Below are 95,679 nucleotides of genomic sequence, written 5' to 3'. Positions count from 1 at the left end.
CTGCCGTGACTCCTACTCCAGCAGAACCTGTAACGGTTTCTGAACCTGTAGTGACTCCTACGCCAGCAGAACCTGTAGCGGTTTCTGAACCTGCCGTGACTCCTACTCCAGCAGAACCTGTAACGGTTTCTGAACCTGTAGTGACTCCTACGCCAGCAGAACCTGTAACGGTTTCTGAACCCGTAGTAACTCCTACTCCAGCAGAACCTGTAGCGATTTTGGAACCCCAGGGAACTGATATCCCTATGAATCTTCCAATTTCAGAGAATCCAGGGACTGTGGAATCCATCCCGAGAGTGAACCCGGTGATACTTCCTCCAGTGGGAGAAATTTTACCTTTGGAACCTGTCGAGTTGCCGATTATTCAGGAAGTTTTGACGGAACCGATCGCTGTCATACCAACGGAAATCACTCAGAACCCGGCACAGCTTAGTCAGATACCGGGACCGACTGTGGAACCCGTGGTGGTGAATCCGGAACTCCCTGCACCCATTCCCTCAGCGATCGCCCAACCGAAACCGCTGGAGCAATCTTCTCCAGTGACACCGCCACCCGCACTGCCTCAGAATAATGTATCCGAAAATGCTGGGGGGGTTGCTGATAGGCAGGTGGGGAATTTAGGCAGCCGTGAGGGGGCGATTCTGCAAGTGGAGAGTATCCCCAGTGCGACTGCACCCAGTGCAGTACCCCGTTTAGTTGAGGCAAGCGTTCCCACTGCGCCAGTGGAGTCAATCCTGGAGATAGAGCAAGAGGGGGGGAGCGTTGCCATCCCGGTTGTAGAGGCGATCGCCTCCCCGGGACAACAGGACTCATCTCAAATTTCAGTTCAGTCCGAATTAGAGGCAGTCGCTCAAGCCTCTATTCCTCAGATTGAACAAATGCGAATGCAAGAATTTTACCCGAATCAGCAAGGTCCTCTCTCGGAAGAAGAGGCGGATTCCAAAAATGTCAGGGATTTGCTTCAGAGAATTCGGCAAGAAATCAATGTCAATCCTGCGGTTGTCTATGCCATGTCCCTTCCTGAAGAATTGCAATTAGTGGTGATGACCCCAGAAGGGGTCCCCATCATCCGCAGGATTCCGACTGCTTCTCGGAATGCGCTACGCGCGAAAGTAACAGAATTACTCTCGGAATTGACGAATCCGCGCAAAACCAATACAGATAGTTACATGAGCGCCTCGGTGCAACTCTATGAGTGGTTAATTGCACCGATCGCCGCTGAATTGGACGCCCAGGGAATCGATATGTTAATGTTTTCTCTCGATGCAGGACTCCGGGGGATTCCTCTGGCGGCACTCCATGATGGAGAACAGTTTTTAATTGAAAAATACCGCTTGGGTTTAATTCCTAGTGTGAACCTCACGGACACGGGTTATAAAAATTTAAACGAGACTCGGGTTCTGGCAATGGGAGCCTCTGATTTTAAAGACCCTACCATTCCGTTATTAAGCGCAGTTCCAGTTGAGTTAGCGCTGATTTCTGAAGTCTTTTCCCTTGAAAAATACTTTCTGAATGAAGCGTTTACGGCTGATAGTTTACGCGCTGCTCGTCGCGCACAAAACTTTGACATTATCCATCTGGCAACTCATGTCAAATTTTATTCCGGAATGGAACAGACGGAAGCGGGTTCTTCGGATGCGCGAGGGAAATCTTATATTCAATTTTGGGATGAACAGGTCCCCTTGGAGCAAATGCGCCAGTTGGGTTTGGATGCGGGAACGGTGGAATTGTTGGTGTTAAGCGCTTGTGAAACTGCGGTGGGAAGTTCCGAGGCGGAGTTGGGGTTTGCTGGATTGGCGGTACAAATGGGGGTGAAGTCAGTTTTAGCCAGTTTGTGGGAGGTGGATGATGAGGGAACTTTAGGGTTGATGAGTGAGTTTTATCAACAACTGAGTTCTCAAGAGCAAACGATTAAGTCAGAAGCGCTTAGACAGGCACAGCTTGCGTTTTTACGTGGGGAAGTCCGGATGAGTGGGGACCAATTAGTGAGTTCCCGAGGGGCGATCGATTTACCCCCACAAATCGCCGAGCAAATGAGCGATCGCAGCTTTGCTCATCCTTATTATTGGGCGGCATTTACCTTAGTCGGCAGTCCTTGGTAACAGACTCAGGCTACGGTTCCCCTTTCTAACTGGACTTAAATTAGGGGTTGCTTCAGGGGAATTTGAATCACAAATTCTGTGCCTTCTCCCGGTTCGGAGTGACAAATTAACTCCCCACTATGCTTGTGGGTAATAATTTGATAGGCGATCGATAGTCCCAGTCCGGTTCCTTTCCCAACGGGTTTTGTAGTAAAAAAGGGATTAAAGATTTGCTCTTTGACCCCGGCTGTCATTCCGGGACCGTTGTCCTGAATATGAATGGTTACCCACTGGTTATCTAAGCATTCTGTGCGAATGCGAAGCGTGGGAGTTTTGTCACCGAAGCACTCTTCCCCTTTCAGGCTTTCCAAGGCATCGATCGCATTGGTCATAATATTGATAATCGCTTGATTCAGTTGCGCCGGATAGCATTCTATTCTGGGCAGTTTTCCATACTCTTTAACCACGGAAATTGCTGAGTGTCCGCTTTTTTCTCTCAACCGATTATGGAGAATCAGCAAGGTATTATCAATTCCTTCATGAATATCAACGGGCTTGCATTCAGCTTCATTTAGGCGCGAAAAATTCCTCAAAGACAACACGATTTGACGGATACGTTCTGCGCCAACTTTCATGGAAGTGAGTAATTTGGGGAGGTCACTTTGTAAAAAGTCGAGGTCTATATCTTCCTGAAATTCATGAATTTCCTCAACGGGTTTGGGATAATGAATTTGGTAAAGATTCAGAAGTTTGAGTAAGTCTGCAAGATAGTCGTTGACATGAGCCAGGTTCCCATAAATAAAATTAACGGGATTGTTAATTTCATGGGCAACCCCCGCGACTAATTGTCCCAAACTAGACATTTTTTCGCTTTGAATGAGCTGGGTTTGAGTGCGTTGCAGTTCTTGCAATGTATTTTGAAGCTGTTGGGCTTGGTTTTGCAACGATTGAATTAATTCGGTTTTTTCATGAGCGGATTCCTGAAGGGCGAGGGCTTTTTGTTTGCTTTCAGTGATATCATGGAAGGCAATAACAGCGCCAATTTTATGGCCTTGTTCATCAAAAATTGGCTCCCCACTCGCCACAACAATCCGGGGTTCCCCCATCTTGGGCGCAATAACCAGTTCCTCTTTATTCACCCGTTCCCCGTTGAGGGCACGGGTTAAAGGAATTTGCTCAGGGGCGATGGGAGTCATGCCATCTCCCTGATATAAATCATAGTAATTTAACCACTCCTCGGGAGGAATGGAGTCATCAGGTAAGCCATATAAATCACGAATGGAACGGTTGAATAGGATGAGGTTTCCTGTGGCATCCCCGGCAATAATTCCGGCATCAACGGTATTTAATAAAGCTTTTAAAAATTCCCGCTCTTTTTCTAAAGATTTTTCGGTTTCTCGGCGTTCGGCAATTTCATTTTGCAGTTTGTAGATGGCACTATTAAAAGCCAAACTGCGACTTTGCAGCTTGACTTGAAGTTGATTGAGGAAGGTGCGGGTTTCTTCATAAGCCCGTTCTCCTTCCAGTTCCGCATATTTGCGTTCAGTAATATCATGGGCGATCGCATAAATACATTGGCGATCCCGTCCCAGACAGGCACTCCATAACAACCAGCGATAGTCGCCATTTTTGCACCGATAACGGTTTTCAAAGGAGTAAGTGTGACATCCTTGGAGTAATTTTACAAATTCCGTTAAAGTGCTTTGATGATCTTGGGGATGGACAAATTCGATAAAGGATTGAGCACGCAGTTCCGCTGGGGTAAAACCTAGGGTTTTTTCCCAGGCGGGATTTAAACTACGGAAATACCCATCAAAACTGAGGGTACAAAATAAGTCCAAGGAGAGGTCAAAAAAAGCCTGATCATCCTCGCTGGAATGCCGGGATTCCCGACTCCCTTCTGGAACCGGCGACAGTTCCCGGGCGATCGCCCAAATGAGAGGTTCACTCCCGCGCCATTGGGCTTTCCAGGATAACCGCTTATAGTCACCATTTTTACATTGATAGCGGTTCTCAAAGGCGATCGGCCCGCGATCGGCACTGAGTTGGGCAAGCTGTTCTCGGGTGGAAAATCGATCTTCAGGATGCACCCCATCCAGAAAGGATTTCTGCTGTAGTTCATTGGGGGGAAATCCTAAGATTTTTTCTCCAGAACCATTGATGTGCTGAAAATTTCCATTGCTATTGATCACGCACAACAGATCGTCGGATAAATCAAAAAAAGGAAACTTCGAGATCTCCTCCCCCTCATCACACTCCAACTCTACAATTTTAATGGTCATTCCGTCCCCCTAATCATTTTTACGGTCTGCTTTAGAAAATTTTTATTATTGAATGTAGATTTAGATATTTCAATCTATTATAAGGGGTTTACCCTGAAATAAAATAAAGCAAAAGTAGAGAAAAATCAGAAATCAGTATTGATTCATGAAGTTTTGGCAAGGATAGACACAAGGACATGGACAACTAACCCGGAGGACATCTGGTGACCCTCGATCGGCCTCAATCCCCAGAATCGGGCATCAAGAGCAACGATGGCGGAGCACCCCCACAAATATCGCTATCCTAAAAGAGAGAATCACAAGCCAAATTAAAATGTCAGCGAAACCTAATGTAAATCGGTGGGCGATCGCAGCCGTGGCAGCTGTAGGTATGGCCGGTGGATACTTATACTGGCGCAGTACCTGGGTTGGAAGCTCGAATCCCCTGGAAAGTACGAAAGTGGTTCCACAAGATGCGCTAATGGCGGCTTATGTGGTCACGGATGAGCATCAATGGTCGAAATTAGATGAATTTGGAACTCCAGGCGCACAGGCAGCGATCGCCCGCACTGTGGCGAATCTGGAAGCCAATTTCCTCACCCAAACCCATCTGGATTACAAAAAAGACCTACAACCCTGGATCGGCAATGTCACCCTCGCTTGGGTCCCTTCCTCGGGTACACCCGTGGCAACAACCAGCTTAAACTCCGATCTGTTATTGATTGTAGGCATTAAAAATCCTTTCCGGGCCTGGTGGTTTGCTCGAAATTTGAGGGCTCAAAAGGAGCTTACCCTGACTGAAATTAACTATAAAGGGGTAACTATCTCTCAAATCGTCCCGCCCCAAGGAATTCCCACCTATCAGGCTACCCTCAAGAACAAACTGGTGATTTCCCAACAACGAAGTGCGGTGGAAAAAGCGATCGACACCACCACCTCAGAATCCTCTTTTCTCATGAAATCAGGGGCTAAGGAACTGGTCGGTCAGAGTACAAAACTCGATCATGCTCTCGTCCACGTTTACTTACCGGATTATACCCAGACTGTGGCACTCATGGGGGATCAAGTCAGCGATCGCCCCCAGTTACCCCAGGTGACAGGGGTTAAGTCGGTACTGCTGAGTGCAGGTTTGGATCAACAAGGAATGCGGGTCCGGTTCCTCACTGAAGTTGACCCCCAATCTATCCCTCCCAATCCTACCGTCTCCAATCAACTCTTAAATCGCTTTCCCGCAGAAACCATCGCCCTCGTCAATGGTCATGGAATCGGTCGGTCCTGGTCTACTCTAGTCAGTCAAAGTCAAGTTCAGCCGGAGTTACAAGGCGTTTTACTCGCCATCCGCCAGATGTTTGCGGCGGTGAATCTGGATGTGGACCGCGAGGTGTTCGGTTGGATGGATGGAGAGTTTGGTTTTGGACTGATTTCCTCTAAAGAGGGGCTATTGGGACAGTTGGGATTTGGAGGGGCGGTGGTTTTTGAAACCACCGATCGCCCTGCGGCAGAAGCGATGCTGCAAAAATTAGATGCGATCGGGCGCAATATCGTCCCCTTTCCTTTGTCCATCGCCCAACGCAATGTTTCTGGAATTAATATCCGGGAATGGAAAATTCCCCTCCAAGGTGCCCTATTAGGTCACGGTTGGTTAGATGATAATTCGTTATTTATCGCGTTTGGCGGTCCCATCGTCGAGGCGATCGCGACTCCCGCCTCTTCTTTACAGGATAGTCCCACATTCCAGGGGATCGTCGGGTCCTTGCCCAATCCCAATCAAGGCTATTTGTACCTAGATATGGAGCAAATTACTTCGGTGATCAATACCCTTCCTGTAATGATGGGGGTTCAACTCTCTCCAGAGGCCCTAGACCTGTTAAATTCTGTTCGCGGTATTGGCGGAACCGGAACTTGGACCAGTGGGACGCAATTTGAAAGCGAGATGTTATTTACCCTCAGAAAAACCCGGGAAATTGCAACGGAGTAATCCCCAGGGGGTTCTAGGAGGCGATCGCTTTGGTACAATAAACAATGATTTTCCTCCCGTCAATGGGATGGCTGTTTCTGTCCTCCTCCCCAGTCGCTTTAACCCCAAACTCAACCGAGCACTTCTGGTTCAGGATTAGCTCAAAAGGACGAGAAACCGGGTTTTTGGCCCTAATTTGTGGTTCTCTTGGCACGGATGTTGTCAAGAAACCCGGTTTCCAAAGCGATGGGGGAAAGCGTCAACCTCTCACCCAATAATCATAACCCTAATGACTGCTTCTGTATCAACTGGCCCCGGATTATTATCTCATTTAATTAATGGATTATTAGCCATTAAACCCCTGGCAAATTTCATGAAATCTAAAGCCCGAAAAATGATGATTGAGCGGGCTGAAAATATGGGTGTTCCCTGGACAGAAGAAGCGCGATCGCTGCAAAATCGTAATTGGGACCGCGAATTCCAACAGGTACAGAATCCCACCTTGGTTTATCCAAATTACTACTTGCGAGAGTTTCATGCTTATGACCAGGGAAATTTAAGTTGGCAAGCCGCAAGCGAGTTTGAAGTTGCCGCTAAAGCGGTACACGCTCATATTTGGCAAGAGGCCGGTCCGGAAGGTGATTCCCGTCTTCGCGACAGTTATAATCAAGTGCTTTCGGCTCAAATTGGAGAGCCTCCCCAGGCCATTCTCGATTTAGGTTGTAGCATCGGCATGAGCACCGTTGCTTTACAAAAACTCTATCCCCAAGCTACCGTAACTGGCCTCGATTTATCCCCTTATTTTCTCTCCGTTGCTCAGTATAAAACTCAGCAGAATTCGGCTATAAAATGGCTTCATGCCCCTGCTGAATCAACGGGTTTAGCCGATGCTTCCTTTGATTTAGTTTCATCTTTTCTGATGTTTCATGAACTCCCCGTCAAGGTTTCTCACCAAATTATCCAAGAAGCGCGGCGCTTACTTCGTCCCGGGGGATATTTCGCCATTATGGACATGAATCCCCAGTCTGAGATTTATGCAAAAATGCCGCCTTATATCTTAACCTTGCTCAAGAGTACGGAACCCTATTTAGATCAGTATTTTTCCCTGGATATTGAGCAAGCTTTTCTAAAAGCTGGTTTCGAGAAACCCACCATTACCAGCAACAGTCCCCGGCATCGGGCGATCGTCGCTCAAGTGAAAACCCCCAGTTAAAAGGTAGAAATTTATCCTTAGCAGGTGGGTAAAAAGATTAGAAACCGGGTTTCTTCGCCAACTTGAGGGCAACCGCCTACCAATTTAAGCTAGAAACCCAGTTTTTTGTACTCTTAAGCTAATCCTAAACGGCTCTGCTAATTTCATCCCTATTCCTAACTTTATCCGAAGACATTTTTAATCGCAGAATGGGCTTTTTTCCTTAACCCGCTGGCAATTCTAAACAATTCTTGTCCGGTATGGAGATAATGCTCATCATAGTTGAGGGTAAAGAATTCTAACTCATCAATGCCATCGCCAATGCGATCGAGGCAGTAATAAAGATTAGCAGCAACACTGGCAACCGTTGCGGGATTTTGCATAGATTGGAAATAGATCTGCGCTTGGGCGAGGAAATCCCGACATTTTTGTAAATACGCCTGAAAATCTGCCATCAATTCATCATCAAAAGGGTCCGCTGCAAGACAATCAATTTCATCCTGTAAGGTATGCAAAATTTCATACAGCATTCGGTTGATGGGTTGATAGACTTGTTTCACCCATTTTTCCAGGTGATCATCTGGATCAGGACTGTTTTGACGAGCGTGATGGTAGTTATGTTGAGCCTGAGCAGTTCGGGTCTGGCGATCGCGAGATTGAGAGGGCGATCTCCCTGAAGTTTGACGGCGATCGTAAGACTGACGGCGTTGCGGATCTCCCAGGATTTCATACGCTCCATTAATCTGAATCATCCGTTCCGAATCCGATGATTCTAAATTTTTATCCGGATGCACTAGCTTAACTAACCGGCGATACGCTTGCTTGATTTCCGATTGCGTCGCTTGGGGACTAACTCGTAAGGTTTCGTAAGGATTAATTACATCATTCATTTCTATAACAGTCAGGCATTGAACCCAGAATAAGCCTTAAATAAAGATAAACCTCCAAAAAAATCAAGCTCAAGAAGTCTTAAGTCTTTAATCCTCAAATTTATGGATTTTTTGGGCATTTTCTTTATTTAAAAATTTCAATTATCTATGATAATCTTTTCCAGATAACTTGTCAAGGGTTGAAAATTTTCCATTTAAGCAAAAATACTCACTAAGCTTTCTCAGCAAACTGGCGATATCAAGCGGGTCTTTAAGCTAGAGTTTGATGAACTCACCCTAGGGAGTTTTAATCAAATCCTGGAGGATTATTCTAAAATTTGCCCAGATAATCAATAAAATTTAGTCATTATTTATATAAAAAGTTGGGTCTACATTCCCGGGCATAGAGTAAAAGTTTCTAATATTTTTAGAGAATTTTTGTTACAACTAACTCCCCAAAAACTTTCTCCTGCTTTAGATAGAGCCAGGAAAAGGGCATAACCTCACTTTAGAAAGAGGAAGTCCGATTATTCATTTTTTACTATGATAAAACCGCGATATTCGCTCCCAATTTTTAGGAGTAAGCAATCCTGAATCAACTCGGTAAATTTGAGCTGAATCAGTCCAAATTTACCACTTGAAGGGAGTGCGATCGCCCTTTTTTATTCCCTTGCACTCAACGCCCACTCTCGGCAGTGCAACAGTTTTCATTGAGTCTATCCCTTGACTTAAACCCCAAAATTAGGGGGCTTAATAGCCTCTAATAACCCTAACCATTGAGGCGACAATTTACCGCCTAAACCTTATCAAAAAAACTGGAGACAAAAAGTATGACCGATCGGAATTTTACCTTAACTCTCGGAATTATCTTTGTAGTTCTGGGCGTGGCTGGATTTATTCCCGGCTTCGTGTGGATGCCAGAAAATCCCTCCCCCACCTTATTGTTTGAACCCCACTATTTTCCTGGTGACAAAGAGTTTGGGGCTTTGTTTGGACTATTTCCGGTGAATACCCTCCATAACATTGCCCATTTGCTGGTAGGAGGCTTAGGAATTTTTGCCTCGGCAGATAAAGGCAGCGCACGCCTCTAAAATCGGGGTTTTGCGATTTCCTATCTGGCCCTAGCAGGGCTAGGATTATTCCCCTACACCGGCACTCTATTCGGATTGATGCCTATCTACGGCCATAATATCTGGTTTAACGCCTTAACTGCCGTTGGTGCCGCTTACTTCGGATTCGTCAAACCCACCCAAGAAGCGGCTGCTCAGTCCGAAAATATGGCTTCTCAAAGCTAGTGGACTCTTCTCTCCCAGGTAACCTTGACGGGCGGCAGGAATGGAATTCGACCCCTTTCTGCCGCTCTTTCTTTGGGGTCCAAGGGTCGCCCACCCCTCAAGGCGATCGCGCTCCGGCAAATTCTAGCTATTATTAAGAAAAGTAAAGAACTCACTTATCATTTGGAGTCACACCAGAATGGGACTATTTGGATTAGGCAAAAAACTGACCCTCCCCACCCCAGACAAAGCCTTACCGGGACGCCAGGAAGCAATTCCGGTCCCTGCGAATCACTTCGTCAACGGTAATCCCCTAAAACCCCCCTTTCCCGATGGCATGGAACAAGTCATCGTCGGCATGGGCTGCTTCTGGGGTGCTGAACGTAAATTTTGGCAACAAGAAGGCGTTTTCGTTACTGCTGTCGGGTACGCTGCCGGAATCACCCCCAACCCCACCTACCAAGAAGTTTGTACCGGCATGACGGGTCATAACGAAGTCGTATTAGTCGTGTATGACCCCAAACTCATTAGTTTTGAAACCCTGCTAAAAGTATTCTGGGAAAGCCACAATCCCACCCAGGGAATGCGTCAAGGCAATGATACGGGCACTCAATACCGTTCAGGAATTTATGTGTTTTCTCCCGAACAAAAAGAGTTAGCTTTGGCTTCTAAAAAAGCCTATCAAAAAGCCCTCTCTGCCGCCGGATATAGCGAAATTACCACCGAAATTCTGGATGCCCCCGAGTTCTACTATGCTGAAGGCTATCATCAGCAATACCTGGCGAAAAATCCCAATGGCTATTGTGGTTTAGGCGGAACCAATGTCGCTTGTCCCGGCATGAGTCAAGCTTCAGCAGTTTAGTAACAAAAACTAACAGGGGAGGCGGGGTGTGCCTAGATGAACATAAACCACCGATCGGGGTTAGGGATTTCCATAAAAAAACTTCTGCATTAGAAGTTTTGCAGAATTAGAAAAGCCCCCCAGGAACTAACTATTTATTCCTCTGGCTTCCCCCTTCTTAAGGGGGACGGGAGGGGGATAATCAGGGGGGGTGGGGGGATCTCTGATAGAAGATTTTATTTTGTGGAGTGCCCTAAAGAAATGTGGCATCAGCCCCCTTCTCCTCCTTTCCAAGCAGAGCTGAGGAATGTGCTATAGGAAACTCTGCCTCCTAACTCTCACCTAGACCACTAAAACTCCTCGATAATAGCCCTTTTTTTACGAATTTGTCCGAAGTTTTAACACTTTAAGAACCGTTTTTTCCAGATGTTCATAAAGTTTTAAATCCCGTTCCAGATAACTCAGGCACTCCGATCGACTTTGGCCGATCGCCTTGCCTTGATAGCGATACCCCGACCTTTTGCGGGTAATTAACCGGAGTTTCTCCCCCAAATCAAATAGACAGCCTAAATTAGAAATCCCTTGCCCAAAAATAATATCAAATTCCCCCACTTGAAACGGTGGAGCTACTTTATTTTTCACCACCCTGGCTTGCACTCGAATTCCATAGTCTTCTAATTTATTGCTCATGACTTGAATCGGACGCAGATCGATGCGAACTGAGGCATAAAATTTGAGTGAATCTCCCCCCGCAGTGGTTTCGGGTCCGGCAATGGAATAGAAATTGTGGCGGAGTTGATTGAGGAAGATTACGGCACAGTCCGATCGCCGCATATTGTGGGTAATTTTTCGCAACCAGTAACTCATCAATTGCGCTTGTAAACTGGAGGCTGTTTCTCCCATTGCTCCAGCAATTTCCGCTTTGGGGACCAAGGCAGCTACGGAGTCGATCGCCACTAAATCCACCGCTGCTGATCTCACCAAGCGATCGCTAATCTCTAGGGCCATCTCTCCCGTATCCGGTTGCGACACTAGCAGGCGGTCAATATCCACCCCTATTTTTACCGCATAAGCCGGATCTAAAGCGTGTTCCGCATCGATAAACGCCGCAATTCCGCCCGTTTTTTGGATTTGGGCGATCGCATGGAGAGCAACAGTAGTTTTTCCCACACTCTCCGGCCCAAAAATCTCGATCGCCCGTCCCTTCGGTAATCCGCCCCCTAACGCTACATCTAACGTGAGCGCTCCCGTCCCAAACTTCTGGATATCGCGGGTTGCATTGGTCAAATCAAACCCAAACGATCAATCACTAATGCCGCAACGACAGCAAACCCCGTAATTCCTAACGCCACCAATGGATGTTGACCTTGGCTCACCGCAAATGAAGTGACGACACCGGCTCCCAAAGCTGCCGTAACCGCAGCCGTGGCGAGGTCTTGATTGGAATTTTTGTTATCCATCTTTGGCTATCTAGGGTAATATTTTCCAGTTGATAGGAACCCTAGCATCTTTATTTTTTTAGGTAAACCGAATCCCAAGAGATTGCAATTATTCTATATAGTTTGCAAAATTTCTTAATACTTTCATCGACAGGCTTCGGGACCCCCAGGGCCAAAAACCGGGTTTTTGCTTCAATTTGGTTAAATTGCATACAAGCGCTACAGCAGCCGATTCAATTTGCGTCAGTGGCTTTCAGTCCAGATAGTCAGCTATTTTCGATTAAGGTTTAAAGATGACCCCAAATTATCCCCAGACAATCGACAAGTTGAGGCGGAAACCGGGGAGGATATCTTCACCAAATAGGGTAGCAGGATTGTCTAAGACTTCTTTTTCCCTACCTTGGCGATAAATTTCTACCTGTCGATTTTGGCCGTTAATCAGCCAACCGAGGCGCGTGCCATTTTCGATGTATTCCTGCATTTTTTCTTGAAGGGGTTTTAAGGCATCACTGGCGGAACGTAACTCGACGACAAAATCAGGGCAAATGGGTGGAAATTTTTCTTGCTGTTCTGGGGTAAGGGCATTCCATTTTTGTAAGGAAATCCAAGCGGCATCGGGAGAGCGGTTGCTTCCATTGGGAAGTTGAAAGCAAGTGGAAGAATCAAAGCCTATCCCTGTACCATCGGTATCAGTCCAGTTGGCTAATTGTTGAGCCAGCTTAAAATTTCGGTTGCCCGTTGTTCCCCCAGTAGGTGGCATGATAATGATTTCTCCCTGGACATTGCGCTCAAATTTGATATCAGGATTTGCCTGACACAGTTGATAAAATTGGTCTGCGGTTAGTTTAATAATGGGATTAAAGTTGATAGTAATTGCCGTCATAGTTATAGGAATTATGCCGTTGCAGAAAAGGGGAAACAGGAGCGGGATAATTTAATTTATTATGGGGTCTTGTCGATTGATTCTTTTGTTGTATTCCATTTGTTCCCCTCTGCGTCAGTCCCTTTGGAATCATTTTCCTTGGGTAACGCTAAGCCAACAGGGTGAGGGTTTTTACAGACTGTAGCCGTTCTTACCCGTCATGAAAACAGGAAAAATTAAGCCCTCCCCTGGGGGCCGAATTCAATATTTAGGTCCAGATCCGTCAACTCGGGGGAGGGGGCTTAGTTCAGCCGTTCGGTATTGCCGCCTTTAATCCATCCATCTTGACCACTGCCTTCGATGCGAATCTTTTCCCATTCGTTATCCGAGGTTTTTTCGAGAACCACTACTTGGGCGTTAAAATCGAGTCCGCCAATGGAGTTGGCTTCATAACCGGGGCGATCGCGCAAAATTAAGCCATCGGGCCAAATCACCTTGGCACGGTAGGCATTCGCAGGAAGCGCCGCCGGTGCATTTCCAGATCCCTCACTGGGAGTTCCCCCTTTGGAATTTCCCGCCTGGGTTGCTGTAACCGCAGGTTGATCATTTGTAAAACTCGGTCTAGCAGGCAGTGCCGTTAATTTCGTGACGAAATACAGCGCTGCGGCGACACTCCCACCCGCAAGGATGATCAGCGCTAAAGTAAAACCGAGAATAAACTGGACTAAACTGGCAAGACTCCGCATAAATTCTTAGGATTCAGGCTGTTGCAGTTGACGTTGCATCCGACTATTCAATGTACTGTATCTGGAGGCAAGACGAGCTTTTCCTGCCGCCGCCCAATCTTTTAAAACTTGGATTTGCTCTGAGGCGGTACGGGCTAGGGGAACGATTTGACTGGCGGCTTCCAAAATATCATCCGTGGTAAAGTCGCGGTTTTGACTAAATCCAATATGCATCGCTTCGATCAACGCTTGTTCGATTTCTGCCCCGGAAAAATCAGGAGTTTCGTAAGCCAGCCGTTCAATATCATAGCTTTTCAGGTTATGAGGTCGCAATCGGGACAAGTGTACCGTAAAAATGGCGTTCCGTTCTTCTTGGGCGGGCAATCCGACGAAGAAAATTTCGTCAAATCGACCTTTGCGGAGCATCTCTGGGGGCAGGGACTGGATATTATTGGCGGTGGCAACGACAAAGACGGGAGATGATTTTTCCGCTAACCAGGTAATAAAGGTGCCAAAGACGCGACTGGTAGTCCCGGCATCTCCTTTACTGTCTAATCCGCCAAAGGCTTTGTCAATTTCATCAATCCAGAGGACGCAGGGGGCAAGGGCTTCGGCGAGTTGAATCATTTGCCTGGTGCGAGATTCGGATTCCCCGACTAATCCGCCAAATAGTCGTCCGACATCGAGGCGGAGGAGGGGGAGATGCCAATGATGGGAAATGGCTTTGGCTGTGAGGGATTTGCCGGTGCCTTGAATACCGACGAGGAGCAATCCTCGGGGATGGGGTAAGCCATATTGGCGCGCCCGTTCGGAGAAGGCCCCGCCTCGACGGATAAGCCAGTCTTTGAGGTTATCTAGGCCGCCGATATCGGAGATTTGTTCGGTGGCGGGGTAGAATTCGAGGATTTGGGTTTGGCGGATGATGGTGCGTTTTTCTTCGAGAATTAGTTCAACATCATCGGGTTCGAGTTGGCCGTGGGTGGCGATCGCCTTGGCTAAGACGCGGCGAATGCGATCAATAGAAAGACCCTGGCACGATCGCACGATTTCATCTAAAAATTTTCCGTCTAAAGGATGTCCCGTTGCCGAGAGTAACCGTTCGACTTCCCCTTTAATTTCGGGGGCATTGGGGAGGGGAAATTCTAAGACCGTGAGGGCTTCGCTGAGGTCTTCAGGTATGGCGACGGATGGGGAAATAATCGCAATATTTTTAGGTTGAGATTTGAGGGTTCGCGAAAGATTTCTAAGCTTTCGAGAAACGGAAATATCGTCTAAAAAGCGGTGAAAATCGCGCAAAATAAAAATTGCCGGTGCAGAGGCGGGCAATTTTTCGACAAATTCTAAGGCTTGCAGTGGGTTGCGGCGACCAAACCCACTATCATTAGGATTGCCCTGATAACCATCGACAAAATCCCAGATATAGACCGCACGATTCCCGAGTTCCTTGGCACAATGAACGATCGCCGCTTCAACTCGTTCTTCTTCTCGGGTGGGAATGTAAATTAATGGATATCGTGCTCGGAGAAATAGTTTAAACTCTTCACTGAATGTCATAGCCGGTTAAATTTTGGAGTAGGATGTTCTCATGATTTTGGACCGCTTGACATCCGGCCATCCAAAAACAGTTAACTAGCTTGGCAGTTGTTTTTTGAGTTGTTCTAAGGCAGCAGCCCAGCGGCGATCGCCCACAGAAAGAGGACTACCCTCACCCGGGGAAAACTCAATCCCGGCACAATCCTCATCGCACAGCTTGCGAGAGGGAATTTCCAAACAAATCTGTTCATACAACCAGGCTTCTGGGTCAAAATTGCCTTGGGCCGAGAGGGTTTCTACCAACTCTTCTAGGGCAATTTCGCGTTCAAGGGGTCCCTCGTCCGGACCATTTCCCGTTTCATCCAGACAAATAATTTCCGTTGGCTCGATTTTAAGGCGATGATTGTATTGTTGCAAGCATCGATAACAAGTTAGGGTAACAATCGTTTCCGCTTGAGCCCTCACCTCTAAATAATTGCCCCCATGTCTGACCTGAATTCGTCCCCGAACCGGGGTTAAGGTTTCTAAGTCCTGGATGAACTGTTGGAACTCGAAGGTTTCCGTCTGTTCATGGGCTTTTGTTAACCGAGGAATATAAATTGCTTCCAGCATTCTGGTAACCCTCACCAGGGAACGTAATTTCATCGTAGTGATTTAGGGGGTTAACCCGTGGGTTGGGAAACCCCCCTTCACCAGGGGCATTTCCCTCACTCCTCAACCCCACTGATTGGGGGTTTAATGAGCGTACTTTGGGCGATCGCCATTCAGTTCTTTATACCGTTTCGCGCCGATGCACCACTAATCGTCGGTCCGGTTCTTGTCCCCGACTAAAGGATTCCAAATCCTCATAGTCCTTGAGTAAGTTATGAACCTGCCGTCGTTCCGCAGAAGAAAGCCCCTTCATTTCATAGGCTTCCCCAGTCTCCTGAACCGTTTGGACCGCTTTAGCCACCATCTCCCGGAGGACCTCCTCTCGGCGGACCCGGTACTGATTCAGCTCAATGGTATAGGAGGCTTGGACATCGGTAGGCTGGGCGATATTGAGAGTCGTGTTCAACAAATACTGAATCGCATCCAGCACCTGTCCATTAGGACCCGTCAGAATTTCTATTTGTTCTGGGGTCAGATTTTTCTCATCAATGGTCAACCAAAAGCTATCTTCTTGCTCCTGCGTTGTGACTGAACTCTCAATTCGCAATAGGGTCAGCAGTTGTTCAATCCACTGCTGACCTCGTTGCATGGGACTTTGGGTTGAGGATACCATTAGGCTTTTTTCTTGGGACGTCCGGGTTCAAATGGGAGTGTTTCGCGGCCCTTGCCACTTGAGGTTTTTTCCTGAGCTTCTACCAGTTTCTGGAGATTTTCAGGCAGGGGTTCGCGGGAGAGAATGAAGGTTTGCGCCGTCTGGAAGATGTTCGCAATGACCATGTACATCAACACCCCAGCAGGCAGAGGGAAGAACAAAAACATTCCCGAGAAAATCACCGGGGTCAGTTTGTTGACGGTGGACTGCTGTGGGTTATCCGTGGCACCTGGGCCACTTTGTCCCGAAAGCAATTGGTTGACGTACAAACTAATCCCAAAGAACAGCACCATGCCTACAATATCCCAGTGAATATTGCCTTCAGGATCCACAGCACCGACGCGCCCAAGGGCTTCGATAAACAGGAATCCTTTATTGGCTGCTAGTCCGGGCAGGGTTGCTTGAATGGTGGCTTCTCCAGGTTGGAGGGCTTCGATGGTGCCATCTTCATTAATCCGCAGCCGATCTTCTCCTTTGGTGACTTGCCACCGAGGAGATAATTGGGTATCTGGATTCTGGGCGAGTAATTCCTTTAAGGGTTTGCCCTCAACGGATTGGAATTCGAGTTGAGTTTTTTCCCCGACGGTTAATTTATTGCCTGCGGGAAGTAGCGCCACAATGGGGGCGTGTTGTCCATCAGAGAAATAAATATTCTGCTGCGGGGTAGCGAAGGCTTGGGGAATGATTCGTTCTACCTGTTCGCTGGGAAAAATTTCAACGTTGACGTTGTAATTGATATCTGAGAACGGTGAACCCCGTAAGGTGGCGAACAGGGCAAATAGAACGGGCATTTGCAGGACGACTGGCAAGCAGCCGGACAAGGGATTGCCAAATTCTTTGTAAACCTTGCTCATTTCTTCCTGCTGTTTTGCAGGTTCTTCTTTGTAGCGTTCTTGAATTTCTTTGACCCGCTTTTGCATGACGGGTTGGGCGACTCGCATTCGCCGCATACTGCGAATTGAGCCAGCACTCAACGGATAGAGGGCAAAGCGGATCACGAGGGTCAGGGCTACAATTGCTAGACCATAGCTGGGTACGATCCCGTAGAAGAAGTCCAGGATCGGTAGCATTACGTTATTGGAAAGAAATCCGACTCCAAAGTCCATTCTTTTATGTCAACCTATGCAGTGGGGAGATTTTTTGTCTATAACCTTGCTTAAATATTAGCCATGTTTAAGAGGTTTGATGGCTGGCCCTTTGGCTTAGGGCGTGATGGAACACTGGGGCAGTAGGGGCGATCGCCGCCAATTTTGATGGTTTGAGGGTTCGCTGTTTGCTACTACTGCCTAGGTTCGCCTTGTTAACGAGTACCAATGGCTCCACTGGCCTGTTTTGCTTTGGCGGACAATTTGTCCGAAATGTAGTCATAAGCTTCCCGAAAATTAGGAACGCCGCGCATTTCTAAGCGAGAACCGTCTTTGAGGGTGAATACCATATCGCCCCAGAGTCCGAAACCCCGAGCTACGGTCTTCACTTGGACAATTTCCGAGTAGATAATATCACTGCGATCGCGTCCCATCCAGCCGCTGTTTATGGAAATTCGGCGGTTTGTGATGCGGTAGCGCAGCCACAATGCCCGCACGATTGCTCCAACGGTTAAGGGTAAAGCAATCACCGTAAATCCTAACAGGATATTCACGATTAGTTCCCCAATATGAGGACCCCCTTCATAATAAACTTCCTCGCGAATCGCCATTGAGTACCTCTGCTTGTGCCAACAACTGCTCTAATTCTTGCAGAAGTTGGCGATAATTGCACTCTACTGCTGAGGGACGCACGATAAAAACGAGGTCCCATCCCTGGGAAATTCGAGGGAGAAATTCTCGCAATCCGGCTCGGATTTGCCGTTTAATTCGATTCCGAATCACGGCTTTTTTACTCACTTTCAGGCTAATTGAAATTCCAACTCGGGTCGGCTGATTTGCCGTGAGCGCTTCGGGTAGGTTTTCCGCCCCGAGATCGAGCTGTTTGCCCACAGGGAGAACTCCCTTGCGCCGTTTAGCTCTCAAGGTCAGGTGACTGGTCTTTCGACTGATTCCCGTGCGATAGACAGCACTAAACTCTTTAGGGCGCTTTAGCCGATTCGATGCAGGTAACACGGTGTTTTTTTGGGATGCAGAAGGATTGGGGTGAGTCTCATTCCCCAAGGAGGCGATCGCCCCGGAGTCCGGTTCTACCTCGATCTGGCTCCATTGGAACGCAGAGGTCTAACGGTGGCAATTGGGTTGCTCCTGCCACCGATCGCACCGGGAACGGTTTCGTCCTGCTGAGGGTTTGACTCCATTTTTGTGGAGGACCCGACTACACGGCTAACCGATAACGTCCCTTGTTCCGACGGGATTTAATCACTCGGCGACCATTGGCGGTTCTCATCCGAACTCTAAACCCTGAAACTCTCTTTCTTTTGCGGCTCGTGCCATGTAGGGTGCGCTGTGTCATAACGATTAACTCCTAGGTTGCGACTCTAAACTTTCAAAAAAAATCACAAATTTTTATAGTATCATGACTTTGCACTTAAAACCAATAGACCCCTGAATTTTTGAGCCGTTAGGTGAAGCACCGGAAACCGGAGTTGGCTTCAAAATCAAAGGGAACGCCAAACCCTTTGACGTTCCCTCGTTGCTAGGAGTCCCCTCCCTGGAGATGCAGGGGCCTTAGTTAATGGCTAAAACCCAAGTCCCAATATATTCCGGAAGCGGAGGACCTCCGCGAGTCACGGCGAGTGCATTAAAATTGAACATTCCCCCAAAGTTGGGGTTACGGACATTGGATAACACTACTTCAACATCTGAATTTGCTGGAATCGCTTCGGTGGGATAAATTTGAATGAAGCGATTATCCCGATCCCAGAATGCATCGTCTAATTCAATCTCATTGCCATTTACTGTCACTTCAATGCGGTCTTCATTGAATTCGCCGTCGTAGCTTTCGGGATAGTTAATCCGCAACTCAGAAATAGCCAAGCTCACTTTTTCTTTGGGAATTTTTAGCCAATAGCGGTCCCAGTTATTTTCCCGGCCATTTTGCACACAGTATTTGAGTTCGTACTCTCGCTTAACTCCACCAAAAACCGTTAAACCCGAACACCGGAACGCCCAACTTGGCGGCATCGGCATCGCCGTAATCAGCAATCCAGTCACAGCTATTCCAAAAAAGACTCGTCGCATAGCAGAATTAGGAGACAACATAAGCTTAAATCCGTCACTCACCAAAGTATTTTAGCTGCTTTGTAAACTTTTATAACGTACAAACCCCGTTTTGTGTGGCCTGCTCAATGGATGGGGTTTGACCAGGGTCTTGATGAAGGCGATCGCCATATACTCGATCTGTTCCTCATCTGGCTCACTAATCTGGAAGACTTATAGAGATTTTAGCGAGTTCCCCCTCAACCCTAGGCTTGGATCCGTTTTTCCTCCGGTCCAAATAATTCAGCAGTTTCTGGGTTCAAACGATTTCTACCTCTATTCAACGCAAAAACCTGAATCAGAACCCGCTAGTCCCGGCCAATTGTCCATCGCCTCGGTGGATTGGACCAAATGCATTCCGGCTTCGGAAAATCGGGCAAATGCAGCATCAGCAGCATCGGTGAAGTCTACCACATTTGGAACGACGACGGGGGAGGTACAATCCTCCAACAGATAAACTTTTTGGGCTAATTTGGGGTCTCGTTGTTGGATATCCTGGAGCAGGTCATCGATAGTCCAAGCAACACAGTGACTTTTGGCTTGTCCGGCGATCATCACTACCTCAAATTCTAGTAATTTTTCCATTAATAGACTGTTCTGATGGGCGATCGCCTTTCCGGTTTGGTCTAATAATACTTCCGGACGTAAGACGGAATAATTCTCCGTAAGGGGATGGTTTCCTTTTAGTTCAAATCCAGTCGGTGCATGGCGAGCTAAATTATGAAAAAAGATCGCTTCTTCTACGGCAGAAACTAAGGCGTGACCAATTCCGCCTAACAAACTATGATAGGGCCAAATAATCAGGGGATATTTGCCCTCTATTTCCAGTTGTTTAACGTAATGGTGAGCGTACTGTTGGATTTGCTCTGGGTTGCGATCGCCTAGACTCTGAGCAATCGCTGGGTTTACCTTCCAAACCCCATTTTCTACGTCTCTTAGGGAAATTTGGGTTAAAGGTGGCGGATTCTCTCCTTTGCTATTCACCCAGAATACCGGATGAAAAATTTGCCCGGTGGTATGGGTATCCATTGTGGGAATAACTGCCGTAATCCGATGCAAATTCCGATAGATAAATTCACATAAGCGCTGGTTATCTTCAACAGCACCATTGCCGCTGCGTCCCCCCACAAACAGTTCAAAGTCGGGTATGCAGAATGTATTTTGAATGTCGATCGCTAAGAGGCAAATTTTAGGGGAGTCGGCGATCGCTGGTTGAATGTGGTGAGTTTTGGCCCAGGTTTGAGCGTCTTGAGCAAGCTGCTGATAAGGGACTCGCCAAACTTGGCCCACTTTTGCTGGATCAAAGTGAGGGGGAATGGGTAAGGTGCGGTTGGGGTTCATGTGCTCTCCATTCTGCTGAGGGGCCGATCGCCGGTTTCCCAGAGTCAGACCCTTGAACCAACCCGGCGATCGCTGATTTTACTGTAACTGGATTGAATAGATTCGGGGAGAGGTTCGGCTACAACAGGGGGCGATCGCTACCCTAGGGCCTTTGCCTCTTTTAAATCTTACGGGGCTTTTTTATTAAGTTTTATAAATTTTATACTGATGGGTCTTACCCCCTTTGACAAATATTAATATTTATGTATCTAGGTTTCCAGCGGGGAACCGGGATGATTGGTTGCACTAATAAGGAACTAAAGAACGTGAAAGCAATAAACCTGACAATTGCAGTAGTGGTGCTAACCTTATGCTCTGGCTGTATGAGCGATCGCGCAGATCTGAAACACTTGCAGCAGAACAACCAATGTCAGGGGTGCAATCTAGTCGGTGCAAATCTCAAGGATCGGATGTTGGGTGGGGCTAACCTCCGAGGGTCGAACCTGGATCGCGTGGATCTCAGCAGTTCTAATCTGTTTTTTGCGGACCTCGAAAATGCCTCCCTACAAGGTGCTCGCATCCATAGTGCCGTGCTATCTACAGCGAACTTAAAGGGTGCGAATCTCAGGAATGCCGATTTGAGTAGTGCAGATTTAAGCAGTGCAGATTTCAGCTATGCCGATCTCAGGGGGGCCAGCTTTGAAAATGCTGATGTATCGAATGCCAATTTCTTTAATGCCCAATTAAGTGGCGCTAATTTTGAGGGGGCTAATCTCGAAAGCAGTAACATGAAAGGGGCGATCGGATTTGTATCGGATCCGGACATCATTACTGAGACGCATTAGAGATTGGAATGGATAATTAGCTAAGGAGATCGAGTTAAGGGAGATGACTCCCGTATCGCGATCTCCTTGCTGCATTTGGGTCATACCCCTCCCGGGGACCTCGACGACTGCCCGGATCTGAAATATCCCCAATCCAAAAGACGAGAAGCTGTGATGTTGCAAAAACAGCTTCTCGTCTGCTTTATTCCCCAGAATCTGAGGGTGGATGCGATCGCGATCGCCTGGGATATGATTTACATCTAACTCGCATAAAATTAAAACGACTTGGTTCTCTATTCCTCTCATGCCCGCTAAAAATTTTCTCACACCTACCCAAAAAAAGAGCTTGCAAAATGCCATCCGCCAGAGCGATTGCTCCCGCTTTCGGGAACACGCCCTGATTTTGTTATTGCAAAATGATGGTAAAACTTACGAAGAAATTGCCGAGTTTTTAGGCTGTTCTTACCGAACGGTTGCCTATTGGTGCGTGCATGGGGACCCGGACAATCTCGATAGTCTGCGCGATCGCCGGGAACAGGGAAACTATCGCAAAGCGGATGAAGCTTACATTCAGTTACTCTTAGAAGTAGTCAAAAAAACCCCTAGTCATTTTGGGTATCCGGTGGAAGTCTGGACCAGTCAACGATTAGCCGAACATTTAGCCCAGGTAACGGGAATTCAACTCAGCGGGACTCAACTCATCCGCATTCTGCGCAAGCATAAGATCCGTTTACCCATGAGTCGGGTCTAATTTTTTTTTACGGTAGCAATATCTTGTCAATCTCGGGAACCGCCTCTGATATTTTCAGTCCCCTATAGGAGGCAGTCGTTATCTCCAGATCTTGTAACAGCAGCAACAAGCGGGACTCTTCTCCACAACACCCAGCCTCTGCAAAATATCGGTTCCAAAGTGGCGATCGCCCTCCCTGTCATCTCCCTCTCAATCCGTCAGTAATTTGGCTTACATTAGGTTAAGCCATTTGGCGGATGTTTTTTCAGGTCTCCTCAACCCATAATAAAAACACGATCACCCTGAATTTGTTCGACACCCTGAGTGTTGCATCACCCCCCAAGCCCTAGGGGGGTTTTTTGTTTTGGGGTTCCATAAAAGATGCCCGGTTTGACCTCAAGTTTCATTGGGGTTAAGTTGCTGACATACAAAGGATGCGTCACAACATCCTATTAACTGCGGATCTCTTCTGATTCTGCTGCGACAGTCTTTATGTTGGTCTAAATTAAGCAATGCAAAGTTAAGCCATTTAGCGGATGCTTTTTTCGGACTCCTGCAAGCATAATAAAAACACGATCACCCTGAATTTGTTCGACACCCTGAGTGTTGCATCACCCCCCAAGCCCTAGGGGGGTTTTTTGTTTTACGATTCCCTAAAAAATGCCCGGTTTGACCCCAAGTTTCATCCGGGTTAAGTCCTTTTCTCGTAATAGGTCACACAATCCTGTTAACTCTGGATCGCTTCTGATTCTGCTGCTGTCACTATCTTTTTCTGACTCAAATTAAGCAATGCAAAGTTAAGCCATTTAGCTGATGCTTTTTTCGGACTCCTGCAAGCATAATAAAAACACGATCACCCTGAATTTGTTCGACACCCTGAGTGTTGCATCACCCCCCAAGCCCTAGGGGGGTTTTTTGTTTTAGGATTCCCTAAAAAATGCCCGGTTTGACCCCAAGTTTCATCCGGATCAAGTCCCTTTCTGCTGATGGCTCACACAATCCTGTTGACTCGGAATCTCTTCTAATTCTGCGGCTGCTACTATCTTTTGGTGGCCTAAATTCACCAACGCTTGAATACCCACTGGCTCCTCAGCCTGCATTGGCACTAGGGCAAACCGTTGAGCATAGCTGGTTTTAACGGCTTCGATTTGAGTCAGTTCAAAGGTAGCACGCTGTTTTAAGAGGGGGGATGAAGTCGTGGAAACAGTCAGGCTGTTATTAATGACCCATGCCCAAGGTTCAATTCCCGCCCGACGTAAATCAGCTTGTAAATTAGCGGCTTCTAAAACTGGGGTTGTCTCGGCTAAGGTAACTATAATCACTTTAGTTTGGGCAGGGTCTTGCAGTCGCATCATGGGGGTGACAACGTGAACATTTTCCTGGGTATGGCGGGTGACTTCTCGGTGATAAGCTCCTGTGGCATCCAAGAGTAATAAGGTATGTCCAGTGGGTGCTGTATCCATGACGACAAATTTTTGACTCGACTCACGGATGATCCGGGAAAAGGCTTGGAATACGGCAATTTCTTCGGTGCAAGGCGATCGCAAGTCTTCTTCCAACATTGCCCGTCCTTGCTCATCCAAATTCTGACCTTTGGTTTCCAGAATATGCTGGCGATAGCGGGCGGTTTCTTGATGGGGATCAATGCGACTCACTTGTAAATTGTCCATTGTTCCAGCTAAAGTTTCACTCAGATGTGCTGCTGGATCTGAGGTGGTGAGATGCACCGCGTGTCCCTGTTTTGCTAAAGCGACGGCGATCGCGGCTGCCATTGTGGTTTTCCCTACACCCCCTTTTCCCATTGTCATAATCAATCCATGACCCGTGGTGGCAATTTCATCTACTAAGCTGGAAAGGTGCGGCAGGGTCAAGGATGGAGTGGTGCCTTCAAGGGTATCCGTCGTACTCTCATCTCTCTCGGAGAATAAGCTGCTAAGGGCTGCAACGCCGACGAGATTTTGTGCTTTGAGGGGGAGTTGATCCAAGGGCAGATTCTGGAGAACTTGGGGCAAGTTGGCGATCGCCTTTTGTTCTCGCTGATACAGGGCTGCGGCTAAAACATCATGACTCGCTTCCCTCGCGGGTAGGACCCCGTTAATTACTAGATTTTGTTGAGAAAACCCGATATCGGCTAACTCTTTGTGAGTGCGCACGACTTCATCCAGGGTACTTTGCTGGGCGCGAGACACTAGAACCAAGCGGGTGCGGTTGGGGTCTGATAACACATTCACGGCTTCTGTATAGCGATCGCGTTGCTTTTCTAACCCAGAGAGGGGTCCAAGACAGGATGCACCCTCGGGATTCTCATCAATAAAACTACTCCAAGCATTGGGGAGTTGCAATAGGCGGATGGTATGTCCGGTGGGTGCGGTATCAAAGATGATGTGTTCGTATTTGCCGATTAAACTCTCATCGGTGAGTAATTCGGTAAATTCATCAAATGCGGCAATTTCTGTGGTGCAGGCCCTGGATAAGCCTTCCTCGATGCCTCTGACGACGGATTCGGGTAAGATTCCTCGCACGGGACCCACAATGCGATCGCGATACTGCTGTGCCGCCTGTTGGGGGTCGATTTCTAAGGCAGATAACCCGGTTACGGTGGCAATATCAGTAATCGTATTTCCAATAGTTTGGCTAAAAACTTGCCCAATATTTGAAGCCGGATCTGTACTGACTAATAAGACTTTCTTTCCTTGTTTAGCTAAATGAATGGCTGTGGCACAGGAAAGTGAAGTTTTGCCGACTCCCCCTTTGCCCGTAAAAAATAGAAATGGAGGTGTATTTTCAAGAAAGCGCATCATTTAATTTTCCTCACTCATAAACTTTCAATTTGTTGAATTAGGTCACCCTAATGTCTCTAAAAATAGAGGGATAAAAATGTGCAAATAACAAATCTGGATTCCCGCGCACAGGCGGGAATCCCAATGATTTAACAGCAACTATTACTTGTAATAGTGCTCTTGCTACTGCCACAACATCCGCTAGATTGTTTCGGTGCAGATACCGCAGGTGCAGGGGTTACACCGGCTAAACGAGCCAATTCATCCCGGGTGGGATATCGTCCCGCTAGGGCAATTTCACCCTCCACGAGAATCAGCGGCAGTGCATCAACCCCTGAACGTTCTAAAAAGCTTTTTACCGTAGGATTATTGGCAAATTCCAAGGGTTGTTGTCCGAGGTTGTACCGCTGAATCTTTATACCTTGTCCGGTCCCCCAATCTACGTGGGTGGCAAAGTCCACAAATTTTTGATCGACATCGGGTCCACAAACACCCGTACTACAGCACATTGCGGGATCAAATACTTCAATTTTGTTCATTTTGAGTTTCCATGAAATATTGAAATGATGGGTATATGGAAAGTAAAAGCAGGCGGTTAAGTTGAGGTTTTTAGCGATCGCGCCTTTTGCAACCCGCGATCGCTTATGTTTTGGCTTCGTTGGAGGTAAGGGAGGGCGATCGGAAACAGGAACTAGAATCCAGTTCCCCGGTTTCGGGACTGATGCACTGTGCCAATTCTCCCTGACAACACTCTTCAGTTAGATAGGTGATTAAGCTGAACATCAGGGGCATATTGGCACGGTAGCGCAAAAAGCGGCCCTCCTGTTCCACCTCAAGCAATTCAGCATGAACCAACGCTTTGAGATGAAAAGAGAGATTAGAAGGCGGTACCTCAAGTTCGGAAGCAATTTGACCCGCCACCATTCCTGTGGATCCAGCCTTCACCAACATCCGGTAAATGTCCAACCGAATGCCAGAAGACAAAGACTCAAAGATTTTTACAGCCGTTTTACTTTCCATGTTTCAATTATAGATGAAATATGGAAATGTGGCAAGTAACTGTACCGCCGTTCTAGGGTATTTTAGCGCCAACAATGCGGGAAGCCCCCAAAAAAACAATACCTCCCAACTTGATGCTGGAGAGGTGATGTTTTTCGCAGATTCCTGGGGACTGATCAGCCCGCTTTGGAATGATTGCTAAACCCTGATGGCAAGACGCCTATTTGACTCGATAACGTAGATGCAACCTTTTTTAAGAGCTTCTTTGTGGTGAAGTTCTTTAGGTTAATTCATTAATACATATCTTTTTCCAAGGCGGAAGATGGACTGCACCCCCAGGGGGTGTAACCCCCCAAGTGAAGAGGTGGGGAATGGGAGCGCTATGAATTGTAGAAAATAAAAAGCCTCGGGCAGGGTATGCCCAGAGGCGTCTGTATCAGGGTGCATCTATAGTTGAGGTGTTCAAGCTGTGGGGGTGGAGATCCGGATAAGCGGAGGGCGATCGCCCAGAGTTGGGGAATCTATTGACATGGGTTCTGAGGCGATGGGTGGAATGCCAGCTAAATCGAGGATTTCCGGAATTAAATCTTCCCGTTTCACCGCCATCAGATGCACACCTTGACAGAGGGACCGGGCAGCTTGTACCTGTTCAGCAGCGATCGCCACCCCTTCGCGTAAAGGGTCCTTTGCCTTTGCCAAGCGATCGATAATATGTTGAGGAATATCCACACCGGGGACACACCGATTAATAAATTCCGCATTTTTGGCAGATTTTAGGAGGAAAATTCCCACTAAAATGGGTTTACCGCATCCTTGGGCAATTTCATTCATGAACTTGTCTAACTTATCAAAATCGCAGACAAGCTGACTTTGAAAAAACTCGGCACCTGCTGCTAATTTTTTCTCAAACCGACTTTTTAACCCTGACCAACTTTTCGACTGCGGATCCACCGCAGCACCAGCAAATAAGTCTGTAGCACTATCAGTTAGGGGTTTATCATTGAGATCAAAACCTTGATTCAGTTTGGCGATCGCCTTGAGCAAACGCACCGATTCTAAATCAAAAACTGACTTTGCTTTGGGATGATCTCCGGCTTTTACTGGATCTCCCGTGAGGGCCAAAACATTCTGAATTCCTAACGCATTTGCGCCAAGGAGGTCCGCCTGCAATCCAATCGAGTTGCGATCGCGACAAGCAATTTGATAAATCGGCTCAATTCCCTCACGCAATAAAATCGTTGATGCCGCTAACGATGACATTCGCAAAACAGCCCGAGATCCATCGGTAACATTCACCGCATGAACTCTACCTTTTAAGCCATTTGCCATTTTAATCATGTGGGCTGGATTACCCCCTCTCGGTGGCATCACCTCAGCCGTCATGATAAATTCACCGTCTTTAACAGCCTGACGGAAGCGAGATAAAGAGTTGTACGGTTGGTTCATAGATAGAAGAGGTGGGGGAGATAGGGGGGATGGGGAAGATAGGGGAGATGGGGAGTTCGTAGTAATGACTTGAGTTGTTTCCAATTGTTCGATTGAGGAGCAAAATAATGAATCGCTCCTCAATCAGTTAGGGTTCCGACTTCATGCCTAATCCTTACAAGGGGAGAGAATATCCAAAGGCAGTTTTAACTCGGTTGAGAGTGGTGTTAGCAATTACTGAGGCTTTTTCTCTCCCTTCTCTTAACACCGATTCCAGATGAGTGCGATCGCCCATAATTTCCTTATATTGCTCCTGAATCGGTTTGAGCGCCTCAATCGTTGTTTCGGTGAGTAACGGTTTAAATTGACCCCAACCCATCTCCTGACATTCTGCCGCTACCTCTTCCTTAGTTTTGCCACTGAGGAGCTGATAAAGCGTCAATAAATTATGGCATTCCGGACGTTCTGGATCATCAAACACCAATCCCCGCATTGGGTCCGTTTTGCATTTTTTGATTTTTTTGACGATCGCATCCGGTGGATCGAGCAAATTAATCCGACTCAGTTCCGATGGATCAGACTTGGACATTTTTTTTGTGCCATCGGTTAAACTCATCACCCTCGCCCCTTCCTTGCGAATCAAAGGTTCTGGTAATTTCAATACCGGCGCTTTTTCCTTGCCAAATTGATGATTTACCCTTGCTGCAATGTCTCGGGTGAGTTCTAAATGCTGTTTTTGGTCCTCACCGACAGGGACTTTATCCGCATCGTAGAGTAAAATATCCGCTGCCATCAGAACGGGGTAATCCAGTAACCCGACGTTGACATTTTCCCCCTGACGGACCGCTTTTTCCTTAAACTGGATCATATCTTCCAGCCAGTTCAGGGGGGTGATACAGTTAAGCAGCCAGGTGAGTTCCGCGTGGGCCGAGACGTGGGACTGAATGAAAATGGTGGAATGCTGTAAATCGATGCCACAGGCAAGATAGAGGGCGGCGATCGTGTAAGTATCTTGGGCTAAAGTGGCAGGAGTATGGGGTGCGGTAATGGCATGGAGGTCCACTACACAGAAATAATTTTCATACTGACTTTGAATTTCGACCCAGTTGCGGATCGCACCGAGATAGTTACCGAGATGGAGGTTGCCGGTGGGTTGGACTCCAGATAAAACGCGCTGCTTACCCATAGATTGCTCTTATAGTGCTACTGACAGAACGAGGAAAACCGGATTGAATCCGTGTTGCTCTGTCTTATTGTTGACTTTTTTTGACATAAAGCTCAAATATCCTAGCAAATCTTGGTTCTCAGGTCATGCGATCGCCTTGATAGAGAATTGCTTTAAGGGACCCCCTGGTTCGGGTCCATTGGAGGCAATCTGCTCTTGGGGTCCTCATGAAGTGGCGATCGCCTATACAAAACTCAACATTTATGCCTTACTTAATCTCTACAGTTTTCGTTGTTTTTTCGGTCGAAATAGACTACTCTTTTGGGCATATTATGAATAGAGGGAATGGGTCATAGGGGGAATCAAAAAAGTCCCCAGCTTAAGAAGGAGGGGAAACCCTTGCTAGAACAAGGCGGATCTGATTCGCGAATCCTCTTTCAAAACGAGTATAGGAGGTAGCTGTGGACAAACTAACAACGGCATCCATGTCAGACGAAGTAAGCATTGACGAGGAAATTTATGCAACGCTCTTGTTTCGAGAAGTCCAGCAATTCCGTCAGGGTTGGATTTGGTTCGTCCTCGTCTGTAGCTCTTTGGCTGCTTTGTTTGCCTCAATGATGCCCTTTTTTTTAGAAGAATCTTGGGAAGAAAATACTATTTTAAATATTATTTTAATTGGGTTTGGGATTGTATTTGGGATATTTTTCCCCATTTTGTTTTATAGCGCCAAACTGGTAACAGAAGTGAGGACCGATGGACTGTATATCAGTTTTTACCCCTTATTATTTAAGCGAATTCAAATCCCCTTTGACTCCGTAGTTAAATCCGAAGTGATCAGCTATCATCCATTGCGTGATTATGGGGGATGGGGAGTTCGTTATGGTCTCCAGGGAAAAGCCTTTAACGTCAGTGGCGATCGCGGCGTGTTATTAGAACTCAAAAATGGTGAAAAAATTTTAATTGGGTCCCATCAACCAGAACAACTTGCTAGTTTATTAAAATTAGCACGGTAAGGCTGTCCCACAACCGTAATTCCTGGGGGATTACGTTCAGCAGCACTACCCGCTGAATCATGACCAGATGCGCTGAATCGGATAGGCATCAAAAATAGTATCAGCACTGATAATTGGGATTTGCTCAACAATTCCCTGAGCAATAATCAGGCGATCAAACGGATCGCGATGATGCATGGGTAGACTGGCAACAATCTCAATATGGGCTAGACTGATATCGAGCAAATCAATACCATTGGTGGCGAGTTGCTGCTCTATAACATCTCTAAAAGGTCGAGCAAAGTTTAGTTTGCCAGTGCTTTGCTTAATCGCCACTTCCCAAACACTTGCTTTACTGAGCAACTTCTGGTTATTCTCATTGGCAATTCTCTCGCGCAAGTCAGGCCGAATCCTGGGATCACCTATCACAAACCAAATGAAGGTATGAGTATCCAGAAGCAGTCTCATCCGATATATTCCTTAAACTCTTCGGTGAGTGGTTCCTCAAAGTCATCAGCGACCCAGATTACATCTTTGGCGCTGCCAAATTGGGCCCGGGGGCGTTTTTGTGGCGCTTGATCTAGCACAGGGACCAGTTTCACAACCGGGTGGCTGTCTTTGGTGATTACGACTTCTTCGCCATTGAGGGCAATTTCTAGTAACTCTTGCAGTTTCGCTTTCGCTTCAGAAATATCGACTTGGGACATGATTTTTCCCTCCGCTGTGTGTTTAACAGTTTATCATAAAACTGGCCCAAGCTGCTTCTTCCTGCCACTTCTAAAGGCGAGAATTCTCGGAACAACGGATGCACCCGTCTGGTGTGGGATTCAATCCGTCAGTTGATGCGGCGTTCACCTCTTAAGACCATTAACCTGATTTACCTGTTTTACTTTTCGGCATGATATCCGATTCCTGTCAAAAAAATGATTAAAAACAAATGAAATTTATTGGAATTGACCTTGGATGGAGTTCTGGTGCGAGTGGTTTATGTTGTTTGGTTTGGGAAAATAATCAATTACAACTGACAGATTTAGACTGCAAGTTATCAGCAGTAGATATCCTGGATTGGGTGGATCAAAGAGTTCCTGAATCACAACCGGGACTGATTGCGGTGGATGCGCCTACACTGATTCCGAATGCGACGGGGATGAGATTGCCGGATAAGCAGACTCATCGATATTTTGGGCGCTATCATGCAGGGTGTTATCCAGCCAATCTCAAAAGTCGATTTGCCAGTCATACCGTGGGATTTGGTAAGAGTTTGGAAGCGCGGGGGTTTATGCACGCACCGATGATGATTCCCCAACGGTGCGATCGCTATCAAATTGAGGTGTTTCCTCATCCGGCGATGATTAATTTATTTGGGTTATCTCGAATTCTCAAATACAAAAAAGGTAAATTAAGCGATCGCCGCTTAGAATTAATCAAACTTCGGCAATATATTGTCGCAATTTTGCCTACCTTAGAGCCAAGTTTATGTGTAAACTCCGAGTCTTGGATTTTGAGTGATCCACCGGATATTTTTATTAATAAACTAACGGAAAAAAACTCTAAATTATTCAAAGCTATTGAAGACCAACTTGATGCCATCCTCTGCGCTTACATCGGTGCTTACTGGTGGTATTGGGGGTGCGATCGCAATTTAGTCTTAGGGGTAACAACGGACCCGATGAATGAGGCTGTTGCCAACGGCTATATAGTCATCCCTAACCCCCCTACCTGATTTTCTCCCAGTCCCTTAACCGATGTAGGGGTAATCTATAAATCACCCCTACAAATCAGTTATCCAATCCGGTAAATTTGTGGAATCAGTGGTTATAATCCCCCAATCCATTGAGACTGAGAAACATTACTTGATTCATGGGTTAAGCATTAGCCCACAGCACTTGGAGACCCGGTTGGAAAGGACTGCTTAAATAGGGATGTTTCGGTAACACCCGCAGAGATAATCCTTGTAATCCGGAGGAACTGTAGGCAATATTGGCCGTATAGATACTTTGTTGATTGGCATCGTTACCTTGATAATCCATGACTACAGAGACGCCATTGATAATATTTCCATCGGCATCCATTGGGCCTTTGTAGAGTTGAACTTCTACATCAGATTCGGTCAATCCGGCTAGGTCTAACAGGGCTTTAACGTTAATGCTTTGGTTAACTTTAACATCATCCGATTCAGAAATATCAATATCCAGAATCTTGATGTCATACCAGCGTTCAAACAGGTGAGTTTTCCAAGCAGCGAGTTCTTTCGCCGGTTGACAGCCATTAGCGCTCATGGCATAGTAGCGATCGCTGGCTGGGAAATAGGCCCGAGTTGCATATTCACTGACCATCCGCGCCGTATTAAACAGCGGACAATTCAATCGAATAGCATCTTTCATTTTCGAGACCCACTTACGCGGAACTCCCTCTTCATCCCGATTGTAGAACAAGGGAATTACTTCTTTTTCCAGCAAGTCATACAAAGCATTCGCTTCCACTTCATCTTGATAGTTTGGGTCATCATAGAACTCCCCATGTCCGATCGGCCACCCGGTGCGAACGTAGTCCGCTTCATCCCACCATCCATCTAGGATACTGAGGTTGAGTAATCCATTCATGGATGCTTTCATGCCACTGGTTCCCGATGCTTCCCGAGGACGACGGGGGGTATTTAACCACACATCACAACCTGACACCATCATCCGCGCTACGTTAATATCGTAATCGGGGATAAACACTACATTTTTTTCGCATCCTTGTTCGCGAATAAAATGGGTGATATGACGGATCATTTCTTTGCCGGGGATGTCGTGGGGGTGAGCTTTTCCAGCGATGACAAACTGAACCATTGGCTTACGGAGGGCGGTTTTGCCACCGGGAATCAGGTCGTTATTCAACCCCAGTAAGATCCGCTTGATGCGATCAAGGTCGCGCAGGAACAATGTAGCGCGTTTATAGGTGGCAAAGCGCCGTGCAAACCCAATCGTGAGAACTCCTGGGTCTAGCACTTCTCGCGATGCATCAATTTCGGTGAAGGATGCGCCACGAGCTCGTAAATATTTTTGGAGTCGTTCCCGGACAAAGACGACAAGTTCGGCACGGCAGAGGTCCTGGTTGCGCCAGAGTTCATCATCGGGGATGGCATCGACCCGTTCCCATAAGGGATAGTGGGCGGGGGTGGTGGACCATTTGGGTCCGAGATAGCGATCGTAGAGTTCCTGGGTATATTTTGCCACGCAACTGCGGGCGTGTACACCATTGGTAATCGACGTAATCGGCACTTCTGAGGGAGGGAGTTCGGGCCAGAGGTTATTAAATAGCACTTTGGAGACTTCGCCATGTAATTTGGCGACGCCATTAATAAAACTCGCCATCTCGATCGCCAGGGTTGCCATACTAAAAGGCGACTCTAAATCCCCGGTATTGTCCCGTCCCAAGGCTAGAAATTGTTCTCTTCCGAGGCCAAATTCATCCGCATAATGACCCAAATAGTGCATGACCTTATCATGAGGAAACAGGTCAAACCCGGCAGCAACGGGGGTATGGGTGGTAAAGACATTGCTGGCAGCAACAACTTCTTTGGCTTCCTTGAATGTGAGACCCTGTTCACGGATTAAAATTGAAATCCGTTCTAAGGCTAAAAAGGCCGAATGCCCTTCATTCATGTGATAGGCGGTGGGTTCATAGCCGAGGGCTTTGAGCATTCGCACGCCGCCAATTCCCAACATCATTTCTTGGTGAATCCGCATATCGAGATCTCCGCCATAGAGTTTGTCGGTGATATCGTGATCGTAGGGATTGTTGGGTTCGATGTTGGTATCCAGCATATACAAGGGAACCGTTCCCACTTGGACCCGCCAAACCCGAGCATATACTTGTCGTCCCGGATAGTCTACGGCAATGCGTAGTTCATTGCCATCTGCATCGCGTTCCAGGTGCAGCGGCATATTGTAGAAGTCGTTGATCGGGTAACGTTCCTGCTGCCACCCATCGGCGTTCAGATATTGACTAAAATAGCCTTCTTGGTAGAGGAGTCCGACGCCAACCAGGGGTAAACCGCGATCGCTGGCCGATTTCAGGTGATCCCCGGCGAGTAACCCTAAGCCCCCAGAGTAAATCGGCAGACATTCCGTGAGGCCAAATTCTGCCGAAAAATACACAAAACATTCTTGATGTTTCTCTTTCTCCCGGTGTTTGCGATACCAGGTGCGTTCTTTCATGTAGTCGTCCAGTTGCCGCGCTGCGCGGTCAATCTGGGCGATAAAGCCTTCATCTTCTGCCATTTCTTCCAGGCGTTCCTGGGAAATGGTTCCCAGCATCAAGACGGGATTATGACGGCTGGATTCCCACAGGTCCCGGTCTAAACGCCGGAAGAGGTCTTTGGTCTCTACATTCCAATCCCAGTGCAGATTGTAGGCCAAGGTGCGTAAGGGTTCAAGTCTCGGAGGCAGAGAGGGCGAAACGTTAAACGTGCGAATTGGTTGCATAAGCTACGGACAATTTTTTGAAAAGGGACTAAGAAACTTAACGCGGACAATGATGACAATAATAACGTTGGTGTTCTTTAGTTTTCTATAGCCCATTTTGTCAGCACTACGCCGAATATTTAATCTCTTTTAATACTTTCCTCAGTTTTTGAGGCCGTTTGCGCCTTAGACTCAGTTCTGGGTTATGTAAAAGGTAGAGTCGGATTACAAGCCGATCGCCAGGGATAACTTAACCCGATCGTGAGCGAGAAAAATAATTTTTTTAGGGACTTTATGAATCAAATCTTGACCGCTGTGCCTTGACCCAGGTTCAGTGCCGATCGCAGACGGTGATTTTCTCATCCCTATCCCCCACAACATATCACCACACCACAACAATGAAGGGCGATCGCTGATTTAGACCCGATGAAATCCTTACCCTTGAGCCATCCCGCACCCCTCCTGCACCCTACCCACCCGAAAGATTGCACCGGGTTTCGAGAGGCGAGTACGATTTTCCGCTAAAATAGCGGGGAAATCTCCCAGACTGGCTTAACTGTACCTGGTGACCAGACTCCTGAATCGGGAGCAGGGCACGACAGGGGGTCACTGGGTTGCTCATGAGCAAATTCAGACCGCATGGCTAAAAAGGCTACAAACACAGGGCGTTACCCCCTAAAAAAACTACGCGGGCCGATCTTAATGGCGATCGGTGTCGGATTAGCTTTGGGTGTTGTTTTAGCAGCCCTAATCCGCGCTCATTATAGAGCCGGTGCACCCCGGATCATCAATGTTGGGGCTTCCGCACCTGTTGCTTCCCCTGATTCTGAGGGACGGCTTATTTTAGAAGATGAAGCCGTACCCGATAGCGATTTCTATCAATTTCGTGCCCAATTACGGGAAGCGGTACAAAACCGTAATGCTGAATTTGTCGGTTCAATCCTCCCAGAAACAGGTCTAGCCATTGGCTTCTCGGTTCCCCAAACTCGGGAGAATTTGAATTTAGATGACCCTCAAGGGCGATTTTGGTTGATTCTCGAAAAAGCAGTCGCCATCGGCTGTGCAAGGGCCGAAAATCCTCCGCCGTATAATATTGATCCGGGTTCAGAAATTTGGGTTTGTCCCAATGTGGCTCAAGCTTTTGCCCGACAAGTTCCGGCACCCAATGCTGAGGAGGAGGTTTCCTGGCAAGTCGATCGCGTGGTGGTGGTGGGGGACAATGTGAATGCGCGATCGCAACCCAGTTTAGAGAGTGAGACGATCGCTACCCTGTCTAATGAAGTGGTGCTACTAGACCGCGATCGCCAACTCCCGGAAACCTTTGACCCGATTGATAGTTGGACGGCGATTCGACTCAGTGACGATCGCGAGGGCTATGTGTACAATCGTTATCTGTATTCCCCCCTAGAATCTCGCGCGTTATTTGGCAAAATTAACGGGGAATGGCAGTTACTGGGAATGCCTGGGGGAGAGTAACTTTCTGGCGCTTGGGTTATGGCGATCGCCGGTTTTATTGAATCGTTTGAATGTTGTCTTCCCAGTTTTGTCCATCAAAGGGGGTTACGGCAAATTTCGCGGTGATATCCCCATCCAAACATCGCACATTGACATCAAAGCTGTCCGGGTGCGATCGAGGTCTATAAAATGAATGAATCCCACATTGTTTACAAAACAGGTGTTTTGCCGCTCCGGTATTAAACGTATAAGTTTGTAACATCTCTTCTCCCTGTAATAGGGTAAAGCGATCGGGGGGAACAATCAAATGTAAAAACCCTTTTTTCTGACAGATGGAACAATTACAGTCAATCGCTTCGTGGCGATCGACCGTGACGCGAAATCGCACCGCACCACAATGACATCCCCCTTCGTAAATTGTCCCCGATTCTGGATTTTCGGTCATATTCAGTCCTCAGAAAAATAGCAGATCAACCAAGTCTTTTTTATTGTATTCTCCCCAGAGACAGAGGTCCTTTCTTCACCAGCGATCGCACCCCCTGAGCGGGATTCCGGGCCCCCCACTGGGCTAAAACTGCTCCTTGCGACTCCGGAGGCGGGCAAAGGTTTGTACCGGGTCCCCTCCATTGACTGCCCGCTGTAATACCGGATTTTCCCACCGTAAAAATGGATTGGTACGCTTTTCCACGCCCAAAATTGCAGGAATCGTCGCCTCATTCCGCGATCGCGCCGCCTTCACCTGGGCGAACCGTTCCTGTAAATCGAAGTTCTCTCCATCCACCGTTAAGGCAAACTGAAGATTAGATAAAGTATATTCGTGAGCACACCAAACGCGTGTCTGATCCGGTAATTCCCGGAGTTTACTCAGGGAGGAGACCATTTGGGCGGGGGTCCCTTCAAACAAGCGTCCACAACCCCCGGCAAATAGAGTATCCCCACAAAACAACTCCCCAAATTCCTCTCCCGATGTGGGGGGAAAATAATAGGCAATGTGGGCACGGGTATGTCCAGGCAGAAAGAACACAGTCCCCGTGCGTTGGGCAAATTCCACGCGATCGCCCTCGTGCAAAAACACCTGCTGTCCAGGAATTCTGCCTCGGTCCTCCGCACCTGCGTACACCGTCACCCCCTTAAAATGTTGCATCAATGTCTGATTACCCCCCACATGATCTCGGTGGTGGTGGGTATTGAAAATCGTGGTTAACTCAGCACCCAGGGCCTTCAATTGCCTCAGTACCGGATCCGCCTCAGCGGGATCCACCACCGCTGCCAAATTTTGCGCGGGGTCGTGCAGTAAAAAGATATAATTGTCCGAAAGGGCATTGAGCCGATAAACTTGCATTAAATCCTTCCTCCTGGAGTTCATAATAAATGATGGATAACTTCCATAAAATTTATGACGCGCTCAAAACTTGCCAAAACTTTATCAAGTCTTTATAATTTTAGGGTAACAAATTTACTGGAATCCTAAATTGAAGCGGATAAAATAGAATCGTTAAGGCTTTGAGCCCAACTCTAGCAAAATCTAGTCCCGAAAAAGCTAATGGGAAGACCAACCCCGATTAAACCGATTTTTACGATTCATCAAATGATTGAGGGAATCCTAGAAATCAATGAAATCACCACTCAAGAACACCTACAGATTGCCAACATCTTACTATCGGGGAAAAATATCACCGATGAAGACCGAAAGCAAATCAATCGGATTTTTGAATTAATCCAGAGCGATCGGATTAAAATTATAACATAATCAGTTGGGGGTTAAACTCATCATCCGCAGCAGTCTATGAGCAGGGGAAGATGAAGGGTTCAACTATTTTAAAACATCATGAAAAAATTCAAAGGAATGGAAAAAAGTGAGCCAAAACAACAATAAAACGATTTTAGTCACAGGCGGGGCCGGGTATATTGGTTCTCATGCCGTCTTAAGTCTAAAAAAAGCGGGATATCAAGTCACTATTTTAGATAACTTAGTCTATGGACATCGAGACATTGTAGAAGAGGTTTTGCAAGTCGAATTAATAGAAGGAGACACCAACGATCGCGCCCTTCTGAATAACGTATTTGCAACCCATGATTTCTCAGCCGTCATGCATTTTTCCGCCTACGCTTATGTAGGAGAATCGGTGACGGATCCGGCGAAATATTATCGAAATAACGTCACCGGAACGTTAACCTTATTAGAGGCAATGTTAGCCGCATCGGTGAAAAACTTTGTCTTTTCTTCCACCTGTGCCACCTACGGCGTTCCTCAGAAGATGCCCCTGACCGAAGACCATCCTCAGCATCCGATCAATCCCTATGGAATGACAAAACTCATGGTGGAAAAGATCCTAAGTGATTTTGATGCAGCATACGGATTAAACTCCGTGATTTTCCGCTATTTTAATGCAGCCGGGGCCGATCCCAAGGGAGCGATCGGGGAAGATCATGATCCAGAAACTCATTTGATTCCCTTGGTATTACAAACCGCCTTGGGACACCGAGAATTTATTTCAATTTATGGAACCGATTATCCCACCCCAGATGGTACTTGTATTCGGGATTATATCCATGTGAATGATTTAGCCTCCGCCCATATTTTGGGACTGGAATATTTGTTGAAAGGCGGAAAAACTGAGGTCTTCAATTTAGGGAATGGGAGTGGGTTTTCGGTCAAAGATGTGATTGAAACTGCTGAGAAAGTAGTAGGGAAAGAGGTCTCTAAAAAAATAGGCGATCGGCGTCCTGGAGACCCTCCAGTTTTAGTCGGCAGCAGTGAAAAAGCCCGAAAAATATTAGGTTGGAATCCGGAATATCCCGACTTGTATGATATCATCTCCCATGCATGGCAGTGGCATCAAAAACGTCACAAAGCGGATTAAAATACGGAGAAAATTATCGCATCAAAGCGATTTGAGGACTTGATTACCCCCGATGAATTGTCCAAACCCATCCGGAGAGACCTTGCCGAACCCTACCGCCAAACCTAAAATTTCCGTTCTGGTTAGTGACCTTTCTAAAAAAGGGGCCGGACGATGGGGCGGCGGTGGGGTTCGCCCCTTTTTACTCAGTCAAGTGCTTAAACGCCTCAACTATGATGTAGAAATTCTCGGATTTGTATTTGACGATGAACCCAACGTCAAAGCGTCTTTTGAAGACATCCCGATTATTACCGTTCCCGGCAAAAAATATCCCCAATTTATTCAATCAGCTAACTCCCTGATGAAGCAAATGACGGGAGATATTATTTATGCCTATAAACCGAAGCCTAGTAGTTTTGGACTGGCTTTATTAAATCAGATAAAAACGCGTCGGCCCGTCCTTTTAGATATTGATGACTGGGAACTGAGTTGGCATGGGGGCGACGCTTGGAAATATCGTCCGCCCAGTATTAAACAATTGGGCCGGGATATTTTTAAAGAAAATGGGCAATTGCGATATCCGGACCATCCATTGTATTTAAAATGGATGGAAAAATGGATTGCGCGGGCCGATCGCGTGACCCTACACAATCAGTTTTTGCAAAAGCGCTTTGGCGGGGTGTATTTACCCAATGGCAAAGATACGGATTTATTTGATCCGACTCGTTATCAACCAGAAACCAGTCGAAATCACTATCAACTTTCGGCATATCGGGTTTTAATGTTTCCCGGTGCACCAAGACCTTATAAAGGCATAGAAGATGTATTAATTGCCCTTGATCGCCTCAATCAGCCCGATTTAAGACTGGCGATCGTCGGGGGTAGTCCTTATGATGATTACGACAATCAATTGATGAAACAATGGGGTCAGTGGATTGTCAAACTGCCCACCTTACCGATTCAGCAGATGCCTGAAGTGGTTGCTGCCGCACATATTGTAGTGGTTCCCCAACGAGATGAAGCTGCCGCTGCTGCACAATTTCCGCTAAAATTAACCGATGGGATGGCAATGGCAAAACCTATATTAGCAACCCGGGTGGGAGATATTCCGGCAATATTAGCTGACACAGGTTATTTAGTTGATCCCAATGCTCCCGAACAAATTGCTCAAACCATTGAGGAGATTTTTGACAATTGGGAAATTGCCCAGGAACGTGGTCGAAAAGCGCGAGAAAGATGCATTCAATATTATAGTTTTCAAGCAATGGCAGAGATTCTCTCCGGAGTAATTGGGCCGATCGCTGAGTCCGTTCAGCGGAAGTAAATCCCCAATTTCCGGTGACTCATAAAACCCAAAATTGGGGAGAAAATCCGGAAATTTAAGTTAATAAATCCAGAACTTGTTGATAAAACCACTGGTTGCGATCGCGGCATTCTTGTAAACTCGAAGGATAATTTTGACCTTCACTCAGCCAGGAATGCCAATCATTCATCTCGCACTCAAACCAATTTGGATCCCGGGATTCATAGAGCGTCTTTCCAAAGAGAGAAAGTTTATAACTTTTTTGCTTCCATTTTTTAACAGGATATAAAACTGGGGAATGCTTTAGTCCATAGAACTTGCTCGTGAAGGGAAACGCGATCACTTTCCGTCCTAAAAGTGTTCCCCAATAGGCTCCATGAAAGGAACTGGTTAAAATCGTTTCTCCAGATCCTAAGAAATCCAAGACAGTTCGGAAATCCATCGACTCATTCGTAAGCGTCGGTAGTCCAGGCACTTGAATCCGAAACTTTTTGTGGGAAAACACCACTACCTCATGCTGGGGAACTCGCGGGCGATCGAACTCTTGATGCATACAACTGACACAGGGAACCCAATTTAAACCGACTCCATAATCTCTAATTCCGAGCAAATCAACGGATTCAATATAAGGGCTATAGTCAAATTGGGCAAAAGTCAAAGATGGATCTTTATAACTTTGTTGTCCGACTCCCCAAAAAATATACTTGCCTTGATCTACATAATTTTTCAGATGCTGGATTCCTCCCAAAAACCGAGGAAATAAGAGTCCCCCTCCCCCCAGAATTAGATGGTGACCTGGCACTTTTGCTTGAGGTAAATTATCAATATCTTTGGCTTCAGTTTGGAATCCGGGAAAGTCGAAATATAGCAGGGGGGAGGAAAACCAATCCCCAATATTAATGGAATGCCGGACATGATAATTGACAAGGTGAGACACTGAATCATTTACTCCTTTAAACTGGAATATCACTCCCCGATTAAGATTTACTTTTGGAAGTATTCAGCAACCACCGCCTGAATTTCCGCAATAAACTTTTCCGTAGAGAAGAGAGCTTGCTGTTTTTTCAAGGATTCAAGTAGAGCCATCTGGCGATCGGGGTGCTTGAGAACCTGGACAATTTTTTCGACTGCAGTGGGAATCTTATTATCAAATAGTAATTCATCATGGTGAACGCCAACAATTTCTACCTGACCCCCGTTTTCTCGGACAAAGGGAATCATTCCCGCTTTCACCATTTCGGCAACGGAAATTCCAAAAGGTTCAGGCTTAGAGTGAATCCCATAACGACAGCGGGCAATCACTTCGAGATAATCCTGATAGGGCAGATCTTGATAAACTGTAATCCAGTCAGAATTTTGCTCCGCAAGCTTCATAATTTGCTGTTCATAAGAGCGTTTATAAGTACCGCCCCCCCCTCCCGTAATATGTAATTTCACATCAAAGCCGCGATCGCGTACCGCCTGTAAAATTTTAATGACTCGATCAGTTTGCTTTGCCGCTACAATCCTACCACTACATAGAAAGGCGCTTTCTTTTTCCTCCCAGGGAATAACCTTCACTTCACCAATAACTGGAGGATAAACCACTTGAGACTCAATACCATAGGCTGATTTAACTTTATCCGCAGTATAAGAGGAATTAGCTAAAGACTGATTTTGTTTGAGCTGGTCCATTGAAAAGCCCGAGAACTTCATCATTAAACGAGCCCAACCTTTATTTTGATCGGGTTGCGGATCGACTACATGAACCCAGTGGAGATACTGAATTCCCACTCGTCCCATATCCAAACCATTATAGGTTGAAAATACTAAATCATAGTCAATATTCATTGATTTGAAAGTGCGAACTGCCCAGTGAGTCAGGGCTGATTTTATTGGGGGGCTATTAGCCATTAATCTATCAATTAGATGTGGATTCAGGGAGGGCGGTAGCATCCTTTGAACCGTGAGATTTTGTTGTTGCGCTAAATGGGTGTTATAAAGAATATCTAAACGTTGTAAATCCGGTGAAGTTAGGGTAAAGAGAGTCACGTTATAGTGAGGGACTAAAGCCTCTAAAATCCATAGACTGACCGATTCAGCGCCTCCCCCCAAAAAATAAGGATGCCAGACTGCGATCTTTTTCAAACTCTGCTTGGACTGATTCATGATGTTGGGGATGGGTTGGTAAAATAAACAAAGAAAGAAACTTGAGGGTTCAAACAACGATCACACTAGGATATCACTCCGGATATAGGCGGACAAAATTTCCCACCAACTATAACCCTTACTGTATGCAGAAACATATCACTATCAAAATGAATGAGGTAATCACCTTTTGGTTCTTCGATGGAAAAATTTGTGCTTAAAATCAGATAACCTTTATAGTTGTGGGTTTGGCGAATGGGGCTGGCGAAATGCTGACAATCAACCTTGTTTCGATAAGTTTCCGAGTAATCAATATCAACGACCCGATCAATAATAACTGCTGAGAGCAATCCCTAAGTTGTTCCATTAGTGCCGATCGCCCGACGATTGACTTTATCTCCAGATACAGGAGCAGTATCTAACGCTAATAGCCGGTCGCTAAAATTGAAGTTACAGCCTCTGACGATATGAAAAATTATCTGCATCATAAAGGGCAGATCCGTTCGGGCCGCTAGAATTGAAAGGGAACAACTCGCAAACATCATCTATTTTATTTCCTCACTGGATTCCAATTGGGGTCAAGGTTCGTTCTATTTTATGCTAGGACTCAGCACAGTAGAGAGAAGACAACCGGGTTAGTTTACAAAATCTTTACAAAAATTTCGCAATCCAGTTAGAAAATCCAGTTTCTTGTCCTATTTTATCCAATAGGTACCCCTAGGGCTGAGTCGCCTAGAATTGGCAATTACCCGGGCAAACTTGCTAATTAGGACTCCCTAAAGCATCCTATAAAAATAAGTCCTACAAATTTTATCTATAATTGTCTCTAGATCATGCTTTACGGTAAAATTTGTTCATGTTATCTGACATGACTCCTAATGAGGCAGGGCATTTATCCAGTTTTGCCAGTCAGATGTTATTTATAATTAGCCTAGGGTTAAGCTGGCTTAATCTTATAAACTGTTCGGTACAGACATCTAGGGGGGTAGGCAAAACCGAGACAATACTCTGAACCCGATCGCCTCAAAGTCGCTGTGTGGTTACGCGTTCCTGCGCCTCTCGATTGTAGCCGAAAAGTTGCGGCACTGAAGTTGGGACTCATGCGGTTATAGTAAAATCAGAGACAATACTTATTCTGGGGCTCAACCCCCTCAGTTGAGTGGGGATCCAGGGTTGTCAATCACCAAGGAAGGCGATCGCCTTCCTTGTCCAAGATTGTCACTGCTGCCAGTTGGCGGGTTTTCTCGGCTAATACCCCAGCAACCCATACAGCGATCGCATTTTTCGTGGGTAGTAGAGTGTTCCCTTTCACTCTACTGAAGATGCACAATTCGTCCGATTTGTGTGGTGATCCCTTTCAGCGATGATGATCGTTGATGATGTCTGTTAAATGCTTAAAACAGTAAGTGTGAATAATAAAATCTATGATTCGTCGGAATCTTCGTTCTACCTCACGCTGAAAGGCTGGAAACTGACAGAGCGAACCTTTTAAAATACCCATAATTTGGTAATCTAAGAGATCATCGTTTCAGTTTATCTACTCCGTCGATTCAATCTGTTTACGCCCCAGATACCCAGACAGGAAATATTCAATGTCCCCCACTCAATTTCTCCTCAATTACGCTAAAAAACACCCTTATTGGATTACCCTGACTATTTTTTTAGGGTGGTCAGGAGCTTTATTCAATGGAGTGAGCATGACCCTGATTGTTCCGGTGCTTTTAGGCTTTTTGGGGCAGGAAGTCCAGTTTCAAAAAGGCCCCCCGGTCATCCAAAGAGCCATTGAACTCATGGATAACGTTAATCCCAAATATCAACTTGGGTTGATGATGGGAGTCATTTTATTGCTGCTCGTATTAAAAAATGGAGCTTTGGTCTCTAATCACCTCGTATCTGCTCATTTATCGCGATTGCTGGTCAAAGAGATTAGACTGAATGCCATCCAATTATTACTGGATATAGATATTGATTATTATTCCAAGAAAAAATTGGGGGATATCCTTAATTATGTAAACCAAGAGGTTGGGCGATGTTCCAGTGCTATTCGGATTGGGATTCGGACTTTGACCAATGCAATGACGGTTTTAATTTTTGTGGGGATTCTGATTTTAATCTCTTGGCAGCTTACCATTGTTTCTACTATTGTATTAATGCTCGTCCCACTCTTTTCTCAGTTTATCATCCATCGTTCTAAAGAGTATGGGAGGATACTGTCAGAAAAATCTCGGGCTTATACCAGTGCATTAATTGAAGTATTAAATGGAATTCGTCTGGTTAAATCTACGGGTCAAGAGAAACCGGAATATGAAAAAATCCAGAGATTAATTGAAGAACGAGAAAAAGCTGAAATGCAATCCCAGGTGAATTACTCAATTATTGGACCGATAAATGAGTTGAGTGGTTTAGTGGTGATTTTAGTGATTATTGTAGTAGGGCGAATTATATTTTCTAATCAAATAGAGTCCCTCTCAGCCGTTTTACTGACCTATTTATTTGTGCTGTCCAGAGTCGTACCCATGATGGGGCAATTAAATAATAGCCGGAGTGAATTTGCTAATGTAATTCCCAGCACAATTATTGTTCATGAATTTTTGCGAAAAGATGATAAACCCTTGATGAAGGATGGAACCGAACCCTACCGAAAATTGGAAAAAGGGATTCATTTTGATCACCTGTCTTTTTCATATACGGGACATCCAGATGTGGTGCTCAAGGATGTGGATTTATGGTTACCGAAAGGGACGACGTTGGCCTTAGTTGGGGGTTCGGGAGCGGGAAAATCGACCTTGGCGGATTTGCTTCCGAGATTTTACGATACTACTGAGGGACGGATTACTATTGATGGGAAAGATTTGCGAGACTTTGATATCCGATCGCTGCGAAAATCAATGGGTATCGTGAGTCAGGATACCTTTTTATTCAACGATTCGGTGCGAAATAATATTGCTTATGGTCGTCCCGAGACCACGGATCAAGAGGTGATAGAAGCGGCAAAATTAGCCAATGCTTACGAATTCATTATGAACCTCCCGGAAGGATTTGATACTCCCTTGGGCGATCGCGGAATTTTGCTGTCGGGAGGACAACGCCAACGGATTGCGATCGCCCGTGCATTGCTTCATAATCCTGATATCCTCATCCTAGACGAAGCCACCAGCGCCCTAGATACGGTTTCCGAGCATCTTGTTCAACAGGCGATCGAACGCCTCAGTCGCGATCGCACTACCCTCGTAATTGCTCACCGTTTGTCTACGGTCAAAAATGCTGATAAAATTGCCGTATTAGACAAAGGCCAAGTGGTCGAAACTGGGACTCATGAAGAACTCTTGAACAAAGGCGGATACTATGCCAAACTCTACTCCATGCAGTTCTCCCTCGACACCCAAGACTTGGTGAAAAAAGCTCGCAGCGAAACTTTAATGAACACCTCCTACGAAATTCGGACTCGCCTCAATCCCATGATTGGATTTTTGCGATTAATCGTAGATGATGTTGTAGACTCTCCCCAAGAACTGCGCGAATTAACCCAGGAATCTTATGAATCAGCAATTCGTTTGCTCAACACTTTAGAATACATGGAAAAACGGTCTAAACTCGAAGTTTAACCACCCCTTTTCCCCTCTAATTGTGACCGTTATCAATCGAGAAACCCTACCCCAAACATTTCCCTATAGAGATGCACCCAACGGGTACATCTCTAACCCTAAAACCCTAACTTAATGCCTTAGCTGATTTGGGTTTCGGTTACAGTTTAAATGAAGAATTTTCGGATTGACGTAACGCCTCAATAATCTTGACATTCGCTTTTGGAAACGGAAACTGGTCGATTTCATCCAATCGCACCCAGCGCACTTCATCGGATTCCAACGGTTGCGGTTCCCCTGCAATATGACGACAATGATGAACCGTTAAAGTTACCCGAAAATGGGTATAAGCGTGCTCTAACGTAATCAGTTTTGCACCCACTTCCACTGCGATCGCCAACTCTTCTCGAATCTCCCGGTGGATACAATCTGATACCGTTTCTCCCGGTTCGATTTTGCCTCCTGGAAATTCCCATAACCCCCCGAGGAGTCCGTCCTGACGTCGGCGATCAATCAAAATCTCCCCTTGATCATTCCAAATCACGGCTACACCAATTTGTTTATGGGGGAGGGGACTAGAGGTTTCACGCATGGGTAAATCAGCCTGCATTTTTAATTGATAAGCTTGACAGTGAACCATCCAAGGACAGCGACTGCATTCAGGGGCCTTGGGAGTGCATAAAGTCGCCCCCAAATCCATCAAAGCCTGATTAAAATCCCGAGGATTTTTCTGATCCAGCAAGACTTCTGAACATTGCCATAATAGCTTCATCGCCTTTGCCGGTGGCACCTGCAACCCTATGAGTCTAGCGAAAATTCGTTTGACATTCCCATCAAGAATCGGCAAAGGTAAATTAAATGCCGCACTGAGGATCCCACCTGCGGTAGTTCGACCAATTCCCGGTAACGCCAGTGCAGCTTCTAGGGTAGTGGGAAAACTGCCAGCATAGTCCTGAACGATCGCCTGAGCACAAGCGTGTAAATTGCGCGCACGAGCATAATATCCTAACCCTTCCCACAATTTGAGGACATCCTGTTGACTGGATTCGGCTAAACCGGCGATCGTTGGAAACCGCTCCAACCAGCGATGATAATAGGGGATAACCGTTTTAACTTGGGTCTGTTGTAACATAATTTCCGAGATCCAAATGGGATAAGGATCCCGTTGATGACGCCAAGGTAAATCTCGTCCCGCTTGGGCGTACCAACTCAGCAGAGAGTTCCGCAGGTCTAAAATAGCAAAATTCGGCAAACTCTGGGGAGAGCCTGCCGAGGTTCGAGTAATACTCTGGTTCTGATTTAGTTTTTTCAACTCCACCCTACAACTTAATGCTCCATTTACTCATGAATTTTAGGATGAGATTCGGTAAATTGTAAGGAGTTTTCAAAGGCCATGCGTTGCTCGGCATTGCGCAGGAAATAGCCACTAATCATCGCTGAGGCAAGAATTCGTCCGAGATGTTCACGATTGGTCGTAATCGTCACGCCAAAGTGTTCTGGGGGCAGATTTCCTAACAACCCGATGATGTTACGTTCCATGACTTGAAAGACATCCGAGGAACTCGGTCGAGAGAGTTGGGAAATGGCTTCCGGGCTCAAGGATTGTAAATAGTCCCACAGTAAATTATTTTCTCCATCTTCTGAGAGAAATTCTGGCGGACGATTGGATTCAGGGTTCATAATTTTACCTCTACGGCTGGGATGGGCGTTTAGTTGTCTGTTAAGGTTATAGGCTGGGGAGCCGGGATTTTTTTGTTCCGATCCAGACTGACCCGACTGAATTGATAGGTGGATTTATGATTACAGTTATCAATGTTTCCCTAATTTATCCTCGTTAGGGCGAAGGTGACCTCTATCTAAAGGGGTTAATCGGACTCTTTAAAAAGAAATAGCTGTTTCCCCGAGTCGCCGATGTAGGGAGAGATTTAAGCGGGGAATGCAACAGAAGTCGGCTAATTTTGAGACGAGTTAGGGGTAGAAGTAATCTGTTTCAAAGAGAGTCATGAACCGATCGCCACATTTGAGGGTTGATGGACCCGTCGCCAAATTTTGATGGTTTGGTCATGACTCGCACTGACGAGAATTTTCCCATTGCGGGCGATCGCCACATCATTAACCGCACTGCGATGACCCATGAGAGTGCCGCGTAATTCTCCCGTCTGTAAGTCCCAAATTTTAACCGTTTTATCCCGAGAACTGCTGACCAACTGTTCGCCATCAGGGGCGATCGCCACCGACCAAATCGTTCCCGAATGACCCGTGAGGGTATAGTTAAGCTCAAGGGTCTCTAAATCCCAGACACAAAGGGTCTGCTTCACATCCCCACTCACCCCGGTTTTGCCATCAGGACTAATGGCAAGGCAAGTTACCGAGGCGCGATGTCCGGTGAAAGTTGAGAGGCATTCACCCGTCGTCAGGGACCAAATTTTCAAAGTTTTGTCCCCACTGCCACTGACTAAGGTTTTGCCATCAGGAGTAAAGGCGATGCAAGTAACAGCGTAGCGGTGACCCGTGAGGGTGTGGATTAATTCCCCACTCTTAACCGACCAAACTTTAATCGTTTTATCCGAACTCGCCGAAGCAACCAGTTCACCCTTTGGGGAGAGGTCCACTGCCGCGACCCAGTTAGAATGACCCGTGAGGGTGTGAATTAATTGTCCGGTAGGAAGGTTCCAAATTTTAATCTGCTGGTCAGAACTGCCTGATGCCAGGGTTTTACCATCCGAAGCGACTGCCACGGACCACACCGCCTCTTGATGACCCATCAGAGTCCGTAATAATTGCCCCGTAGCAACATTCCAGACTTTAATCGTGTTATCCCAACTGCCGGTGACAAGGATATGACCCCGAGGAGAAAGGGCCACAGACCAGACTCCATCTTGATGCCCGACCAAAGTGCGATCGAGGGTAAAATCAGGGCCTGTCAGGGTAACGCCAGAGGGTGTAGGGACAGGCAGTTTCTGGGGGGGTGGCAGGGGATGAATCAGGGAGTGGCGGTTCTGAATCTGCTCTAAACGGGTGAGTTCGGATAGAATTTCTCTGGTATTGCGGGGACGCTGGGAGGGGAACGGTGCCATCAGGCGATCGAGAAATTCGGCAAATTCAGGGGAAACCCCAGGCGCATGACTCCGCCAGCGAAATTCGTCTGTATAGGGGTCATAAAAGGTTAGGGGATGCTGGCGGGTTAACAAATAGACAAAGGTGCGTCCTAAGGCAAAAAAGTCCGATTGTTCCACCGTATGACCTTTTTCCTGTTCCGGTGGTGCATATCCTCGGGAAATGATCACGGTTCCGGCAGGGGTGAGATGCCGGGGGGAGAGTTCCCGATGAGCGACTTCTCGAACGGTTCCAAAGTCAATTAAAGCCAAATTGCCATCGGGTTGACGCATGATATTACTGGGTTTAATATCCCGATGGAAAAATTGGTGTTGATGGACTTCTTCCAGGAGAAGGACTAATTGTTTGAGCCATTCTAAGGCAAGGGATTGGGTGAGGGGAGTGCCTTGTTGTTTCAGCCATTCTTCGAGGTTGACTCCCTCAATTTTTTCCATAACAAGACAGTGTAAGGGAGGTTTGCGGTCCGGAGGGGCGATCGTAAAATAAGCCGAGGGTTCCATGTAGGGAATCCCTTGGCGATGGAGTTGACTCAGGACCCGCGCTTCTCGTTCAAACAGGGAAACGGCTTTTTTTTGAGCTTGGAGGGTGGTAAATTGGGTGAGATTAAGGACTTTCAGGACTTTAGGCAGGCCCTGGTCATCCACTTGGTAAATGACGCTAAAGCCCCCAGAACTGAGGGCTTTCACCGGGCGATAGCGACGATCAAGCAGCAATTGCATTCCACAACCGAGACAGAAGAGTTTGTCATCCGGATTGTGGGGGGAAGAACAGGCGGGGTTGATGCAATAGCTCATACACGCTTAGGGGCTGGATTGAGCGGGTGAGGTCGATACTTAGGGCGATCGCAAATTCAAGAAACCACTATCTGTAGTATAGGTGGGATTCCCGGCAGTTGTCTTGCGGTATAAATCTGGCTGCATCATTTCTGACCCTTGTCCCTGATCGAACCTGGCGATCGCTGTCCTCATGGGTTTAACCGCGCCCAACCCAAACCCATTTAGCCCAAAAAAATTTAGCCCAAAAAAAAGGGAGCATTGCTCCCCCTGGTTGTATCGAACTCTTTTAACCCAATATCAAATTTTTAACCCATCCCTGCAATCTCCGGATGGAAGTAGAATGCTAATCCCAACACGACATAAGTCGCCAGGAGTAAAGTCCCCTCTAGCCAATCGGAACGGCCATCAGAACTGACCGAATTGGCAATTACAACCGATACGGCAACCGCCACCAGTTCAAAGGGGTTGAAGTTTAAATCCATCGGTTTATCCAAGATATAACCGGCAATGACTAAGACGGGCGCAACAAACAAGGCAATTTGTAAACTTGAACCCAGGGCGACGGATACGGAGAGGTCCATCTTATTCTTCATCGCCACTGTAACTGCCGTCGCGTGTTCCGCAGCATTGCCAATAATCGGAACCACAATCACCCCGGTAAAGAGGGCAGTTAATCCCAACATCGAAGTAGCTTCTTCTAGGGAAGCGACTAACAATTCTGATTCAACAGCTACCATCAGGGTGCAGGCTAATAGCACCCCTGTCCATAACCAGACATTCGGCGGTTTGCCGGGTTCGCCTTCTTCCCCTTCTATTTCAGCTTCCCCGACATCACAGAGGTAGGCATGGGTTTTCATGGAAAACACCAGGGTTAAGACATAAACCAGGATTAAGACGATCGCCACGCAGCTTGAGAGTTGCTGCATAGTCTTTTCTGCGATGCCGGTGGAGGTGAAATCTACCGCTGTGGGCAGTAACATGGCAATCACCGCCAGAGTCATCACCGAGGCATTCAACCGGGCTACAATCGGTTGAAATACTTGTTCTTTATATCGCAGCCCTCCCAACAGCATGGAAAACCCCATGACGAGGAGCAGGTTACTAATAATTGACCCGGTAATGCTGGCTTTAACGACATTAATTAATCCCGCATTCAGGGCAACTAGGGCGATAATTAATTCAGTAGCATTGCCAAAGGTGGCATTCAGCAATCCCCCAATATTTGGACCAACCACTACCGCAATTTCTTCCGTGGCGGTTCCCATCCAAGCAGCTAAGGGAATAATTCCCAAACAAGCGGTTAAAAAAATCGTTAACGCTCCCCATTCCAGAAAATGACCCGCAATGGAAATGGGGACAAAGACAAGTAATCCGATGAAAATAATGTTTTTGATGGACATCAAATTGGTTAGGTCTCAGTAAAAAAATGAGTGGTAATTGAACTGTAAGAATCAGGAAGATGTTTCGGGTATTCCTAGGCTACTCACCGGGTGTTTGAGGGCAGAGTCTAGGCTAAAAGATGAGCGATCCCGTTCGAGTTCAAGTCCGGTTGATTTGACGGATCTACAGGAGGGTTCTGCGATCAGACTGTCGTTAAATTGGCCGGTCTGATTGGACTCCTATTCAGGGAAGGTTAGTTCACTGTAGACCCTTGCATCCATTTCCTCCGGTTTTGGCTAGGTAATTAGACTAGGGATTGAAACTCAGAATTCGTTCAGTCATAACGAAACCTGTTGTAGCACAAAAGGGCATGACCTTGGATTTGGATGTCTTCAAGATGAAGATATAAATCCCCGGATAAGTCTTGCGGAGCGGATTATAGCATAGACATTTTGATTTGCAAGTTTCCGAAAATAAAGATTTGTTTTAAAGTGTGAAATTAAGACAAGCATCGCACTATTTACAATGGGGATCGGTTATAGTGCCTTTCAGAAGCTTCAAAGCAGAAAACGGATAGAACAGCGATCGCGCAAGAGATAGCCTGAGAGATCATGAGGTACAAGCAAGGGCTATCACAGTTGAGGCGCAGACCCCGGCGGTGCGTGCTAAGTTTGTCATTGCCCGAGCGATCGCCCCGCCATTTTCTTACAATTGTCTGCACTTAATCCAACACTCTGTACCCCAGAGATTGCCTGCCTAAAGATAGATTTTATCGATTGTTTAGTTGTAGATCTAACAGTATGACAACCCCATCCGACACAGCAATGATGCTGAATCCGACCTTAACTACCCTAACTCCAGCAGAAATGCCAGGAACTCGGACCGAACCCGCCAAAGTTGATCCCATCAAAACCGCTACGGGTGTGTACGTCTCCATTCACGGACATTTTTACCAACCCCCACGCGAAAACCCCTATTTAGATGCGATCGAGCGGCAACCGAGTGCCTCGCCCTTTCATGACTGGAACGAGCGGATTTATCACGAATGCTATCGTCCGAATGCTTATGCCCGCATCTTGAACGACTGTGGCGAAGTGGTGGGGATCGTCAATAACTATGAATATCTCAGCTTTAATATCGGTGCGACTTTAATGACATGGCTGGAACGCTATGACCGAGAAGTGTACAATCGCATCATCGAAGCCGATCGCAAAAGTGCACAGCGGCTCAACGGTCATGGCAATGCGATCGCCCAAGTTTACAACCATATCATCATCCCCCTTGCCAACGAACGAGATAAATATACCCAAATTCGTTGGGGTAAAGAAGACTTCCGATCCCGCTTCGGACGTGATCCCGAGGGAATGTGGTTAGCAGAAACTGCCGTAGACTATCCCACCCTGGAAGTCCTCATTGCGGAAGGCATCCAATTTATTATTCTAGCCCCCTCACAAGCCCAACGCTGCCGCGTGATCCCCACCGATGAAGAGACCGAAACCGACTGGATCGAAGTCGGTGGCGCACAAATTGATCCCACCCGGCCTTATCGTTGTTTTCTCCCTGATCCCCAAGGGGGATCAGACCGTAAATCCATCGATATCTTCTTCTACGATGGTCCAATTTCCCGCGATATGGGCTTTGATGACCTCCTGAACAATTCCCATAACCTCCTCGGACGCTTAGGGTTAGCGATTCAAGGGGATGGTCGTCCCAGTCAGTTGCTCTCTGTCGCTACCGACGGCGAAACCTTCGGTCACCATAAAGGCGGAACCGAAAAATGTCTCGCCTATGCCTTTGTGAGTGAATTCCCCAAACATGGCTGGACTGTCACCAACTTTGCCCATTATTTGAGCATCAGTCCCCCCTCCTGGGAAGTTCAACTCAAACCCGTCACCGCTTGGAGTTGTGCTCATGGCGTTGATCGCTGGCAGGATGATTGTGGTTGCGGGGGTGGTGGCAGTTGGCATCAAAAGTGGCGGCGTCCCCTCCGGGACTCCCTCAACTGGTTGCGGGATCAACTCACCGACATCTATGAAGAACAAGGTCGCCACCTGTTCTTAGACCCCTGGCAAGCGCGGGATGAATATATCAAAATCGTCCGCGATCGCTCCCCAGAAAATATTGACTGCTTCTTCCGACACCATCAAACTCACCCCCTCACCTCCCTGGAACAAGTAGATGGTCTGCGCCTGCTGGAAATGCAGCGTCACAGCTTGCTGATGTACACCAGTTGCGGCTGGTTCTTTGAAGAACTCTCCCGCCCAGAAGGGGTGCAAATCCTCCGCTATGCTGCCCGGGCGATCGAACTCGCCGGGGATGTTGCCGGAGTCCAACTCGAACGAGAATTTATCGCCCGTCTTGCCTTCGCATCTAGTAACGTCGATGCTTTTAAAGATGGGGCCGGGGTTTATCGCCATCTGGTCCAAACCGCGCAAATTAGCTTAGAGCAAGTTGCCGCCCATTACGCCATCAGTGGACTCTTTACCACCTATGGTCCCCAACAGCGAGTTTACTGCTATGACGCTTACCAACGAGATTATCAGTTGCAACGCATGGGACCCCTGACTTTGGGAGTCGGACAACTTCAACTGGTTTCGGAAATTACCCGAGAAAGTGTCGATTTAGTCTTTGCCGTACTCCATCTTGGCGGTTGGGATTTCCATTGCAGCATTCAACCCTTCACGGGGCGACGGGCCTACACCGAGATGAAAGAGCATCTGTTTGGGGTGCTGCAAGAAGCCAGTGCCGCCCATGCTATTTTGGCAATGAATGAGCATTTTGATGGCAAATCCTATAATCTGCGTGACCTCTTTGCCGAGGAACGCCATCGGATCATGCGCCTGTTAAGTCAAGAAACCTTGATGCGTCTGGACCAACTCTACAGCCAGGTATATCGGGATAATTATGGGATCATGATGGGTTTCCATCGGGATGAACTGCCGGTGCCGAAAGAGTTACAGGTTGCCGCAGAGATTGCCTTGGGTCATCGCTGTATGGAGTCGGTCCTGGGTTTAGAACAGGAACTGGGGATTGCCCCGGCTGATGGACCCGTGATGTTTGGGCATTTAGGAGAGTTAGAAGCGATCGCCACGGAAGCTGAACATACCCGTTGCGATCTCTATCTCCCCGAGGCCAAAGTCATTTTAGAACGGTCCATTCTGCGATCGCTCTGGGACCTGCTCCACGAAGTCCAACCGGAACTCCTAGAGGCTGATATTCAGCGCTTAGAACGCCTGATTGCCGTCGGTCAACGCCTCAATCTCGGCTTGTCCCTAGAACGCTCCCAAGAGCTTTATTTCTATTGGCTCACAGGTCAACTTGATCGCCACGGTCTCCCCTCTCTGGATACCAGTATTGCCTCGGGTTCGGCTGAATCCTTCGCCGTTTCTCCCGGAGATTCAGTCCAATTCCGTCGTCTCTTGTTATTAGGTCAAACCCTCCAGGTTCAGGTTAGGCCCCAATTAGAACAGCTTCGCTAATTCCTATCCCATCTAATAGCCGGAGCTCTCTATTCCAGAGAGCTCCGGCTATTTCTATTCCAGGTCGAGGGCACTCTATCCCTTCTCACGGCTTGCAGGTTTAGCAGCCCCACGAGAACAGAATGCTGTAGGATTCCACCTCAATGACGGTGGAGTTAGACTGAGTTTGTCTCTACAAAAATGTTCCACCCGACAGATTACAACCGCGTCCTGACCCTCTATCGTTCTGGGGGTATTGTAAACCTGCACCTTCTATTTCAGACTCAAGGAATCATCCTAACAGTTAAGCCAATTTCTTGACTTAGAGTTGAATCCTTGGGCTTGTGAACTCTATCTTTAGGTTCACAAAAGCGTCCAATTCTCTCACCTAACAATCTCACCCAAGACAGATGAATCTCCCCAATTTTCTAATTAAATTAGTCTCAGCAAGGAATTGAGTGAGGACAATCTGCCTTCAGTTTGTAACGCTCTATCCGATTCACAAATGAACCGCGATCGCTGCTGGGGAAGGCTGATGTGACTTCACTCACAGCATCAACCCGATCACAAACACGAAACCGCAGTGAGTAACCCTAACGACACTTGAGCAATTTTAGAAGATTCTGATAATAGCAGCATAAGTCGTCAACAAATTCAGTGAAGTCAATGAGATTTTTAAAACTAGCTCTGGGATTGGTCTCTCTATCTGTCGTTCAAATCGGACTGAGTGGGTTTACACCCGTATCCGCTGCTTCCCCTGAGATTTCTAGCCCACATCAGGGCATTACAATGGATTGCTCTGTAGCGGAGCAGTGTACATTGAGAGGGGCAAGCACCATAGAATGGGAACCCGCCCCTAGCCAAAAAATTCCCGAACCGGGCATGGTCACTGCCATTATCCTCTCGGGTCTTGGAATTGTCTCTTCGCAAAAAAGACGTCCGGTGGCAGACAAGTAAATCCCAATGGCTACAGAACTGAGTCTAAGTGATCGGGACTGTCAATGGGTTGTTTGGGTGCATCCTCTTCTTCAATCTGTTCTCTTGGTGCATCCCCTTTTTCATTAATAAGTCTGGTCATCCTCTTCAAACCCAGATCTTAAGGAATTTTCAAGTTTAAAATTATCACCCCTGGCGATCGCCTCCGTAAGAGAGCGTTCCGGTTTACCCAAAAACAGGGGATAATTTTTGTCATGACTATTCCTCAGCGGTGTTTTAGGAGGATTTTTCATTCCCCTGGACCCGGAGTTTAGAGAAGCGCCCCTCATCATCCGCAACTCAACCCGGGCCCGATCAGGAACCTGGGCTAAATTTGAACCCAGCTAAGTCTCTTACTAATTTCTGAGAATCGGTCATCCCCTCATCGACCAATGCACCTGATCTGGGCAGGACTAAAGGAAGATTAACATCTACCCCTAACTGTAGGGTCAATTCTTAAATATCCCCCTTGAAGTTTTTTTCAACAGATGGCGATCGCGGTATCTCCACTTCAGGAGAAACTTAGGCGCATCTGATAGGATTTTTGAGTTATCTTTATAAAAACCGTGGCGATCGCGCTTCCCGGTCAGAGTTTGAGAATTCCGTCAAGACCAGGGTTTTTCCAGGGTGACTTCCAGAGGGATAATCAAGAATAATACCTCATTAATATCCCATTTATATCCCATTCTCAAGATTGTGATTATGCCTGATCCTATTTCACTCTTGCGCCGTGCTAAACGGAAAACCTTCGGCCAACTACGTTCGTGGTTAGATCACTCTCCGGCAGACGCTTGTGGTCCCACTGGATTAGCACGAGACTGGATTAGTTATCAAGATTATTGTCAACAAGAGGGAACGTGGCATCTTGTTTATCCCCGTTTGTCTTGTGACTGGGATCGGACCAAGACTCATAATTGGGGTAAAAAGTCCGTTGATTTTACCAAGAATATGCGATCGCATATTCCCGAAACAGGAGTCATTGAAATCCCCAAAGGTCAGGTGATGGATATTCAGGGTTATACCTTCACGAGCAGTAATCTGTTTCTCCCTGACTTATCCTATCATCGCAATCGATTGGAGTATGCTCATTTACCTCGTGAAAAATACCCCATTGAATCCATTACTGGCACTTGTTTTTCATTAATGACTAATGCCTCCAATAATTACTGTCATTTTTTACTAGAATCATTGCCCCGTCTGCATTTATTTGAAAAGGCAGGATTTAGTTTAAAGGAAGTAGATTGGATTTTAGCTCCTAAGCCGATTTCAGAAAATGCTTGGAATATTTTTAGAAAACTGGGAATTGATGAGTCTAAATGTATTTGGTCTCAGCGTCAAAAAGGAATCCAACCGGATCTTTTAATTGCAACGACTCACCCCGGCTTACAGGCCCATTATCCTCGTTGGGTTGTCGATTTTATGCAGCAGCTTGTCAAACTCAAACCCAGTCAGCCGCAACGGCGTTTGTACATACCGCGTCCAACAGGAACTCGCAAGATTGCGAATGAGCTAGAACTTTATCCTCTGCTCGAAGAATATGGCTTTGAATTATATAATCCTGATCAAGAACCTAATCAACCTCAAGTGTTTCATGAAGCGGCTGTTATTGTGGCACCTCATGGAGCCGCTCTTACAAATCTGGTCTTCTGTCAACCCGGAACCAAGGTTTTAGAATTGATGTCTCTTGGACATTTAAGATCCTATTTTTTTGCCCTGTCTCAGGTGCTCGGTTTGGAGCATCACTATCTGGTTGGTCCCACAACACATCCCCTGCAAAAAAATTCCGGTTTATGTAAGTTTGACTTTACAGTTAATCTATCTTTACTCCGTAAAGCTTTAGCTTATTTGGTGAAATAAAACCCCTCTAGCATTTTGAAAGGCTTGGAGTTAGAAGCGGGAAAAATTCTATTCTCTGGATATCCTGACGGCGCGATCGCCCCAACCTCCGAATCCCTGGCTTGACAGAATGCTGCAATAAGTCTAAATAATGGGTCGAGAAAGCGACTCAACCCTAGAATTTAGAGCAGCGGTAAAATCTTAGCGATACTGAACCTGTTTGCCCAGGTCCTCCAGTTCAAGGATCTCATCACCCCGATTCATTAAGAGTAGACCTTCTGGGCATCTCGGCATCTGTGGACCCCAGGTCAGGGCATCAGAATTAATTAACGGATCAAGCTTTTATCAAGGGTTGCCAATCGTTTAAACCGCTATTTTCACGGGGAAAACTCGGTTGCGTTGAGCTTCACCTGGCAACCCCACCAAGGGGCAGGCCAGTCTTTAACAATGATATAATCAAACGGTTGAACACCCACGCTGCACCCACTTTAATTTTTAAAATCAAAAAGGGATATGACTGGTTCTTTAGCTCAAAATGCGATCTCACTCCTCATCGAGTTGGCACAAACTGGAGAAATCGATCCCTGGGATGTCCAAGTGATTGAGGTGATTGACCGATATCTCAGCAGACTGTCTCAAGTTCATGAAGCGGGCCGCGTTGAGCGGGAAGCGGCGTTATCGGAGACGGGACAAGCCTTTCTATATGCCTCAATGTTAGTTTTACTGAAAGCGGATGCTCTGGCCCGTTCAGAATCTCTACTGGATGACCCGAATGCCTCGGAGGAGGAAGATGGGGAACTTCTGGATCCGATGGATGGGGAAGGACAAGGGGGGAATGTTCCCAGACAGCTAGAATTGCAACTCAAACGACGGGCGGTCGCACCCACGCCTAAAAAACGCCGGGTGACGCTTCAAGAGTTGATTGAACAATTGCAGTTGATGTCAATGGCGATCGAAACGCCGCCTCGCCGCCGTGCGAAACGACATGGCGGATCGAAGTCTACGGCGAGTACGGTTCGGGCACTAACGGAGTTAGCGGAACAAGAAAATATCTCGGAAGTGGCCGATCGCCTCACTCAATTTTTGTTGGCCTACGCGGAAAAACTGGACCTCTGTGAACCTTGGTTAGAATTGGAGGCGCTTTTAGAGGGGTTGATGGACCAGCGAGGCGATCGCCCTTCTGGAGAATCTGTCGATTCCCAGTCCCTCCCTACGTCCAATGACCGCGTGGGGGTCTTTTCCGCCCTCCTCCTATTATCGGCTCAGTCTAAGGTTGAACTGTCTCAAGAACAATTCTACGGAGACCTAAAAATCCGGGCGATCGTTGATGCAGTCCCCCTCGATAGCCCACCTACTTTAAATGAGGCAATGGTCTAACCCGATACGGTTCCTCTGAACCGGACCACCTCCGAACCGGAAGTACCTTGCCACCCACCGACTCCGCAATCGAAGCGATGAAGGGCCACAGGACTGGGAATTACTAGGCGATCGCTCAACTCCTCCCCAGAAGCCTCATTCCCAGGGTTGGACCTTGAGTTTATGATCACGACTAAAAGATAACAACTTTTTGCAATTTCAAAACATTAATTCGTTAAAATTGATAGGCTCAAGGATAAGAGAAAAATATCTATGAAAGCCATGATTCTGGCAGCGGGTAAGGGTACCCGAGTCCGTCCGATTACATACACCACCCCCAAACCGATGATTCCCATCCTGCAAAAACCAGTGATGGAGTTTTTAGTGGAATTGCTTCGCCAGCATGGTTTTAACCAAATCATGGTCAACGTTAGCCACCTCGCCAACGAAATTGAAAACTATTTCCGGGATGGACAAAGATTTGGCGTGGAAATTGGCTATTCCTTTGAAGGTCGGATTGTTGATGGCGAACTCGTCGGGGAGGCACTTGGAAGTGCGGGCGGCATGAAGCGTATCCAAGACTTTAACCCCTTTTTCGATGATACCTTTGTCGTGCTTTGTGGAGATGCGTTAATTGATCTGGACTTAACCGAAGCAGTCCGCTGGCACAAAGAAAAAGGCTCGATCGCCACGATTGTTATGAAATCTGTCCCCCGGGAAGAAGTCTCCAGTTATGGGGTAATTGTTACGGATGAAACGGGCCGCGTCAAGCAGTTCCAAGAAAAACCGTCCGTAGAAGAAGCCATGAGCACCGACATTAACACGGGTATTTATATTTTTGAGCCCGAAGTGTTGAATTATATCCCCTCGGGCAAAGAATATGACATCGGGGGTGAGTTATTCCCGCAACTGGTGGAAATGGGTGCTCCGTTCTACGGCATTGCGATGGATTTCCAATGGGTGGATATTGGAAAAGTGCCGGACTATTGGCGCGCAATTCGCGGGGTGTTAACCGGAGAAATCCAAAATGTCTCGATTCCTGGCAAAGAAGTCATTCCCGGGGTTTACACCGGCTTAAATGTGTCCGTTAACCTAGATAAGGTTGATATTAAAGGGCCGGTTTACATTGGGGCTATGACCCAAATTGAAGATGGGGCCAAAATTATAGGACCTTCCATGATCGGGCCTAGTTGCCGCATTTGCAGTGGCGCAACGGTGGAAAATAGCGTAATTTTTGAATATTCTCGCTTAGGTCCAGGGGTCCGCCTAGTGGACAAGCTGGTGTTTGGGCGCTACTGCGTCGATAAAACAGGTGCCTCCATTGATGTCCAAGCAGCGGCCCTGGATTGGTTGATTACGGACACTCGTCAGGCGATTCCTGTGAATACCCCCGAGGAAGGCAGGGCGATCGCTGAACTCCTCGAAAGTGAAGGTCGCCCTTAGCCTCAAGGTAGTCCTCCCTGAAACCGGGTTCCTACAGAACCACTCCGGTTCTCATCTATCCCTCGGGGGAGAACACCCGGTTTCTATTGCCTTACCCCCCTTTTTTTATAGCCCCACGCCTTTACAGATTGATGTTTCTCCGAGTCATCTCCCTGGTGGGAATGGCTCGGATCCGTCGGTTCACCCCAAAATGAGACCCGTTCTTGTTTCTCACTTCTAGCCCTGTGTCTCACATTCGGATATCACACTCAGCGGTAATCTTTTGCTCTTTGGCTATAATTGGGGGGCCTAAATCCCTCCAAAAAATTTCTCTCCCGGAAAGCACAGCTTTGATAATATCATACTAAATCCGGTTGTTAAAAGTCGATTTGCTCTTCAGCCTGCGTAGGCAGGATTGGTCCTTGTAGTTCCACCCTTGAGGGGGTGAGTTTTTCAGACGATCAGTACCCTATTCCGTATCAGATAACCCTTTAAAGCTAATTTTACAAGGGTTCTCTAACAATACTTGGACATTCCATCCGTGAATTTCCTTAAAGAGAAATCAATAGTTCAACCCCAGGGCGATCTCAGGTTCTATTCATTTCGTAACTCCCGTTCCTGACTGACACTTAAATTCCCCCACAAAGCGATCCCCATTAGACCCCACCCCAAGGTACTTGCCATCGTCAATCATGAGGCCCTATCTCTATTAGGGATTTGTAATAGGACAGGAAACCGCCTCCCTGCCTAGATTTTTCAACGGTAAACCCGTATTTTAACAAACTTTTATAGTTTTAAATTATAGCTTTGCTGCCACACACTTGGCTTTGGCATTAATTTAGATCAATTTAAAATTTCCCTATTTGTTAAAATTTGTAAAACCCGCACTTTTAAGCGGTATTTAAGTTTACACTGAAAGAACAGATGTCGGGTTGATTAAATATTTATTTTTCCCGATACCCCACTAGCGATCGCCAGAGCCTCCAGGGGCATTCAGACCAAGCAGGGTGCAGACTCATTCTCCGCTCTACTCAACCCCATAACTTATAGAAATCATCAAGTTTTTACCCTATTTTTAGCCCTAACATCTAGCCCAGACCCGGAATAAATCTAATTGACAGCAGGAGAAAAAACAATGCAGTATATTGAATTGCCGGGTTACCAAATTTGTGAAGAAGTTCAAGCCGGAATTAAAAATATGGTTTATCGTGGGGTTAAACAACCCCACAAAACTCCAGTTATTATCAAGTTTCTGAAAGCTGAGTATCCCACTCTGGCGGAAATTACTCGTTTGCGTCATGAATATAAAATCACCGAAAATCTGCACCTAGATGGAATTATTCAAACCTACAGTCTGGAACCTTATAAAAAAGGGTATGCCTTAGTTGTAGAGGATATGGGAGGGCGATCGCTCAATCACCTCTTAGAATCTCAAAGTCTTTCTCTTGTAGAATCCCTAAAAATTGGCATTCAACTCGCCAAAGCCCTGGGAGAACTTCATCAACATCAGATTATTCATAAAGATATTAAACCTTCTAATATTATCATCAATTCTGAAACTCAGCAAGTTAAAATTACCGATTTTAGCATTTCTACGAGACTGACCCGAGAAACCCATCAAAGCAGCAATCCCAACCAAATTGAAGGGACGCTCAATTATATGTCCCCGGAGCAAACGGGACGGATGAATCGCTCTTTGGACTACCGGACTGACTTTTATTCCCTAGGCATCACTTTCTATCAAATGCTCACTGGGAAATTACCGTTTGAATCCAATGATCCACTCAAATTAATTCACTGTCATATTGCCGTTGCGCCCGTTCTACCCCATCAGGTTGACCCGCAGATTCCGGAAGCAGTTTCGGCGATCGCCATGAAACTTATTGCCAAAAATGCCGAGGACCGATACCAAAGCGCCGAAGGATTAAAAGCCGACCTAGAAAGCTGTCTCCAGCAACTCCTCAACCGGGGAAAAATCGAAGATTTTACGCCGGGTCAATTAGACAAATCGAGCTATTTTTTGATTCCTGAAAAGCTTTATGGACGGGAGGCAGAAGTGGCTCAATTATTAGCAGCTTTTGACCGAATCGCTGGAAACCCAGCCCCCAGTCAGAAAGCAATAACCCCGGAAATTATTATGCTTTCCGGTTATTCTGGAATTGGGAAAACCCGGGTCATTAATGAAATTCATAAACCGATTGTAGGAGCTTCCGGATATTTTATTTCCGGAAAATTCGACCAATTACAGCGACATATTCCCTATTCGGCCATTGCTCAAGCCTTTTTAAAATTAACCCAACAGATTCTAGCGGAAACTTCAGAGCAACTTGAGGACTGGCAAAACCAACTTCTATCTGCATTAGGAGAGAATGCCCAAGTTATCATAGATGTGATTCCAGAATTGGAACAAATTCTTGGACCTCAGCCCCCAGTTCCCGACTTAGGTGCGACTGAAACTCAAAATAGATTTAACCGCGTATTTGAAAAATTTATCCGAGTTTTTACCCAAGAAAATCATCCTCTTGTCATCTTTTTGGATGATTTACAATGGGCCGATTCAGCCTCTTTAAAATTCATTGAGAAGCTGATGAGCGACTGTGAAAGTCAATCCTTACTTCTCGTCGGTGCTTATCGAGATAATGAAGTATCTCCGCTCCATCCGACGATGCAAACCTTAGAAAAAATCAAGCAGGCAGGGACAATTATTCATGAGATTGTCCTCCAACCCTTAGATCTGTCTCATGTCATCGAATTAATACGCGATACCTTAGGCGGAATGGACAACTTGGCCCTAGTTTCCTTGGGCAAATTACTTTATCATAAAACGGGGGGAAATCCCTTTTTCTTGACCCAGTTATTACAAACTTTGTATAGTGAAAAGTTATTAAAATTTGATTTTGTAACGGGGACTTGGAACTGGAGTTTACAGCAGATTCAATCGGTGGGAATTACGGATTGCAATGTAGTTGAATTAGTGGCCCGCAATCTACAAACCCTGCCAGAATTGACCCAAAAAGTTTTAAAATTAGCCGCCTGTATTGGGAATCAGTTTAATTTAGAAGTTCTGGCGATCGTGAATGAAACCTCCCCAGAGGAGACGGCAGCACAGTTATGGGATGCCTTACAAGCAGGGTTAATTTTACCAGGTTCGGAAGCCTATAAAATTCCACTATTTGCAGAAAATTCATTCAAGACGGAAGGAGAAACTATTTCAGATGAATCCAACACGATCGCCTATAAATTTTTGCACGATCGCGTTCAACAGTCTGCTTATTCTTTAATTCCGGAAGCTCAAAAGCAAGAAACCCATTTAAAAATTGGTCAATTGCTGCTGCAAGCTACGACCCCAGAAGGTATTGAAGTCATCGTTTTTGATCTGGTGAATCAACTCAACGTAGCCGTTGATCTGATTACCAGTCCCAGCGAACAATATCAATTGGCTCAATTAAATCTGATTGCGAGTCAGAAAGCAAAAGCGGCGATCGCCTACGAAGCCGCCCTCCAATATGTCTCCGTTGGACTCCAACTTCTCTCCCCTGACAGTTGGAAAGAAGACTACCCCCTCACCTTCTCCCTCCATCTTGAAGCCGTCGAATTAGAATATTTAAATGGGAACTTTGAAGAAGCAGGAACCCTCTTGCAATTCGCTCTCAATCAGGCCCTGTTGCCCTTGGATCGCGTCAAAGTTTGCGAACTCCAAATGCATATTTATATTGCACAATTGCAAATGCTTCCGGCGATCGAGCAGGGACTCGATCTTTTGAAAAACTTGGGGACTGAACTTCTTCCCCTTCAGCCCGAAGATAGTTTAGTCATTTCCCTTCCTTCTCTAAGCGAACTCGACACAATTCCTACCCTGAGTGATCCTTATAAACTCTCGGCATTGCGGATTTTAACCACCCTTTGTGCCCCGATTTTCTTTGCGAAACCGCAAATGTTTCCTGAAACCATTTTAACGATGGTTCAGTTTTGCATTAAAGAAGGAAATTCCGGCCTAGCAGCCTTTGCTTATGCATTTTACGGCTTATTTCTATCAGGGTTAGGCGAAATTGATGCGGGATATCATTCGGGGCAAATTGCCTTAAAGTTACTGGAAGAATTTGATACCAAACAACTAGCAGCTAAGGTTTACAATTTATTTAATGCTCATAATCGACCCTGGAAAGAGCATGGAAAAAACAGTTTGCCCCAATTTAGAGAAGGGGTACAAATTGGCTTAGAAACCGGAGATATAGAATGGGCTTGTTATTGCGCGGGAAATTATTGTGGATTTTCTTTTTTGACTGAAGACTCGTTAGAGTTTGTGATAGAAGAGCAACAAAAGTATATCGACATTGCTAAAAAAAGCAAGATAGAAACAGCGATTTATTATGGAAGTGCTTGGAGACAACTCGGGTTAAATTTATTAGGTGAAGCCTCAGAAAACACCCAATTAACGGGAGTCAGCTTTGATGAAGAGGAGATTTTACCTCGGCTGATTGCTTCTAAAAGTGGTACGGTTTTATTTATGGTCTATTTATGTAAAACCATTTTATTCTATCAGTTTAAACAGTATGATGAGGCGGTAAAAGCTGCTGCATTGACCACCGAACAAGTGGGTTCGGCAATGGGATATCTCCAAGTAGCGGTGTTGAATTTCTACGAATCTCTAAGTCTTTTAGGGGACTATCCGAATCTGCCCGAGAGCCGCCGCCGCCTCTATTTAGAGCGCGTGGACATGAACCAAATTCAGATGAAAACCTGGGCAGTTCATGCCCGGAGTAACTTTCAACATAAGTATGATTTGGTTGCCGCAGAACGTGCCCGAGTTCTGGGGGAAAATTTTCAAGCAATGGAACTCTATGACAGTGCGATCGCCGGAGCAAAACAGGCAGGATATGTTCAAGAAGAGGCGATCGCTAATGAACTGGCGGCTGAATTTTATTTCTCCTGTGGTCGCAATAAACTTGCCAAATTATACCTGACTGATGCTTATTATGGTTACATTCACTGGGGAGCCAAAGCAAAAGTCAAAGATTTAGAAGTCCGCTATCCAGAGTTTTTCCAGCAAATTTTAAGGCGGGAATCGTTGGAAACTCAGGGAATACCTACCCTGACTTCCAATACCACCACCACCACCGCCAGCGTCATTGATACACTGACGATTGTCAAAGCCTCTCAAGCGTTATCCGAAGAAATTCGGCTGGATAAGTTACTGGATAAATTGATTCAAATTCTCCTAGAAAATGCCGCCGCAACCAAAGGACTATTATTTCTTAAAAAAGCAGGTAGTTTGGTCCTAGTTGCAGAAGGTATCTTAAAACAAGACAAGGTAGAAGTCATGAGAACGGGGATCTGGAAACCGCGTTTAGATATACCCGAAGCCGTGGTTAATTATGTAGAACGCACTCAGAAAACCTTGGTTTTAAACAATGCCCGATCAGAAGGGCTATTTACTGCCGACCCCTATATCGTGAAAGCGCAACCTAAGTCAATTTTATGTATGCCTTTAACTCAAAAAGGTAAAGAAAGTGGTATCCTGTATCTGGAAAATAATGTCACCATAGGGGCATTTACGGTGCACCGCTTGGATGTCTTGAAACTCTTATGCACCCAAGCCTCAATTTCTTTAGAAAATGCTGGGTTTTATGAGCAACTCCAAGATTATTCCTACAAATTAGAAGAAAAGAATGCGGCATTACAGGAATTGTCCGATCGCGAGCGGGAAAAGGCAGATCAACTAGCTGAATCTTTATATCAATTGCAACAAACCCAAGCGCAATTGGTACAAACTGAGAAAATTTCTAGTTTAGGACAGTTGGTTGCCGGGGTTGCTCATGAGGTGAATAATCCGGTGGGGTTTATTGCTGGGAATTTAACTCATGCAATTCAGTATGTTACGGAATTGCTCGATTTGGTGAATCTTTATCAGCATTATCTCCCCAATCCTCCCGTAGAAATCTCCGAGAAAATTGCAGACATTGAACTGGACTATATTAAAGAAGATTTGCCGGAACTGCTTAATTCAATGATGGTGGGAACGGAGCGAATTAAGGATATTATGCAGTCGTTGCGGAATTTTTCTCGGGTGGATGTGGAGAAGAAACCGACGGATATTAATGCGGGACTAGATAGTACCTTGATGATTTTAACCGCTAGGCTAAAAGGAAAAGGCGATCGCCCAGGGATTAAAGTCATTAAAGAATATGGAAACCTACCCCAGGTCATCTGTTTTGGTGGACAACTCAATCAAGTTTTTATGAATATTATCGCCAATGCGATCGATGCGATTGATGAAATGACCCATCACCCCATACAGGTGAACGATTCCGAGACATTACCGCACCCTGCTCCTACGATTCGTATCTGTACAGAAGTGGCAGAGGAGTCAGTATTGATTCATATTATTGATAATGGTCAAGGAATGCCAGAAGAAGTCCGCGATCGCATCTTTAATGCCTTTTTCACCACCAAACCGGAAGGCAAAGGGACGGGACTAGGAATGTCCATTAGTCAGCAAATTGTCGTGGAAAAACATGGCGGAAATATTCGGTGTTTTTCTGCGCCAGGAGAAGGCACTGAGTTTATTATTCAGATTCCTTTAACCCCCCACACTCAAGAGGTTGCACGAGAAGGGATTCGCTCCATCCCATCATCCCGATAGGGGAATTTCTGATGATAAAATAGGGACAATTCAAGGACGTTGACAAGTCTTTTCAAAGTGGCAACATTTAGCCCCTGCCATCCCCTTTGGATCCCCCTCCCGTCCCCCTGATTATCCCCCTCCCGTCCCCCTTAAGAAGGGGGAAGCCGGAGGAATAAATGTTTATTTGCTGGGGGAAGCCAGAGGAATGAATGTTTAATCAATGGGGGTCTTTTGACAATAAACTCATTGAAAACCCGTCTTAAGCCCCCCTTAAGAAGGGGGGTTGGGGGGATCAATCCAGATTTTTGCAATCCGTTTATTGAATGAAAACAAAAGGTCTAATCCCCAAGTTTATCCAGTTCCGACCTTATGTCGTTAAATAGGTGTAACGACCCAAACAACGCTCGTAATTTTGCAGCAATCGTTGAGATTCTTGGAGGGTAATATTCCCCTCTTTTAACGCTTGTTCTGTCTGCTTGCGGATACTTTCAATCATGTCTTCAGAATCGTACTGAACATAGCTAAGGACTTCTTTCATGGTATCTCCCTTGACCACGTGTTCGATTTCATAGCCTTTGGGAGTCAGCTTAATATGGACTGTATTGGTATCTCCAAACAAATTATGCAAATTGCCCATAATTTCCTGATAAGCCCCACTCAGAAACATTCCTAAATAGTAGGGTTCATTAGGTTTGAGGCGATGTAATTCCAAAACGTGTTTGACATCGAGCAAGTCAATGAATTGGTCGATTTTACCGTCACTATCACAAGTCAGATCGGCGAGCGTCCCGCGTTCTGTGGGTTTCTCATCTAAGCGATGAATGGGCATAATCGGAAATAATTGGTCGATCGCCCAACTATCGGGTGCAGATTGAAAGACTGACAAATTAATGTAGTAGATGGAGGCCATAATTTTTTCCAACTCCTCCAAATCATCCGGGACATAATCAGTACCTCGAACGATTTCTTGAATTTTCCCACAGCAAGCCCAGTAGAGTTGCTCGGCCCTGGCGCGTTCCCGCAAACTCAAGTAGCCGAAATTAAATAAACTTATGGCCTCCTCTTTAAATTGGATGGCATCGTGATAGCCTTCCTGGTAATTTTCCGGATTAATTGAGTGATAGGTATCCGAAAGATTTCGTAGAATCAGATGTTCTTTTTCTGTACTCGGTTCAGGGGGTTGAATTGAGACATCACTGGTGCCGAGGACATTAAAAATTAATACCGACTGATGAGAGGCGATCGCCCGTCCACTTTCGCTAATCAGCGTCGGCATTGATACCTGACCTTCTTCGCAGGCTTCCTTTACTTCCGCCACAATATCATTGGCGTAGTTTTGCATATTGTAGTTTTTGGAAGCATGAAAATTGGTTTTAGAACCATCGTAATCCACTCCCAAACCGCCGCCAACATCCAAATACTTCATATTGGCCCCCAACTTCGCCAACTCTACATAAATCTGGCTGGCTTCACGGATGGCATCTTTAACCTTGCTAATGGCGGAAATTTGCGAACCAATATGGAAATGGAGTAATTGGAGACAGGAGAGCATATCAGCGGCAGCCAGTTGATCCACTGCATGGATAATTTCCGGAATAGTCAGACCAAATTTAGCCCGATCGCCCGAGGAACCGCCCCAGCGACCAATTCCTTTGCTCATCAGTTTAGCCCGCACCCCGACGATGGGCTGAATCCCGAGGTTTTTCGAGGCGGCGATCACCATCTCCACCTCTTCCAACTGTTCGATCACTACGATCGCCCGTTGACCCAGACGCTGGGCTAAAATCGCCGTTTCAATGTATTCCCGGTCCTTGTAGCCATTACAAATCACCAATGCACCCTCAGTTTTCAGCGTCGCGAGGGCAATCATTAATTCCGGTTTAGAACCCGCTTCCAGGCCAAATTGATGGGGTTGACCGAAGCGGACTAAATCCTCAATCAGGTGGCGTTGTTGGTTGCACTTCACCGGAAACACCCCGCGATAGACCCCGGGGTACTTGTAGCGAGCGATCGCTTTAGAAAAGCAAGCATTCAACCGCTCGATCCGGTCTTCTAAGATATCCGAAAAGCGAATCAGCAGGGGTAAATCCAGATTGCGCTGTCCGAGGGCCTGGACCAGTTCCAGCAAATCCAACGAACCCCCGCGATCGCCCCGGGGAGAGACCGTCACATGACCTGCCGCATTAATCGAAAAATAAGGCTCTCCCCAGCCTTTGATCCGATAGAGTTCCTCACTCTCCTCAATCGTCCAAGGTTGCGCCTGCTTAGAGGGATGCAACACAATTGGGGCGATCGCCCCTGACCCCCGGTCTTCCGTCCCGTTCCCATCCGTCGAGTTGTCCCCGAGGTTGGTCTCGGCGATATTTGGCTTAACTCCCATAATTTCTTCGCGGCCTCGCAACAACGCGCTCCCAGTCCATTCAATCGTTAATTTTCATCCCGCCAAGGGATATCATGCAGCGCTTCCCTTCCCTGGATTAACCGGGGTGAATTCGGCCTCAACCGGAAGAATACAATAGCGCTCTCATAACCGTGGATGTTAGCACATTGCACGAAAACTCGTGTATTTCAGATGACACCGAAGCAATGATTTCAGAAATTGGTTCCGGCTGCGACCTGGAGGAGGGGACGTTCTGAGATACGCTTAAAGGGTGATAGTTGTTAATCGTCAAGTGCTAGGAGATCGGTTTGGAACGGACATTTATCGCAATCAAGCCCGATGGAGTCCAACGCAAACTCATCGGGGAAATTATTCGGCGGTTTGAAGCCAAAGGGTTTACCCTGGTGGGACTGAAAATGATGAGCGTGCCTCGGGAACTGGCTGAGAAACATTACGAGGTTCACCAGGAAAAAGCGTTCTTTCCTGGGTTAGTGAAATTCATTACCTCGGGTCCATTGGTGGCAATGGTATGGGAAGGAGATGGAGTGGTTTCCTCCGCTCGCAAAATCATTGGCGCAACCAATCCGTTAACGGCAGAACCGGGGACGATTCGAGGAGACTTTGGGGTCAGTGTCGGACGCAACCTGATCCACGGGTCCGATGCGATCGAAACCGCTGCCAAGGAGATTAGCCTCTGGTTTACACCGGAAGAACTGGTCAGTTGGGATTCCGCGATGGCGGGTTGGCTTTACGAATAGAGGCGATCGGCCCTTTTATTCTGAAGCCGAAACCTTGAAATTCCAGGACTAAGGGTTAAGAATTAAGAATTCACCCAGGGAAATTCTTAATTCTTAACCCTGCTTAGTCCTGGATGACTTCTTCCTTTTCCTGGATAGAAACCCCTGCCTCTGCGTCGTTAGTCGTGGCGGATTCAACAGCATTTTCCAATTCAGGCTCGGGCTTTCTCAGGGAAAATCCCCAGATGAATAACACCACAATAGAAGAAATCAAGAACCATTCCGGTAGGAGGAAATCGGCGTCAAATACGCGCATCAGCAGACGCAATCCCACCAAGCCGACGGTAATATAACCGGCATCTTCCAGATGCACATATTCGTCCAGCCAGCGGATAAATAACCCCGCCATAAACCGCAGCGCAACAATGCCAATCGTTGCGCCAGTCACAATCAGCCAAATTTCCGAGGAAACAGCGATCGCCGTGGTGACACTATCCAAAGAAAAGGCTAAATCGGTCATAGCAATAATGGGAATCGCTTGCCACAACGAATTATATTTCGGGCCACTGCGCTGATTGTCTTCGCCTTCTGAGGACGTAAAATACTGAAAGACTAACCACAACAAATAAAGCGCGCCTAAAAGCTGGAATTGCCAAAAATTGATTACCCAGGTGGCGGTAAAAATCAGCGCTATTCGCAGGATAAAAGCCGCCAGTAGACCAAAATTAAGAGCCTGACGCTGAATCTTCGGTTCCGGTAATCCTTGGGCAATCGATGCTAGGGCGATCGCATTGTCTGCCGAAAGCACCGACTCCAACGCTACTAAAATCAGCAGCAGGAACCCTGTTTCAATTCCGATATTATGGGGATAAAAATCACTAAATCGGTCTAGCATTAACGAAAAATTTTCCTTGATAGCGGTCACGCAGGGAAACTGAGCCAATCATTCAGCCCTGATTTTCCCTCTTTTTGCCTTTGGGTCTCGAAACGCCCTCATCTGACGAGGGACTTGGGCCGGTCAAGCCCTCTGTGCAAGTCGAGAGCAGTCAGCCAGTTGCGGCCACCTAGGTCAAAATGGGGGGCAATCACTTGGAATCAAATGATCAGCAGTCTTAAATCAGCTTAACCTTTTATTAGAAATTTCAGTGCACCGGATCTCCCGTTTCCCGGAATAAATTCGGCCTGATCCCCCTGTGCGATCGCCCTTTTGACCCCCGAGAGCATCGCTACAGTAGTCAGCAGACAATCAGGGTAGTTATCGAAAATGCTTGCTCATTCCCCAAAAATTCGGTCCTGAACCCCAGTTTCTGGTCCTATCTGTTTAAAGCTGTACCAACGCCCTGGGATATCCTAGCGCTCAGGGAAAACCTGGGGTTTTTTACTGAACCCAGGTTTTCCCCAGTCTGAGGGACTAATTTCAGCTTTGTGGTCCCCTTCCTGGAACGAGACGGAGTAAAATGGCAGAACTATTTGTTGCATATTGTAACAATGGGTTTCCTCACGGCACGAAATAGCCGACATTAGTTAAAAATATCCGAATATCAAGGAGGTCTGAATTATGGGAATCTCTGAAACCCAAGTCCTAGTCGCACTGGTTATTGCTTTAATTCCGGGAATCTTAGCCTTCCGTCTGGCAACCGAACTGTATAAGTAAGGTTATCCCAGTCCATTGGCTTAGGGCCGGTCAAGGACCCTTACTATAGGCAAGGGGCCTTGACCGGCTCTTGATTGGGGAACCTGTTTCCGAAATCAATGCCCGAAAACAAAAGAGCCAATCAAAATCCCCTAACCGAGTTAATCTGGGGGATGATTTGAGAATTGAGGAATTTTTTGCAAGCATTTTTGAAAAAAAAGTCTTAAGGTAGGCGGTTGAGATCTAAACAAGGGAGTAGAATTCAGGTGGGATACGCGCTCGTCCTGCCGCGCAACCACAAAGCCCGGTTTAGATCCGGTCAATGCTTTTTTTTGAATTGAAACTGATATTTCAGGCAAGGTAAGGGATAGTCACTCTCATGAATGCAATTCAACCCTCAACGCCCCATTTAATACCTGTGGAAACGCGACGTCCAAAAAGACGCGGGTTGTCGCAACAGAACCAACGGCGACATCTTTACCGGGCGATCGCCGCTGAAACTACGGTGAAGTTAGTCGTCAACGCGGTGCTTTCGGTAGTTGCCGTTTCAGCAGTGATCACCCTGCTTCCGTATCAACAGTCACGGCAGCAGGATTTACAGGATATTCGGGCTGAAGTCAACCATGTTGAAACCCGCGTGAATCGCTTGCAAGCTGAACTGCAACGGTTGATGGCTCCGGAACAAGCGACGAGTATTATGGAAGAAAACAGCTATCGGGTTGATCCCAATAAAGTTCAAATTGTGATTGATAAATAAACCGATCGCCCCCGTGAAGCGTTAACCCTTAAACCGGGCTGGCATAGCGACAGGTAAAAGCAGGCTTTCAAACATAGCATAACCCTGGCATCTTTTGCCGGTTATGCTTCTCTAACTGTTTTTGCCCCAGGAAGTAGGATGTAGGGTGAGGATTGAGAGTCTAGCTTAGGAATTAGGATTCAGTGTCGGAAGACCCAATCAGTTCATGAATCCAATTTTTAACCAGCGATCGCAACCGGGTGGAAACCTCAGCAGATGAAGTGGTAGACTCGGGCAAAAATTCCAGCGCCCGTCGATAGTCAGCGATCGCCGCGTTCCATTCTCCCATCACATGATAGGTCCGGCCTCGTTCGGCAAAGATATGCCCTTCAATTTGTCCGAGTCCCAAAGCGATCTCAAAATTCTCGATCGCCAATTCATAGATTTCCATTTCCCGCAAGGTGATCCCCTGATTAATCAGCGCCCGCACGTTAAACGGATTCAGGTCGATCGCCATGTCATAATCCAAAGTTGCCTCTACCCGCAACCCTAAAGCTGCATAGCAATTACCCCGATTATTGTAGGCTTGGGAGAGTTGAGAATCCAGATCAATGGCTTGGTTATAATCATCGAGGGCTTTCTCATATTCACCCCTTTGAAAATACATCAACCCCCGATTATTGTAGTCAATTGCACTGGCGAGATTCTGAGAGACTAACGAACTCAGCAGGGCGATCGCCCCAGCATAGTCTCCCCGTTGAACCGTCAAACTCGCTTGTTGACGTAACTGCTGGGGGGATAACCCTTGGGACCCCAACGCCACCCCACCAGGGGAAGGGCCTTCCCAAGTAGACCGGCGCTGGCGTTTGCCCCGTGCAGGCCCCTTGACCAGACCAGACCCTTGATTCGCCAAAGCCGAATCCGGAGTACAGGGATAGCTATTTCTATGTTGCTGATGACCAAAAAAGCCAGGGTTCATACTGTTTCATCCTCTTCCATAACCCACTAGAATCACCTTACCGAGGTCCTCTCCAAGTTGGCTTTGCGGATGTGTCACTTTTCAATCCGGATCGTCCAGGGTTAGGGAGTGCGACTGGTCCGAGTCAAACCGGCGTCTATCACTCCCGAACGGGTTAAGGCGATCGCCCCTAAACCAGGGATTTTAAATCCATTGAATGGTTTAGACCCTTAAACCGCCTCCGGTGGTTCAAATTTGACCGATGAGAGCCCCTGCCCGGTTAAAGCCGAGTCGCTGCGCCCTGGGCGATCGGGACAACCGCCCAACCTTAGTGGACACCCGCCACCACCTTGGGATCAATCAGTAAGTCCAATGCCGCTTGATATTGGCGATCAAACTCCGTTGCCAAGCGATCGCGCGATATCGGATCTAATGCCACCTCTTTATCCGGAATGATCCCCAACTTATGGATATCCCGGTGATTTGGCGTTTCATACTTTGCCACGGTTACCGCTAATCCCGAACCATCGGCTAAATCAAATAGGGACTGAATCAACCCCTTGCCAAACGTTTTTTCTCCCACCAACAAGGCCCGTCCATTATCCTGTAGAGCACCGGCCAGAATTTCACTGGCGCTGGCAGTCCCGCGATCGACTAACACCACTAAGGGATCGTCCGTCAGTGCTTCATCGATCGCTTCAAAGCTGCCGACTATGCCTTGTCGGTTCACTGTATAGACTATCGTACCTCCATCTAGCCACAGTCGGGCAATTTCTATCCCCGCTTGTAAGAGTCCCCCCGGATTGCTGCGCAGATCCAGAATGTAGGCATCCGCCCCTTGCTCCTCAAATTCCTGCACTGTCTGGGCAATTTCTGTTGCTGCATTGGCGTTGAATTGACTCAGACGAATGTAACCGACGGAACGACCATCGGGAGTTGTTTGTAATTTTGAGTTAACCGGGTTTAAAGCAATCAACTCCCGGACCAGCGGAACCTCTTCAACCGCTTGAGTTTCGGCTCGTCTAATGGTCAGGGTGACTGTGCTTCCAATGGGCCCGCGCATTCTAGCTGCCGCTTCATCTAAGGTCAAACCCACCGTAGAGATGCCCTCAATTTCCAAAATGCGATCGCCCGGGAGCAATCCCGCTTTCTGACCCGGGGATCCATCAATTGGCGCAATCACGGCGACGGTTCCCGTTTCCTCATCTAAGGCAATTTGTAAACCCACCCCCGTTAACTCTCCAGAGGTATTCACCTGTAAACTTCGATACTGATCGGGTTTTAATAATCGGGTAAAGGGGTCATCCAAACTTGCGAGCATTTCTTGAATCTGCCCATAAGTTTCTTCGCGATTTTTCAGGGGATGTTTCAGTGCCTTTTGCCGCACAAACCACCAATTTTGATGGTTAAAGCTCTCATCTACATAGGAGTAGTTAACGATCCGCCACGCTTGCGAAATCAACTGCTGCTCTTCGCTCAGGGCCAATGCCTCTGGCGTCCACCAGCAACAGGCAAGGGTAAATTGCAAGACCAATAAAAGCCCTACTCGGAATACTCGTGTTGCCATAATGCCGATTTTGAAAGGTTGATCAAAGCTTATATCAAATTTTATGAGTCTAAATGTATGAGCTAAAGTTACCCTAGTTTAGGGAATTTGGCTATCTAGCATTGGGCAGGTTGACAAGAAAGGGCTGCGCAGCGATCGCCCTCCCGAGCACTCCAACTCTAGATCCCACCTCACTGGGCGATCGGGCTAGTTGAGGGTGACCTTTTCTCATAAAACTAGCCCCCCAACTTCAAGGCTGATCCCCAGCCCAATCCCTTGTACAGAAGGCCCAACGGGAAAGGGATTAGCCGCGATCGCTAAAGGGACTTAGATTTATGAAAATAGTGTTTAGATTATGTTACATTTTGGAAGAAACGCATTAATCTTTTCGGAACGCTTGCTGCAATGTTTTCCAAAGACGTAACGAACTCCAAAACATACCAGTGGTTTGAAGAGCGCCTCGAAATTCAGGCGCTTGCTGAGGACATCACCAGCAAGTACGTCCCTCCCCATGTCAATATCTTCTACTGCTTGGGTGGGATTACGCTAGTCTGCTTCCTGATCCAATTTGCCACTGGGTTCGCGATGACCTTCTATTATCGCCCCACCGTTACCGAAGCCTTTTCCTCCATCCAGTACCTGATGACTGAGGTCAACTTCGGTTGGCTCATCCGTTCCATCCATCGCTGGTCCGCCAGTATGATGGTCCTGATGATGATTCTTCACGTGTTCCGAGTTTACCTAACCGGCGGTTTCAAAAAACCTCGGGAACTCACCTGGGTCACCGGGGTGATCTTAGCCACGATTACCGTCTCCTTTGGCGTTACCGGCTACTCTCTCCCTTGGGATCAAGTGGGTTACTGGGCCGTTAAGATCGTCTCTGGCGTACCTGAAGCCATCCCTGTGGTCGGTTCTACCATTGTGGAACTGCTGCGCGGTGGTACCAGTGTGGGTCAAGGCACTTTGACTCGCTATTACAGCTTGCACACCTTCGTGTTGCCTTGGCTGATTGCGGTGTTCATGTTGCTGCACTTCTTAATGATTCGCAAGCAAGGTATTTCCGGTCCCTTGTAAAGAGATCCTTGCTTTACATTCATCACCCTGCGATCGCTGTATCCTTTTAGCAATTGCAGCCCAGACCTGCCGACCTTAACAATAAGGAGAGGATTCTCAAAGATGTCTATTTTGAAAAAGCCGGATCTGAGCGATCCGAAGTTGCGGGCTAAATTGGCGATGGGGATGGGCCATAACTATTATGGCGAACCCGCTTGGCCCAATGACCTGCTATATGTCTTCCCTGTGGTTATTCTCGGGACGATCGCCCTGTGTGTTGGATTAGGTGTTTTAGACCCCGCAATGGTCGGAGAACCCGCTGACCCCTTTGCGACCCCTCTGGAAATTCTTCCCGAATGGTATCTGTGGCCTTCGTTCCAGATGCTGCGTGTCGTTCCTAACAAACTGTTAGGAATTGCATTGATGGGTGGGATTCCCGTTGGTTTGATGGTTATTCCCTTTATTGAGAATGTCAACAAATTCCAAAACCCCTTCCGTCGTCCTTTGGCTACGGCAGTGTTCCTGTTTGGTACTTTGTTCACCATCTGGTTAGGAGTCGGTGCCATCATGCCGATCGACAAGTCTCTGACTCTCGGTCTATTCTAAATTTTTCCCGGTTCAATTCCCGGTTAAATATAGACGCCCATGCCGTTCTCAGATGTGCAATTGCCCCTGAGATTAAGCAGGGGCGTCTTTTCAGATTTTAGGGAGAAAAGTCTATAAAAACCCGTACCCTCAAGGGTGTGTCTCTTGGGAAGAAACCGGGTTTCTTGTTCCTGATTTCTACAATGGTATCCAAGGTTGAAAAGGGCAGCGAATGCTTATATTACCCCTTTTCTCCGGTGTCGTGCGATCGCCATTCGTCAATGGCAAACTCTAAGGTTTGACCCTGGGAACTGCCAAATTTTAATAAAATCCCTGATTCTAATTTCACTTCCTGATGGTGGACTTTTTGCCAACCATTACTACTTTTAATCAAAGTCCCATACCGAGAAAAGTCCCTCAGAAAATAAGCTGGGGCCGAACCCGTACCCGACATATCCCGATAAAAAATTTCGGCGTGTCGTTGGGACACCCACCGTTCCTGAATCACCAGGTCATTTTGAGACCGACGACCCACCCGCATGAGGCCCCCCCGAATCGGCCAGACTTGATTGCTGATATCAAGCGATCGCAAATAAGCCAGACTAATTAAAGGCCGAATCCCCGAGGGTGTGTTTTCGGGAAGTTCGGTCTCCAGATAGTCTAAGGGTTGGATTAATTCCCCATTGAACTCGGGATGCATATAGAGAACCGGCAAGGTCCAGGCAGGTTGATTAAATTTATAAACTGTTAATAACTGCTGTCGGGCGACTGCCACAGCGCGATCAATGGACATTCGGTCTGCTAGGGCGCTGGTAAAGGCTTGAATAAAACTTAAGGCTTCTTCATCGGTAATGGAGTCACGCATTCCCAATACTGCCGGGACGCCATGATGAATGAGGACCTCAGCTAGACTACTGCGCGGAATTGCTTGTTCATTTTGGCGATCGCTTTGAGCACCCCAGCACGCATTAAACACCGCTAAAGTCACCTCTGAACGGACCAGCACTTGAGCTAATTCCGTCCCACTCATAGGGGTCTGGCTGCGTAATAATAGCTGCCCGCCCGCAGGGGCACAGATACCGTGACCCGCATAAAAGAAAATATTATAATTGCCCGTTTCCAGGTTTTCGATCAGTTCGCTGGGAGTGGGTTGGATTAAGGTATCCACATGGCAGGATACCGGGAGGATATTATCCCCGGAGTTTCGGTTGCGATCGCTCTGTTCCAGGACCTGCGCTAAGGCTTGGGCTTCTTTTTGCAGTTGGAGGCGGTTTTGTGCCTGGGAGGGATGACTGGGGGTCTCAACTTCTTCCCCTAAGACTAATAAAATTTTTAAAGCTTGTCGGGTTGAACGAATCGCCAGGGGGTCTACATCACTGGTGGTCCGGCTAAATCGCAATTGGGGATTCAGGCAAATGGTGGGTTTACCTGGACGGGGTTGCATCAGTTCCCAAGGCAATGCAATGAGTTCGGGGTCCCGAATTTCTAACTGGATCCGGAGGGGACGGTCTTGACCCATTGCGATCCCCATGCTTTGGGCGTAGCTATTTTGAAGGGCTTCCCCAAATAGCCAATCCCAAAGCTGGAGTCCTAACTGCTGCATTAGTCGCGCACTATAACTGGCGGGAGACTGACTGCTGCTGGGGGTGAGCATGGATAAGGCGTTATCTGGGGAGGAAGGCAGCAGATTCCAAACTGAGGGCAAGGGCTGTAGGGAAAATAGCTGATGCCACGCTTGCCAGGTTTGGGTGAGGCTATCCGGCCAGGGACAGTCATAATGAACGTAGCCACCGGGATAGGGGGCTTTCAGAACCCAGATGGCAAAGTGTTTGGCATCAGAGTTGGTATTTAAGGGCGCGATCGCGATGCTCAGGCAAGGAATCTCAGACCAAGACATTCAGAACACTGGCTCTAATATGAAAGGGGCTTTTAACCAGTGTATCTGTTCTCGGGTGATGATGTTAAATTGAGGAATATTCGCTCGTGATTACAGCAATATCCCCCGCCCTTTGGTGTGAAAGGGTGTGATCCAGTGTTTGGATTCACCCCATCAAGGCGATCGCGGGGGATAGACCGATTATCAAGATTTTGTTCCACGATGGGGAACCAGCCAAGGGGTTGAAGACAGGGAAATGCTTGCCCAATGAGGTTGTCATCCCCTTTAAAAAGTGTTGACCCTGAATTAAAGTTGAGTGCAAGACGATTAAAATAACACCCCCGGTTTATTTATGCCGAAAAATTTTCTAATTCAGATACGGCATAACGGGCGATCGCCAAACTGAGGCGGGCTTTTTCAATCTCCGATAAGTTCGACCAGGTTTTCTGGCTGATCGTAGTTACGGTGGAGTCGAGGGACTCGCCTCGCATGGCATAGGCAAAGGGTCTGGCTAAAACCTGTAAATCGTCGGGAGTCCACTGCGGCAGCAGTTCGCTGACACATTGGACTAAGCGGTGAGCCATCGAGGTTTCTCCAGCGGTGAGGGTTTGAGCGCGATCTGCGATCGCCTCTAACCAGATTGAAGGCACTTGGGTCCCAAACTTTTGCCGTAAAGCGGCTTTAACTTTCTCCACTACGGAGGTTTCCGAGGGATGGGCGGCCCACAGTCTCTCAAAAGCGGCGATCGCCGTTTGGGCTTGCGGTGCAAACTCAGCTTCGTCAGTCAACCACAAGGGTTCAACCGACGCTTCTACAGTGGCAAAATACGCTTCAGTCTCAATCCCGGTCGGGTTCCAAGGGTAAGGAACTTCTACCTGGTTTAGTAGCTCTAAGAGTTCTAACTCCAGATGAGATTGATAATATTCTCCACATTCAAGATCACGGGGTTGATTTGGCATGAATGATGCTCCTGGTCAGTGCATGGATGGATTTGCTTTGATATCGTTAGCTACAATAGCGGTTCTCTCCGTTCCGCAATCGAGGAAGGGATCGCTAGATAGGCATTATTCTTCTACACCTTCTTTGCATTTTCCTAGCTTTACCTTTCTTCACAAAATGGGTGATTTTTGCTTAAATTCTGGCTTGAGAAGGGTAATTTTTGAGGAAAGAAAAAACCTTAAAAGAATCTAAATATAGATTAAATGCTCAATCCTTCGGAAAAAAACCGATGAAGAGGACAGATTCAGAGGAAATGTTTCGGACTGGGCAAGAGTGGCGATCGCCAGGGTTAAGGTTCAACACTTGATGAGTTTCGGAAGCTTCTCAAACCTCTGGACAAATCATGCCATTTTTCTAGTCTAGCATGGAATAATGAGAGCCTGTAGACATTCACGGCTACCGCCTTTCCCCTAGTTATGAGTTACATTTTGGGAGTGCAAGCATCAAGCTGGCTATTGACCATAGCCAGCCCGCTGTAAGTGATCATGCCCTGGCTTGTCGCCAACATACTGCGCTCAATAGCTGTACCTCATGAGTCCAGGAACCGCTATCCGCCCTAGGTAAGAACCGAGGCAAATGGGGTAAAACGGGTCTCCGCTTCCTGGAATCCGGAACGGCTTAACTTCATGGTTATCCTCCTAGAAATACAAAATGCTCGTTCTTTCTCCTGAATTGCAAAACAAACTTGCAACCCCTCTAAAAATTGGTCACCTCACCGTAAAAAGTCGGGTCTTGCAATCTCCCTTATCCGGGGTTACGGATTTAGTCTTTCGTCGTCTGGTCCGTCGCTATGCACCGGACTCCATGATGTACACAGAAATGGTCCAAGCGAGCAGTTTGCGCTATTTGCAGGAGGTCCCGAAAATTATGGAAGTGGACCCAAATGAACGACCGATTAGTATTCAACTTTTTGACTGTCGCCCAGATTTTTTAGCGGAGGCGGCAGTAATGGCGGTAGCAGAAGGGGCCGATACCATTGATATTAATATGGGCTGCCCAGTGAATAAAATTACCAAAAATGGTGGGGGTTCTTCGTTGTTGCGGGACCCGAAAACTGCTGAAGCGATCATCCGTGCCGTAGTCAAAGCCGTATCAGTTCCCGTGACGGTGAAAACCCGGATTGGTTGGTCTGATCAAGAGATTAATATCCTCGACTTTGCCAAGGGAATGGAGGATGCGGGTGCGGCAATGATTACGATTCATGGGCGGACTCGGGACCAAGGATATCACGGCAGTGCGAAATGGGACTGGATTCGCCGAGTTAAGGAGGTGCTATCAATTCCGGTGATTGGGAATGGGGATATTTTTTCGGTGGAAATGGCGGTACGCTGTTTGGAGGAAACGGGGGCTGATGGGGTGATGTGTTCCCGGGGAACCTTGGGATATCCGTTTTTAGTGGGAGAAATTGACCATTTTCTGAAAACTGGGGAGGAGTTGTCTGCACCCACTCCCATTCAGCGTTTGGAATGTGCGAAGGAGCATTTACGGGGGTTGTGGGAGTACAAAGGCGATCGCGGAGTCCAACAGGCGCGAAAGCATTTGACTTGGTACGTGAAAGGGTTTTACGGTGCCGGAGAGCTACGGGATCAGTTAGCCCGAGTGGAGTCAGTGGACCAGGGATGCGACTTAATCGATCGCGCGATCGCTCAACAACAATGGACAATGGATAATGAATAATGGACAATGGATAATGGATAATGGAAAAATGACTAATGACCCATATCAATTATCAATTATCAATTATCAATTACCAATTACCAATTATCAATTGCCCTGAGTTAATCGGCGGCATTACTCAGGCGTCGCAGATTTAGCACATCGCTGATTTGGCGAATTTGGTTAAAGGTGCGTTCGAGTTGGTGGCGATCGCAAATATCAATCCCCAGTTCGATAGTTGCCGGTTTACCCATGTAGGTTTTCACGTTGGCGCTGCGGACGTTGACATTGTTATCTTTCAATCGAGACAAAATATCGTTGAGTACACCGACGCGATCGAGCACTTCGATGGAAATCTCAACAGGATAGCTTTGAGGACGGCCCTCGGAGCAATCTGTGGGATTCCAGTTGACGGGGACGAGGCGATCGCCTGGGATCCCTTCAACATTAGAACAGCCTTGGCGGTGAATGGAAATACCCCGATCGCCCCGGGTGACAATTCCAATAATGGCTTCTCCGGGGATCGGGGTACAACATCGCGCCAAATGATAAACCAATCCCTCGACTCCGGCGATCGGGTGTTTTCCTTTCGTCTGTGCTGGGGGAAGAGAGGCCCTGACGGTGACTCCGGGCAGTAACAAAGGCTGAGTTTGGGCTAAAGTTTGGCGATCGGTGACTTCACCCCGGAGGCGATGCACCACTTGATTGAGGGTGAGTTCCCCATAGCCGACTCCGGCGAGTAAATCCTCTACACTGTGGTAATTACAGCGTTGAGCCACTTGCAGCATTTGTTCCGATTTGAGCAAAGATTCAAATCCATTTTTGCCCAGTTCTTTTTCCAACATATCCCGACCCCGTTGGACATTTTCATCCCGATGCGATCGCTTGTACCACTGGCGAATTCGGGTTTTGGCGGTAGTCGTAATCGCGAAATTCAGCCAATCTAAACTCGGGTGACAATTTTTCTGGGTGAGAATTTCAACGATATCCCCATTATTTAAGGGAGTATCCAAGGTGACCAGTCGCTCATTCACCCGCGCCCCTGCACAATGGTTACCGACTTCGGTATGAATTCGATAGGCAAAATCTACTGGGGTTGCGCCTTGTTTTAATGAGATTAAATCACCTTGAGGGGTAAAAACATAGACATCTTCATCAAATAAATTATCCTTAACATTTTCCAGATATTCTTGAGCGTCTTTGAGGTCACTTTGCCATTCCAATAGCTGCCGTAACCAGGTGAATTTCTCATCATCGTTATTGAGTTTACTGTGACTGGATCCGGTTTCTTTATATTTCCAGTGGGCGGCGATCCCATACTCGGCAACGTGATGCATTTCCACGGTTCGGATTTGCACTTCAATGGGCCTGCCTGTCGGTCCGAGAACGACGGTATGCAAGGATTGATAGCGGTTGGGTTTAGGCAGGCCGATATAGTCTTTGAAGCGACCGGGTAGCGGACGAAACGCATCGTGGGCGATCGCCAAGGCACGGTAGCATTCTTCGCTTTTTTGCACGAGAATTCTCACCGCTGCGACGTCGTATATTTCTTCAAATTTTTTGTTCTGGCGCTGCATTTTTTGATAGATCCCGTACAGATGCTTGGGACGTCCACTAACTTCGGTACAACCGATCCCCAGTTCTTCTAGGCGCAGTCGCAGGGTTTCGGTGACTTTATTCAGTCGGGTTTCGCGATCAATCCGTTTTTCAGCGACGAGATCTTGCATCTGTCGGTAGGACTCGGGTTCGAGATATTTAAAGGCGAGGTCTTCGAGTTCCCATTTAAACCGACCGATCCCCAGGCGATTGGCTAGAGGTGCAAAGATTTCGCGGGTTTCCAAGGCGATGCGCTGACGCTTGACATCGGCGAGGGATTCTAGGGTGCGCATATTATGCAGGCGATCGGCGAGTTTAACGACGATGACTCGGATATCTTGGGCCATCGCTAGAAACATCCGGCGAAAGTTCTCTGCCTGTCGTTCGGTTTTGCTGGAAAAGTTAAATTTTGAGAGTTTGGTTACCCCTTCGACCAGTTGGCGGACCTCGGTCCCAAAGCGCTTTTCGATTTCTTCTGGGGTGACTTCGGTATCTTCGACCACATCATGCAAAAACCCAGCGGCAATCATGGCGCTGCTACCGCCAAGTTCCCGCAGCAGTCCGGCAACGGCGATCGGATGGATGATATAAGGTTCGCCGGATTTGCGTCGCTGACATTCATGGAGTTGATAGGCAAATTCAAACGCCCGACAGATCAGGGAGTTATCGTTCTGGGATAGATCGGGGTGGGTTGAGTCTGGAGATTCGTTATAGGAGATTAAACAGGTTTGTAGCCATTCGGGAATCTCGACATCAAAAGAGCAGGTTGGCGCAACGGGATTCATTATCATAAGACTGTCTGAAGGATTAACAATAGGGTGAACTTGAGAAGATTGATCAATTTTAGGGCATTTATTGTATCTTCAGATACAGAAAGCCCGGAAATGAGGAGCTTGTAGCTGAGGGTGCAGGGTCTTTATTGCGAGGTGGGCCGGAAATGTGTAAATCCCCTAGCTGTTGACATCGGGCAAGACACTCTGCATCGCTCAGGCTTGCAATTTATATCTAAGTTAAAGTTTTATTAAATTGTACGGATTGCCTACTTTATTAATATAGACAACTTTCTTCAACTTATGCTGCCGGATCTTCATACCCAGTGTTATCAAAATTTGATGCAAGCACTAAGCCAATTGTCTGAAACGGTCAATGGGCCGAATCCTGATCAAGCGACGGTGCGAGCCAGTACACTTGAAATACAACAATTGTTTCAGGATCAAATCTTGAGCTTAGGGATGGATGAGCTAGAACCCGGTATGGTATCCCTGGTGCAGTCGTTTCAAACGGAACTGCATAAGCAGATCCGTTTGTTGGGAAATGACGTGATATTTTTAGTCTCGGCCCGACAAGCGGAGACCCGTGAGCGACGCTGGTCTGAGGTCCGCGATCGCCTTAAGGGTTGTATCGGCTACTGCGAAGCCATTTTGTCGATTCCCGCCCCTAATTAATTCTAGGGGCCAGGGTTAAAGTCCGGATGCGCGATCGCCCCTCCTGGACTGTCTAGCCCCCATTCGTTCCAAGTCCCATTTTTGAAGGTGTAACCGGGAAAGAAAGAGCCATGCAATGCCCAAAAGATAAGAATGAGACCCTAGTCGATGGATTTTTGTCCGGGGATCTCCCCGTCAAGCACTGCGCGGAATGTCAAGGCAGTTGGATTTCCTCAACCGACTACGAACCCTGGCGATCGCAGCAACGTCGGCAGATGATTCCCCCAACCTACGTCGCTCGCGAAGTCGGCACCCATTTTATGCCCCCTGAGACGGACATGAAAGCGGGATTATGTCCCGAATGTAATCGCTATCTTTCCCGTTCCAAAGTAATGGCAAAAAACCCGTTCTATGTGGAACGCTGTCCCAGTTGCGGTGGGTTCTGGTGCGATCGCGGGGAATGGGAAATCCTCGAAGAACTAGAACTCCATGATAGCCTAGAACAGATTTTTTCGGGGGAATGGCAAGCCCGAGTGCGAGCGGCCCTTCAATCGGAAAAAGAACGGGATGCCACTATCGAAAAATTAGGTCCAGACGTTGCGGAAATGGTCTTTGAACTCGCGGAAGTTCTCGAACAACACCCCAATGGCGATTTCGGCGTAGCCTATTTAATGCGGCGCTTTGATAAACCGCAATGAGGATGGGGGAGATGGGGAGGATGGGGAGGATGGGGGAGATGGGGGGGATGGGGGAGATGGGGAGGATGGGGAGGATGGGGAGGATGGGGAGGATGGGGAGAGAAAACGACTGAAGTCTTGACGTTGAAGGGGGGATTAAGGACTTAAGTCAATCCCCCCTATCTCCCCCATCCCCCCTATCTCCCCCATCTCCCCCATCTCCCGTCTCCCATCAAATAACCAACAACCAACAACCATGAATGACGCTTTATTTCGTGTAGAAAATCTGCGAGTTGCCTACCCTACCGGACGCGGTAGGGGTGGGAGTGAGTCGGTTTGGGCGGTGGATGGGGTATCTTTTACCCTGTCACCGGGGGAACGGATGGGACTGGTGGGAGAATCCGGCTGCGGGAAGTCTACTTTAGGACGAGCAGCGATGCGATTGTTGCCTCCTTCTAGCTTGGTGGAGGGACAAGTTTTTTTTAAGGGTCAGTCTGTGTTTGATTTAACCCCATCGGAGTTGCGCCGGTTTCGAGGGGAAGCCGTGGCCCTGATTTTCCAAGACCCGATGACGAGGTTAGACCCTCTGATGACGATAGGAGATCATTGTATAGAGACTCTAAACGCTCATCAACCGAATTTAAGCCGGAAACAGGCTAAGGACAAGGCGATCGCCACTTTGGAGGCGGTTAAGATTCCAGCAGCGCGATGGTCTCAATATCCTCATGAGTTTAGTGGGGGGATGCGCCAACGGGTGGCGATCGCCTTGGCACTGTTGCTCGATCCCAAGTTAATTGTCGCCGATGAACCGACTACCAGTTTAGATGTGACGGTTTCAGCGGAAATTTTACAGGAACTTACTCGTCTCTGTCGGGAGCGGGATTTGGCCCTGTTGCTGATTTCTCACGATTTGGCAATGGTCGGGGAATATTGCGATCGCATTGCGGTCATGTATAAAGGCGAAATGGTAGAAACCGGCAAAACTCAAGAGGTTTTGTTTAATCCCCAACATCCCTATACACAATCTCTGCTGAAAGCTGCCTTACATATTCAGGCGATCGACCCGGATGCGGTAGAAACCCCTCCCGACCTCAAATCCACTCCTTTACTTTCCCTGAAAGACTTACAGCAGCATTATACCTTAGAAACTAACTTACTCGATCGCTGGCTGTCGGGGAAACAAAGCCAGACGATTAAAGCGGTGGATGGAGTTAATTTACAGATTTACAAAGGAGAAATTCTCGGGTTAGTGGGAGAATCCGGCTGTGGAAAAAGTACCCTCTCTCGCACAATTTTACAACTGGTGACCCCTACAGGGGGTCAGGTGGAATTTTTAGGTCAGGAACTCACTCAACTGTCCCGGCGGTCCATGCAGCAACAACGCAGACAGATCCAGATGGTGTTTCAAGACCCTCACGCTTGTCTTAATCCGATGATGACGGTAGGACAAAGCATTGCTGACCCGTTGTTTATTCATCATTTAGCCACGCCAGAGCAAGCTAAACAATTGGTGATGAAGATGTTGGAACGGGTAGGGTTAACTCCAGCAGCAGACTTTTATGAGCGCTATCCTTCGGATTTGTCCGGGGGTCAACAGCAACGAGTCGCGATCGCCCGCGCTTTGATTACCCAGCCTCAGTTACTGATTTGTGATGAGCCGGTGAGTATGTTAGATGCCAGCGTCCAAACTCAGGTATTGGAGTTGATGTTGGAACTCAAGCAGGAATTTGACCTAACTTATTTGTTTATTACCCATGATTTGTGGGTAGCGCGGTTTTTCTGCGATCGCATTGCGGTGATGAATTCGGGTCAAATTGTAGAACTCGGCAACACCCGCGAGATTTTCACCAATCCTCAGCATCCCTATACCAAAACCCTACTTGGTGCAGCTCCTTTGTTAGCCCGCACTTAATCGAAATGGGGTCCCTTGGTGGGGAAACTCGTCCTCTTCCGGCGATCGGGGGAGGGCGATTTTTATAGCTCGGAAAAATAAGTAGATTTGCTCCCTGCTTATCATGAATATATAAAGTTTTATGTAATTTTTACTACAAATGGAGAGGCGATCGGCGATAATTAAATCAGATACCCTAAAACCCTTATTGAATTCGAGGATGGCAAGCATCTACTCTGATTAAACTCCAGAGGGGATGGGACGCCAGATAAAACCATGACTCCTGAAATTATCAACAGCTTATGGATTCTGCTCGTTATAACGATGTTCAGCATCATTTACTGCCCTTTACTCTGTTGGATTCTCCCGAATCGAAGCGGCATCGCATAGCGGAAATCCCCGTTAAAACTCCTCACCCACGGTAGTAAACCGTGGGATTTTTTTAGGAAGCTATCCTAATTTTTGTGCTCTAATTCGGATTCGTTTATAATCCGCGAACCAAGTCCCCTCTTGATACAATTGCGGGGATAGTTGAGTTTCAATATCGGCTAAAATTCTCTCTTGCGCTTCCTGTGGAATTTTCATAAATAACCGATTTCCAAACATAAAAATCCAATTTTTTAATCCATTTTCCCCATCTTCTAACGGAGTGGGACGGTCAAATAATTGAGCCAAGTCAACTTCAAACCCTCTCTGTTCTAAGAGGGTGGTATATTCACTAATACTGGGAAAATACCAGGGATTGAGAGTGATATCCACGGGATAACCCGCTGATTCTATGCTGTGATAGCAAGCTTGAATAATTTGCTGAACATTGCCTTTGCCGCCAAATTCCGCCACGAATAATCCACCGGGTTTGAGGGATTTAAAAATTCCCTCAATGACGTTTTCTGCGGCTTTCATCCAGTGGAGTGCAGCGTTAGAAAAGACTTTATCAAATTGTTCATAAAAGTCTAATTTTTCGCCATCCTTGACCTGAAATGTGAGGTGGGGATAGGACTGACGCGCTTGAGTAATCATTGCTACAGACTGATCCACGCCGATGACTTCAGCACCAGCATTGGCAATTTGTTGGGCGAGATAACCTGTACCACAGCCTAAATCTAGGATGCGATCGCCTGTTTTAGGTTGCAAGAGTTCTAATAAATCAGTTCCATACTGACTGACAAAACCATGTTTGAGATCGTACAGTTCCGCATTCCATTCCGTTCGGTTTAATGGGGAAGATGGCAGGTTCATGTAGTTTCACCTTTAGGACTCAATATTCGTAGTAACCACTTCAGGCGTTACTACAACTCTGAATTAAATATTGTACTTCCCTGGCCGAAATTGGAGCGGTTGGCTGTAGGGATAAAAAGTGGAAATTCTGGGAAATGTTAGGTGATAGGGGGTTGAAATCTTGTCCTGTTGGGGTTTCAGGCGTGCTACCCAACAGGAACAGAAATCAGAAATACGCAACCCAGGTGGAAGCAAAGACGAAAAGCAGTTTTATCGGTGGAATTGGCGATCAAGGGTATCATTTTGCCCTGAAATAGGGCGGCACTCAGGTACGTTGGAGGCCAGCGATCGCAAGAGTTTGTAAAAATCAAACGTTTTCCAGTTAATTGACTGATAAGTTTACCACCCAGTAGACCGTTCGCGGAAGCTTTCTAAGGAAGATAGGCGATCGGGAAGATCCCGCAGCATTTTCTCCATTTCCATTTCTTCTTTCTCCCAATCATTGGGACGACAAACTGGGGTCCGAGAGTCGGTTCGGTAGCTTTGAGACGGAGTGGCTGACCCTTCAAGGGAGGTGGATTGATGTCGTTGGGCTTCAGACGTGGGGCCTAGCATAGCATTCTCCTCAATAATGATAGTTTTAAGGTATTGGGGTTGATCCTACTGGATTATGTCCTTTCTCTTTTTAGTTTTCCCGATTCGCAGATTAAATCCGCATTTTTGAAAAAATGCTTAATTCCCTAGGGGGATCAAGTTAAAATTTATCTGAAGATAGTTGACAAAGTTAGAGATTTACCCATACTAACCTTCAGGAGAATCTCAACCTAACCCAAAGAATGCTTAATCTTGTTGGCGATCGCCCGGATTATTTTTAGACTAGAGTCAGGCTCAAACCGACTGAGGATTGCTAGTTACTGTCATGCAAACTTCATACCCATTTCATAGGAACGTAATATGCCTTGGATATATTAATCACTAGCTGGACGCAAGCAATGCCACTGGATTAGAGCGTTGACACCTTCTAATACCTTCGGCGCATTTAGTGTGGTTTGGTCCTTATGTCAGAGTTAAGTACACCGGACCTCAATCCTTGCATTCATTCTAAGATCGCTGAATGAATGTAGGGATGGGTTACATCTAAAAATCATGCCCTCATGTCACATTTTGAACCCCTCCAGGCCCTCTGGGGGGTTTTTTGTAGGTGCGATCGCCCCAGTGATTAGACCGCTTGCAGAATAGTCTTAAGCGGATTGGCGCTGTTAAGGAAGGTTAGGGGTATCGAACCCGAATTGGGCAAAAAGTCTATTTTTGAGGGCGATCGCACTCCATCAAAAAACCCTGTATTCTAGCCGGAATTTTTGAATTCCTTAATACTGCGGCACCGACGGATCCACCTCTTGACTCCAGGCGGTAATTCCACCTTTGAGGTTGGTTCCTTCAATGCCTGCTTCCTTCAAAATTCCCAAGGCTTTAGCCGATCGCCCGCCCATTTTGCAATGCGCAATCACCCGATGACCATTTGCCAATTCTTTCACCTTATCAACTCCCTTCCCCTGTTCAATATCCCCTAACGGGACCAAAACTGAACCCGGAATTTGAGCAATTTCATACTCGTTCGGGTTGCGAACATCAATCACCACAAAATCTGTTGCACCACTGTCCATCAATTGCTTGAGTTCAGTAGCGGTCATTTCTGAAATTTCCATTTGTTGTTGAGCCTCCGCTGCTTTTGCTTGAGGAATTCCGCAAAATTGTTCATAATCAATCAGTTCTTCAATCACGGGCCGAACGGGATTGGGCCGCAATTTCAACTCTCGGAATTTCATATCTAAAGCATTATAAAGCAAGAGCCGACCGCTGAGGGTAGTTCCAGTGCCCGTGATGATTTTGACGGTTTCTGTGGCTTGGATCACCCCAATAATCCCTGGGAGAATGCCTAAAACGCCCCCTTCAGCACAGGATGGGACCAGTCCGGGCGGTGGCGGTTCTGGGTACAAGTCGCGGTAGTTGGGACCGCCTTGATAATTAAACACCGTTGCTTGACCTTCAAAGCGGTAAATGGAACCATAGATGTTCGGTTTATCCAACAAGACGCAGGCATCGTTGACTAAGTATCGCGTCGGGAAGTTATCGGTGCCATCTACGACAATATCGTAAGGTTTGAGGATATCTAGGGCATTTTCTGCACTGATCCGGGTGTTATAGAGGTCAACTTGGCAGAAGGGATTAATTTCTAAAATGCGGTGTTTAGCGGATTCGATTTTGGGTTTGTTCACCCAGGAGGTCCCGTGGATAACTTGCCGTTGCAGGTTGGAGGTATCCACAATATCGAAATCAACAATGCCAATTCTTCCGACCCCGGCAGCCGCTAAATAGAGCAGCAAGGGGGCCCCGAGACCTCCGGTCCCAATACAAAGGACGCTGGCGGCTTTCAGGCGCTTTTGCCCTTCTACGCCTATTTCGGGTAAGATTAAATGACGGGAATACCGTTCGTAATCGTCTGAGTTTAGCTGGATTTCATCCAAATTGGGATTTAACATGGCAGTGTTGCTCGGGCAGGGCAAACTCCTATTTTATTATTTTATCGAAATTTGTTGACCCTGTTGCCCTGGATGCGATCGCCCCCAGGTTTCTTGACACCTCAGTGTGAATTTTGATCCCTTTTAGGATTCAGCCATTGCCCTCACTCGGGTTAGTGAGAATTATCCCCTTATCCTCGATGGCGATCGCCTCCTTATTATATCAAGTCCGAGGGATTAACCTCAAAAAACAGTTCTTCCTCTTCTCCCCCTTCCCTTCAAGGGAAGGGGGTTGGGGGATTAGGTCAGTGGAAGTGAGCGACCCAACATGATATTACTGGTATTATATCACTACCAGGGACTACCAATCATGGTAAATCCGGCCCAATAATAAGGGTGAGATAAATCAGTATTCTCTACTCCTGCTAAATCAGCAGGCAGTTGTACGCCGCGTAAAGCCCCAGTCCCGCGTAGTTCACCCTCAGCAATTTTGACTTCTCCCCGGAGGAGAGATAATTGAGCTTCTTGCAACGCTTCAGCTTTGATGGGTGATTCTACCAGATATTGATAAAATTCGGTCATCAGTGCCAAAGTTCCCTCATCACTCACATACCATAAAGAAGCCAAAGCCGATTTAACCCCGGCAGCGAGTGCTAAACCGGCAAATCCTAATTCGGCAGTTTCATCACCGACGGCAGTCCGACAGGCACTGAGTACCAATAACTCAACTGGCGGATTGTTCCATCCTAGGGTTCGTAATTCATCTAGGTAGAGTTGTTCATTCCAGAGTTGAATAAACGAAGTCTTTTGTCCCCCGGGGTTAAATTCGGCATGAGTTGCCAAGTGGATAATTTGATAAGGATATTCTTGGCGTTTGGCAATTAAATTGGTGCGAGTAAAAGATTCATTGAGCAATGCTTGACCCTGCCAGAGTTGTTCGGCAATGGTGGAGAGTTCTAAGGGGACGGCAGGGAGGGGATTGAGTTGGGTAAATTGACTTGCACCCATTGCTAAAACGCGACTGTTACGAAGGGGAATGTAACGCATATCGGTCAAACTAATGCTGGGAATCAGGGCGATCGCGTATTGTTCAATCAGAAATTTTTCCCCATCATGTAAAGCGGCAATGGGAAGACTCCGCAATCCGGCATCCATACTAAAGAGTAAGGTATCAATATTTTGCGCCGCTAATTCTTCTTGAATGGGAGCAATTAACCATCGATACAGGGTTTGTGCCGGGATTAAATATTGGGTGGTATTCCGGAAGCGAGGATTAGCAATTTGCTGACGTAATTCAAATGCCGCTTGCAAGATTGCTTGCCGAGTTGCTTCTGGAACCGTCTTCCGAATGGGAGTTCCCTCGGTTGTTACAACCACAAGTTCTAATTGTTCCGGCAATAATAACGTATAGACGATCGCGGGTTTGGTGTTGGTTTGTTGGGTAATTTTTTCCAAGGTATCGCGAATGCTTTCCGTGGATTGGAGAGGTTGTTGAGACAGATCGGTGCCTAAGTAATTGGCAAATTGCTGATCCTGAAGGCGATCGAGTTGTAAGACAGCATTGCTGACATTTCCCACCTCTAGGGATTGGGTAATAGTTGCCACATTCATAGGGATGGGTGGGGGTGCAACTGGTCCCGGTGGCAGATTGCCGCCTGGGGAAGGGGAATTTTCCCGGGGAGGTTGTGAGGCAGGAGTAGTGGGTGCAGGTTGCGGACCGATCGCCCCTGGATTGCTGGGATTTGGGCCAGCCGGGGTAAGTGCGATGGGCGATTGTACCCCCAGTCCAGAGGGAGGGGAGAGGGGTTCTAGGGTCAAAATAGGGGGTGCAGAAACACTCTCCGGACCATTAGGACGGGCGATCGCTGGGGTTGGATTGTTTACGAGATCGAGGTTGCCATTGGGTTGCACTTGTCCAAGTTGCTGCTGTTGAGGGGGTGGCGGTGGTTGCATTCCTCCTGGTGGTGGCGGTTGCATTCCTCCTGCTGGTGGCGGTGGTTGAGTTCCTGCTGGTGGCGGTGGTTGAGTTCCTCCTGGCGGTGGCGGTTGCATTCCTCCTGGTGGCGGTGGTTGCATTCCTCCTGGCGGTGGTGGTTGCATTCCTCCTGGCGGTGGCGGTTGAGTTCCTCCTGGCGGTGGCGGTTGAGTTCCTCCTGGCGGTGGCGGTTGAGTTCCTCCCGGTGGTGGCGGTTGAGTTCCTCCCGGTGGTGGTGGTTGAGTTCCTCCTGATGGCGGTGGCGGTTGAGTTCCTCCTGATGGCGGTGGTGGTTGAGTTCCTCCTGATGGTGGTGGCGGTTGAGTTCCTCCCGTTGGTGGTGGTGGTTGGGTTCCTCCTGATGGCGGTGGCGGTTGAGTTCCTCCTGATGGCGGTGGCGGTTGAGTTCCTCCTGATGGTGGTGGCGGTTGAGTTCCTCCCGTTGGTGGTGGTGGTTGGGTTTCTCCCGTTGGTGGTGGTGCGAAATTGGAGAGAATGGCGATGTTGCCTTGAGTGCGATCGCTGGATAAGAGAATACCGTTGAGTTGTTCAGTTCCAGTAAAAATGCCGCCGACAGTTCCATTGGTTCTGGCATCGCCTACAATAAAGGGGGTTTCGCTATCCCCGCCATGCCGAATGACGATCGCCTCGTTGCCATTGGCATCAGCAGTATAAAGACTCGTGGGAATATCTAGGCGATCGCGCAAAGTTCCCGTTGCCCGAAAAAATCCCCCCGTATTGATTTCAATCCTGCCACCGCTACCGTTAGTGCCTCCCGAGGCATCAATCGCCAGGACTTCAATATCTCCAGAAGAAGTGAGGGAAACATCTCCGCCACTAGAGATAATCTCACCCGTTTGAATCCCATTAGTTCCAGGATTTGACGTTAAGGTGATATTGCCACCATTGGAAGAGAGAATCGCATTGCTATCAATGAACAGTCCCCCATTTCCTGATTGTGATTGATTTGCGGTGAGGGTAATGTCTCCCTGATTGGTCTGAATATTACCATAGACGGCGATCTGATTTCCCGCTTCCGCAGTCAATCCGACCCCAGGGGTTTGAATGGCGATCGCGGTATTGAAGGTAATGTCCTCACTTGCTTGCAGAATGACATGGGTTGTCGCATTATTAATCAAGTCTACCGCGATCGCCGTGGGTTCACCCAAATCCGGGTCTGCAAAGGCATCAACGTCAGACAAATTAGCTGTATTCTCGGTACTGCTGACTATCTCTATATTTGTCGGATCCAGTAAGAGAATTCCCGATGTGCCATAAGGTGCAAGGGTATTGACAGTCCCTTGAAAGTCTAAAAATTCCTGTCCTGATATTTCTACAAATCCCCCATTTTGAGATAAGTAAGCAGGATGAGAACCCCCTCGGGCAGTGACTTGTCCATAGAAGCGAGTGGTTTGATCGGACCAGATAATCACTCGTCCTCCATGTGCTGGAGAAGGGGAATTTGTGATTCCGGGTGGATCAGAGATAGAGAGTCCATCGGCATGAATGATGGTATTGGCACTAACAAAAGTGCGAGTGGCGGTGGGAATTGTGTTATTGCCTTGAAAGTCACCACCAATGCGGATTGTACCACCGCCATCAATTCCGGAAGCATCGATCGCCGCATCTAGGACCGCAACGCGATCGCCTACAATAGTAATGCTGGGTAATGCCGACTGATCAGGCGTGTGATCGCTGACATCAAGGGTTCCCGAGGCGATCGCATCCCCAATTTCAGCATTCAGACTGATTCCTGAACCTGTGAGAGCGATCGTCCCATCCGCATTGACTTCTACCCCCGTCGCATTATCTAGGGTTCCCCCGGTGAGTAATTCCGCAAGTGAGAGGGGATTAGGGAGTGATGCCAATCCACTTCCCGTTAGAGTTCTCGATGTTCCCATCTCCAGATCTAAACTTAATAAATGTCCGCTTTGAGAGAGGCGAACCCGATGTTGTCCGGGGATTGCCGCAAGGGTAATATTTCCTCCAGGACTAGACAGAATACCCGCATTGAGAACAGTCCCTCCCATTAAAACCAGTGCGTGACCCGGTTGTAATTCCATCCGGCCAAAATTGGCAATGCTTCCCGGTTTCCAAGAGTCAAAAGCAAACTGCACTGGGGTTCCGACTAACTCCTGCCAATTTTGAAAACCCGTTGCATTAAACCAAGTATTACTATCAAATCCAATTCCCGTTGCTGTAGTGGCAAAAAAATCTCCGGATACATTTAATTGAGCATTTTGTCCGAACAGGATTCCAGCGGGATTCATTAAAAATAGATTAGCATTTCCCCCCGAAATTTGGATTAATCCATTGATAACTGAAGGGTTTCCTCCGATAATTCGTCCCAGAATATTTTGAAGATGAGGGGTGGATTGAAAATTAGAAATTTCTCCAGGATTTAACCCAAATTTATCAAAGCTGTGAAACAGATTGACGCCATCTTTAGAGAGAGTCCCCCCTTGAATATCATATTGATTTCCATTCCATTGAACTTGGGTGCCCGTCCCATCCGCAGCGGGGGAAATTTCTTGCGCGAGAGATAAATTAACGTCCGTGAATACCGCAATGAGACTGAATAAAACTGGGTGAATTAACTTCATTGGGATTACTGGGTTAAGGGGGTTTCGAGTTAGAGGATACAGAAAATTGGGTCATTGGGGTTTAGGGGGTACAAGAGACTGCATCAGAGAGAGGTGGGTGGGTGGGATAGTTATAACGATTGCCTCAACAGGAACACGTCAGCAGCAATCTGAGGTAAAACCTAGAGGAAGAGACAGCCGGACTGATAAAATAAGGGGAAAGCATGGAGGAATAGGGACCCGTGTTAGCGGCATTACTGTACGGAAAATAAGACTTACGTTTAAAAATTGTACCGGATCCGACACCACATTTGGAGGAAGTCATAATTAGGGTGAAAACTGCCACGACTTGCGGAACAGATTTCAAAGTAGGGCAGGGTGGGGGTCATGCCCAGATGTTACAACTTTCCCCCTTATTTATAATACTCTTAATCCTGTTTATGAAGCACTTTATAGGGCGGGCAGTAGACAGATTTCCTTACAAATCTTACTCAGCGATCGCCGGTTCTTCCAAAACTTAGAAAAACCCGGGTAGGATAGGCGCGATCGCCAAGCAATCAAAGGAGCGATCGTTCGTGGATAATCAGGGAATAATATCCAAATTTTTGAATCCCTTATCAGCATTATTTAGGTTTCCTATCCCTGCAAATTGGCCCTTTTTCCCATAAAAGATTAACTGAAAAATCCGGTTTAGCATGAAAGTTTCCCTTTTTTGCTGATTGTTTCTTTAACTGAATTTGCTGGAAATTATTACTAACTTAAAGCAATTAAAACAATGCTTAATTCTTAACTTATTATTGTACATCTCAGGGACCTGAACAACCGTAAAGCTTTATACCGACCGCTATTATTTTGGCGGATAGAGATAAATTCTTACTATGTAAAGTCACGAGTAAATCATCTCGGGATTGTCATCAAAAAGCGATAAATACTTAGAGAGAATACTCTTGACATTGAGGGAAAAGAGATGTTATGACTAAAAAAATAGACCTCAAGCATCAGGAAGATAGAATGACCTTCAATTTTTGGATTAAAGGCTTGAATGTTTCCGCTGTAGCTGGCACAACCTTGGGATTGTTGATGCCTGTATTGCCTGTAGACATCTCCAAAAACTCCAAAACATTACCAGAAAAAGATTCTAAACTTATCGGTTATTTTTCATCTGCATTGATT

Annotated in this window: 76 protein-coding genes and 1 pseudogene; 31 read left to right on the top strand and 46 right to left on the bottom strand. The window is 47.0% G+C overall.

Annotation, left to right across the window (positions count from 1 at the left end):
- The coding region (locus NG796_RS15355; RefSeq protein WP_261207724.1) for a CHAT domain-containing protein at positions 1 to 2,102 on the top strand (2,102 nt) is incomplete at its 5' end.
- A 35-nt stretch (positions 2,103 to 2,137) separates the two neighbouring features.
- Here NG796_RS15355 and NG796_RS15350 read toward each other — a convergent pair.
- Positions 2,138 to 4,363, bottom strand: a complete 2,226-nt coding sequence (locus NG796_RS15350; RefSeq protein WP_261207722.1) for a PAS domain S-box protein — start codon at positions 4,361 to 4,363, stop codon at positions 2,138 to 2,140.
- A gap of 313 nt (positions 4,364 to 4,676) precedes the next feature.
- Here NG796_RS15350 and NG796_RS15345 point away from each other — a divergent pair, with 313 nt between their 5' ends.
- From NG796_RS15345 to NG796_RS15335, 3 genes are all read left to right on the top strand, one after another.
- Positions 4,677 to 6,320, top strand: coding sequence for a DUF3352 domain-containing protein (locus tag NG796_RS15345; RefSeq protein ID WP_261207720.1), 1,644 nt, complete (start codon positions 4,677 to 4,679; stop codon positions 6,318 to 6,320).
- Complete coding sequence (locus NG796_RS15340) at positions 6,307 to 6,459, top strand: hypothetical protein (protein ID WP_261207719.1); 153 nt, start codon at positions 6,307 to 6,309, stop codon at positions 6,457 to 6,459. Before NG796_RS15345 ends, NG796_RS15340 begins: the two co-directional genes overlap by 14 nt.
- 129 nt (positions 6,460 to 6,588) lie before the next feature.
- The gene (locus NG796_RS15335) at positions 6,589 to 7,512 is read left to right on the top strand and encodes a class I SAM-dependent methyltransferase (RefSeq protein WP_261207718.1); all 924 of its coding nucleotides are present in this window, start codon (positions 6,589 to 6,591) and stop codon (positions 7,510 to 7,512) included.
- Between the two features lie 161 nt (positions 7,513 to 7,673).
- On the opposite strand, the gene NG796_RS15330 is transcribed toward NG796_RS15335, so the two are convergent.
- Entirely contained in the window at positions 7,674 to 8,381 is a 708-nt protein-coding gene (locus NG796_RS15330; RefSeq protein WP_261207717.1) for a J domain-containing protein, read from the bottom strand.
- 809 nt (positions 8,382 to 9,190) lie between these two features.
- Here NG796_RS15330 and NG796_RS15325 point away from each other — a divergent pair.
- Positions 9,191 to 9,655, top strand: a pseudogene (locus NG796_RS15325) (DUF4383 domain-containing protein).
- Positions 9,656 to 9,833: 178 nt separating this feature from the next.
- Positions 9,834 to 10,496, top strand: a complete 663-nt coding sequence (msrA, locus tag NG796_RS15320; RefSeq protein ID WP_261207716.1) for a peptide-methionine (S)-S-oxide reductase MsrA — start codon at positions 9,834 to 9,836, stop codon at positions 10,494 to 10,496.
- 357 nt (positions 10,497 to 10,853) lie between these two features.
- Here msrA and recA read toward each other — a convergent pair whose 3' ends face one another.
- From recA to rnpA, 11 genes are all read right to left on the bottom strand, one after another.
- Positions 10,854 to 11,762, bottom strand: coding sequence for a recombinase RecA (gene recA, locus NG796_RS15315; RefSeq protein WP_261207715.1), 909 nt, complete (start codon positions 11,760 to 11,762; stop codon positions 10,854 to 10,856).
- Positions 11,759 to 11,935, bottom strand: a complete 177-nt coding sequence (locus NG796_RS15310; RefSeq protein WP_261207714.1) for a hypothetical protein — start codon at positions 11,933 to 11,935, stop codon at positions 11,759 to 11,761. The genes recA and NG796_RS15310 overlap by 4 nt, the downstream gene beginning before the upstream one ends.
- A gap of 283 nt (positions 11,936 to 12,218) precedes the next feature.
- The gene (locus tag NG796_RS15305; RefSeq protein WP_261207713.1) at positions 12,219 to 12,797 is read right to left on the bottom strand and encodes a Uma2 family endonuclease; all 579 of its coding nucleotides are present in this window, start codon (positions 12,795 to 12,797) and stop codon (positions 12,219 to 12,221) included.
- Positions 12,798 to 13,078: 281 nt separating this feature from the next.
- A complete protein-coding gene (locus NG796_RS15300; RefSeq protein ID WP_261207712.1) occupies positions 13,079 to 13,522 on the bottom strand; it encodes an SH3 domain-containing protein in 444 nt (147 codons plus the stop codon).
- Positions 13,523 to 13,528: 6 nt separating this feature from the next.
- Positions 13,529 to 15,055: an AAA family ATPase gene (locus NG796_RS15295; RefSeq protein WP_261207711.1), complete on the bottom strand. Its 1,527-nt coding sequence runs from the start codon at positions 15,053 to 15,055 to the stop codon at positions 13,529 to 13,531.
- Between the two features lie 75 nt (positions 15,056 to 15,130).
- The gene (locus NG796_RS15290; RefSeq protein WP_261207736.1) at positions 15,131 to 15,643 is read right to left on the bottom strand and encodes a YceD family protein; all 513 of its coding nucleotides are present in this window, start codon (positions 15,641 to 15,643) and stop codon (positions 15,131 to 15,133) included.
- 163 nt (positions 15,644 to 15,806) lie between these two features.
- A complete protein-coding gene (locus NG796_RS15285) occupies positions 15,807 to 16,298 on the bottom strand; it encodes a protein jag (protein WP_261207710.1) in 492 nt (163 codons plus the stop codon).
- Positions 16,298 to 17,443: a membrane protein insertase YidC gene (gene yidC, locus NG796_RS15280; protein ID WP_261207709.1), complete on the bottom strand. Its 1,146-nt coding sequence runs from the start codon at positions 17,441 to 17,443 to the stop codon at positions 16,298 to 16,300. Before yidC ends, NG796_RS15285 begins: the two co-directional genes overlap by 1 nt.
- Before the next feature lie 67 nt (positions 17,444 to 17,510).
- A complete protein-coding gene (locus NG796_RS15275; RefSeq protein ID WP_261207708.1) occupies positions 17,511 to 17,651 on the bottom strand; it encodes a hypothetical protein in 141 nt (46 codons plus the stop codon).
- Positions 17,638 to 18,033 carry a PH domain-containing protein gene (locus NG796_RS15270; protein WP_261207707.1) on the bottom strand — a complete coding sequence of 132 codons (396 nt, stop codon included), beginning with the start codon at positions 18,031 to 18,033 and terminating at the stop codon, positions 17,638 to 17,640. Before NG796_RS15270 ends, NG796_RS15275 begins: the two co-directional genes overlap by 14 nt.
- The gene (rnpA, locus tag NG796_RS15265; RefSeq protein ID WP_261207706.1) at positions 18,005 to 18,436 is read right to left on the bottom strand and encodes a ribonuclease P protein component; all 432 of its coding nucleotides are present in this window, start codon (positions 18,434 to 18,436) and stop codon (positions 18,005 to 18,007) included. Before rnpA ends, NG796_RS15270 begins: the two co-directional genes overlap by 29 nt.
- 30 nt (positions 18,437 to 18,466) lie before the next feature.
- On the opposite strand from rnpA, the gene NG796_RS15260 reads away from it, so the two are divergent.
- On the top strand, positions 18,467 to 18,607 hold the full coding sequence (locus NG796_RS15260; protein WP_261207705.1) for a hypothetical protein: 141 nt from the start codon (positions 18,467 to 18,469) through the stop codon (positions 18,605 to 18,607).
- Between the two features lie 31 nt (positions 18,608 to 18,638).
- Here NG796_RS15260 and rpmH read toward each other — a convergent pair whose 3' ends face one another.
- From rpmH to NG796_RS15245, 3 genes are all read right to left on the bottom strand, one after another.
- On the bottom strand, positions 18,639 to 18,776 hold the full coding sequence (gene rpmH, locus NG796_RS15255) for a 50S ribosomal protein L34 (RefSeq protein ID WP_015148244.1): 138 nt from the start codon (positions 18,774 to 18,776) through the stop codon (positions 18,639 to 18,641).
- A gap of 215 nt (positions 18,777 to 18,991) precedes the next feature.
- Positions 18,992 to 19,525 (bottom strand): DUF2808 domain-containing protein, encoded by a 534-nt coding sequence (locus NG796_RS15250; RefSeq protein ID WP_261207704.1) that lies wholly within the window; start codon positions 19,523 to 19,525, stop codon positions 18,992 to 18,994.
- A gap of 273 nt (positions 19,526 to 19,798) precedes the next feature.
- Entirely contained in the window at positions 19,799 to 20,863 is a 1,065-nt protein-coding gene (locus tag NG796_RS15245; protein WP_261207703.1) for an isochorismatase, read from the bottom strand.
- Between the two features lie 305 nt (positions 20,864 to 21,168).
- On the opposite strand from NG796_RS15245, the gene NG796_RS15240 reads away from it, so the two are divergent.
- Together NG796_RS15240 and NG796_RS15235 are read left to right on the top strand one after the other, a co-directional pair.
- On the top strand, positions 21,169 to 21,687 hold the full coding sequence (locus NG796_RS15240) for a pentapeptide repeat-containing protein (protein ID WP_261207702.1): 519 nt from the start codon (positions 21,169 to 21,171) through the stop codon (positions 21,685 to 21,687).
- Between the two features lie 325 nt (positions 21,688 to 22,012).
- Positions 22,013 to 22,417, top strand: coding sequence for a helix-turn-helix domain-containing protein (locus tag NG796_RS15235; RefSeq protein WP_261207701.1), 405 nt, complete (start codon positions 22,013 to 22,015; stop codon positions 22,415 to 22,417).
- Positions 22,418 to 23,364: 947 nt separating this feature from the next.
- Here the strand turns inward: NG796_RS15235 and arsA are convergent.
- The 5 genes from arsA to trpS form a co-directional block, all read right to left on the bottom strand.
- Positions 23,365 to 25,197 (bottom strand): arsenical pump-driving ATPase, encoded by a 1,833-nt coding sequence (arsA, locus tag NG796_RS15230; protein WP_317619319.1) that lies wholly within the window; start codon positions 25,195 to 25,197, stop codon positions 23,365 to 23,367.
- Positions 25,198 to 25,325: 128 nt separating this feature from the next.
- Positions 25,326 to 25,715: an arsenite efflux transporter metallochaperone ArsD gene (gene arsD / locus NG796_RS15225; protein WP_261207700.1), complete on the bottom strand. Its 390-nt coding sequence runs from the start codon at positions 25,713 to 25,715 to the stop codon at positions 25,326 to 25,328.
- A gap of 103 nt (positions 25,716 to 25,818) precedes the next feature.
- Positions 25,819 to 26,196, bottom strand: coding sequence for an ArsR/SmtB family transcription factor (locus tag NG796_RS15220; RefSeq protein ID WP_261207699.1), 378 nt, complete (start codon positions 26,194 to 26,196; stop codon positions 25,819 to 25,821).
- Positions 26,197 to 26,637: 441 nt separating this feature from the next.
- Positions 26,638 to 27,621 (bottom strand): methylenetetrahydrofolate reductase, encoded by a 984-nt coding sequence (locus tag NG796_RS15215; RefSeq protein ID WP_261207698.1) that lies wholly within the window; start codon positions 27,619 to 27,621, stop codon positions 26,638 to 26,640.
- A 154-nt stretch (positions 27,622 to 27,775) separates the two neighbouring features.
- A complete protein-coding gene (gene trpS, locus NG796_RS15210; RefSeq protein ID WP_261207697.1) occupies positions 27,776 to 28,786 on the bottom strand; it encodes a tryptophan--tRNA ligase in 1,011 nt (336 codons plus the stop codon).
- Between the two features lie 440 nt (positions 28,787 to 29,226).
- Between trpS and NG796_RS15205 the strand changes: the two genes are divergently transcribed.
- Positions 29,227 to 29,778, top strand: a complete 552-nt coding sequence (locus NG796_RS15205; RefSeq protein ID WP_261207696.1) for a DUF6141 family protein — start codon at positions 29,227 to 29,229, stop codon at positions 29,776 to 29,778.
- 57 nt (positions 29,779 to 29,835) lie between these two features.
- Here the strand turns inward: NG796_RS15205 and NG796_RS15200 are convergent, their stop codons facing one another.
- Entirely contained in the window at positions 29,836 to 30,225 is a 390-nt protein-coding gene (locus NG796_RS15200; protein WP_261207695.1) for a type II toxin-antitoxin system VapC family toxin, read from the bottom strand.
- Complete coding sequence (locus NG796_RS15195; protein WP_261207694.1) at positions 30,222 to 30,464, bottom strand: type II toxin-antitoxin system Phd/YefM family antitoxin; 243 nt, start codon at positions 30,462 to 30,464, stop codon at positions 30,222 to 30,224. The genes NG796_RS15200 and NG796_RS15195 overlap by 4 nt, the downstream gene beginning before the upstream one ends.
- A 230-nt stretch (positions 30,465 to 30,694) precedes the next feature.
- On the opposite strand from NG796_RS15195, the gene NG796_RS15190 reads away from it, so the two are divergent.
- Positions 30,695 to 31,480, top strand: coding sequence for a DUF429 domain-containing protein (locus NG796_RS15190; RefSeq protein WP_261207693.1), 786 nt, complete (start codon positions 30,695 to 30,697; stop codon positions 31,478 to 31,480).
- A 142-nt stretch (positions 31,481 to 31,622) separates the two neighbouring features.
- Here the strand turns inward: NG796_RS15190 and glgP are convergent, their stop codons facing one another.
- Both glgP and NG796_RS15180 read right to left on the bottom strand, forming a co-directional pair.
- Positions 31,623 to 34,229, bottom strand: coding sequence for an alpha-glucan family phosphorylase (gene glgP, locus NG796_RS15185; RefSeq protein WP_261207692.1), 2,607 nt, complete (start codon positions 34,227 to 34,229; stop codon positions 31,623 to 31,625).
- Between the two features lie 204 nt (positions 34,230 to 34,433).
- The gene (locus NG796_RS15180) at positions 34,434 to 34,571 is read right to left on the bottom strand and encodes a hypothetical protein (protein WP_261207691.1); all 138 of its coding nucleotides are present in this window, start codon (positions 34,569 to 34,571) and stop codon (positions 34,434 to 34,436) included.
- 339 nt (positions 34,572 to 34,910) lie between these two features.
- On the opposite strand from NG796_RS15180, the gene NG796_RS15175 reads away from it, so the two are divergent.
- A complete protein-coding gene (locus tag NG796_RS15175; RefSeq protein ID WP_261207690.1) occupies positions 34,911 to 35,684 on the top strand; it encodes an SH3 domain-containing protein in 774 nt (257 codons plus the stop codon).
- Positions 35,685 to 35,718: 34 nt separating this feature from the next.
- Here the strand turns inward: NG796_RS15175 and NG796_RS15170 are convergent, their stop codons facing one another.
- Both NG796_RS15170 and gloB read right to left on the bottom strand, forming a co-directional pair.
- Complete coding sequence (locus NG796_RS15170) at positions 35,719 to 36,108, bottom strand: GFA family protein (RefSeq protein WP_261207689.1); 390 nt, start codon at positions 36,106 to 36,108, stop codon at positions 35,719 to 35,721.
- 123 nt (positions 36,109 to 36,231) lie between these two features.
- The gene (gloB, locus tag NG796_RS15165; protein ID WP_261207688.1) at positions 36,232 to 37,005 is read right to left on the bottom strand and encodes a hydroxyacylglutathione hydrolase; all 774 of its coding nucleotides are present in this window, start codon (positions 37,003 to 37,005) and stop codon (positions 36,232 to 36,234) included.
- A 201-nt stretch (positions 37,006 to 37,206) separates the two neighbouring features.
- On the opposite strand from gloB, the gene NG796_RS15160 reads away from it, so the two are divergent.
- The 3 genes from NG796_RS15160 to NG796_RS15150 all read left to right on the top strand — a co-directional run bounded on the left by NG796_RS15160 (position 37,207) and on the right by NG796_RS15150 (position 39,830).
- Positions 37,207 to 37,413: a hypothetical protein gene (locus NG796_RS15160; protein WP_261207687.1), complete on the top strand. Its 207-nt coding sequence runs from the start codon at positions 37,207 to 37,209 to the stop codon at positions 37,411 to 37,413.
- 106 nt (positions 37,414 to 37,519) lie between these two features.
- Positions 37,520 to 38,527, top strand: coding sequence for a UDP-glucose 4-epimerase GalE (gene galE / locus NG796_RS15155; protein ID WP_261207686.1), 1,008 nt, complete (start codon positions 37,520 to 37,522; stop codon positions 38,525 to 38,527).
- A gap of 52 nt (positions 38,528 to 38,579) precedes the next feature.
- A complete protein-coding gene (locus NG796_RS15150; RefSeq protein ID WP_261207685.1) occupies positions 38,580 to 39,830 on the top strand; it encodes a glycosyltransferase in 1,251 nt (416 codons plus the stop codon).
- A gap of 55 nt (positions 39,831 to 39,885) precedes the next feature.
- Here the strand turns inward: NG796_RS15150 and NG796_RS15145 are convergent, their stop codons facing one another.
- The 4 genes from NG796_RS15145 to NG796_RS15130 all read right to left on the bottom strand — a co-directional run bounded on the left by NG796_RS15145 (position 39,886) and on the right by NG796_RS15130 (position 43,248).
- Complete coding sequence (locus NG796_RS15145; RefSeq protein ID WP_261207684.1) at positions 39,886 to 40,746, bottom strand: hypothetical protein; 861 nt, start codon at positions 40,744 to 40,746, stop codon at positions 39,886 to 39,888.
- A 47-nt stretch (positions 40,747 to 40,793) separates the two neighbouring features.
- The gene (locus NG796_RS15140; RefSeq protein WP_261207683.1) at positions 40,794 to 41,936 is read right to left on the bottom strand and encodes a glycosyltransferase family 4 protein; all 1,143 of its coding nucleotides are present in this window, start codon (positions 41,934 to 41,936) and stop codon (positions 40,794 to 40,796) included.
- A gap of 353 nt (positions 41,937 to 42,289) precedes the next feature.
- A complete protein-coding gene (locus NG796_RS15135) occupies positions 42,290 to 42,481 on the bottom strand; it encodes a hypothetical protein (protein ID WP_261207682.1) in 192 nt (63 codons plus the stop codon).
- 635 nt (positions 42,482 to 43,116) lie between these two features.
- Positions 43,117 to 43,248: a hypothetical protein gene (locus NG796_RS15130; RefSeq protein ID WP_261207681.1), complete on the bottom strand. Its 132-nt coding sequence runs from the start codon at positions 43,246 to 43,248 to the stop codon at positions 43,117 to 43,119.
- A 280-nt stretch (positions 43,249 to 43,528) separates the two neighbouring features.
- Between NG796_RS15130 and NG796_RS15125 the strand changes: the two genes are divergently transcribed.
- Positions 43,529 to 45,541, top strand: coding sequence for an ABC transporter ATP-binding protein (locus NG796_RS15125; RefSeq protein WP_261207680.1), 2,013 nt, complete (start codon positions 43,529 to 43,531; stop codon positions 45,539 to 45,541).
- 139 nt (positions 45,542 to 45,680) lie between these two features.
- Here NG796_RS15125 and mutY read toward each other — a convergent pair whose 3' ends face one another.
- The 4 genes from mutY to cax form a co-directional block, all read right to left on the bottom strand.
- Positions 45,681 to 46,832, bottom strand: a complete 1,152-nt coding sequence (gene mutY, locus NG796_RS15120; RefSeq protein WP_261207679.1) for an A/G-specific adenine glycosylase — start codon at positions 46,830 to 46,832, stop codon at positions 45,681 to 45,683.
- Positions 46,833 to 46,858: 26 nt separating this feature from the next.
- Positions 46,859 to 47,200, bottom strand: a complete 342-nt coding sequence (locus tag NG796_RS15115) for a DUF760 domain-containing protein (RefSeq protein WP_261207678.1) — start codon at positions 47,198 to 47,200, stop codon at positions 46,859 to 46,861.
- A gap of 320 nt (positions 47,201 to 47,520) precedes the next feature.
- Positions 47,521 to 49,431: a serine/threonine-protein kinase gene (locus tag NG796_RS15110; RefSeq protein WP_261207677.1), complete on the bottom strand. Its 1,911-nt coding sequence runs from the start codon at positions 49,429 to 49,431 to the stop codon at positions 47,521 to 47,523.
- A 287-nt stretch (positions 49,432 to 49,718) separates the two neighbouring features.
- Positions 49,719 to 50,813, bottom strand: coding sequence for a calcium/proton exchanger (gene cax, locus NG796_RS15105; RefSeq protein WP_261207676.1), 1,095 nt, complete (start codon positions 50,811 to 50,813; stop codon positions 49,719 to 49,721).
- 780 nt (positions 50,814 to 51,593) lie between these two features.
- On the opposite strand from cax, the gene NG796_RS15100 reads away from it, so the two are divergent.
- The 5 genes from NG796_RS15100 (at position 51,594) to NG796_RS15080 (ending at position 66,483) form a co-directional block, all read left to right on the top strand.
- The gene (locus NG796_RS15100; RefSeq protein WP_317619318.1) at positions 51,594 to 54,272 is read left to right on the top strand and encodes a DUF3536 domain-containing protein; all 2,679 of its coding nucleotides are present in this window, start codon (positions 51,594 to 51,596) and stop codon (positions 54,270 to 54,272) included.
- A 1,656-nt stretch (positions 54,273 to 55,928) separates the two neighbouring features.
- Positions 55,929 to 57,083 carry a glycosyltransferase family 61 protein gene (locus NG796_RS15095; protein WP_261207675.1) on the top strand — a complete coding sequence of 385 codons (1,155 nt, stop codon included), beginning with the start codon at positions 55,929 to 55,931 and terminating at the stop codon, positions 57,081 to 57,083.
- A gap of 492 nt (positions 57,084 to 57,575) precedes the next feature.
- Positions 57,576 to 58,439, top strand: coding sequence for a segregation/condensation protein A (locus NG796_RS15090; RefSeq protein ID WP_261207674.1), 864 nt, complete (start codon positions 57,576 to 57,578; stop codon positions 58,437 to 58,439).
- Between the two features lie 252 nt (positions 58,440 to 58,691).
- Positions 58,692 to 59,861 (top strand): NDP-sugar synthase, encoded by a 1,170-nt coding sequence (locus NG796_RS15085; protein ID WP_261207672.1) that lies wholly within the window; start codon positions 58,692 to 58,694, stop codon positions 59,859 to 59,861.
- 1,114 nt (positions 59,862 to 60,975) lie between these two features.
- Positions 60,976 to 66,483: an ATP-binding sensor histidine kinase gene (locus NG796_RS15080; RefSeq protein ID WP_261207671.1), complete on the top strand. Its 5,508-nt coding sequence runs from the start codon at positions 60,976 to 60,978 to the stop codon at positions 66,481 to 66,483.
- 349 nt (positions 66,484 to 66,832) lie between these two features.
- On the opposite strand, the gene speA is transcribed toward NG796_RS15080, so the two are convergent.
- The gene (speA, locus tag NG796_RS15075; protein WP_261207670.1) at positions 66,833 to 68,845 is read right to left on the bottom strand and encodes a biosynthetic arginine decarboxylase; all 2,013 of its coding nucleotides are present in this window, start codon (positions 68,843 to 68,845) and stop codon (positions 66,833 to 66,835) included.
- A gap of 308 nt (positions 68,846 to 69,153) precedes the next feature.
- Here speA and ndk point away from each other — a divergent pair, with 308 nt between their 5' ends.
- The gene (gene ndk / locus NG796_RS15070) at positions 69,154 to 69,603 is read left to right on the top strand and encodes a nucleoside-diphosphate kinase (RefSeq protein ID WP_254566513.1); all 450 of its coding nucleotides are present in this window, start codon (positions 69,154 to 69,156) and stop codon (positions 69,601 to 69,603) included.
- Between the two features lie 103 nt (positions 69,604 to 69,706).
- On the opposite strand, the gene NG796_RS15065 is transcribed toward ndk, so the two are convergent.
- Positions 69,707 to 70,477 carry a TerC family protein gene (locus NG796_RS15065; protein WP_261207669.1) on the bottom strand — a complete coding sequence of 257 codons (771 nt, stop codon included), beginning with the start codon at positions 70,475 to 70,477 and terminating at the stop codon, positions 69,707 to 69,709.
- A 663-nt stretch (positions 70,478 to 71,140) separates the two neighbouring features.
- On the opposite strand from NG796_RS15065, the gene psaM reads away from it, so the two are divergent.
- Both psaM and NG796_RS15055 read left to right on the top strand, forming a co-directional pair.
- Entirely contained in the window at positions 71,141 to 71,236 is a 96-nt protein-coding gene (psaM, locus tag NG796_RS15060; RefSeq protein WP_207090475.1) for a photosystem I reaction center subunit XII, read from the top strand.
- Between the two features lie 358 nt (positions 71,237 to 71,594).
- Positions 71,595 to 71,972 (top strand): hypothetical protein, encoded by a 378-nt coding sequence (locus tag NG796_RS15055; protein ID WP_261207668.1) that lies wholly within the window; start codon positions 71,595 to 71,597, stop codon positions 71,970 to 71,972.
- A 172-nt stretch (positions 71,973 to 72,144) separates the two neighbouring features.
- Here NG796_RS15055 and NG796_RS15050 read toward each other — a convergent pair whose 3' ends face one another.
- Together NG796_RS15050 and ctpA are read right to left on the bottom strand one after the other, a co-directional pair.
- The gene (locus NG796_RS15050; protein ID WP_261207667.1) at positions 72,145 to 72,930 is read right to left on the bottom strand and encodes a tetratricopeptide repeat protein; all 786 of its coding nucleotides are present in this window, start codon (positions 72,928 to 72,930) and stop codon (positions 72,145 to 72,147) included.
- Positions 72,931 to 73,237: 307 nt separating this feature from the next.
- Positions 73,238 to 74,476, bottom strand: a complete 1,239-nt coding sequence (ctpA, locus tag NG796_RS15045; protein ID WP_261207666.1) for a carboxyl-terminal processing protease CtpA — start codon at positions 74,474 to 74,476, stop codon at positions 73,238 to 73,240.
- Positions 74,477 to 74,860: 384 nt separating this feature from the next.
- On the opposite strand from ctpA, the gene petB reads away from it, so the two are divergent.
- Both petB and petD read left to right on the top strand, forming a co-directional pair.
- A complete protein-coding gene (gene petB, locus NG796_RS15040; protein ID WP_261207665.1) occupies positions 74,861 to 75,529 on the top strand; it encodes a cytochrome b6 in 669 nt (222 codons plus the stop codon).
- A 102-nt stretch (positions 75,530 to 75,631) separates the two neighbouring features.
- Positions 75,632 to 76,114: a cytochrome b6-f complex subunit IV gene (petD, locus tag NG796_RS15035; protein WP_261207663.1), complete on the top strand. Its 483-nt coding sequence runs from the start codon at positions 75,632 to 75,634 to the stop codon at positions 76,112 to 76,114.
- 220 nt (positions 76,115 to 76,334) lie between these two features.
- Here the strand turns inward: petD and NG796_RS15030 are convergent, their stop codons facing one another.
- Positions 76,335 to 77,990, bottom strand: coding sequence for a CHAT domain-containing protein (locus NG796_RS15030; RefSeq protein WP_261207662.1), 1,656 nt, complete (start codon positions 77,988 to 77,990; stop codon positions 76,335 to 76,337).
- A gap of 329 nt (positions 77,991 to 78,319) precedes the next feature.
- A complete protein-coding gene (locus NG796_RS15025) occupies positions 78,320 to 78,928 on the bottom strand; it encodes a hypothetical protein (RefSeq protein ID WP_261207661.1) in 609 nt (202 codons plus the stop codon).
- 691 nt (positions 78,929 to 79,619) lie between these two features.
- Between NG796_RS15025 and dusB the strand changes: the two genes are divergently transcribed.
- Complete coding sequence (dusB, locus tag NG796_RS15020) at positions 79,620 to 80,645, top strand: tRNA dihydrouridine synthase DusB (protein ID WP_261207660.1); 1,026 nt, start codon at positions 79,620 to 79,622, stop codon at positions 80,643 to 80,645.
- Positions 80,646 to 80,746: 101 nt separating this feature from the next.
- On the opposite strand, the gene NG796_RS15015 is transcribed toward dusB, so the two are convergent.
- Positions 80,747 to 83,011 carry a RelA/SpoT family protein gene (locus tag NG796_RS15015; RefSeq protein ID WP_261207659.1) on the bottom strand — a complete coding sequence of 755 codons (2,265 nt, stop codon included), beginning with the start codon at positions 83,009 to 83,011 and terminating at the stop codon, positions 80,747 to 80,749.
- Between the two features lie 282 nt (positions 83,012 to 83,293).
- Here NG796_RS15015 and patD point away from each other — a divergent pair, with 282 nt between their 5' ends.
- The 3 genes from patD to NG796_RS15000 all read left to right on the top strand — a co-directional run bounded on the left by patD (position 83,294) and on the right by NG796_RS15000 (position 86,233).
- Entirely contained in the window at positions 83,294 to 83,665 is a 372-nt protein-coding gene (gene patD / locus NG796_RS15010; RefSeq protein WP_261207658.1) for a heterocyst frequency control protein PatD, read from the top strand.
- Between the two features lie 110 nt (positions 83,666 to 83,775).
- Positions 83,776 to 84,342: a zf-TFIIB domain-containing protein gene (locus tag NG796_RS15005; protein WP_261207657.1), complete on the top strand. Its 567-nt coding sequence runs from the start codon at positions 83,776 to 83,778 to the stop codon at positions 84,340 to 84,342.
- Positions 84,343 to 84,577: 235 nt separating this feature from the next.
- Entirely contained in the window at positions 84,578 to 86,233 is a 1,656-nt protein-coding gene (locus tag NG796_RS15000) for a dipeptide ABC transporter ATP-binding protein (protein ID WP_261207656.1), read from the top strand.
- Positions 86,234 to 86,662: 429 nt separating this feature from the next.
- Here NG796_RS15000 and NG796_RS14995 read toward each other — a convergent pair whose 3' ends face one another.
- The 4 genes from NG796_RS14995 to NG796_RS14980 form a co-directional block, all read right to left on the bottom strand.
- Positions 86,663 to 87,451 (bottom strand): class I SAM-dependent methyltransferase, encoded by a 789-nt coding sequence (locus NG796_RS14995; protein WP_261207655.1) that lies wholly within the window; start codon positions 87,449 to 87,451, stop codon positions 86,663 to 86,665.
- 378 nt (positions 87,452 to 87,829) lie between these two features.
- Positions 87,830 to 88,045, bottom strand: coding sequence for a hypothetical protein (locus NG796_RS14990; RefSeq protein WP_261207653.1), 216 nt, complete (start codon positions 88,043 to 88,045; stop codon positions 87,830 to 87,832).
- A 752-nt stretch (positions 88,046 to 88,797) separates the two neighbouring features.
- Positions 88,798 to 89,970 (bottom strand): molybdopterin-synthase adenylyltransferase MoeB, encoded by a 1,173-nt coding sequence (moeB, locus tag NG796_RS14985; protein WP_261207652.1) that lies wholly within the window; start codon positions 89,968 to 89,970, stop codon positions 88,798 to 88,800.
- Between the two features lie 330 nt (positions 89,971 to 90,300).
- Complete coding sequence (locus NG796_RS14980; RefSeq protein ID WP_261207651.1) at positions 90,301 to 94,527, bottom strand: CHAT domain-containing protein; 4,227 nt, start codon at positions 94,525 to 94,527, stop codon at positions 90,301 to 90,303.
- 951 nt (positions 94,528 to 95,478) lie between these two features.
- Here NG796_RS14980 and NG796_RS14975 point away from each other — a divergent pair.
- Positions 95,479 to 95,679: hypothetical protein (locus NG796_RS14975; protein WP_261207650.1), on the top strand; the 201-nt coding region annotated here is incomplete at its 3' end.

Origin of the sequence: Laspinema sp. D2d (assembly GCF_025370755.1) — a bacterium.
Lineage (GTDB): Bacteria > Cyanobacteriota > Cyanobacteriia > Cyanobacteriales > Laspinemataceae > Laspinema.
This window is presented reverse-complemented; position numbering and strand designations above follow the sequence as displayed.

Excerpts from the sequence above, each read along its gene's own strand:
- NG796_RS15350 (WP_261207722.1), bottom strand. The coding sequence starts at position 4,363 with ATGACCATTAAAATTGTAGAGTTGGAGTGTGATGAGGGGGAGGAGATC.
- NG796_RS15345 (WP_261207720.1), top strand. The coding sequence starts at position 4,677 with ATGTCAGCGAAACCTAATGTAAATCGGTGGGCGATCGCAGCCGTGGCA.
- NG796_RS15335 (WP_261207718.1), top strand. The coding sequence starts at position 6,589 with ATGACTGCTTCTGTATCAACTGGCCCCGGATTATTATCTCATTTAATT.
- NG796_RS15330 (WP_261207717.1), bottom strand. The coding sequence starts at position 8,381 with ATGAATGATGTAATTAATCCTTACGAAACCTTACGAGTTAGTCCCCAA.
- msrA (WP_261207716.1), top strand. The coding sequence starts at position 9,834 with ATGGGACTATTTGGATTAGGCAAAAAACTGACCCTCCCCACCCCAGAC.
- NG796_RS15310 (WP_261207714.1), bottom strand. The coding sequence starts at position 11,935 with ATGGATAACAAAAATTCCAATCAAGACCTCGCCACGGCTGCGGTTACG.
- NG796_RS15305 (WP_261207713.1), bottom strand. The coding sequence starts at position 12,797 with ATGACGGCAATTACTATCAACTTTAATCCCATTATTAAACTAACCGCA.
- NG796_RS15300 (WP_261207712.1), bottom strand. The coding sequence starts at position 13,522 with ATGCGGAGTCTTGCCAGTTTAGTCCAGTTTATTCTCGGTTTTACTTTA.
- NG796_RS15295 (WP_261207711.1), bottom strand. The coding sequence starts at position 15,055 with ATGACATTCAGTGAAGAGTTTAAACTATTTCTCCGAGCACGATATCCA.
- NG796_RS15285 (WP_261207710.1), bottom strand. The coding sequence starts at position 16,298 with ATGGTATCCTCAACCCAAAGTCCCATGCAACGAGGTCAGCAGTGGATT.
- yidC (WP_261207709.1), bottom strand. The coding sequence starts at position 17,443 with ATGGACTTTGGAGTCGGATTTCTTTCCAATAACGTAATGCTACCGATC.
- NG796_RS15270 (WP_261207707.1), bottom strand. The coding sequence starts at position 18,033 with ATGGCGATTCGCGAGGAAGTTTATTATGAAGGGGGTCCTCATATTGGG.
- rpmH (WP_015148244.1), bottom strand. The coding sequence starts at position 18,776 with ATGACACAGCGCACCCTACATGGCACGAGCCGCAAAAGAAAGAGAGTT.
- NG796_RS15250 (WP_261207704.1), bottom strand. The coding sequence starts at position 19,525 with ATGTTGTCTCCTAATTCTGCTATGCGACGAGTCTTTTTTGGAATAGCT.
- NG796_RS15245 (WP_261207703.1), bottom strand. The coding sequence starts at position 20,863 with ATGAACCCCAACCGCACCTTACCCATTCCCCCTCACTTTGATCCAGCA.
- arsA (WP_317619319.1), bottom strand. The coding sequence starts at position 25,197 with ATGATGCGCTTTCTTGAAAATACACCTCCATTTCTATTTTTTACGGGC.
- arsD (WP_261207700.1), bottom strand. The coding sequence starts at position 25,715 with ATGAACAAAATTGAAGTATTTGATCCCGCAATGTGCTGTAGTACGGGT.
- NG796_RS15220 (WP_261207699.1), bottom strand. The coding sequence starts at position 26,196 with ATGGAAAGTAAAACGGCTGTAAAAATCTTTGAGTCTTTGTCTTCTGGC.
- NG796_RS15215 (WP_261207698.1), bottom strand. The coding sequence starts at position 27,621 with ATGAACCAACCGTACAACTCTTTATCTCGCTTCCGTCAGGCTGTTAAA.
- trpS (WP_261207697.1), bottom strand. The coding sequence starts at position 28,786 with ATGGGTAAGCAGCGCGTTTTATCTGGAGTCCAACCCACCGGCAACCTC.
- NG796_RS15200 (WP_261207695.1), bottom strand. The coding sequence starts at position 30,225 with ATGAGACTGCTTCTGGATACTCATACCTTCATTTGGTTTGTGATAGGT.
- NG796_RS15195 (WP_261207694.1), bottom strand. The coding sequence starts at position 30,464 with ATGTCCCAAGTCGATATTTCTGAAGCGAAAGCGAAACTGCAAGAGTTA.
- NG796_RS15190 (WP_261207693.1), top strand. The coding sequence starts at position 30,695 with ATGAAATTTATTGGAATTGACCTTGGATGGAGTTCTGGTGCGAGTGGT.
- glgP (WP_261207692.1), bottom strand. The coding sequence starts at position 34,229 with ATGCAACCAATTCGCACGTTTAACGTTTCGCCCTCTCTGCCTCCGAGA.
- NG796_RS15180 (WP_261207691.1), bottom strand. The coding sequence starts at position 34,571 with ATGAGAAAATCACCGTCTGCGATCGGCACTGAACCTGGGTCAAGGCAC.
- NG796_RS15175 (WP_261207690.1), top strand. The coding sequence starts at position 34,911 with ATGGCGATCGGTGTCGGATTAGCTTTGGGTGTTGTTTTAGCAGCCCTA.
- NG796_RS15170 (WP_261207689.1), bottom strand. The coding sequence starts at position 36,108 with ATGACCGAAAATCCAGAATCGGGGACAATTTACGAAGGGGGATGTCAT.
- gloB (WP_261207688.1), bottom strand. The coding sequence starts at position 37,005 with ATGCAAGTTTATCGGCTCAATGCCCTTTCGGACAATTATATCTTTTTA.
- NG796_RS15160 (WP_261207687.1), top strand. The coding sequence starts at position 37,207 with ATGGGAAGACCAACCCCGATTAAACCGATTTTTACGATTCATCAAATG.
- NG796_RS15150 (WP_261207685.1), top strand. The coding sequence starts at position 38,580 with ATGAATTGTCCAAACCCATCCGGAGAGACCTTGCCGAACCCTACCGCC.
- NG796_RS15135 (WP_261207682.1), bottom strand. The coding sequence starts at position 42,481 with ATGATGTTTGCGAGTTGTTCCCTTTCAATTCTAGCGGCCCGAACGGAT.
- NG796_RS15125 (WP_261207680.1), top strand. The coding sequence starts at position 43,529 with ATGTCCCCCACTCAATTTCTCCTCAATTACGCTAAAAAACACCCTTAT.
- NG796_RS15115 (WP_261207678.1), bottom strand. The coding sequence starts at position 47,200 with ATGAACCCTGAATCCAATCGTCCGCCAGAATTTCTCTCAGAAGATGGA.
- NG796_RS15110 (WP_261207677.1), bottom strand. The coding sequence starts at position 49,431 with ATGAGCTATTGCATCAACCCCGCCTGTTCTTCCCCCCACAATCCGGAT.
- cax (WP_261207676.1), bottom strand. The coding sequence starts at position 50,813 with ATGTCCATCAAAAACATTATTTTCATCGGATTACTTGTCTTTGTCCCC.
- NG796_RS15100 (WP_317619318.1), top strand. The coding sequence starts at position 51,594 with ATGACAACCCCATCCGACACAGCAATGATGCTGAATCCGACCTTAACT.
- NG796_RS15095 (WP_261207675.1), top strand. The coding sequence starts at position 55,929 with ATGCCTGATCCTATTTCACTCTTGCGCCGTGCTAAACGGAAAACCTTC.
- NG796_RS15090 (WP_261207674.1), top strand. The coding sequence starts at position 57,576 with ATGACTGGTTCTTTAGCTCAAAATGCGATCTCACTCCTCATCGAGTTG.
- NG796_RS15085 (WP_261207672.1), top strand. The coding sequence starts at position 58,692 with ATGAAAGCCATGATTCTGGCAGCGGGTAAGGGTACCCGAGTCCGTCCG.
- NG796_RS15080 (WP_261207671.1), top strand. The coding sequence starts at position 60,976 with ATGCAGTATATTGAATTGCCGGGTTACCAAATTTGTGAAGAAGTTCAA.
- speA (WP_261207670.1), bottom strand. The coding sequence starts at position 68,845 with ATGGGAGTTAAGCCAAATATCGCCGAGACCAACCTCGGGGACAACTCG.
- NG796_RS15065 (WP_261207669.1), bottom strand. The coding sequence starts at position 70,477 with ATGCTAGACCGATTTAGTGATTTTTATCCCCATAATATCGGAATTGAA.
- psaM (WP_207090475.1), top strand. The coding sequence starts at position 71,141 with ATGGGAATCTCTGAAACCCAAGTCCTAGTCGCACTGGTTATTGCTTTA.
- NG796_RS15055 (WP_261207668.1), top strand. The coding sequence starts at position 71,595 with ATGAATGCAATTCAACCCTCAACGCCCCATTTAATACCTGTGGAAACG.
- NG796_RS15050 (WP_261207667.1), bottom strand. The coding sequence starts at position 72,930 with ATGAACCCTGGCTTTTTTGGTCATCAGCAACATAGAAATAGCTATCCC.
- ctpA (WP_261207666.1), bottom strand. The coding sequence starts at position 74,476 with ATGGCAACACGAGTATTCCGAGTAGGGCTTTTATTGGTCTTGCAATTT.
- petB (WP_261207665.1), top strand. The coding sequence starts at position 74,861 with ATGTTTTCCAAAGACGTAACGAACTCCAAAACATACCAGTGGTTTGAA.
- petD (WP_261207663.1), top strand. The coding sequence starts at position 75,632 with ATGTCTATTTTGAAAAAGCCGGATCTGAGCGATCCGAAGTTGCGGGCT.
- NG796_RS15030 (WP_261207662.1), bottom strand. The coding sequence starts at position 77,990 with ATGTCTTGGTCTGAGATTCCTTGCCTGAGCATCGCGATCGCGCCCTTA.
- NG796_RS15025 (WP_261207661.1), bottom strand. The coding sequence starts at position 78,928 with ATGCCAAATCAACCCCGTGATCTTGAATGTGGAGAATATTATCAATCT.
- dusB (WP_261207660.1), top strand. The coding sequence starts at position 79,620 with ATGCTCGTTCTTTCTCCTGAATTGCAAAACAAACTTGCAACCCCTCTA.
- NG796_RS15015 (WP_261207659.1), bottom strand. The coding sequence starts at position 83,011 with ATGATAATGAATCCCGTTGCGCCAACCTGCTCTTTTGATGTCGAGATT.
- patD (WP_261207658.1), top strand. The coding sequence starts at position 83,294 with ATGCTGCCGGATCTTCATACCCAGTGTTATCAAAATTTGATGCAAGCA.
- NG796_RS15005 (WP_261207657.1), top strand. The coding sequence starts at position 83,776 with ATGCAATGCCCAAAAGATAAGAATGAGACCCTAGTCGATGGATTTTTG.
- NG796_RS15000 (WP_261207656.1), top strand. The coding sequence starts at position 84,578 with ATGAATGACGCTTTATTTCGTGTAGAAAATCTGCGAGTTGCCTACCCT.
- NG796_RS14995 (WP_261207655.1), bottom strand. The coding sequence starts at position 87,451 with ATGAACCTGCCATCTTCCCCATTAAACCGAACGGAATGGAATGCGGAA.
- NG796_RS14990 (WP_261207653.1), bottom strand. The coding sequence starts at position 88,045 with ATGCTAGGCCCCACGTCTGAAGCCCAACGACATCAATCCACCTCCCTT.
- moeB (WP_261207652.1), bottom strand. The coding sequence starts at position 89,970 with ATGTTAAATCCCAATTTGGATGAAATCCAGCTAAACTCAGACGATTAC.
- NG796_RS14980 (WP_261207651.1), bottom strand. The coding sequence starts at position 94,527 with ATGAAGTTAATTCACCCAGTTTTATTCAGTCTCATTGCGGTATTCACG.